Origin of the sequence: Lysinibacillus sp. 54212 (genome assembly GCF_036662795.1) — a bacterium.
In the GTDB taxonomy this organism is placed as follows: domain Bacteria; phylum Bacillota; class Bacilli; order Bacillales_A; family Planococcaceae; genus Lysinibacillus_B.
In genome coordinates this window covers 57,672-173,014 of the sequence record NZ_JBAFWZ010000003.1, presented here as the reverse complement: position 1 = coordinate 173,014, position 115,343 = coordinate 57,672, and the positions used below count along the sequence as shown (strand labels likewise).

The 115,343-nt window shown below is 37.7% G+C and carries 120 protein-coding genes, 1 pseudogene and 1 other annotated feature (2 of these 122 cut by a window edge); of the genes and pseudogenes, 91 read left to right on the top strand and 30 right to left on the bottom strand.

Annotated features, from left to right (window positions below; genetic code table 11):
• From V4T18_RS03635 to V4T18_RS03625, 3 genes are all read left to right on the top strand, one after another.
• Window positions 1-207, top strand: the end of a protein-coding gene (locus V4T18_RS03635; protein WP_332646670.1) for a helix-turn-helix domain-containing protein. 354 nt of this gene lie to the left of the window's left edge; 207 of the gene's 561 nt are visible here — the last part of the coding sequence; its start codon lies off the left edge, out of view; its stop codon occupies window positions 205-207.
• Window positions 208-723: 516 nt separating this feature from the next.
• Complete coding sequence (locus V4T18_RS03630; RefSeq protein ID WP_332646668.1) at window positions 724-1,122, top strand: RidA family protein; 399 nt, start codon at window positions 724-726, stop codon at window positions 1,120-1,122.
• Window positions 1,123-1,248: 126 nt separating this feature from the next.
• Window positions 1,249-1,695 (top strand): GNAT family N-acetyltransferase, encoded by a 447-nt coding sequence (locus tag V4T18_RS03625; RefSeq protein WP_332646666.1) that lies wholly within the window; start codon window positions 1,249-1,251, stop codon window positions 1,693-1,695.
• A 249-nt stretch (window positions 1,696-1,944) separates the two neighbouring features.
• On the opposite strand, the gene V4T18_RS03620 is transcribed toward V4T18_RS03625, so the two are convergent.
• Window positions 1,945-3,378, bottom strand: coding sequence for an aminotransferase-like domain-containing protein (locus V4T18_RS03620; RefSeq protein ID WP_332646664.1), 1,434 nt, complete (start codon window positions 3,376-3,378; stop codon window positions 1,945-1,947).
• A 113-nt stretch (window positions 3,379-3,491) separates the two neighbouring features.
• On the opposite strand from V4T18_RS03620, the gene V4T18_RS03615 reads away from it, so the two are divergent.
• A complete protein-coding gene (locus V4T18_RS03615; protein ID WP_332646662.1) occupies window positions 3,492-4,412 on the top strand; it encodes a DMT family transporter in 921 nt (306 codons plus the stop codon).
• 113 nt (window positions 4,413-4,525) lie between these two features.
• On the opposite strand, the gene V4T18_RS03610 is transcribed toward V4T18_RS03615, so the two are convergent.
• Window positions 4,526-4,726 carry a cold-shock protein gene (locus tag V4T18_RS03610; protein ID WP_332646661.1) on the bottom strand — a complete coding sequence of 67 codons (201 nt, stop codon included), beginning with the start codon at window positions 4,724-4,726 and terminating at the stop codon, window positions 4,526-4,528.
• A gap of 315 nt (window positions 4,727-5,041) precedes the next feature.
• Between V4T18_RS03610 and V4T18_RS03605 the strand changes: the two genes are divergently transcribed.
• The 10 genes from V4T18_RS03605 to catA all read left to right on the top strand — a co-directional run bounded on the left by V4T18_RS03605 (window position 5,042) and on the right by catA (window position 12,086).
• Window positions 5,042-6,091: a DUF4362 domain-containing protein gene (locus V4T18_RS03605; RefSeq protein WP_332646659.1), complete on the top strand. Its 1,050-nt coding sequence runs from the start codon at window positions 5,042-5,044 to the stop codon at window positions 6,089-6,091.
• A 284-nt stretch (window positions 6,092-6,375) separates the two neighbouring features.
• Window positions 6,376-6,939, top strand: coding sequence for a GNAT family N-acetyltransferase (locus tag V4T18_RS03600; protein WP_332646657.1), 564 nt, complete (start codon window positions 6,376-6,378; stop codon window positions 6,937-6,939).
• 149 nt (window positions 6,940-7,088) lie between these two features.
• Window positions 7,089-7,595, top strand: a complete 507-nt coding sequence (locus V4T18_RS03595) for a hypothetical protein (RefSeq protein ID WP_332646655.1) — start codon at window positions 7,089-7,091, stop codon at window positions 7,593-7,595.
• Between the two features lie 53 nt (window positions 7,596-7,648).
• A complete protein-coding gene (locus V4T18_RS03590; protein WP_332646653.1) occupies window positions 7,649-8,083 on the top strand; it encodes a cytidine deaminase in 435 nt (144 codons plus the stop codon).
• A gap of 58 nt (window positions 8,084-8,141) precedes the next feature.
• On the top strand, window positions 8,142-8,726 hold the full coding sequence (locus tag V4T18_RS03585) for an SMI1/KNR4 family protein (RefSeq protein ID WP_332646651.1): 585 nt from the start codon (window positions 8,142-8,144) through the stop codon (window positions 8,724-8,726).
• 256 nt (window positions 8,727-8,982) lie between these two features.
• Window positions 8,983-9,618, top strand: coding sequence for a pentapeptide repeat-containing protein (locus V4T18_RS03580; protein ID WP_332646649.1), 636 nt, complete (start codon window positions 8,983-8,985; stop codon window positions 9,616-9,618).
• A gap of 36 nt (window positions 9,619-9,654) precedes the next feature.
• Window positions 9,655-10,086: an ester cyclase gene (locus V4T18_RS03575; protein ID WP_332646648.1), complete on the top strand. Its 432-nt coding sequence runs from the start codon at window positions 9,655-9,657 to the stop codon at window positions 10,084-10,086.
• Window positions 10,087-10,172: 86 nt separating this feature from the next.
• A complete protein-coding gene (locus V4T18_RS03570) occupies window positions 10,173-10,697 on the top strand; it encodes a hypothetical protein (protein WP_332646646.1) in 525 nt (174 codons plus the stop codon).
• Between the two features lie 41 nt (window positions 10,698-10,738).
• Window positions 10,739-11,266, top strand: a complete 528-nt coding sequence (locus V4T18_RS03565) for a hypothetical protein (protein WP_332646645.1) — start codon at window positions 10,739-10,741, stop codon at window positions 11,264-11,266.
• 169 nt (window positions 11,267-11,435) lie between these two features.
• Window positions 11,436-12,086: a type A chloramphenicol O-acetyltransferase gene (gene catA, locus V4T18_RS03560; protein ID WP_332646644.1), complete on the top strand. Its 651-nt coding sequence runs from the start codon at window positions 11,436-11,438 to the stop codon at window positions 12,084-12,086.
• A gap of 160 nt (window positions 12,087-12,246) precedes the next feature.
• On the opposite strand, the gene V4T18_RS03555 is transcribed toward catA, so the two are convergent.
• A complete protein-coding gene (locus V4T18_RS03555) occupies window positions 12,247-12,765 on the bottom strand; it encodes an NUDIX hydrolase (protein WP_332646642.1) in 519 nt (172 codons plus the stop codon).
• 263 nt (window positions 12,766-13,028) lie between these two features.
• On the opposite strand from V4T18_RS03555, the gene V4T18_RS03550 reads away from it, so the two are divergent.
• On the top strand, window positions 13,029-13,919 hold the full coding sequence (locus tag V4T18_RS03550) for a PhzF family phenazine biosynthesis protein (protein WP_332646640.1): 891 nt from the start codon (window positions 13,029-13,031) through the stop codon (window positions 13,917-13,919).
• A 108-nt stretch (window positions 13,920-14,027) separates the two neighbouring features.
• On the opposite strand, the gene V4T18_RS03545 is transcribed toward V4T18_RS03550, so the two are convergent.
• Entirely contained in the window at window positions 14,028-14,252 is a 225-nt protein-coding gene (locus tag V4T18_RS03545) for a DUF3923 family protein (protein ID WP_332646638.1), read from the bottom strand.
• A 563-nt stretch (window positions 14,253-14,815) separates the two neighbouring features.
• Between V4T18_RS03545 and V4T18_RS03540 the strand changes: the two genes are divergently transcribed.
• The 9 genes and pseudogenes from V4T18_RS03540 to V4T18_RS03500 all read left to right on the top strand — a co-directional run bounded on the left by V4T18_RS03540 (window position 14,816) and on the right by V4T18_RS03500 (window position 23,037).
• Window positions 14,816-15,067, top strand: coding sequence for a hypothetical protein (locus V4T18_RS03540; RefSeq protein WP_332646636.1), 252 nt, complete (start codon window positions 14,816-14,818; stop codon window positions 15,065-15,067).
• 286 nt (window positions 15,068-15,353) lie between these two features.
• A complete protein-coding gene (locus tag V4T18_RS03535; RefSeq protein WP_332646635.1) occupies window positions 15,354-16,520 on the top strand; it encodes a YhgE/Pip domain-containing protein in 1,167 nt (388 codons plus the stop codon).
• Window positions 16,521-16,585: 65 nt separating this feature from the next.
• Complete coding sequence (locus V4T18_RS03530) at window positions 16,586-17,125, top strand: PadR family transcriptional regulator (RefSeq protein ID WP_332646633.1); 540 nt, start codon at window positions 16,586-16,588, stop codon at window positions 17,123-17,125.
• A 374-nt stretch (window positions 17,126-17,499) separates the two neighbouring features.
• Window positions 17,500-19,068: an NlpC/P60 family protein gene (locus tag V4T18_RS03525; RefSeq protein ID WP_332646631.1), complete on the top strand. Its 1,569-nt coding sequence runs from the start codon at window positions 17,500-17,502 to the stop codon at window positions 19,066-19,068.
• Between the two features lie 626 nt (window positions 19,069-19,694).
• Window positions 19,695-19,859, top strand: a pseudogene (locus V4T18_RS03520) (sigma-70 family RNA polymerase sigma factor); the annotation flags it as partial.
• A 122-nt stretch (window positions 19,860-19,981) separates the two neighbouring features.
• Complete coding sequence (locus tag V4T18_RS03515) at window positions 19,982-20,464, top strand: ASCH domain-containing protein (RefSeq protein ID WP_332646630.1); 483 nt, start codon at window positions 19,982-19,984, stop codon at window positions 20,462-20,464.
• Between the two features lie 324 nt (window positions 20,465-20,788).
• A complete protein-coding gene (locus V4T18_RS03510) occupies window positions 20,789-21,571 on the top strand; it encodes a TSUP family transporter (protein ID WP_332646629.1) in 783 nt (260 codons plus the stop codon).
• 138 nt (window positions 21,572-21,709) lie between these two features.
• Window positions 21,710-22,498 (top strand): hypothetical protein, encoded by a 789-nt coding sequence (locus tag V4T18_RS03505; protein WP_332646627.1) that lies wholly within the window; start codon window positions 21,710-21,712, stop codon window positions 22,496-22,498.
• Window positions 22,495-23,037, top strand: coding sequence for a hypothetical protein (locus V4T18_RS03500; protein ID WP_332646625.1), 543 nt, complete (start codon window positions 22,495-22,497; stop codon window positions 23,035-23,037). The genes V4T18_RS03505 and V4T18_RS03500 overlap by 4 nt, the downstream gene beginning before the upstream one ends.
• A 53-nt stretch (window positions 23,038-23,090) precedes the next feature.
• Here V4T18_RS03500 and V4T18_RS03495 read toward each other — a convergent pair whose 3' ends face one another.
• On the bottom strand, window positions 23,091-23,849 hold the full coding sequence (locus tag V4T18_RS03495; protein WP_332646623.1) for a DeoR/GlpR family DNA-binding transcription regulator: 759 nt from the start codon (window positions 23,847-23,849) through the stop codon (window positions 23,091-23,093).
• A gap of 155 nt (window positions 23,850-24,004) precedes the next feature.
• On the opposite strand from V4T18_RS03495, the gene V4T18_RS03490 reads away from it, so the two are divergent.
• From V4T18_RS03490 to V4T18_RS03460, 7 genes are all read left to right on the top strand, one after another.
• The gene (locus V4T18_RS03490) at window positions 24,005-24,757 is read left to right on the top strand and encodes an ABC transporter ATP-binding protein (protein ID WP_332646621.1); all 753 of its coding nucleotides are present in this window, start codon (window positions 24,005-24,007) and stop codon (window positions 24,755-24,757) included.
• Window positions 24,750-26,444: an ABC transporter permease subunit gene (locus V4T18_RS03485; RefSeq protein WP_332646619.1), complete on the top strand. Its 1,695-nt coding sequence runs from the start codon at window positions 24,750-24,752 to the stop codon at window positions 26,442-26,444. Before V4T18_RS03490 ends, V4T18_RS03485 begins: the two co-directional genes overlap by 8 nt.
• On the top strand, window positions 26,374-27,372 hold the full coding sequence (locus V4T18_RS03480; RefSeq protein ID WP_332646616.1) for an extracellular solute-binding protein: 999 nt from the start codon (window positions 26,374-26,376) through the stop codon (window positions 27,370-27,372). The genes V4T18_RS03485 and V4T18_RS03480 overlap by 71 nt, the downstream gene beginning before the upstream one ends.
• 1 nt (window position 27,373) lies before the next feature.
• Complete coding sequence (locus tag V4T18_RS03475) at window positions 27,374-28,468, top strand: 2-aminoethylphosphonate--pyruvate transaminase (protein ID WP_332646614.1); 1,095 nt, start codon at window positions 27,374-27,376, stop codon at window positions 28,466-28,468.
• Window positions 28,465-29,262 (top strand): phosphonoacetaldehyde hydrolase, encoded by a 798-nt coding sequence (gene phnX / locus V4T18_RS03470; RefSeq protein WP_332646613.1) that lies wholly within the window; start codon window positions 28,465-28,467, stop codon window positions 29,260-29,262. The genes V4T18_RS03475 and phnX overlap by 4 nt, the downstream gene beginning before the upstream one ends.
• A 204-nt stretch (window positions 29,263-29,466) precedes the next feature.
• The gene (locus V4T18_RS03465) at window positions 29,467-30,171 is read left to right on the top strand and encodes a hypothetical protein (RefSeq protein WP_332646612.1); all 705 of its coding nucleotides are present in this window, start codon (window positions 29,467-29,469) and stop codon (window positions 30,169-30,171) included.
• Window positions 30,164-30,892 carry a hypothetical protein gene (locus V4T18_RS03460; protein ID WP_332646610.1) on the top strand — a complete coding sequence of 243 codons (729 nt, stop codon included), beginning with the start codon at window positions 30,164-30,166 and terminating at the stop codon, window positions 30,890-30,892. The genes V4T18_RS03465 and V4T18_RS03460 overlap by 8 nt, the downstream gene beginning before the upstream one ends.
• 118 nt (window positions 30,893-31,010) lie before the next feature.
• On the opposite strand, the gene V4T18_RS03455 is transcribed toward V4T18_RS03460, so the two are convergent.
• From V4T18_RS03455 to V4T18_RS03440, 4 genes are all read right to left on the bottom strand, one after another.
• Complete coding sequence (locus tag V4T18_RS03455; RefSeq protein ID WP_332646609.1) at window positions 31,011-31,967, bottom strand: hypothetical protein; 957 nt, start codon at window positions 31,965-31,967, stop codon at window positions 31,011-31,013.
• Complete coding sequence (locus V4T18_RS03450; protein WP_332646607.1) at window positions 31,960-32,466, bottom strand: RNA polymerase sigma factor; 507 nt, start codon at window positions 32,464-32,466, stop codon at window positions 31,960-31,962. The genes V4T18_RS03455 and V4T18_RS03450 overlap by 8 nt, the downstream gene beginning before the upstream one ends.
• A 94-nt stretch (window positions 32,467-32,560) precedes the next feature.
• Window positions 32,561-33,523 carry a DUF4179 domain-containing protein gene (locus V4T18_RS03445; protein ID WP_332646606.1) on the bottom strand — a complete coding sequence of 321 codons (963 nt, stop codon included), beginning with the start codon at window positions 33,521-33,523 and terminating at the stop codon, window positions 32,561-32,563.
• Complete coding sequence (locus V4T18_RS03440; protein WP_332646604.1) at window positions 33,504-34,040, bottom strand: sigma-70 family RNA polymerase sigma factor; 537 nt, start codon at window positions 34,038-34,040, stop codon at window positions 33,504-33,506. Before V4T18_RS03440 ends, V4T18_RS03445 begins: the two co-directional genes overlap by 20 nt.
• A 362-nt stretch (window positions 34,041-34,402) precedes the next feature.
• On the opposite strand from V4T18_RS03440, the gene V4T18_RS03435 reads away from it, so the two are divergent.
• From V4T18_RS03435 to V4T18_RS03425, 3 genes are read left to right on the top strand one after another with little or no spacing between them, the layout of a single operon-like run.
• Complete coding sequence (locus V4T18_RS03435; protein WP_332646602.1) at window positions 34,403-35,188, top strand: ABC transporter ATP-binding protein; 786 nt, start codon at window positions 34,403-34,405, stop codon at window positions 35,186-35,188.
• A complete protein-coding gene (locus V4T18_RS03430) occupies window positions 35,188-36,834 on the top strand; it encodes a hypothetical protein (protein WP_332646600.1) in 1,647 nt (548 codons plus the stop codon). The genes V4T18_RS03435 and V4T18_RS03430 overlap by 1 nt, the downstream gene beginning before the upstream one ends.
• Window positions 36,831-37,979 carry a DUF418 domain-containing protein gene (locus tag V4T18_RS03425; RefSeq protein WP_332646598.1) on the top strand — a complete coding sequence of 383 codons (1,149 nt, stop codon included), beginning with the start codon at window positions 36,831-36,833 and terminating at the stop codon, window positions 37,977-37,979. Before V4T18_RS03430 ends, V4T18_RS03425 begins: the two co-directional genes overlap by 4 nt.
• Before the next feature lie 238 nt (window positions 37,980-38,217).
• Here V4T18_RS03425 and pdxR read toward each other — a convergent pair whose 3' ends face one another.
• Window positions 38,218-39,576, bottom strand: coding sequence for a MocR-like pyridoxine biosynthesis transcription factor PdxR (gene pdxR / locus V4T18_RS03420; protein WP_332646596.1), 1,359 nt, complete (start codon window positions 39,574-39,576; stop codon window positions 38,218-38,220).
• 90 nt (window positions 39,577-39,666) lie between these two features.
• Between pdxR and V4T18_RS03415 the strand changes: the two genes are divergently transcribed.
• Window positions 39,667-40,239, top strand: a complete 573-nt coding sequence (locus V4T18_RS03415) for a GNAT family N-acetyltransferase (protein WP_332646594.1) — start codon at window positions 39,667-39,669, stop codon at window positions 40,237-40,239.
• Between the two features lie 116 nt (window positions 40,240-40,355).
• On the opposite strand, the gene V4T18_RS03410 is transcribed toward V4T18_RS03415, so the two are convergent.
• Window positions 40,356-40,610, bottom strand: coding sequence for a hypothetical protein (locus V4T18_RS03410; protein WP_332646592.1), 255 nt, complete (start codon window positions 40,608-40,610; stop codon window positions 40,356-40,358).
• Between the two features lie 335 nt (window positions 40,611-40,945).
• Between V4T18_RS03410 and V4T18_RS03405 the strand changes: the two genes are divergently transcribed.
• Entirely contained in the window at window positions 40,946-41,077 is a 132-nt protein-coding gene (locus tag V4T18_RS03405; protein ID WP_332646591.1) for an RAxF-45 family protein, read from the top strand.
• Window positions 41,078-41,175: 98 nt separating this feature from the next.
• The gene (gene abc-f / locus V4T18_RS03400; RefSeq protein WP_332646589.1) at window positions 41,176-42,894 is read left to right on the top strand and encodes a ribosomal protection-like ABC-F family protein; all 1,719 of its coding nucleotides are present in this window, start codon (window positions 41,176-41,178) and stop codon (window positions 42,892-42,894) included.
• A 101-nt stretch (window positions 42,895-42,995) separates the two neighbouring features.
• Here abc-f and V4T18_RS03395 read toward each other — a convergent pair whose 3' ends face one another.
• On the bottom strand, window positions 42,996-43,538 hold the full coding sequence (locus V4T18_RS03395) for a YdhK family protein (RefSeq protein WP_332646588.1): 543 nt from the start codon (window positions 43,536-43,538) through the stop codon (window positions 42,996-42,998).
• A gap of 161 nt (window positions 43,539-43,699) precedes the next feature.
• A complete protein-coding gene (locus tag V4T18_RS03390; protein ID WP_332646587.1) occupies window positions 43,700-44,434 on the bottom strand; it encodes a glucose 1-dehydrogenase in 735 nt (244 codons plus the stop codon).
• Between the two features lie 251 nt (window positions 44,435-44,685).
• Between V4T18_RS03390 and V4T18_RS03385 the strand changes: the two genes are divergently transcribed.
• On the top strand, window positions 44,686-45,225 hold the full coding sequence (locus V4T18_RS03385) for a GrpB family protein (RefSeq protein ID WP_332646585.1): 540 nt from the start codon (window positions 44,686-44,688) through the stop codon (window positions 45,223-45,225).
• Window positions 45,226-45,263: 38 nt separating this feature from the next.
• Complete coding sequence (locus tag V4T18_RS03380; RefSeq protein WP_332646584.1) at window positions 45,264-45,479, top strand: hypothetical protein; 216 nt, start codon at window positions 45,264-45,266, stop codon at window positions 45,477-45,479.
• 171 nt (window positions 45,480-45,650) lie between these two features.
• Here V4T18_RS03380 and hpaB read toward each other — a convergent pair whose 3' ends face one another.
• On the bottom strand, window positions 45,651-47,087 hold the full coding sequence (gene hpaB, locus V4T18_RS03375) for a 4-hydroxyphenylacetate 3-monooxygenase, oxygenase component (RefSeq protein WP_332646583.1): 1,437 nt from the start codon (window positions 47,085-47,087) through the stop codon (window positions 45,651-45,653).
• Between the two features lie 93 nt (window positions 47,088-47,180).
• Window positions 47,181-48,620 carry an aminotransferase-like domain-containing protein gene (locus V4T18_RS03370; protein WP_332646582.1) on the bottom strand — a complete coding sequence of 480 codons (1,440 nt, stop codon included), beginning with the start codon at window positions 48,618-48,620 and terminating at the stop codon, window positions 47,181-47,183.
• A gap of 103 nt (window positions 48,621-48,723) precedes the next feature.
• On the opposite strand from V4T18_RS03370, the gene V4T18_RS03365 reads away from it, so the two are divergent.
• Genes V4T18_RS03365 through V4T18_RS03355 form a run of 3 tightly spaced genes read left to right on the top strand, consistent with a single transcriptional unit; the run spans window position 48,724 to window position 50,487 of the window.
• Entirely contained in the window at window positions 48,724-49,326 is a 603-nt protein-coding gene (locus V4T18_RS03365) for a LysE/ArgO family amino acid transporter (RefSeq protein WP_332646581.1), read from the top strand.
• 13 nt (window positions 49,327-49,339) lie between these two features.
• Entirely contained in the window at window positions 49,340-50,011 is a 672-nt protein-coding gene (locus tag V4T18_RS03360; RefSeq protein ID WP_332646580.1) for an HAD family hydrolase, read from the top strand.
• The gene (locus V4T18_RS03355) at window positions 50,008-50,487 is read left to right on the top strand and encodes a GNAT family N-acetyltransferase (RefSeq protein ID WP_332646579.1); all 480 of its coding nucleotides are present in this window, start codon (window positions 50,008-50,010) and stop codon (window positions 50,485-50,487) included. The genes V4T18_RS03360 and V4T18_RS03355 overlap by 4 nt, the downstream gene beginning before the upstream one ends.
• A 602-nt stretch (window positions 50,488-51,089) precedes the next feature.
• Here V4T18_RS03355 and V4T18_RS03350 read toward each other — a convergent pair.
• Together V4T18_RS03350 and V4T18_RS03345 are read right to left on the bottom strand one after the other, a co-directional pair.
• Complete coding sequence (locus V4T18_RS03350; protein ID WP_332646578.1) at window positions 51,090-51,626, bottom strand: isoprenylcysteine carboxyl methyltransferase family protein; 537 nt, start codon at window positions 51,624-51,626, stop codon at window positions 51,090-51,092.
• 1 nt (window position 51,627) lies between these two features.
• Window positions 51,628-52,710 (bottom strand): type III polyketide synthase, encoded by a 1,083-nt coding sequence (locus tag V4T18_RS03345; RefSeq protein ID WP_332646577.1) that lies wholly within the window; start codon window positions 52,708-52,710, stop codon window positions 51,628-51,630.
• 186 nt (window positions 52,711-52,896) lie between these two features.
• Between V4T18_RS03345 and V4T18_RS03340 the strand changes: the two genes are divergently transcribed.
• Both V4T18_RS03340 and V4T18_RS03335 read left to right on the top strand, forming a co-directional pair.
• On the top strand, window positions 52,897-53,556 hold the full coding sequence (locus V4T18_RS03340; protein WP_332646576.1) for an HAD family hydrolase: 660 nt from the start codon (window positions 52,897-52,899) through the stop codon (window positions 53,554-53,556).
• A 58-nt stretch (window positions 53,557-53,614) separates the two neighbouring features.
• Window positions 53,615-54,106 carry a PCYCGC motif-containing (lipo)protein gene (locus tag V4T18_RS03335; RefSeq protein ID WP_332646575.1) on the top strand — a complete coding sequence of 164 codons (492 nt, stop codon included), beginning with the start codon at window positions 53,615-53,617 and terminating at the stop codon, window positions 54,104-54,106.
• Between the two features lie 49 nt (window positions 54,107-54,155).
• On the opposite strand, the gene V4T18_RS03330 is transcribed toward V4T18_RS03335, so the two are convergent.
• Together V4T18_RS03330 and V4T18_RS03325 are read right to left on the bottom strand one after the other, a co-directional pair.
• Complete coding sequence (locus tag V4T18_RS03330; protein WP_332646573.1) at window positions 54,156-54,857, bottom strand: hypothetical protein; 702 nt, start codon at window positions 54,855-54,857, stop codon at window positions 54,156-54,158.
• Window positions 54,858-55,079: 222 nt separating this feature from the next.
• The gene (locus V4T18_RS03325; RefSeq protein ID WP_332646572.1) at window positions 55,080-55,382 is read right to left on the bottom strand and encodes a YunC family protein; all 303 of its coding nucleotides are present in this window, start codon (window positions 55,380-55,382) and stop codon (window positions 55,080-55,082) included.
• Between the two features lie 139 nt (window positions 55,383-55,521).
• On the opposite strand from V4T18_RS03325, the gene V4T18_RS03320 reads away from it, so the two are divergent.
• The 17 genes from V4T18_RS03320 (at window position 55,522) to V4T18_RS03240 (ending at window position 71,094) form a co-directional block, all read left to right on the top strand.
• Entirely contained in the window at window positions 55,522-56,769 is a 1,248-nt protein-coding gene (locus V4T18_RS03320; RefSeq protein WP_332646570.1) for a serpin family protein, read from the top strand.
• 26 nt (window positions 56,770-56,795) lie between these two features.
• Entirely contained in the window at window positions 56,796-56,933 is a 138-nt protein-coding gene (locus tag V4T18_RS03315) for a hypothetical protein (protein WP_332646694.1), read from the top strand.
• A complete protein-coding gene (locus V4T18_RS03310; RefSeq protein WP_332646569.1) occupies window positions 56,869-57,021 on the top strand; it encodes a YpzG family protein in 153 nt (50 codons plus the stop codon). Before V4T18_RS03315 ends, V4T18_RS03310 begins: the two co-directional genes overlap by 65 nt.
• Before the next feature lie 449 nt (window positions 57,022-57,470).
• Window positions 57,471-58,325 carry an alpha/beta hydrolase gene (locus tag V4T18_RS03305; protein ID WP_332646568.1) on the top strand — a complete coding sequence of 285 codons (855 nt, stop codon included), beginning with the start codon at window positions 57,471-57,473 and terminating at the stop codon, window positions 58,323-58,325.
• Between the two features lie 308 nt (window positions 58,326-58,633).
• A complete protein-coding gene (locus tag V4T18_RS03300; protein ID WP_332646566.1) occupies window positions 58,634-60,148 on the top strand; it encodes a DUF6583 family protein in 1,515 nt (504 codons plus the stop codon).
• Window positions 60,149-60,173: 25 nt separating this feature from the next.
• Entirely contained in the window at window positions 60,174-61,394 is a 1,221-nt protein-coding gene (locus V4T18_RS03295) for an ABC transporter permease (protein WP_332646564.1), read from the top strand.
• Window positions 61,391-62,521: an ABC transporter permease gene (locus tag V4T18_RS03290; protein ID WP_332646563.1), complete on the top strand. Its 1,131-nt coding sequence runs from the start codon at window positions 61,391-61,393 to the stop codon at window positions 62,519-62,521. Before V4T18_RS03295 ends, V4T18_RS03290 begins: the two co-directional genes overlap by 4 nt.
• Window positions 62,514-63,194 carry an ABC transporter ATP-binding protein gene (locus tag V4T18_RS03285; RefSeq protein ID WP_332646560.1) on the top strand — a complete coding sequence of 227 codons (681 nt, stop codon included), beginning with the start codon at window positions 62,514-62,516 and terminating at the stop codon, window positions 63,192-63,194. The genes V4T18_RS03290 and V4T18_RS03285 overlap by 8 nt, the downstream gene beginning before the upstream one ends.
• Before the next feature lie 109 nt (window positions 63,195-63,303).
• Window positions 63,304-63,804 carry a sigma-70 family RNA polymerase sigma factor gene (locus V4T18_RS03280; protein WP_332646557.1) on the top strand — a complete coding sequence of 167 codons (501 nt, stop codon included), beginning with the start codon at window positions 63,304-63,306 and terminating at the stop codon, window positions 63,802-63,804.
• Window positions 63,805-65,121 carry a DUF4179 domain-containing protein gene (locus tag V4T18_RS03275; RefSeq protein WP_332646555.1) on the top strand — a complete coding sequence of 439 codons (1,317 nt, stop codon included), beginning with the start codon at window positions 63,805-63,807 and terminating at the stop codon, window positions 65,119-65,121. It abuts the gene before it with no gap.
• A gap of 55 nt (window positions 65,122-65,176) precedes the next feature.
• Window positions 65,177-65,397: a binding site (T-box leader), on the top strand.
• Window positions 65,398-65,438: 41 nt separating this feature from the next.
• Complete coding sequence (locus V4T18_RS03270; RefSeq protein ID WP_332646552.1) at window positions 65,439-66,137, top strand: class I SAM-dependent methyltransferase; 699 nt, start codon at window positions 65,439-65,441, stop codon at window positions 66,135-66,137.
• A gap of 99 nt (window positions 66,138-66,236) precedes the next feature.
• Entirely contained in the window at window positions 66,237-66,695 is a 459-nt protein-coding gene (locus V4T18_RS03265; protein ID WP_332646550.1) for a hypothetical protein, read from the top strand.
• A gap of 311 nt (window positions 66,696-67,006) precedes the next feature.
• On the top strand, window positions 67,007-67,363 hold the full coding sequence (locus V4T18_RS03260) for a DoxX family protein (RefSeq protein WP_332646547.1): 357 nt from the start codon (window positions 67,007-67,009) through the stop codon (window positions 67,361-67,363).
• A 149-nt stretch (window positions 67,364-67,512) separates the two neighbouring features.
• Window positions 67,513-68,547: a nicotinate-nucleotide--dimethylbenzimidazole phosphoribosyltransferase gene (gene cobT, locus V4T18_RS03255; RefSeq protein ID WP_332646544.1), complete on the top strand. Its 1,035-nt coding sequence runs from the start codon at window positions 67,513-67,515 to the stop codon at window positions 68,545-68,547.
• 11 nt (window positions 68,548-68,558) lie between these two features.
• The gene (locus V4T18_RS03250) at window positions 68,559-69,737 is read left to right on the top strand and encodes a DUF4085 family protein (RefSeq protein WP_332646541.1); all 1,179 of its coding nucleotides are present in this window, start codon (window positions 68,559-68,561) and stop codon (window positions 69,735-69,737) included.
• 314 nt (window positions 69,738-70,051) lie between these two features.
• Window positions 70,052-70,552: a DNA-deoxyinosine glycosylase gene (locus V4T18_RS03245; protein ID WP_332646539.1), complete on the top strand. Its 501-nt coding sequence runs from the start codon at window positions 70,052-70,054 to the stop codon at window positions 70,550-70,552.
• 71 nt (window positions 70,553-70,623) lie between these two features.
• Window positions 70,624-71,094 carry a DinB family protein gene (locus tag V4T18_RS03240; RefSeq protein WP_332646537.1) on the top strand — a complete coding sequence of 157 codons (471 nt, stop codon included), beginning with the start codon at window positions 70,624-70,626 and terminating at the stop codon, window positions 71,092-71,094.
• A gap of 142 nt (window positions 71,095-71,236) precedes the next feature.
• Here V4T18_RS03240 and V4T18_RS03235 read toward each other — a convergent pair whose 3' ends face one another.
• A complete protein-coding gene (locus V4T18_RS03235) occupies window positions 71,237-72,028 on the bottom strand; it encodes a serine/threonine protein kinase (RefSeq protein WP_332646534.1) in 792 nt (263 codons plus the stop codon).
• Window positions 72,025-72,216 (bottom strand): hypothetical protein, encoded by a 192-nt coding sequence (locus V4T18_RS03230; RefSeq protein ID WP_332646532.1) that lies wholly within the window; start codon window positions 72,214-72,216, stop codon window positions 72,025-72,027. Before V4T18_RS03230 ends, V4T18_RS03235 begins: the two co-directional genes overlap by 4 nt.
• Window positions 72,217-72,329: 113 nt before the next feature.
• Here V4T18_RS03230 and V4T18_RS03225 point away from each other — a divergent pair, with 113 nt between their 5' ends.
• The 13 genes from V4T18_RS03225 to V4T18_RS03165 all read left to right on the top strand — a co-directional run bounded on the left by V4T18_RS03225 (window position 72,330) and on the right by V4T18_RS03165 (window position 83,505).
• Window positions 72,330-72,836 carry a methylated-DNA--[protein]-cysteine S-methyltransferase gene (locus V4T18_RS03225; protein WP_332646530.1) on the top strand — a complete coding sequence of 169 codons (507 nt, stop codon included), beginning with the start codon at window positions 72,330-72,332 and terminating at the stop codon, window positions 72,834-72,836.
• Between the two features lie 283 nt (window positions 72,837-73,119).
• Entirely contained in the window at window positions 73,120-74,496 is a 1,377-nt protein-coding gene (gene nhaC, locus V4T18_RS03220; protein WP_332646528.1) for a Na+/H+ antiporter NhaC, read from the top strand.
• 674 nt (window positions 74,497-75,170) lie between these two features.
• On the top strand, window positions 75,171-75,650 hold the full coding sequence (locus V4T18_RS03215; RefSeq protein WP_332646526.1) for a hypothetical protein: 480 nt from the start codon (window positions 75,171-75,173) through the stop codon (window positions 75,648-75,650).
• Window positions 75,651-75,663: 13 nt separating this feature from the next.
• Window positions 75,664-76,347, top strand: coding sequence for a YjjG family noncanonical pyrimidine nucleotidase (locus tag V4T18_RS03210; RefSeq protein ID WP_332646525.1), 684 nt, complete (start codon window positions 75,664-75,666; stop codon window positions 76,345-76,347).
• Between the two features lie 73 nt (window positions 76,348-76,420).
• Window positions 76,421-76,867 (top strand): GNAT family N-acetyltransferase, encoded by a 447-nt coding sequence (locus V4T18_RS03205; RefSeq protein ID WP_332646520.1) that lies wholly within the window; start codon window positions 76,421-76,423, stop codon window positions 76,865-76,867.
• A 199-nt stretch (window positions 76,868-77,066) separates the two neighbouring features.
• Window positions 77,067-77,384 (top strand): PadR family transcriptional regulator, encoded by a 318-nt coding sequence (locus tag V4T18_RS03200; protein ID WP_332646518.1) that lies wholly within the window; start codon window positions 77,067-77,069, stop codon window positions 77,382-77,384.
• Window positions 77,384-78,433, top strand: a complete 1,050-nt coding sequence (locus V4T18_RS03195) for a DUF4097 family beta strand repeat-containing protein (RefSeq protein ID WP_332646515.1) — start codon at window positions 77,384-77,386, stop codon at window positions 78,431-78,433. Before V4T18_RS03200 ends, V4T18_RS03195 begins: the two co-directional genes overlap by 1 nt.
• Before the next feature lie 195 nt (window positions 78,434-78,628).
• Entirely contained in the window at window positions 78,629-79,300 is a 672-nt protein-coding gene (locus tag V4T18_RS03190; RefSeq protein ID WP_332646512.1) for a nuclease-related domain-containing protein, read from the top strand.
• 244 nt (window positions 79,301-79,544) lie between these two features.
• The gene (locus V4T18_RS03185; protein WP_332646510.1) at window positions 79,545-80,303 is read left to right on the top strand and encodes an SDR family oxidoreductase; all 759 of its coding nucleotides are present in this window, start codon (window positions 79,545-79,547) and stop codon (window positions 80,301-80,303) included.
• 159 nt (window positions 80,304-80,462) lie between these two features.
• Entirely contained in the window at window positions 80,463-81,296 is an 834-nt protein-coding gene (locus V4T18_RS03180) for a putative RNA methyltransferase (protein WP_332646507.1), read from the top strand.
• A gap of 151 nt (window positions 81,297-81,447) precedes the next feature.
• Window positions 81,448-82,329 (top strand): NAD-dependent epimerase/dehydratase family protein, encoded by an 882-nt coding sequence (locus V4T18_RS03175; protein WP_332646505.1) that lies wholly within the window; start codon window positions 81,448-81,450, stop codon window positions 82,327-82,329.
• A gap of 75 nt (window positions 82,330-82,404) precedes the next feature.
• Complete coding sequence (locus tag V4T18_RS03170) at window positions 82,405-82,995, top strand: lysophospholipid acyltransferase family protein (RefSeq protein WP_332646503.1); 591 nt, start codon at window positions 82,405-82,407, stop codon at window positions 82,993-82,995.
• A gap of 51 nt (window positions 82,996-83,046) precedes the next feature.
• Complete coding sequence (locus V4T18_RS03165; RefSeq protein WP_332646500.1) at window positions 83,047-83,505, top strand: low molecular weight protein-tyrosine-phosphatase; 459 nt, start codon at window positions 83,047-83,049, stop codon at window positions 83,503-83,505.
• A gap of 21 nt (window positions 83,506-83,526) precedes the next feature.
• Here the strand turns inward: V4T18_RS03165 and V4T18_RS03160 are convergent, their stop codons facing one another.
• Genes V4T18_RS03160 through V4T18_RS03140 form a run of 5 tightly spaced genes read right to left on the bottom strand, consistent with a single transcriptional unit; the run spans window position 83,527 to window position 89,744 of the window.
• Window positions 83,527-84,969: a glycosyltransferase family 2 protein gene (locus V4T18_RS03160; RefSeq protein WP_332646498.1), complete on the bottom strand. Its 1,443-nt coding sequence runs from the start codon at window positions 84,967-84,969 to the stop codon at window positions 83,527-83,529.
• 6 nt (window positions 84,970-84,975) lie between these two features.
• Window positions 84,976-86,031, bottom strand: coding sequence for a HEAT repeat domain-containing protein (locus V4T18_RS03155; RefSeq protein WP_332646496.1), 1,056 nt, complete (start codon window positions 86,029-86,031; stop codon window positions 84,976-84,978).
• Window positions 86,028-86,939: a response regulator transcription factor gene (locus V4T18_RS03150; RefSeq protein ID WP_332646494.1), complete on the bottom strand. Its 912-nt coding sequence runs from the start codon at window positions 86,937-86,939 to the stop codon at window positions 86,028-86,030. Before V4T18_RS03150 ends, V4T18_RS03155 begins: the two co-directional genes overlap by 4 nt.
• A 14-nt stretch (window positions 86,940-86,953) precedes the next feature.
• Window positions 86,954-88,669, bottom strand: a complete 1,716-nt coding sequence (locus tag V4T18_RS03145; RefSeq protein ID WP_332646491.1) for a hypothetical protein — start codon at window positions 88,667-88,669, stop codon at window positions 86,954-86,956.
• Complete coding sequence (locus tag V4T18_RS03140; protein WP_332646489.1) at window positions 88,650-89,744, bottom strand: hypothetical protein; 1,095 nt, start codon at window positions 89,742-89,744, stop codon at window positions 88,650-88,652. Before V4T18_RS03140 ends, V4T18_RS03145 begins: the two co-directional genes overlap by 20 nt.
• A 469-nt stretch (window positions 89,745-90,213) precedes the next feature.
• Between V4T18_RS03140 and V4T18_RS03135 the strand changes: the two genes are divergently transcribed.
• The 8 genes from V4T18_RS03135 to V4T18_RS03100 all read left to right on the top strand — a co-directional run bounded on the left by V4T18_RS03135 (window position 90,214) and on the right by V4T18_RS03100 (window position 99,377).
• The gene (locus tag V4T18_RS03135) at window positions 90,214-90,933 is read left to right on the top strand and encodes a YebC/PmpR family DNA-binding transcriptional regulator (RefSeq protein ID WP_332646488.1); all 720 of its coding nucleotides are present in this window, start codon (window positions 90,214-90,216) and stop codon (window positions 90,931-90,933) included.
• Between the two features lie 151 nt (window positions 90,934-91,084).
• Window positions 91,085-92,833, top strand: a complete 1,749-nt coding sequence (locus tag V4T18_RS03130; RefSeq protein ID WP_332646485.1) for a methyl-accepting chemotaxis protein — start codon at window positions 91,085-91,087, stop codon at window positions 92,831-92,833.
• 193 nt (window positions 92,834-93,026) lie between these two features.
• Window positions 93,027-94,769 (top strand): methyl-accepting chemotaxis protein, encoded by a 1,743-nt coding sequence (locus V4T18_RS03125; protein ID WP_332646482.1) that lies wholly within the window; start codon window positions 93,027-93,029, stop codon window positions 94,767-94,769.
• Window positions 94,770-95,007: 238 nt separating this feature from the next.
• Window positions 95,008-96,705, top strand: a complete 1,698-nt coding sequence (locus tag V4T18_RS03120) for a M3 family oligoendopeptidase (protein ID WP_332646479.1) — start codon at window positions 95,008-95,010, stop codon at window positions 96,703-96,705.
• A 185-nt stretch (window positions 96,706-96,890) separates the two neighbouring features.
• The gene (locus V4T18_RS03115) at window positions 96,891-97,970 is read left to right on the top strand and encodes an AI-2E family transporter (RefSeq protein ID WP_332646476.1); all 1,080 of its coding nucleotides are present in this window, start codon (window positions 96,891-96,893) and stop codon (window positions 97,968-97,970) included.
• A 103-nt stretch (window positions 97,971-98,073) separates the two neighbouring features.
• Window positions 98,074-98,535 (top strand): hypothetical protein, encoded by a 462-nt coding sequence (locus tag V4T18_RS03110; protein WP_332646474.1) that lies wholly within the window; start codon window positions 98,074-98,076, stop codon window positions 98,533-98,535.
• 14 nt (window positions 98,536-98,549) lie between these two features.
• Entirely contained in the window at window positions 98,550-98,756 is a 207-nt protein-coding gene (locus V4T18_RS03105; protein ID WP_332646471.1) for a hypothetical protein, read from the top strand.
• Window positions 98,757-98,774: 18 nt separating this feature from the next.
• Window positions 98,775-99,377, top strand: a complete 603-nt coding sequence (locus V4T18_RS03100) for an alpha/beta hydrolase (protein WP_332646468.1) — start codon at window positions 98,775-98,777, stop codon at window positions 99,375-99,377.
• 240 nt (window positions 99,378-99,617) lie between these two features.
• Here the strand turns inward: V4T18_RS03100 and V4T18_RS03095 are convergent, their stop codons facing one another.
• The 4 genes from V4T18_RS03095 to V4T18_RS03080 all read right to left on the bottom strand — a co-directional run bounded on the left by V4T18_RS03095 (window position 99,618) and on the right by V4T18_RS03080 (window position 104,914).
• Window positions 99,618-101,732 (bottom strand): MMPL family transporter, encoded by a 2,115-nt coding sequence (locus V4T18_RS03095; protein WP_332646467.1) that lies wholly within the window; start codon window positions 101,730-101,732, stop codon window positions 99,618-99,620.
• A gap of 105 nt (window positions 101,733-101,837) precedes the next feature.
• Complete coding sequence (locus V4T18_RS03090; protein WP_332646464.1) at window positions 101,838-102,854, bottom strand: inorganic phosphate transporter; 1,017 nt, start codon at window positions 102,852-102,854, stop codon at window positions 101,838-101,840.
• 17 nt (window positions 102,855-102,871) lie between these two features.
• Entirely contained in the window at window positions 102,872-103,492 is a 621-nt protein-coding gene (locus V4T18_RS03085; RefSeq protein WP_332646463.1) for a DUF47 domain-containing protein, read from the bottom strand.
• Between the two features lie 255 nt (window positions 103,493-103,747).
• On the bottom strand, window positions 103,748-104,914 hold the full coding sequence (locus V4T18_RS03080; RefSeq protein ID WP_332646460.1) for a class I SAM-dependent methyltransferase: 1,167 nt from the start codon (window positions 104,912-104,914) through the stop codon (window positions 103,748-103,750).
• Window positions 104,915-105,096: 182 nt separating this feature from the next.
• Here V4T18_RS03080 and putP point away from each other — a divergent pair, with 182 nt between their 5' ends.
• The 9 genes from putP to V4T18_RS03035 form a co-directional block, all read left to right on the top strand.
• A complete protein-coding gene (putP, locus tag V4T18_RS03075) occupies window positions 105,097-106,590 on the top strand; it encodes a sodium/proline symporter PutP (RefSeq protein WP_332646457.1) in 1,494 nt (497 codons plus the stop codon).
• Between the two features lie 85 nt (window positions 106,591-106,675).
• The gene (gene hflX, locus V4T18_RS03070; RefSeq protein ID WP_332646455.1) at window positions 106,676-107,962 is read left to right on the top strand and encodes a GTPase HflX; all 1,287 of its coding nucleotides are present in this window, start codon (window positions 106,676-106,678) and stop codon (window positions 107,960-107,962) included.
• Between the two features lie 332 nt (window positions 107,963-108,294).
• Window positions 108,295-109,782 carry a peptide MFS transporter gene (locus V4T18_RS03065; protein ID WP_332646452.1) on the top strand — a complete coding sequence of 496 codons (1,488 nt, stop codon included), beginning with the start codon at window positions 108,295-108,297 and terminating at the stop codon, window positions 109,780-109,782.
• A gap of 141 nt (window positions 109,783-109,923) precedes the next feature.
• The gene (locus V4T18_RS03060; RefSeq protein WP_332646449.1) at window positions 109,924-111,105 is read left to right on the top strand and encodes a M20 peptidase aminoacylase family protein; all 1,182 of its coding nucleotides are present in this window, start codon (window positions 109,924-109,926) and stop codon (window positions 111,103-111,105) included.
• Window positions 111,065-111,898 carry a GNAT family N-acetyltransferase gene (locus V4T18_RS03055; RefSeq protein WP_332646447.1) on the top strand — a complete coding sequence of 278 codons (834 nt, stop codon included), beginning with the start codon at window positions 111,065-111,067 and terminating at the stop codon, window positions 111,896-111,898. Before V4T18_RS03060 ends, V4T18_RS03055 begins: the two co-directional genes overlap by 41 nt.
• Window positions 111,899-111,910: 12 nt before the next feature.
• A complete protein-coding gene (gene menC, locus V4T18_RS03050; protein ID WP_332646445.1) occupies window positions 111,911-113,017 on the top strand; it encodes an o-succinylbenzoate synthase in 1,107 nt (368 codons plus the stop codon).
• A gap of 332 nt (window positions 113,018-113,349) precedes the next feature.
• On the top strand, window positions 113,350-114,300 hold the full coding sequence (locus V4T18_RS03045; RefSeq protein ID WP_332646443.1) for an ABC transporter permease: 951 nt from the start codon (window positions 113,350-113,352) through the stop codon (window positions 114,298-114,300).
• On the top strand, window positions 114,290-115,246 hold the full coding sequence (locus V4T18_RS03040; protein ID WP_332646440.1) for an iron chelate uptake ABC transporter family permease subunit: 957 nt from the start codon (window positions 114,290-114,292) through the stop codon (window positions 115,244-115,246). Before V4T18_RS03045 ends, V4T18_RS03040 begins: the two co-directional genes overlap by 11 nt.
• Window positions 115,243-115,343 carry the beginning of an iron ABC transporter ATP-binding protein gene (locus V4T18_RS03035; protein WP_332646437.1) on the top strand. Its footprint extends 664 nt past the window's final position, so the window shows 101 of its 765 coding nt (coding positions 1-101); the start codon lies at window positions 115,243-115,245; its stop codon lies beyond the right edge, outside the window. Before V4T18_RS03040 ends, V4T18_RS03035 begins: the two co-directional genes overlap by 4 nt.

The window sequence follows — 115,343 nt, the reverse complement described above, 5'->3', positions numbered from 1 at the left end:
ACCACGGAAAGTCACTATTCACACAATGATAAAGAAGAAATTGCTGTCGTCATGAAAGGACAAGCGTATGTCGAACTGGAAGGCACCGAATATTTTTTAAATGAAGGAGATGTTGTACGCATTCCACCAAATGTTAAACACCGATTTTTGAACAAGAGTGGTGAACCGAATCATATTTTATTCGTACTAACTCCATCATTAGTTTAAATCTTCCTGTGAAAGTATTAAAAGTATGAGTGACTTCAACCACTTAAGGGAGCTGTCCAAAAATCAGTTAAATATCGACTGTTACAACAGCCCCGTAAAAATACTAGCCGAAATTTCGAAAATACTAGCCACTTTTTTCAAAATACTAGCCGGAATTTCAAATTTACTAGCCAATGTGAAACGGAGCAAAAATATTACTAGCCTTTCAGGGTGAATACTCGCCAATTTTCCGATTCTATTAGCTAATTACAAACACATTATGCGGAGTAACTATTCGATTATTTAAATTGCATAAAGAAACTATTTCCTATAAAATGATAATTATAAAAAATCTTGTCATTTTAAGAGAGAGGAGTGTTCACCTATGAAGAAAAAATCACTTAAGCTTTTATCTTTCGGATATGGATACTCCACTGCTGTTTTTTTCTAGAAAACTTTCCAAGGGTGGAGTGTGTCTAAATTTGACTTTCTAGGTTAAAAAAGAGCAGAAAAATCTTTTAAGTAGCGAGGTAATAAATGAATAGCGAAAAAATCACAAGAAAAAATCCAACAAGTATGCCTGCACCAGTGGGCAATTACACACATATTACAAAAATTCCAAGGAATGCAGAGTTATATGTGACATCAGGCCAAGTCGGTGTGGATCGAAATGGACAATTTTCACAAACTATGAATGAACAAGTAAGGAATACGTTTAACAATATCAAAACCGTACTGGAATCTGAGGGGTTAAGTGCTGAAAATATTATAAAAGTGAACATATGGGCTACTGAGAACATTGATTGGGAGTTCTTATATTCAGAGTGGGAACAACTATTCAGCAACGAATATCCGGCAATGACGATAGGATATATTACTGAATTAGGTTTACCTGAGATAAAAATTGAAATAGAAATTTGGGCAGCTAAAGTATAAAGTTCAAACACACTTCATCAAAACCATGGAGCATCTAAGACCAGATGATTCCATGGTTTTTAATATGAGCATATTTAAGCAATTAAGCTCGATTGTATGTATAAAAGAGTTTGTCAGGAGGTATATATGGTTCAAATAAATCAAATTCTGGATAACAAAAAACAGTTTCTAAAATTGTTGTTACTGGCTGATGAACAAGAAAATATGATTGATAAATATTTACTTAGAGGGGATATGTATGTTTTAGATGATGCTGGTGTTAAAGTGGTCTGTGTCGTAACCGATGAAGGTGGTGGCAACTTTGAAATCAAAAACATTGCTACTGACCCTTTATATCAAGGTAAAGGCTATGGCAAAAAGATGATCCAATATATATTGCAGCATTATCAGCATAAGGGACATACTATGTATGTAGGTACTGGTGATAGTCCATTGACAATTCCTTTCTATGAATCTTGTGGTTTTGTTATCTCTCACCAAATTGATAACTTTTTCATTGATCATTATGACCATCCTATTATTGAAAATGGAAAACAACTAAAACATATGGTTATTCTCAAGAAAAGCTTGTAATGGTTTGATTTCTGAAGATGGAGGAGACTGTATATTTAAGAATGATAAAAGGAAGTATCATGTATTTTTTAGGCTATGTATTCTTTGTGAGGTAAGCCATTTGAAAAATGCGCTGTTAGGTCTCTCTATGAACATCTTATTATTCGGGTGTAGATGCTACTACTTCAGATGAAGAGTTATTTAAAGGGAAATGCTCAACTTTCGCAGAGTGATACGGGAAGGAAGGCCCGGATGTAGCTTTGCAAACATTTAATCCAAGCCCCTCCCCTCAATTAGAGATTGTGCTACTGCAACAAACCTTTTTAACCCATCACTTATTTGTTTTTCATTTACATAGGAATAACTTAAACGTATCCAAGAGGATGACTTTTTTAATGGATCACAAACTTGACCTGGCACAAAGGATATAGATTGCTCGATGCATTTGGCTAATAATAATTCAGGTCGAATTTCATCAGGAAGCTGTACCCATAAATTAAGACCACCATTTGGACTGGTCCATTGCCAACCTGTTACTGCTAGCTCTTCCTCCATGATTTCCTTTCGAATCTGTAGGGCGATCCGGATTTTCTCCAAGTGCTGCTGCAATCGTAGTGATGAAAAGTAATGGAGAAAGATTTTTTGGTTGAGAAGAGGTGAGCCATTATCAGCTAATGATTTTACAGTTAGTAGTGAATTCATTAAGGATGATTGACAAATAACAGCCGCAATTCTCAAACCAGGTGAGATATATTTGCAAAAGCTTCGGATATAAATGACCGTCCCAGCAGTATCGAATGTGTAAATGGGTGGTGGCGGGGCATGATCAAAATATATATCGTGATAGGCATCGTCCTCAATTAATAGACATCGATATTGTTCAGCTAATTCTACTAATTTTTTGCGCTGCTCGACTGGAATAGTATAACCAGTCGGGTTATGGAATGTTGGGTTGAGATAAAATAGGCGTGGTTTATATTGTTTAAAATATAATTCAACCTGCTCTAAATCATACCCGTCTGGATGGATATCAACCGTTACAATCTGTGCTCCTTGGGCTCTAAAAATATCAATCGCAGCACTATAGCTTGGACGTTCAAATAAAACGACGTCTCTGGGCTTAATAAAAGTTTGAGCGATTAAGTGAATCGCTTGCTGTGAGCCAGAAGTGATTAACAGATCATCTGCATTTAGATGCGTTTTATACTCGTTTATAAAAAACTTGGTGAGGCTTTCACGTAGCTCTAAATCACCTTGCACAGTAGAGTAAGTTGCAAGTACTTTTGGATAAAGGTCAAACACGTTCTTCACGTAATCTGAAAAATAATGATTAGGCAAAAGATTAGGATCAATTAACGCCTGAGAAAACTGATAGGAAACAGGTGATTGATAGATTTCAGATAAATGATTTTTTTGTACGTATGAAGAAACAATTGGATTATCCAAATCTAGATATTCAAGATTATTTATCACATTTGATTGGACAAAATAGCCTGCTTTATCTTTTACATAAACTTTGTCATGCTGTTTCAGTAATTTATAAGCCTTTAATACAGTTAATCGATGAACATTCATTTCAGCTGCTAATTGTCGGATGGAGGGAATCTTTTCGTGTTCTTTCCATTCTTTACGTTCTATTCTGTGCAGTACATAATCATATACTTTCTTAAAAAGATAATCTCCCTTTTGAATCGCTTTGCTCACATCGATTCCTCCTATTCAAAACGATTGTACCACGCCCAAATCTAATCTGTTCTATCTTTTTCAATCTGTTCTACCACCTCTCTTTTAAGATAGAAAAAGAGGAGGAGTTTTATATGATTATTATTAATTATTTCTTTATGTGTTTGATTTTTGGAACGACATTTTTAGCGATTAAAATTGGTGTTGATGCAGGAGTGCCTCCATTTTTATCAGCTGGTCTTCGTTTTTTCATTGCTGGTTTGCTGCTATTTAGCTTTATGGTTTGGAGAGAAAAAACGACAATACGGTTATTGTTTCGGAAAGAAATGTTTTTTACAGGGGTAGGTTTAACCTTTGGGACGTTTGCTGCATTATATTGGGCAGAACAGTATGTGGCATCAGGGATTGCAGCTGTCTTATCTGCTACAGGCCCAATGATGATTATCGTTATTCAGACACTATTATTAAAGCAAAAAGGAAATTGGTTATCATTCATTGGTTGTATCGTTGGAGTCATTGGCGTCACGTTCTTGATCTTACCTAGTTTTTCAATTGAGATTAGTCCCTTCTGGATAATCGGTTGTTTCGCCATTATAGTTGGTGAATTTTTTTACGCATGTGGAACGATTTATACGAAGCATGTTATCCAAAAATTTGAAACGACATCACCAATTGCTTTAAATGCAGCGCAACTGATGCATGGTGGGATTTTATTAATCATTTTATCATTTTTTACCGAGAGCATTCAGCTTGATTATCTTTTAAGCCCAGCTTCCATTGGCTCTCTTCTTTATTTAACTATTTTTGGTTCAATGATCGGCCAGAGCATTTATTATTGGCTTGTCTCACGGACAAATCCTATTTTCCCTTCTACATGGCTGTATATATCACCAATAATTGCCGTTGTACTAGGTGTTATCTTCTATCATGAATATATTTCTTGGCTAACAGGCATAGGTACTTTGACAATTATTATAGGAACGATTTTAGTCAATTTCGAAACATTACGGAAGCTGCTTAGGGGGCAGGGGGCTGTCCTTCAGGATGTTAAATAAAAGAGATGGGCTTGGGTAATTCATAACGAGTTTTTTTGAAATTTTTTCGAGAAAGAGAAAAGGATGCAACTCTGTAAATTACAGAATTACATCCTCTTTCCAGGAAAAGTTACTTATCCTTTTTGAACGTTAGTTGCTTGAGGACCGCGTTGTCCTGCTTCAACGTCAAACGTTACTGGTTGACCCTCTTCTAAAGATTTGAATCCTTCGCCTTGGATCGCTGAGAAATGTACGAATACATCTTCGCCATCTTCACGTTCGATAAATCCAAAACCTTTATCTGAGTTAAACCATTTTACTGTACCTTTTTCCATGAGAAAAAACCTCCGTTGCGTAATCCGCTTTTTATTACTATTCTTGTTCAATTACATAAGAAGAAAATCACAGATACAGATTTGCAACTTAGTAAAAGTCAAAAATAACTTTTCTTTAATATAGCATTACCCAAAAAACTTTTTCAATAAGATAAAGTAAGAAGAAAGATTAAAAAAATGTGACAAAATCTCGTAAGGTTTCTATTGTAAATGTTACATATTCCTATTTGGTACGTCTATTTAATAAAGGGTATTTATTCGTAGGGAAACACTTGCTTTCTCTATGTAAGGTATCAGAATGGAGGTACAAATCCCATGAAAAGAATGTCACACCTTATTTTCCTTTCACTCCTTATTGTCGTTCTTTCTGCATGTGAAAAGGGAGTGGGAGACGTCGATGTTCTAAATAGTCACGGAAGTATTGAAGGTTTGGAAAAAATGGTTCATTTTTATGATAACGTCCAAAACGGGGTTCCTTCTGATTTGCGCATTGTGCACTATACAATTGAAGGAGATCCAATCATAACAGATTTAAGTTATGACGGAAAATCTTTTGAAGTGACATATGACACCACTCGCGACAAGTTTGGGAGTGGAGAAATTACAATAATTAAATGTGGCAATCTGATCCAGGAAGTGAACCCTACCAATACGGCATATATAGCGGTTGATTGTGAGGATGATTACTACGGAATGCAAGAAATTTTGAGCATTGATTACAACGTGAGCCAGCAAGATCTTTTTGAGTTCGAATTGAAATATGGATCAAATCAGGAGAACGAAATTGATACCCTAACAAACACAGTGAAAAATGACAATGGAACACAAACAGTAGGTGACTTGAAAATAACACCGGAAGTCAAGCAAGAGGTGTATAAAAGACTAGTGTTTGCAAATTACCTAGCCCCAAAAGATTTATCTACGAAGTGTGATGGAGAAGATGCTACGAATTATTATCTAAAAGTACACATTAATGGTGGTCAGCGTGAATTTAAATGGAATGCTTGTGATCAAAGTTCGGATGGCGTGAAATTTACTAATATTGCAAACTACATCATCGAACAATCTGCTAAGAAACAAAAGGTACAACGAGAAATCACCGTTCAAGGCTATGTGTTAGAAATTAAGAACAACGAAATGCTGATCGGAGAAGACCTGACGATGTTAGATTACGAATGGATGAAAGATGAATTACAGAGTATGAATTTTGAGGACAATTATTATCACTTTACTCTTTTAGAGGGTGTTGATACAAAAGTATTCAAGCCAGGTGATAAAATTCTAGCCACTATAGATGGAAGCATAGTTGGTTCCAAACCAGGTAGAGCAAAAGTGAAGGGAATTAAGAAAATAGAAGTACACTAAAAAATAGTATATTTTGGTATTTTACATCCGTTTGCTTATAATAAAAATAAGTGAACGGATGTATTTTTGAGGATATATATTCTTTATTATTCTGTAATACAGAAACATAGAAATACTGATGTGAGCCATTTGAAACATGTGCTATTGTTTCGCTTTATCATCGCACTATTATTCGGGTGTTATGTAGAAAAAGGTGGAGATTCTACTATTGACGAAATAGGTTAGTTGAAGAACTTTTGGTAGATTAAAGATGAATTAAGCTTTTTATTCAAGGGGGAATAAAATTGGATTTCACAAAAATATTAAAAGAATTCCCAGTACTAGAGACTGAAAAAATACGATTAAGAAGATTAAGATTAGAAGATGCACCAGCTTTAGAGAAATATTATTCAAATGAAAATGTATACCGTGATCTTGATTGGAATGGACCAGAAACGCTTGAACGAAGTTATGAAATAATCAACTTATGGAACAAAGGCTATGATGATGGGTGGATTATTCGTTTTGCAATAGCTGATAAAGTAACAGATGAAGTTATTGGTACGATCTTTTTAAGTGAATTTGAAGGTAAACGGGCCGAAGTTGGCTATGAGTTATCAGAAAACTACTGGCGTCGTGGAATCATGTCTGAAGCAATACGTGAAATTTTGCTATTAGGATTTAATCAGTTAGGTTTAGTAAGAATCCAAGCCTTTGTAAGTGATGAAAATGTTGCTTCAAAGGAGATATTAAAAAAATTCAACTTCAAAGAAGAAGGTTATTTAAGACAGTTTGAATGCCACAGTGTTACTGGAAAATGTAAAGATATGTGGGTATATGGTTTATTAAATACAGAGTTTCAGAAATAACAATTCTTAAACTAATGATAAATAATTACACTAATATAGGTTTTAGTTGAATAAGGATCATTTAATTAATCAAACTTTATGGGCTTTTATTGTTTATAGTATTTTTTTTATTTACTTTTATAAAAAGCTATTTGAAAGGGGATAGGAATTTGAAAGTTGCAAAGCTAACACTCTTTATCACAAGTTTAGTCGTACTGTTATTGTTCTATGGCATTAACGGAATGACCGTGAGCCCAGGCACTACTTCAGGTAACGGGAATCCAGCATTGCTATTAGTTGCCCCATTACTCCCACTATTTATTCTAATGGTTTTATTATGGGGAAGAATTTTCCGAGTGCATTCAATAGGTCAACGCTTTTCAATCGCTGGGATAATTTTGACTCTCGTTCATCTGGCTATTGCTTTTATTTATCAGAGAATCTCCCTGGCAAAATATCGGGATATTATTAAAGATGCATTAATTGAAAAGAATGGACAAGTAAGTAATCAATATTTACAAGACATTACAACAGGACTGACTATTCATGTGAACAACCAATATTTTAATTTCAATACATTCCTCATGTTTATTAGCTTTTCAATATTGTTCGCCTTGGCCTTTTATTTGTGGGATATTCTTGATAATAAGAAACGAAATGAAAATGTAGAAGGGTAAAGGTGCTTGTAAGTGAATTCTAACCGGTAGAACTCAATAAGGGGAGAGAAAATATGGAGCAAGAAACAATGATAGAACAGGAAATGTATCGCAGAGCCATTGAATTTATTCCTAAAAGGTATCCAAAGGGCTGGGGTGGCGTGGCAATAATCCGTTCAGAAGATGATCAATATTTTACTAGTGTTTCTATAGAAACAGCCAATTCGAGTGTAGATTTATGTATTGAGGTAGGGGCAGTGTGTGAGGCACATAAATTCAATGTGCGCGTCACTCACTGTTTATGTGTTGTCAGAGATGATGAAAATAGTCCATTTAAGGTGCTTTCTCCTTGCGGTGTATGTCAAGAAAGATTGCGTTTTTGGGGTGTAGATGTAAAAGTTGGTGTCACTACTCCAGATAAATCGTTAAAGTTTGTAACCTTAAATGAAATGCAGCCATACCATTGGACAAATGCATATCCAGCAGAAGAATTAGAGCATTATAAATAATTGTATTTTGCTCGTTATTACAAAGATATTGCTAAATTAATAATTGGAGGACGAATTAATGGATGTAGTAAATAGATTTTTAAATGGCTTGAGAGCAGCGTTATCCTCAGAGGAGCTCGAGGAACTAAATACAGCGTGCGGTGCTACAAAGGAAGATATTGATGCACTAAGGGCGAAGTATCCAAACTGTCCAGAATCACTAATCTCTCTTCTTGAAAATATTGATGGTACATATTGGCGGAAATATGGAGAAAACAGAATTGCGGTTTGTATTTTAGGCTCAGATGTTGATGAGTATCCATATTATTTATTGTCTATAGGGCAGATGCTCGAAAGTTCTAAAGAAGAGGAAGACGTCTCCTATCTTTTAGAGTACGAAGAGGAAGAGGAGGCTGTTGACCCTAAGATAAATCGAGAGGGACTTCTCCCAGGGAAGTATCTTCATTTTTCTGACTGTATGAACAATGGTGGGACATCAAGACTCTATATTGATTTTAACCCGTCTGATGAAGGTGTATGTGGTCAAATCATTCGCTATTTACATGACCCTGATGAATATGCAGTGATTGCAAACAGCTTTGATGAATATTTACAGGATCTTATCGACGGCGGTTTTATTTATTTGGAAAATGAAGAAGAATAACTAAGCTAGATAAAGAAAATCTAGTATTCTACCGAATTCAATGGGACTTTTCACTGCCCTTATAACAAATGGAGAAGTTGCCGAGTAAACCTACTGTAGCTTTTAAGGAAAGTCGATCTGTTTCACCCCTTTGGATTGGTTATCAAAAGGGGTTTTATTTTTCTTGTAAATTTTCCACATCTTAGATCTAAGAAATGGGAAACACATTACAATGTTATATAATGAATATACCGTAACAATTGAAAGAAGGTATGCTATGAAAATTGATATTCCAAAAATTCCATTAGAGTTAACAGAAAGAAATTTTAATGATATTTTTTATGAAGAGGATCCTATACATGAAATGTGTATAATTACTGGCTCAGATTTTTCAAATGAAGCTGTAGGTAGAGTACAGTTATATAGTTCAGTGATAAAAAATTGCACGTTCACTAATACGGATTTTAGCAATATTGATATTTTAGATGTTCGATTTGAAAATTGCGATTTATCTAATGTGAACCTGAGTAAATCTTCAATTCATAGAGTTGAATTTATTAACAGTAAATTGCTTGGAAGTAATTTTTCCGAATCATCATTAGGAAATGTTAAATTCGAGCACTCGATTTTAAACATGTCCTCTTTCGGAAGTTCAAAGCTTGAAAAAGTTGTGTTTCAAGATGCTTCATTACAAAATGCTGATTTTTTTGATTGTAAACTGAAAAAAGTTGAATTTAAAGAATGTAATATAAATGAAGTGAACTTCGATGATACATCTCTTAAAGGAATAGATATTAGCTCATCTAATTTTGATGCACTTACGATATCCGTAGAAGATTTAAAAGGATGTATAGTATCAACAAATCAAGCTATACAGCTTTCATCCTTAATGGGGTTAATTATTAAAGATTAGCATTTCTCATAGATATATAAATAGGGGAGGATTTTCATGCTATCAGAACAAATAGTTAGAGAATTTTTTGAAGAAGTACGATCAGGGATAAATCCTGATTATGCACATCGATATATGGGGGAGCAAGTATTAGCCCATCAAACTGTATCTGAAGAAGAGCAAACAGTGTTGAGAACACCTGAGGATTATGCTGAACATGTAAGAGAAATGCAAGAAGCTTATGGTGATTTTTCTATAGAAATTGGGGAGTTATTAGCAGCTGAAAATAAAGTATATGTACGCTGGAAGCAAATCGGTACACATGTAGGCGAAATCGATGGATACCAACCAACTGGGCTCCCAGTCATACAAATAGCAAGCGCGGTATATAGAATAGAAAACGAAAAAATTGCAGAGTATTGGATTCAAATCGATCGGTTAGGAATCCAAAAGCAATTAGAGCACAACCAGAATAGTAGAAGTGTTTAAATTATAAGCCCGTACTTAGTTATAAAAGAAACTCCATTTCAAATTCAAAATGGAGTTTTTAATTTATGCAATGAGGGGTGTAGCTTATGCTTACTATCACCACATACATTGAAAAGAAAACTATTGATACGTTTGGAAATATGCAAGACTCTTTTATCGCCTTAAATGACAGTCTATCAACTCAGGTGGCTAACAGACAATTAAAGAGGCATAAAGGGCATAAGTTAGATGGTGTAGTAGTTATTACAACAACAGATACTATGATGACTAACTTTATCGATTGGGATGATATTGACTTCATGTGGATGGGCATTTTAGAAATGACCTTGCAATATAAAAAAATAGGTTTTGGAGTACATGCTATGGCCATGAATAACCATGAACGGAGCATCAAAAGAATTATTACAAAACCAGCGAACCTGATTTTATTTACAGTAAAAAGAAATCCAGGTACATTCCTTTGTAATGAGACGAACAACATTGTACTTGAAGAAGAATTTTTATCTGAGATTCTTAACGCAGCTAATGAGTTTATTTCTTTTAGGCAAAAACTGCTTAATGTTGGTAATGTAGAGGGGTTAAAGAAGTTAATGTCTGAAATACAATTATAGTAAGGAAGGGAGTTTTCTATTTGTTCAATGTACAAACATGGGTGAGTTATGATACATGGCTTAGTGACCCGACACCGATGGAGGAAATTGAGAAGAATTTTTATGTATTGGAAGAACTGAAAAACGAAGAGATTCTTCGAAAGCTTATGAATTCAAGCATTGAAGACTCACCACATCTATTTATGGGTTTCATTCAAGTAACCTATAATGGACAAGAAATTTTTGGTCAAGATATTTTCTCGTTAATCAATCATGTTTGGGCTACTTACGAAAACCTTTTGATAGAAACACACGAAAAAGGATATGCAAACCTATCACATCCAGAGGGTGATATAACAGCAATATCTGTACAAACTAATAAAAAGGATCCCACCTTACTTGAAATATCAGTTTTACCAGACGACTTAGAGTCTCGTAAAGATTTTTCTCTGCCAAAGCACCCATTTTTGCAAGCAATGTATGACGGGTTCGTAGCTTATTATAAAGCCTATGCTTCTTACTGTGAAAATGAAGAGATAAAACAAAATTTAATAGATCACTTAGAAATTATTCAAAAAAGATTATTGTGATTGTGAAGGGGCAAAAGATATAACCAATCATATTTCAGTAGCGGAGTATCATTGTATAGATAACGCTGGACATGAAGTAAATAGAGAATCTCCTAAAGAGTTAGCGGCAATTCTTAATGCTTCCTATAGTTGGGTGAATTACAATTGATTTAAGCGTGAGGAGGAAAAAATGAAACATCATTTAATAGACATAAATAATTGGGATAGAAAACCTTACTTTGAGCATTTTTTAAATGATACTAGATGCACATTTAGTATTACTGCAAATATAGATATTACAAAGGTGTTAGAGCGAATTCGTGCTGAGGATATTAAATTCTACCCTACCTTTATTTATATGGTTATGAGGGTTATTAATGCTCGCGTTGAATTTAGAACTTGTTTTGATGAAGATGGAAAGCTTGGGTATTGGGATCAAATGAATCCTAGCTATACTATATTTCATAATGATGATAAAACGTTTTCTGATTTATGGACAGATTATAATGCGGATTTTAAATCCTTTTATAAAAATTTTCAAGAAGACATGAACCAATATGGTGATGTGAAAGAGTTGAGTCCGAAAAAACAGGCACCCCAAAATTTAATTCCTATTTCTTGTATTCCGTGGACTAGTTTCACAGGGTTTAACTTAAATATTTTTAATGATGGTACATACTTGTTACCAATCATTACAGGTGGCAAATATTTTAATCAAGAAGATAAAGTATTGTTACCTATTTCAATACAAGTCCATCACGCTGTATGTGACGGATACCACGCTAGTCAATTCTTTAACGAGTTACAACAGCTAGCTTATAGCTGTGATGAATGGCTATAACTGCAAGTTAAATAGAATTATAATGTTATTAGAAGGCTTGTATCGTTTTACCGTTTAGCTATTGCAGTTCATATGGATTTTTGTTCAAAAAAAATTAAAACCCACTCTACTTTAATAATTGAGTGGGTTATTTCTCTCATCTCAAACTTGTAGTGTACACTCATAGACGAATAGAGCCATAATGATGCCGCCCCTCAAATAGAAAGGCAATCATACTTTCATAATAAGGAATAAACATCTTTTGCTCCATTAGCATAAAGATTTCCTCCTTAGAAGCCCATTTGGCTGCCTGCACCTCTTCTGCCTGTAACGTCAGTTCATTGAGGTCAACGTTATGCTCGATTAAATAATAATCATCAAATCCACGTTCAAAGTTAATCGTCAATTGTGGCCGCATGTTATCAAAATTATAATGAATGCCAAGCTCCTCAAATAATTCTCTCGAAGCGGCCTGTTGACTAGTATCTCCAGCAATTGCACTCCCGCCACAAGTGATATCCCAAAGGTTCGACCAGCCATGCTTAAAGGGCTGTCGCTGCTGAATGAGCATTTCTCCTTTAGAATTAAATATACAAACATGAACGACTACATGAAACTCGTTCGGAAGCATTGCATCTCCACGAGTAATCTGTTTCTCAATTTTATTGCGATGCTTATCGTATAAATCCCATGTTTCCATTATGAAGCTCCTTGTGTATGTATTGGTATTATGAAGAAATTTTCTATTTATATCTTAATTTAATTATGAACCTTTCTCAAAGTCGTATTAACAAGATGAATGTCAGTTGAACGAATTGAAATCAAATTTTAAACTAGGGGACTGTGTCGGTTCCTTTTATTTACGATACAATAAAAGTAGGAATTTTCATACCAGTAAGAGAATTTCGCTTATCGAGTAATCAAAGTATAGTTTGATTACGACGATGGAAGGGGATACATATTATGGTGAAGGTAAGTGTAAAACATATCGATGCGTTTAGTTCAATTCCAGAGAAAGGGAATCCGGCTGGAGTCGTATTGAATGGGGAGGATTATACAGAAGAACAAATGCTTGCTATTGCAGCTGCAGTTGGATTTAATGAGACAGCCTTTGTTATTCCCTCGCAGGTTGCTGATTTTCGTATTCGTTACTTTACACCTGGGCATGAAGTGAATTTATGTGGCCATGCAACAATGGGAACGATATATGCCCTACGAATGAAAGGGTTAGTAACTAAATCAGTTTTAACAATTGAAACCCTTGCTGGTGTATTGCCGATACAGGTTCGTGAAGAAAATAATGAAGTACTGATTACCATGCAACAGGCAACACCACAATTTCAATCATTCAGTGGTTCAAAGTCCGATTTAGCAGCTTCCATTGGGTTACGAGAAGAAGATTTACATTCAGAATATCCAATAGTTTATGGAAGTACAGGTCTTTGGACGTTAATTATCCCAGTTAAAGAGTTAGCAAGCTTTTCAAAAATGACACCACACACCGAAGAATTTCCGAATATTTTATTAGAGATGCCAAAAGCTTCACTACATCCAATTTGTTTTGAAGTGCGCGATCCTGGAAACGATATGCATGCTCGTCATTTTTCAGCTCCTCATTCGGGGACTATTGAAGATGCAATTACAGGAACGGCTTCAGGCGTAATGGGCGCGTATTATAAAACGTTTGTAGATAAAGATATTAGTTTGCCTGCAACACTAAGAGTGGAGCAAGGACATGAAATTAATAAAGATGGACGTGTATATGTACATGTAAAAGAGGTAGAAGAACAATTAGAAATCTCTATTTCAGGTAAGGCTGTATTTGTGAAGGATATTGAGATAGAAATAGTATAATATTACTTTAAAGAGCGTTGCCTAAATTCGTATTAGACATAAAAAAAACTCCATTTTAGTTAACATGGAGTTTTTGCTTTGTATTAAATGGGGATTGACTAACCATTTTCAATAAGTTGAAGCTGATTTTCTTTTTCTTGCAAAAAAGAGAAATACAGATTGACATAATACAATAAAAGCAAAAGCCACGCCTAACACAATCCATGCAACTAATCTTAACTCAGGAGTTTGCTCTACCCCGGCGCTATCTACTTCTCGAGCACCGATAAATATTGCGATAGCACCAAATAATATGACCCATAGCAAACTTGTTGCCCACCATAATTTCATCATAATGTCACCTCCGCAAAGTTATATAAATATACATACGATAAAATATCCCGTTAGTTTCAATATATTGTAAATTTTATCCGAGAGGCTAATCATACCTGGTCGGTTGAAGTGATGTTATTAATCGATACAGTTTATATAAAGCTTAATTATTTTTTGGATTGCTTAACTCTCCAAGCGAATGAAATGAAAAAGGCAGTTATTCCAAATATAGCGATAAAGTAATAGGAAAGAAAGAAAATAAATGATCCATAATCTTCGAGCTCTCTAAATTGATTTCTCCATATATTAGAATCAGAAAGAATACCTATAAGGAAAATAGGGGGAAATACAATAAAAAGCCATTTCCAAAAGAATGACCTATAAGCATTATCATGGTTCATATCAGTCAGCCCCTTTGTAGAATATTCCATTTCTATTCATTTTAACTTATTTGTGCTTAGTAAAAAAGAGCAGTAATATTAGCCTGCTCATGATACATCCTTGTATAAAGTTAGTAAACGTAGTCTAACTAATGTGGGTAGATATACACTTCATGAATTAACATTGATCAACAACTACACCTAATGAAGAGAATAGGTGAAGTATGTACGTTCCCTACGATGAATGTATTGATTGAAAATATCGCACCAGAAGGGCAAAAGGGATCGTATCTGGGCGCATCACAATTAAAAAATATTGGCTCCTTTATATGGCCCATTTTCGGCGGCTGGGTTCTAGTCCAGTATGAAGCGGGCTTGTATTTTATTATTGCAGCACTAGTTGCTGTTAGCATTCTTTTCTATAAACGTGCATTTCGATACAAGGAAAATACCTAACAAGCGTAGCCTATGAACCAATTTGATATGGCCCAATTTTAAGAAAACGTCGTATCTTTTCATAGGAGGTATGGCGTTTATTTTTTTTGAAATACTAAAGGGGTAATAAATTTCTGTTATTTACCACCTTTTCCTTCATATTTTCGACAAAAAATAGTTAGCGATCTATATCTTTGGTTTGCAAATGAAAAGCTAATAGAATAGAATATGTTACATAGTTAAATTAGAGTACTTTAATTTAACTGATAAAATTAAAATAGAATATTACTTAGGAAGGGTTTAATAGATGAAATTTAAAGAGTTTTTGAAAAGTAAAGGTGCAACAGCTTCTTTATTTATGGGTGTTTTTTATGCAGTCTGTATGCTAGGAATCTTTTTGCCAGGGTACACAGCGATACCTGGGAATATTGATCGTCTATCGGTTGCCATAGTGAATGATGATGAGGGAGAAGCTGGAGCTCAAATTGCAGAAAGCCTAGAAGAACAGCTTCCATTTAAAAATATAAAAACAGAGATTTCAAATAAGGCTGCTTTACAAGAGCTAGAGGATAACAAACTAGCCTTAGTGGTTCATATTCCAGAAACGTTTTCTGCCGATTTACAAAATGGTGATGTATCATCAAGTATTGATTTCACGTTGAACGAAGCAGGTGCAACAGTTGTATCCTCGTCTATGACACAAGTTGTTGCACAAATTAATGAGCAATTAAGTACACAATTTTCAAGGCAAACAGCTCAGGGCATTCTAATGAATTTGAATGTACCTGAAGAGCAGGCAAAGGAAATGACAGCGCTTATTGAAAATAGCTATGTAGGCAATGTTGTGACAATTAATGATATGCCAGATGGTATGCATAACAATATGCTACCGATGTTCCTAACGATGTCTCTATATGTTGGCGCCATGATTTCAGCGATGCAATTAGTCGGTGCCTTTAAAGCCAATCGTGGGAAAGCTTCCAGAACACGCTTGTTCATTTATGTACAATTAACTTCCATCCTAGTCGGTGTTATTGCTGGTTTAGCTTCAACAGGAATTGCTTTTGGGATTAATGATTTAAGCAGCGATGCATTCCTTCTAATATGGGGACAGCAGATTTTAAATTATTGGGTATTCTTTAACTTCACCGCTATTGTCGTATTCCTTTTCGGAGAAGCGGGTATGCTTTTAAATATTCCAATTCTATTAGTGCAAACACTTGCGAACGGTGCAACAATTACACGTGAGATGATGTATGCACCATATGAGTTGGCAAGCTATGTGACACCGATGTATTATTCGGTGCAAGCTTACTATGCTAATATTTTTGGTAGCACAAGTGCTAGTCCGTATTTATTAGGCTTAATTGCAGTTGGGATCGGAGCGATGCTTATTAATAGTGTCATTGTTTCGGTTTTCCATAAGCAGTTGCCAGTCGATGAAAAAGAGACAAAAGAGTTAGCAAAAGTTTAAATCGGCTGAAGTAAATGATTAGTTTTGATACAATAGAACTAATATTTGCCTAAGGAGCTGAAACAATGGCAATTCAAATTTTCATTTTGACTAAGCTAATGAAAGAGGATAATTATCCTTATAAATTAAAAAAGCAAATCTCAGAATTACAGCCTCTCGATACGATCAACGGTCTTACCGAGAGTAAGCTATACTATCATTTCGAATCATTAGCAAAGCAAGGCTTAATTGAGGTAAAAGAGGTCATCAAAGAAGAGCATCGACCAGACAAGCAAGTATTTGCTATTACTGATAAGGGTCGAGAAGCCCTACCGAAAAAGATTTATAAACTGTTTGAAAATGCAAATTCAATTGGTGATATGATTATCGGTTTAGCCAATATGAAATATGTGGATCGAAATAAAGTGGTTCGTATATTAGAGAAAAAAGTAGATGAAATTAAAGAGACGTGGGATAGGATGTCTCAATATGAGGGCAAACATTTTGTGGAATCTGGGCAAGAAGTATTGGGAGAATTTGTGAGCGATTATGCACATTTTCGAATCAATACTTCAATCCAGTATTTCGAAAAGTTAATTGATCTTATTCAAAAAGAGGAAATTTAGAGGAGAGGGGCTGTCCCAAAAATATTTTGAGACGGTCCCCCTTGAGACTAAGATGGTGGCATTTTGATGCGACCACCGTAGGGGCAATATTTCTTCATGGATAATTATGAAGGATTGTGGGGGTGTTGGGAAAGTTTTTACTTTCTGGACACCCCCTTGTTTTTTAAGATTGCTTTTCTGCCAAAAAGCTTTCTTTTTCATCGTAAATGGATTGGTATGTTTTAGATGAAAGAGCCGCTTAAAAGCCAAGCTAGTAATATAAAATTGAATGAATATGGTTAATATTCCTTAATAATCATGATTTCGAATGCTATTCGAATGTTAAATACTGTATAGTTATGGGGTAATCAAAACTATATAGGGGGATTATTGGGATGAAGAGAATTGTGAAACTTAGTCTGTTGGCACTACTTATAACCTTATTTACACTAGCACCACATCAAAAAGCTTTTGCAGAAAGCTACTATAAGGATGTTACAACAGAAACGCCTGGTGTTGCAGCGTTTAAATATTTAATTGATAAGGGGATTTTAATACCAGACCCGGACGCTACGTTTGGCATTAAAGATACCGCTACACGGTTTGAAGCGATACATATGCTAGTTCAGGCTTTAGAGCTTGATACAGAAAATATAACTGAATTCCCAGCATTTAAGGATGTAGCGGCAGACGATCCAAACATGCCGATTATTGCTGCAGCGTATTATGCCAATATTATAAAAGGCAATGAAAAGGGCGAGCTACAGCCAAATGCCCCTGTCACTCGTGCAGAGATGGCAAAAATGCTCGTAACTGCCTTTGAGTTAAGTGGTAAGTCAAACGGTGTATTTTTTGATGTAAATTCGAAGCATTGGGCGAAATCATATATTGATATTTTAGTAGCAAATGGGATTACTACTGGTGGGAGTGATTTTACATTTTTACCAAGCAATAATCTAACGAAATCACATTTAGTAACGTTCATTGCACGAAGCCTAAATCCTGATATGCGTGTAAGCTATGAGGGATTAAATAATATTTGTGCGAAAGAAACATCTAAAAAGAAATATCGTGTTAATGTGTCGGTGACGAATCTTTGGAACAAGTATAATCAAGCGAGACCAACAGTGGATGGTCCTTCTTTAACGAACCCAGTTAATAATGCAAAATGGATCAATGGTATGTCCCTTACGCAAAAGAAATGGTTAGTTGGAAAAACAGATACGCAAAGCTTCTATAATGACGAGGTATCTATTATGGAAACACGGGGTAGTATGTATCGTGTTGCTGCTCGTGATCAATATGTACCGTATAATGCAGCTGGCTATCCAGGCTGGGTGCCGAAAAGTCATATTGTTAGCTCAAATATCGATACTTCAAACTGTGAAATTGCCATTGTAACGTCGAAAAGAGCGACAATGTTTAATATTATCGACCGTAAACCATATTTAGAAATCAGCTATTCAACAATTTTACCGGTGCTGCATAAAGCAAACGGCTGGTTATATGTCCAGGCGGCAAATAATGAGGTAAAAATGCTAAAGGCATCAGATGTAAAATCGTATAAATCTTACAAAGACATCCCGAAGCCAACAGCAAATGATATTATTAGCGAAGCAAAACGTTATGTAGGTTTACCGTATTTATGGGCAGGTGTATCCTCGTGGGGCTATGATTGCTCAGGTATTTTATATGCTGTATTCCGTGAGCATGGTATTATGATTCCTCGTGATTCGTTCTATCAAGCAACGAAAGGAACGAAAGTGGCGAAAAAGAATTTGAAGCCAGGGGATTTAGTGTTCTTTGCATATAACGGTGGAACGGGCAAGGTGTACCATGTAGGCTTATATATCGGAGATGGACAAATGCTTCATGCACCGCACTATGCTGCGAAGGTTCGAATTGAAAAGCTAGATCAAGGTGTATATAAGAAAAATTACGCTGGTGCTAGACGCTACTTGTAGTAAAAAATATTAGAGCATTTTTGCTGAGTTAGCAAATCATCCCTGCATTGAATTGGAACACGTGTATTTGGCTAACATAGTTTTACAAATGCTATTTGTTCGATTTGGCAGGATTGATATACGACTTAAATATAAATAAGTGCCAATTTGGGAGTAAAGACCTAGTTTGGCACTTATTTTATAATATGTTGTATATGGATTTCGCCAATTTTGTAAAATGCAGTTTTTTAGAGCGGGCTTTAAAAATAATCTTGAGATTTTTTTGTGTGAGGGCTTGAATATACGGCCTTTTTTAAAAAACAGCAATAAAAATGATCCTGGTGCGGGAGAAATATGGCTCCTGAATAACATGTATATTGTGGGAAAACGGTCTTTTTATGTGTGCTTTTTTCGTGTTATCCTCTTTTTTGTTCCTGATAATTATAAGTCTATTGTCCTGCTTGTACTTAGAATAGACAGAATGAAACGACGAAAAAGAGGTGAATTCAGGCGGTTTTTTCGCAGTTTTTTGTTCATTTTCATCGAAAATTCAGCTTTTTGTATTGGTGAAAGATACAGTGAAACTATTCTAATAGCTTAATAAAACTGCCTGAAATGTGATTAATACAACGGTCTATCTTGTTTGGATGGACATAGCGAAATTAGTCCACGGAGCAAAGAAAGGGAATGGCGAAGCGTTTGAGCTCTTAATCGAATCTGTTAGGGAAAAGTTATATCGAACTGCTTATGCCTATGTTAGAAATGAACAGGATGCCTTGGATATCTATCAGGAAACGATCAGGAAACGGTACCAGTTAAATAGTGAAGGGTTTGAAGAGGAAATAAAGGAGCTGGAATTAGTCGTGCTCCTAAACGAATAAAGCCCAACCTAAAAGATGGTGTGAACTTCCAATTCAAACCATCTTTTATTATAATGCTGCTAACAGTTATTTCGATTGAGGTGAAACGGATGAACGAAGCAGCATTGGAATTTTGGAATACATATTGGGGCAAGGCAGAGAAGCCTACGAATGTAGAAGCTTTTTGCTTTGGAGATACGCCCGATGAATTAGCAGCTATGGTCGTTAATGGAGTAAAAACAGCAACCTGTAATGCATTACGACTGTATGAGCTTAAAAACCACCCGATTCCGAGGGTTGGCGAATATAACATTATATTAAACAAAGCCCTTGAACCAGTAGCACTCATTCAACTGGAGAAGGTGGAATTCATACCTTATGATGAAATCGATGAGCGCTTTGCCATTGCAGAGGGAGATGGTTCTTATGAAAACTGGGATAGCATACATACACGTTTCTTTACGGATGCACTTTCCCAATTTAATGAAACCTTCAACAGAAAAATACTATTAGTTTGTCAGCATTTTAAAGTCCTTTCAGTAAGAGATAACCTTTAAGGGGGATACTGAGCCCCCCTTAGTTATCAAAGCCATGTCTCGCTACAGGACATCTTCCACCGTCATTTTCCCATCGGTCAATGTCCAGGTGCTCATCATACCAGCCGTCCCGTATGCCTCTACTCAACATCCTCATTAGAGTAACAATGACACATCATCCTTTTTATTAAATTTCGTATCCTATCATATGAAATAATGAAGTTTCCGTTCATTCCTTTATAGCGATAGTTCCTAGAATGAAACATTGATTAGAATAAAACTGTTTACAAGCACAGGCTTCTTTCGTTACTGTTTTAGTAGTACCTAAAGAGAGAAGGGCTAAAAATGTTTTTTGATTTAGATCCAACGATACTAATTGTGTTAATAGTATTCGGGTTTTTAGCAGCATTTATTGATTCTGTTGTTGGTGGTGGCGGCTTAATTTCTTTACCTGCCCTCATGTTTACAGGACTACCTCCAGCAACAGCAGTAGCGACAAATAAACTAGCGGGCACTATAGGCTCATTAACAAGTACGGTTATGTTTTATCGCTCAGGGCAGCTAGATATAAAATCAGTTGCGAAATTTTTCCCGTTCGTGTTTATCGGGTCAATGATCGGGGCATGGATTGTCCATCTTCTCAATCCGGATTTATTAAAACCGTTAATGCTCGTCATGCTAGCAGGGGTTGCCGTTTATACGATTTTTAAAAAAGATTGGACACAAACGAACACGGATGTGAAGCTATCACGCACGAAATGGATTCTCTTTATCGCTGTTATTTTTCTGATTGGCTTTTGGGATGGCTTTATGGGTCCCGGTACAGGCTCCTTTTTAATTTTCGCCTTTTTAATGATGGGCTTCGATTTTTTAAAGGCAGCAGGGAATGCAAAATTTTTAAATTTCGGGAGTAATATTGCGGCGCTTATTATGTTTATTATTTTAGGTCAAGTTAACTTTGCATACGGTATTCCAATGGGGATTGCTCAATTAGTCGGCTCCATTTACGGCTCGCAGTTTGCTATTAAAAAAGGTAGTAATTATGTTCGAATATTATTTATTACGGTGACCGTAGTAATGCTAATCAAAAACGGCTATGACTATGTTCAGGAATATATGTCGAGGTAATACATAATGGCTCAACCAACATCTCACCTGTTTCTCTAAATGGGTGGGTTTTTTGTTTGTTCAGAAATGTATTTTTATACCATATATTAATGTATAATGAAAAAATATTTAGTAATATATGTAACTAGGAGGGAGTCCATGAAAAAGTTATTCGTCATTTTGGCGGTAGTGGGCCTAATTATTATCGGGAGTATGCTTTACTATGAATCTAAGCTACTTGAAGAGCCAATTATCATTGCCAATGAAGTTGATTTGGGGATGAACACAATCCATATCTCTTATATCACGAATGGATTACAACCACATGAATTACAATCAGTTGAAATAGATGGTATGCATTATTATCCTCAAAATGATTTTGATGTTGAGTCTGATTCACAACAATCAGTTCAATGGGCAAGCTATGTGAACTATACATACTACTCGATTTTTGCACCATCCATCCCAATTCAAATAGATGATGGCCAATCCTTAACAGCTGCAACAGAGGGGACTGTTCATTTTACAGATGGACATACCGAAAAGATCCTCCTGAATGTTCGCCAGCCGGATGAATTAACACAGCTTTATCAAACAATGAGCTTTGGCGGTACAGACGGTTCGGAGGCGCATTATGAAGTGGTCGAACCATTCACGTTGCATGGATTAGCTGTCGAAGGGGAAAGTGTGGAACTAACTAGCTTTAAAATAAATAATGAGGAAGTGCCACTCCCTATTAAGCAGCCGATTCAACTAAACATAGACGACACAATCTATTATCACTCAACGAATGGTATTGCATTATTTCTAGGTGAACCGTTTACTATTGAATTAAGCGGAGTAGATCAAATGAATAATGGGATAATTATCCCCCTCTATAACAGTTTGAATGAGATCCCGAGTAAAGAGTGGGTGGATGAAAAGGTAAAGGAGCGTGAGAATAAATGAATTTTCATAAGCTCGTCCTAATTGGAGTAGTATGTATCGGTATTGCTTTAATTCCGGATTTTATTGGGTTACTTATTTTTGCACGTGCATTTTCAAAGGTAGATGTCCCGTATGCCAAACTAGGGATGTATTGTTCAATCTTATTATCGATTTACGTTTTTATTGAAATGTTTCAAGTCAAGAATGAAGGTGTATTTTTTTATGAAACAGGAAATATTTGGGAACAAATAATCTATGTAGCTATTAGCCTGATTTATATATTAAACTATGCGTGTATCTTTTACGTGTCAAATGAAATAGTAAAAATCGAGAAGAGTATTTTCCCTAAAATATTTATCGGTGCCCAAATATTGTTTCTGCTCGTTACTGAATTATGGATGCATTTACCTATCGATATTGTCGCAGAATATTATTTTATTACGATAATTCCTATAATTGTGTTTTATATTGCGCTTATCGTCTTCCTATGGAAACGAAAAAATATGGAGAGGGCGCTTTATACGGAAATGCCATCGTCCTATGGAGATGCTACTAGCTAGACAACCAGTCCCCACAGCCACCTATACTAAAAGCGTGGTTGTGGGATTTATTATTAGGCTGTCACAATACGTACCCCTTGCTTTTCAAATTTTTTAAGGTAAGACGTATCAAGTATAATGTCAGTCACAATATAATCGACTTCCTTTAGATCACAGATTTTCACTGCCACATCTCTGTTAAATTTAGAGTGATCGGCCGCTATATAAACGGTATTAGCTAGCTTGATAATCTGCCTTCTTGTTTGTACCTCCTCTACATTGTAATCTGACAGTCCTTTTTCTAATGAGATGCCACTTGTGCATATGAATGCTTTGGAGATATTTAGTCGTTCAAAGTTAAACAAGAAATCATACGCCGTAATCGAATTTTCTGACTGTCGTAGCTTCCCACCGATAATAATGACGTTGATGTCACTATTCATTAGTTCCAGAATGATCGGCAGCGAGTTTGTAATAACCGTTAGCCTCTTATAATGCTTAATATATTTTGCAATTTGAAAGGTAGTCGTTCCGCTATCTAAATAGATTGAGTCGCCTTCCTCGATGAAGCTTGCACACCGTTGCGCAATGTTCTCCTTTTGGGATAGATTCTCGTTCAGCCTTGTTGTTAAAAGAGACTCGGCTTTTTCTTTTTCCACTAATTTTACGCCACCATAAAATTTTTCCACTTCGCCTTGCTCTACTAATAGTTGAATATCTCTTCGAATGGTCTCCATTGATACATCCAATCTTTCACACAAGGAGGAAAGCTTTATCACTTCCTTCTCCTCAAGTATTTCTTTAATTCTTCTTTGTCTTTCAATAGGATACATAGTCAACATCCTTTCCATAAAGATGACCATATCATAGCAGAGTTCCACAATACTTTGTCATCAATTAACCAACAATTAATAATGATTTACAAAGAACGCATAGAGGATTTACAAAACTTTTCTATACTAGCAATAACAAATGAGAGGTGAAGAGATTGCTGCAGTTAAAGAATATTAGTAAATGTTACGGGGAAAAAACGGTATTAGGAAATATAAATTTAGAGATTGCCAACGGGGAAATTTTATCCTTACTAGGACCGAGTGGCTGTGGAAAAACGACCTTATTAAATATCATTCTTGGATTAACGGAGCAAACAGGCGGACAACTTTTTTATAACAATGAAGATATTAGCAGTATGCCAATGAAAAGTCGTGGATTTAATATTGTCTTCCAGGATTTTGCCTTGTTTCCGCATTTAACTGCCTATGAAAACATCATCTATGGACTTAAAAATCAGCATAAGAAAGTATCAAAGGAAGATATTCAGGAATATATCGATTTTTTAGAGTTGGAGCCACATTTAAATAAACGTATCGATCAGCTATCTGGTGGGCAAAAGCAGCGTGTTTCTATTGCGCGGACACTTGTCATGAAGCCGAAAATTTTATTACTGGATGAGCCTTTAAGTGCGTTAGATGGCGTTATCAAGGAATCCATTAAAGAGCGCATTAGATCGATTGCACGTGAATTTGGCTTAACGACAATTATCGTTACACATGATCCAGAGGAGGCACTTACGTTATCAGATAAGGTGCTCATCATTAACGAAGGTCATGTAGCACAATTTGGGAAGCCTAGCGAAATTGTCAATCAGCCTGCTAATGCTTTTGTGGAAAATTTTATATTAAAGCAGCTACACATAAAGCGTCAAAATATCTATCGATTATTTGGTGAGCAATATGCTTAAAACAACAAAAACAATGCGAATCGTATATATTCCGTTACTTGTTATTTTTAGTGTGTTTCTAGTCGTGCCGCTCGTATATATGCTGTGGCTTTCACTAAGTGAAAATGGCTCATTCACCTTGCAGCATTTTAAAGAGGTGCTTAGCTCCTCCTCGATTGCTACGGCGATAGGTAACAGTATAAAGGTCTCGCTCGTAAGTGCCGTTATTACAACAACGCTCGCCTTTATTGTGGCGTACACGTTGTATTTTACAACCCTTCATGCAACGTTTAAAAAAGGTGTTCGCTTTATTATTACGCTACCTATGCTTCTGCCGACCATTACGTATGGCTTTGTGCTGATCTACGTATTTGGTAATCAAGGCTTGATCACAAAGCTACTAGGCGAGCCTATGTTTTCTGTTTACGGCTTTAATGGCTTAGTCATTGGATATGTGTTATACACACTGCCAGCCGCCTTTTTGTTAATTGCGAATGGCATGGAATATATCGACCAACGATTTGCACTAGTGTCCATTTTAATGAATGATCATCCACTTCGCCGATTTTATCATACGGTGCTAAGACCATTGGTTGGTACGCTTGCTGGTGCTTTTATTTTAACCTTTATTTTAAGCTTTACGGATTACGGGATTCCTGCTTCGGTAGGGGGGACCTATGAGGTCATTGCAACGACGCTATATCAAACAATGCTCGGCTCTATCCCTGATTTTTCACAGGGAGCTGTCATTGCCATGCTCATGTTATTCCCAGCAGTGATTGGAGGTATTTTGCTGACAAGGTTTGATAAATACAATGTGTCGTATCGATCGTTATCCAACCAAGCGCCGATTTCGAATAAAGTGAAAGATCTAGTTTTTGGTGCTAGCTCATCCGTCATAGCGATTGCGATTATCATTATTTTTTCTACCCTGTTCATCGTGCCGTTTGTGTCTGTTTATCCGTATAATATGAGCTTTACTTTAGAGCATTTAGAGAAGGCGCTATCGATGAAGGATGTAACGACTGTATATAAGAACTCGATCCTCGTGGCAATAGGGAGTGCAGCTATAGGTGTACTCATCGCGTTTATAGCAGGGGTCATTAGTGTACGAACAAACATCAAAAGTAGGCGCTCACTTAACTGGATTTCAATTATTACGAATACAGTTCCAGGAATGGTGCTGGGTCTAGCCTATTTACTTTTCTTCAACGGGATTTCATTGAAGGGGACATTTCTCATACTGATCCTATGTAACATCATTCATTTCTTTACAACACCGTATTTAATGATGAAAAATGCGCTAGAGAAAATGGACCCTACATGGGAAGTAACGGGTGCCTTATTAAAGGACTCTTGGTTTAAAACAGTTGTCCGTGTAATCGTACCGAACATTCGAAAGACGATTATTAGCGTATTTTCGTACTATTTTATCAACGCCATGGTCACGGTAAGTGGGGTTATATTCCTTGTTAGTACAAATACGATTTTAATGTCTACTAAAATAAAAGAACTGCAGCATTTTGCCAAGTTTAATGAGATTTTTATTCTGTCCTTACTAATTTTAATGACCAATATTGTCGTTATGACATTTTGTAATATTTTAAATTCTATTGAGAAAAGGGGATTCATCACCAATGAAAAGCAAAGTATTAGGCCTGTTCGCATCTGGAAGTTTAGCTCTCTTATTAGCCGCGTGTGGAGATAAACAAGGGGCAGAGGATCAAGTTATCATCTATTCAAATGGAGATGATGAAGCAATTGAAATTATGGAAACGGTATTAGATAGCAATGGCTATAAAGATCAATATGTCATTCAATCATTTGGCACGTCGGAGTTAGGCGGAAAAATGCTAGCCGAGGGGACAAGCATTGAAGCAGATATTGTAACAATGGCTTCCTATTATATTGACAGTGCACAAGAGGAGCAAAGCATGTTTATTGATTTATCCTCAGAAGCAAGCACGCTTGAAACCTTTTCAAGCTATCAGCTACCTATCCTAGGGAATGTTGGGTCTATCTTTGTGAATACAGGGGTGATTAAGGATAAGGGACTAAAGCTACCAGAGTCGATAAAAGATTTAACTGACCCACAATATAAAAATCTGATTTCCATTCCGAATATGCTAGATTCATCGACTGGCTGGTTATTAGCTCAAGCAATTATCGGCGAGTATGGCGAAGAGGAAGGAAAGAAAGTATTTGCCGATCTAATAAAAAATGTTGGTCCACATCTAGAAAGCTCAGGCTCTGGTCCAATTAAAAAAGTACAAACTGGTGAAGTAGCAGTTGGTTTCGGTCTACGAGCTCAAGCAGTCGATGCAAACGAAGAGGGACTACCTATCGAGTATATCGATCCGACAGAGGGGAATTATTCGCTAGTTGAATCGATTGCCGTAGTCGACAAAGAATCAGAGAAAGAAGAAATGAAAGCAAAGGAAATGGCAGAGCTGATTGCGAAGGAAGCCCGTGCAGAGCTAATCAAGCAATATCCAGTTACCCTTTATGAAGGGGAATCCCTAAGTGCACAGCATACACCAGCTTATTTAAAGCAATGGGAATCTACTCTAACTGTCGATTTATTAAAAAAACATGAAGCATTATTCAAAGAAGCACAAGCACTAGGAGGCAACTAACATGAACCGCTATCTATTATTGACACCAGGACCGTTAACAACTTCAGAAAAGGTACGCCAGCAAATGCTAGAGGATCGTTGTACATGGGATGATGAATATAAGCAATTAACACAAGCAATCCGCCGAGAATTATTAGCTATTGCGGAAGTGGATGAAGAGGACTACACAACCGTTTTAATGCAGGGAAGTGGTAGCTTTGTAGTCGAATCGGTACTAACGTCTACTATTCGTCCGACAGATAAAGTGTTAATTATCACAAACGGAGCATACGGGGAACGGCTTGCGCAAATGGCACAAAGAATCGGATTGTCTTATGTGCAGTATGCAACACCGTATGATGAATATCCAGAGATGCAAAAAGTAGAAGACTATTTAATAAAGGATGCATCGATTACCCATATTGCCATTGTCCATTGTGAGACGACGACAGGCATCCTCAATCCAATTGATAAAGTAAGCGCCTTAGCGACACGTTACGGGAAGACATTCATTGTCGATGCAATGAGCAGCTTCGGCGGTGTACCGATTGCTGTAGGTGAGCTCGGTATCGATTTCTTAATTAGCTCTGCGAATAAATGTATTCAAGGTGTGCCTGGATTTGGATTTGTACTTGCGAAGAAAACGGCACTTCAAAAATGTGAAGGTGTAGCTCGTAGTCTATCGTTAGATTTATACGATCAATGGAAGGTTATGGACGTAGACGGGAAGTGGCGTTATACATCACCTACACATGTAGTAGCAGCTTTCCTTCAAGCGATTGAGGAACTGAAAGAAGAAGGTGGCGTGCAGGCACGATTCCAGCGCTATACAGAAAACAATCAAATTCTGCGTGACCGATTAGCGAAGGTAGGGTTTAAAGGCTATATCGATGGCGATAAACAATCACCAATTATTACAGCCTTCTTATATCCGAATGAGCAATTTCAGTTTAATCACTTTTATGAAGAGATGAAGGCACAGGGATTTGTACTTTATCCAGGAAAGCTGACGGAGGTTAACACATTCCGTATCGGAAATATCGGTGAAATTTATAAGGAAGATATCGAAAAGCTTTGCACATTAATCGAAAACTATATGGCGGTGACGGTAAAATGACAAAAATTGAAGGCGTTATTTTAGATTGGGCAGGTACAGCAGTAGATTTTGGATGTTTTGCTCCGGTAAATGTATTCCTAGACATTTTCAAAAATGCAGGTGTTGAGGTGACACTAGGGGAAGCACGCGAACCGATGGGCATGCTAAAAATCGACCATATCCGTACAATGCTGGCGATGCCACGTATTCAGGATGCTTGGCAGAATCTATATGGACGCCCATCGAATGAAGAGGACGTAGCAGCATTGTATGAGAGATTTGAAAAGCAATTAATGGTGTCGTTAGCTACTTATACAGATCCAATTCCGACAGTTTTAAATACAGTCAATGATTTAAAGGCGGCTGGTTTAAAAATCGGCTCAACAACAGGCTATACGCGTGGCATGATGGATGTTGTTGTACCAAATGCAAAAGAGAAAGGCTATGAGCCACAGTCACTTGTAACGCCAGACGATGTAGATGGCTTCGGCCGTCCTTACCCGTATATGATTTTTGAAAATATGAAAAGATTAGGCTTACAGGACGTACGAAAAATCGTCAAGGTTGGAGACACAGCTTCTGATATTCGAGAAGCATTACAGGCCGGGGTTTGGGCTGTTGGTGTCATTATTGGCAGCTCAGAAATGGGCCTTTCACAGCAAGAGTTCGGGGCGTTGGATGAGGAGCAAAAGGGGCAGGCTATTGATTCTACCCGCCAAAGATTTGAAGCGGTCGGCGCTCAATTTACAATTGAAACGATGGCAGAGCTACCGCAACTAATTGAAAAGCTAGAGCAAGAATTAAGCATCGACTAGGGGAAACTAGCTTTAGAAGAAAAGTATAGAGCACAAGGATAATTCGGATGAGCTCACCGATTATCCTCGTGCTTATTTGATATAAGAACAAGAAACAAAGACGTTACTTTCTATATTTTAGCAGCCGATGTCTATCCTATCGCTTCTTAGTTCTGTATAATTTACATATATAGCCATATGAAATACAGTCTAGGTAGGTGGTTTATGAATATTATAGCGTTAGTAAGTACCGTTTTATGCTGGGGCATTATCCTATTCTTTGCTCTGAAAATAGCGAAAAAAGAGCAAGAATCCTATAAAATCTGGAAAGTGATTTTAGTTATCCTAGTAGGTTTATTTTCATTTAGCTTAACATTCCAGATTCAAGATATGTCTGTAAAAATCGCTATTTTGCCTTTAGGGGTATGGATTTTATTTGCCATCCTACGTAAACGTGAAGGAGCATGGGAGAAATATCGAAAGTTTGCTTGGTTAGGTTTTTTTAGTAATTATTTATTTTTAGTCATCTCGGTTGTGGAAACACCTATTCACCAATGGATATATCCGCCAGAGCAGTTATCAACGTATATTGGTGCAAATAGTGATCTCGAAATAGAAAGTCTTCATCCATCTGGAAAACAAGAGCGACATGTAATCAATCAGCTTCAGCAAGCGCTAACAGATATTGAATTAACGCCATTTTTTGTTGATGAGTGGTACAATGAGACGCATTTTAATTATGAACCACCAAAAGTTGAAGAGCGATTCCCGTATTTGGTTGTCGGTCATGAACCGGAATGGGGAAGTGGTATCGCAGCAAGTATTTACATTGAACGAGACGGGAAGGGGATACTTGTGTCGACAACAAAAACACAATATTATTTCCGCTCTCAGCACTCCATTTTAAAGGAGGGCGTTGAGGATGAGTAAGAAATGGGTAGTTACGTTAGCTATAATCTTCATAATTGTTTTAGGAGCTGTAGCACTAAATTATCGTACACCAACACCTTTTCTAACGGTTGAAGAGATTACCGAGGTGCTAAATAAGCAAAATATTGCTCATACAGTTACGGTATTAGATGTTTTAGAAGCTGAACCGTCATATCGCCTTGTCCCGTTTACAACAGAGGATGGTCGAGCTGGAATGAGTTACTGGTCTTTTAAGCTGTCGGGATGGAAGTTAGTAGGTTATGAATGGAATGGCTCATTAAAAATATGGAAGCTACGTCCGGATGATCCAACGAGCTATTATTTTGTCTGGAATTTCTCTTCACAACAAGAGGTAGCACAAATGAATGTTTTCCTTTTGCAGGATCGCTACTATTCTATATCTGGAGACAATAATCAATTTTACACACCACGTGTACAGCTTAGAATGGATATCGACTTTAATGAACGGCTATATGGTCTGCAGCCTATTCCTCAAGAATGGTTAACTATTATTGAAGGAATGACTCCGATCCAACATGATTCTTTATTTTCATCAATACTAGGAACTCCGCCTTCCTATTATTTTGGCATACAAACAGTAGATAAGCAGGGACAGGATGTATATGTAGAAACGGGGGGTCAAACCCATTGGTTGGAACGTCAAGATTTTCAAGTCGATTATGTAATGGACATCACGGAAGATCAGTTAGAAAAACCTTGATGCTTTTATGAAAACGGCAATAATTTTAAAGGAACTAGCTAAACATCTAGTTCTATTAGAGAATCAAAAAAATCACCCCTGTATGATAGAATACAGGGATGATTTTTTAACCTTTATCCTACTGTATTGGGAGAAGATTAACTAACCAAATCCCATTAGAGTTTTTAGACATCCCAAAAAAATGTTCCTTATACTTTGTTATGATATAGGCCTCATTAGATCCCTCATCCATCACATAAAGCTCTTTATTTTTAAAAGGGTTATCTATTATTTTATTCCTATTTACATCTATTTCACTTTCCTTCATATACTCTTCCAACGTCGGTTTAAAGTAATCCTCATCGTCGTTAATTAATTCATAAAGAGCGCGATCATTCTTTTGTTCTTCTGCAAATAGATAGAGTTGAAAAACCTCATGAGGTTGAAGACCCTCTAGTAAATCTTGATTGTATGCAATCGAAAATTCATTGAATATGTCTTCAAGTTGTGAATCTAATACGATGTTTCCCTCAGGATCTAGGGAAAGGTTAAAAGAAAACAGTTCATCATAGTGTTCGGAGGGCAGTTCAAGTACTTCAACATTTTTAGCTAAATAGGTGTCTTTCAACTCATCGACTGCTTGTAAGCCTCTAACGTTTAATGTGGCAGCTTGAGAGACATCCTGTGAATCGAAGCTGATATATTTGTGAAGTAGCCTCTCTGTTTCTGCGTTAAAAACAATTTTACTTGAGGAAGTAATGAATCCCTTTAATTCCGGAAATGCACGAATGGAAGTTTCATCTGGTTGAAAGTAAAATTCATCCTTCGAATAATGTAATCTCCCAAATAAATCGCCTGAAAAATTTAATGTCTCAATATTTGAAGCATTCTCGTTGACCCCGTAAATTGTTACCATCTCTTTTAACCCCCATAAAAATATGCAACTTAAGATAACAACGGCGGAAATGAAAAATCCATTGCTTTTTCGTTTTTCTTTTTTTATTGAATTGCTTTGAATCTGTTTTTTAGTACGATTCATAATTTTTTCTTTACTCCCCTGCATTGAGTCGAATCGTTTGAATCGTAATTTATTCATATAACATCATCTCCATTTCTGATGTAGTTAATCTCTCCTTTAATAACTCTTTACCGCGCCTAAGTCTCGATTTCACCGTGCCTTCTGGAATTGTTAAAATACGCGAGATTTCCTTTATTGAAAAGTCCTCAAAATAAAAATAAACGATTGCTTCTTTTATTTTTAATGGTAATAAGAGTACTTCCTCTTCTAGTGGAGATGATTCGTATAGTTCGTCATACGATTTTATGCTGTTAAAGAAGGACAATTTTTTATGTAAAACGATTTTGCGGTATGCCCAGCTTTTTAAGTAATCTTTACATTTATTCGTTACAATCGTAGCTAAATAGGCTTTTAGTTCATTCCGTTCTTGATAATTGCGATCCCAATAAAATTTAATCCATGTTTCTTGAATGATATCCTCAGATATTTGAACATCCTGCGTATAGTAATAGGCGATACGAAATAAAAGGTCAGTGTAGTTATCCATTATCTTTTCAAATTGATCAGCTTGATACATATTCATTCCCCCTTTCAATAGCCTAAACGATTCCCAACACAAAAAAGTTTATTTCCTCAATAAATAGTTGAGAAAAATAAACTTTTTTGTATTATTATTTCACTTGAAACTCAATCGGTGTTAAGTCAATTTCCTTCTTCCCGATTTTAAAGTAAGGCTCAAGGATAATCGTTTCGGTATCGATGCCTTTTTCTAGAATGATTGAATTATCACTTTGACTTTTTAGATAGGCATAGCCATTCTTTGTTTTTACCTTTGTTCTAAATAGGAGATGCTCACCTTCAATCCCCGCTTGCTTGTCAATTTCAAAATTGACAATAATACTTGCTTTATTAATAACGGCGTCTGTTAATCTAACAGCATAAGCCTGGTCTTTTGATGTGGACGTTTGCTGTAAGGATAGTGTTTTAGAAGGCAATGCTTCAACCGGAACATTAAACTGCCATTCTCCAAACACCCCTGTTATATAGGTAAATGTTATAGGTAAAGTAGTGAGATCTTTCACTCGGTCGTTATCGAAAATTATTGCCCCGATGTAAGCATCCCCCTCTTTGACTAATGGTGCCATTGATCCTCCAAATCCATCCGTATCATCGCCTTGTGTAAATAAGTCGAAGGTATATCCAGACTCAGGTGCATTGTCACCGCCAATTTGCCCAGTTAAATTTTCACCTGTCGCTTTAAATGTAATTCCTAAAAAATGGCCGTCATAAAAGGCGGAGGTAATCGTCATCGTTACGCCGTTGTTTGTAACAGATTCGTTAATCTCAGTTATTAATTGCTCCGAAGCCATTTCTTCGCCGATGGGCATCTGAAGTTTTTGATAGTAATCTCCGATAAAGGGTACCTGAGCTAATGCATTGCCGATGGGTGCAATAATTAAGCCAGATGCTAAAACGGCAGCAGCAGCTACAGAACCGAAAATAGAAATACGTTTGCCCATCGTTTTTTTCCTATGAAGCTGTTGTACTTTTTTACCCTTCGCAATTCCTTGTTTAATGGCATGCTGTACATCCGCCTTTGGTACTTCAATCTCATCAAATAAATCGTTTCGCATAATGGTCCCCCTCTAATAAATTTTTTAATTCTAATTTCGCTCGTCGTAAGTGGGTTTTAATTGTAGACGGTGGTTTCCCCAAAACGTGCGAAATAGTTTTAATCGGTAAATCATAAAAATAATACAGAGTAATACAATTTTGATAATCGGCACTTAAATGACTTAATGCATGAGACAAATCAATCGAAGCTTCCTCCCCCTGATTGGATTCTAAAATGAACTGAATCGTTTCATGTGGCAACTGGACAGTTCGCTTTTGCTTTTCTAGCATTTTGTAGGCAGTGTGAATCAATATTTTCACAAGCCAAGTACTAAAGTAAGCGGGCTCCTTTAATTGTTTGATAGATAAAAAAGCTTTGAACGTTGCTTCCTGCACTACGTCTAATGCATCTTCCTTGTTTTGCATATGTAGGTAGGCAATCTTATAGAGCTTGTCGCTTTCATGAATGATCAACTGCTCGAATGCTTGTTCATCGCCAGCTGCTGCTGCATAAACAAGTTGAACTGAATAGGTCATATTGCAACCTCCTTTCACCTATTAGAGGCAATAAGATTCTTAAAAAGTTTCAAGATCAAACAATTTTCCAAAATAATACACAGAAGCATCGAATATTATTCTAGCAATCGTTATAATGAAAGTATAAATGTAAAAGTTAATAAATATTTCAATAAAAAGGAACTTTCACCGTAATCGAGCTACGTTTGTTGATTGGAGTGGAGCCATCGTGACTCCTTGGGGATTAGCGTCACAGATAAGACCTGGAGCGAGCGTAGCGAGTGAAGCGGCTTATCGGACGCCCCCAGGAAAGCACACTGGCTAGAGCGGAAATCAACGCCACGTCCAAATACTAACAATGTAACACAGAAAGGAGTTTCACTATGAACCGACAAGAAATCCTGACAATAAAAAATTTAACAAAGAGCTATGGCAGCAAGGAAATCCTAAAGGGCATTGATTTGCATGTATCCAGTGGAGAAATCATTGGCTATATTGGTCCGAACGGTGCTGGAAAAAGTACAACAATCAAGATTATTTTAGGCATGGAAGGTGACTATGGCGGAGAAATCAAACTGTTCGGAGAGGATATCGGGCAAGATCACATTGAATATAAACGAAGAATCGGCTACGTACCCGAAATAGCCGATGTGTATGATAATTTAACAGGCTATGAATATTTAACCTTTATCGGTCAGCTCTATGGGCTCGATATGGAGGCGGCTACTCATAAATCTCAAACGTTAATGGAGTTATTCGGTGTAGGGGAAGCCTACCATTCACGGATTTCTTCTTATTCGAAAGGCATGCGTCAAAAGCTATTAATTATTTCTAGTCTACTACATAACCCAGATATTTTATTTTTAGATGAACCGATTAACGGATTGGATGCGAATAGTGTCATGATTTTTAAAGAAATTCTTTCGCAGCTGGCTGCACAAGGGAAGACGATCTTTTATTCCTCTCACCTGATGGATGTTGTTGAAAAAATCAGTAGCCGAATAATCCTATTAAACGATGGGAAAATTGCGGCTGATGGTACATTTGAGGAGCTACAGGAGAGCAATACTGCAGGTACACTAGAGGGGATTTTCAACCAATTGACTGGCTTCGATAACTACAAGGAAATTGGTGAAAAATTTGTATCTGTCATTCAAGAGGTGCAATAATGGAGGATTTCAAAACATTACTGTTGCTTGATCGGGTTCGTTTTCTCTTTACTAAATTAGGCATTGATTATGAGACCATGCGAAAAATCCTCCATATTAAGCTGACGATGGATGAGCGGAGGATACCGACGCTTTTTAGCCAATCAGCTACTAAAAAGAGCGAGGATAAAAAGTATGGTTATATTAAATCTTTATGGATTTACGTTTTAATTAGCCTTGTGTTAATACCATTTATTATCTTAGGCGAGAACTTCCTTTTTCAGATGAGTATGTCGTATGCAATGATTATTTTTATGATTATGACATCGATGATTTCTGATTTCTCTACTGTACTATTGGATGTTCGTGATAGAACGATTCTCTCAACAAAGCCTATTACTGCTAAAACAATAAATGCAGCTAAATTTATGCATATCCTGATTTATTTAACGTATTTAACGATAGCTTTAACGGCGATTCCGGTCATAGTTGGGTTATTCACACATGGTATCGTGTTCTTTGTCATCACTGTGTTTGAACTCGTTTTAATTAATGTTTTTGTCGTTGTCCTGACGGCGATATTATATATGCTGATCTTGCGGTTTTTCGATGGGGAAAAGCTGAAGGATATGATTAATTACGTGCAGATTGGGCTGTCATTGGTACTGATGATTGGCTATCAATTTCTTGCCAGGTCCTTTGAGCTTGTTAATTTAAATATTGTTATAGAGTTTCATTGGTGGAGCATTTTTCTTATCCCGATGTGGTTTGCTGCACCATATGAGCTACTGCTAAATGGGGATCGGTCGGTACTTACAATTGCCTTTAGCGTTTTAACTATTATTATGCCAATCCTTTCGCTATGGATATATATAAGGCTAATCCCAACCTTTGAACGGAGCCTACAAAAACTGTTGAGTACGAGTAAGTCGAAAAAGGAAAAGCGCAACCGACTAAGAGAGGCATTGTTGAAAATAGCCTGCCGTACGAATGAGGAAAGAGCCTTTTACCGATTCGCCTCACTGATGATGAAGCAGGAGCGAGAGTTCAAGCTAAAGGTGTATCCATCTCTAGGATTTGCCTTTGTTATCCCGTTTATATTTATCTTTAATTTCAGTAGAGGAGAAAGTGTAGATTATTCTGCCAGTATCAGCTATTTAACGATTTATTTCAGCATGCTGATTATTCCGACTGCTGTGTTTATGCTAGGCCACTCAGGAAAGTATAAGGCAGCTTGGATTTATAAAATCTTTCCTCTGAAGGACTATACAGATTTAAAAAAGGGAAGCTTAAAGGCGTTCCTGATAAAGTTATACCTTCCGCTATTTGTTGTTCAAAGTATTGTCTCGTGCTACCTGTATGGAATTCGAATCCTTCCAGACTTAATCGCCATTTTAGTAGTGGGCTGCATGTATACCGTCATTTGCTATATCGGCTTCGGCAGCAGCATCCCTTTCACAAAACCGTATGATGAAATAGGTAATGGGCAGGGATGGATAACGTTAGTGTTACTTATTCCTTTAGTAATATTTGCGGGAATCCATTATTTCTTTGTAACGAAGGTGGACTACGGGGTGTTCATTTATTTAGCCTCACTTCTCATCATTAATTTCGGTGTGTGGAAATTCGTATTTCGACGTGCGAGTGACAATGGGGGAGTTTTATGAAAGCAGAAAGAATAAATTTTATTGATAGTTTAAGAGGCTTTGCATTATTTGGTGTTATTATTATTAATTTTGCTATTTTTCAATATGGAGAGCTGGCCGATGAGTTATTCTCGGCAGGCTCGTATGTTGATCAAGCAACATACGTCATCATTACGTTATTTTTCCGTGATTCCTTTTACGCAATCTTTATTTTTTTACTAGGCTATTCATTTATTAAAATGACTGAATCGATGCAGAGTGGGTTTATCCCTTTCAGAATGGCTATCATTCGACGTGCACTAGCATTCATAGTAGTAGGCTGTATCCATGGAATGTTCATTTTTGGGAATGATGTTTTACTATTGTATGGATTGGCACTGTTTATATATTTAGCATTTGCCAAGAGTGATGTGGATACATTTTTTAATTGGGCTACGGTCATAGCAATAATTACAGGCATTATCTTTTTAATAAGCAATTTTATGGGGGATGATATTACACCATCGCCATCTGAAAAAGAGGCGGCTATTTATGCAAATGGTTCGTATGCAGAAATTTTTGAGCTTCGACTGACCATAGTCGACGAGTTTCAAAGAATTGAATTTGCCTCTCTTTTTGCAATTATAATAGTTGCAGTGATTTTATTCTTTGTTCTGTCGCCACTAACTCTAGGTCCCTTAGCCTTTCTTGGGATGGGGTATGCTCGGAAGAGGATTTTTACTGATCCTCAAAATGACAAAGCGCTTTATAAAAAGCTTGCCTTAATGCTACCAGTCGGAATCGTATTTAAAGCATTTCTTATTCTCCATCTACCATTTCAATATTTTTTCTTTAGTGTAGGTGCCTGGCTTGTTGCTGGGGGGTATATCGGAATATTTGCACTCTTATATACAAAGTATAGTGAGATTAGGTTATTTGCTTGGCTTGCCAATATTGGTCGACTTTCTCTTTCCATGTATATTATGCAGTCCATCATCGGGGTCCTGATTTTCTACGGCTTCGGATTAGGCTTGTTCGGCAAGCTTGGACCATTTGCGGGTTGCCTTATTTCAATAGCTGTTTTCTTATTACAAGTATGGATAAGCCAAATCTATTTGAAAAAGTTCCAACGGGGTCCGCTCGAATGGCTGCTTCGTAAATGGACTTATTTAACATTGGAAAAGTAGAATTCAATAGATTAAAGAGGGGCAATTTTCTTACTGATATGGTGGTACTAATCCTGCAGTGGAGTAGAACGAAAGCTGTGCTACCTAAAGAAAGCATAAAAAAGAGCACACCGGTCAAATGGTGTGCGCTTCATCTATGTTTTATACTGAAGAAACGATAAGCTATATTATTATTTCAAATAATTAGAGACGCCAATGAAAATAAAAAAGGGTTGTCATCCCATTTATCAAATGATTACTAATCGCAATATACACTCGCTAATAACTGCACTCCTTTTTGTATTTCCTCAATGGTAGGGGTTCCATAGCCTATGAGAATTTGATTCTTTGGTTTTTCGAGCTGAAAGCATTGAGATATGGCATCCACCGCCACACCCACTGATGCCGCCTTTCTAATGGCAATTTCCTCTGTTAAATGAGGTGGTAAGGATAATACGACATGCAGTCCAGCATCATCACCGAGTACTGAAAATGATGGACCAAAATGTTGAGTGATAGCATCGATTAAACATTTCCTTTTTGCACGATAAAGTGTTCGCATCTTGGCGATATGTTTAGCATACTCACCTGATTTCATAAAATCTGCGATGACTAATTGATCAATTCGAGAAACAGTGGATTTTGTAAGCTGATTGAATGCTTCAAAATCTGATAGTAAATGTGTCGGTAGAACCATATAGCTGACTCGTATAGAGGGCAATAGAGTCTTTGAAAAAGTACCGAAATATATGACCCTATCTAATCCATCTAAATGGGCTAACGGTGGAATAGGGGCCCCCTTATAGCGGAATTCTGAATCATAATCATCTTCAATAATGTAGCTGTTTGTTGATTTTGCCCATTGTAATAATTGGAGCCGTCTGTTTATCGACATGATTTGTCCTAAAGGGTATTGATGGGCAGGGGTTGCATACAGTAAATTTATTGGTTCTGTAGGTACTGTACAACCTTCACTATCTAATGGGACTAATGCCGTCGGTAATTTAAGCTGTTGGAAAAGCGTATATGCTCTACTAAAGCCAGGATGCTCAATACCAACACGTACCCCATGAAGAAAAGTACATAGTGACTGTAACTGCTGCTGCGTTCCACTGAAGATAAAAATTTGATTTGCTTTACAATTAATTGCTCTGGCTTGTTGTAGGTAATAAGCAATTTCTTGTCTGAGTTCTACCTCCCCTTGCCAATTTGCATTAGGGACAGATGTTGCAACTAAATGATTTTTATATAATCGTTGCCAAATCCTAAAGGGGAATTGTATAGCATCTACTTGACCGTTATGAAAATTAATAAGGGGAGGTTTTTCTGTCTTTTTTGGGGTTTCTACTTCATGAACCTCATTACCATGCCAGTCGAAATCGATCTTTGATACAAAATACCCCTTACGCTCTATTGCATAGATGTATCCTTCACTAAGGAGTTGTTCATAAGCAGTTTGGACAGTATGAATACTTATATTTAGTTGTTGAGCAAGCTGACGTTTTGTCGGTATTTTCGTATGAGTTTTCAAATGTTGTTTTAAAATAAGTTGCTTCATTTGCTTATAGATCTCTATATATTTCGGTACGTTGCTAGTAAATACTATTTGGATTTCCATAATAAACTCCTTGGTATGGTGAAATTTATTTGTTTTGGTTATGTAAATAATACCAAATAAATTTTTAAATATATATGAGGAGTGATAAAAATGAAACCACTACAAAATGAAGTTGTGAAATTACTACCGATGGAAAGCGCGCATGTGGCAGGGATTTTACAGGCAGCCCAGGATGAGCGAATCTGGACACATATGCCTGTCGAGCTGCGAACACAGGAGAGTGTGGAGCGCTATGTGGAGGATGCAGTGAAAAAAAGAGAGGCGGGAACGGATTTTGCTTTTACGATTGTCGATGCAGTGACGGATAGAATCATAGGAGCTACGTGGTATTTGGATATTTCGCTGCCTCATAAACGTCTGGAAATCGGGTCAACCTGGCTCAACCCTAGCTATTGGCGAACAAATGTGAATACGAATTGTAAGCTTCTCCTGCTTCAATATGGCTTTGAGGAGCTAGGCCTGCAGCGTATTCAAATAAAAACGGGGCATGAAAATATCCGTTCTCAGCAAGCGATTGAGCGACTGGGTGCTGTAAAAGAAGGGGTCCTTCGAAATCATATGATTCGTAAGGAAGGAACAATCCGACATACAGTGATGTATAGTATAACGAATGAAGAATGGCCAGAGATTAAGCAGCGGTTTGAGACAATTTTGATGAAATAATAGGCATTAAGAATTAAAGCGATTTGTCTGACAAAAATAAATCAGTTAGGGGAGAGAATGATGAAAAGAAAATTGGGCGTACTTTCGACTATGTTGTTTGTTTTAGGGTCCGTATGTTATGTCTGATTCATTTTCTTTATAGATGAAAATGCTTTTCTAGCCCTCTCAATTGGATCTGCTTTTGTCGGTTTTGCCTTAGCATTATTTGCGGAGAAGGATTTATTTAAAAGAGTGGGCTTGATTGGGAACGGGCTCGTGATCTTTATTGCTATTGTCATCCCTTTTATCGAAACAACCTTTATTTGGAATACGCCGTAATGTAGATTCAAAAAAGACAAAGCCATATGTGACTTTGTCTTTTGTTCTAGCATTTACTAGCCACTTTTTTTGAAATACTAGCCGGATTTTTTAGAATACTAGCCAAAATTTCAAAAATACTAGCCGTTTTTTTCAAAATACTAGCCACATTTTTAAATTTACTCGCCAACGTGAAAATTCAACGATTTGTGAAAGGATGTTTTCGATATGGAAACGATAATTTATATGATTAGACATGCCGAATCACCATTTGTATTTGGACAAGAGTGAGATGGTTGATGTTGAGAGGCTATGGAACTGAATTTATCAAAAAATTCATATCATTCCTTGTTAATTATTTGAAAAATCGATATAATTAACTTAATTATTTAGAACGGAGGTGAAAAGGATGAATAAAGTAGCTATGCAGACATGTGTAAAAGTGGATACAGCTATGTATTTTGCACGTGTCATTACTTTTGATTTTGACGCTAACGGGATTCGTATGCCCTTTTTTAGAAGAATTCAAAAAAATGCGTAGCTGATTAACATCATTCTTTTCACAACGAAAAGGCTGCTCGTTAATGGGTGGTCTTTTTTGTTTTGCCTTTAATCAGCTCGCTCTTGGAGGCAGAAACAATGAGAATAAAAGCGGAAAATATATCAAAAACGCTTGGTGGCAATACTATTTTTAAAAATTTAACGGTAGAGGTGCAAGCTGGTGAGCACGTAGCCCTTGTTGGACAAAATGGCTGTGGGAAAACTACACTTCTGAATTTATTAGCGGGTATTGAGACACAGGATGAAGGCCGAATTATAAAACAGAAGGGGAGTAAAGTTGGTTTTCTACATCAAATCCATAATTACCCGGAGTTAAAAGTAAAAGAAGTATGTATAAAAGCATTTGACGAGCTACTTGTCATGGAACGAAAGATGAAAGAGCTTGAGCAACAAATGCAATCAGAAGTAACACAGAAAATCCTCTCCAAATATGGTGAGCTACAAGAATCTTTTATGCAGCTTGGTGGCTATGAAATGGAGTCAAAGATGCAATGGGTTGCAAATGGTCTAGGATTCTCGCCACTGCTCGACCAATCATTCGATCAATTAAGTGGTGGCGAAAAGACGAAGGTGCTGCTAGGGCAAATTCTATTAAGCCATCCGACCATTTTACTTCTCGATGAGCCAACCAATCATTTAGACCTTGGGGCAATTGAGTGGCTCGAGCAATATATTAAACAGTTTCAAGGAACGGTAATAATCGTTTCTCATGACCGACAATTTATGAATAATGTTGTGCAAAAAGTAATTGAGCTCCAAGATGGGGAAGTTTGGGTTAGCCTAGGTAACTATGATCAATATATCTCTAATAAAGAAGCTAAGCTCGAGCAGCAATTTGCAGAGTACAATGAGCAGCAAAAGAAAATCAAAAAGGTTAAAGAAGCGATTCGTCGTCTACGTCAGTGGGCGAATGAGGCATCTCCACCGAATCCCGATTTATTTAGAAAAGCGAAGGCGATGGAAAAGATGCTCTCTCGAATAGAGCTTGTTAAAAAGCCTAAAAAAATTAATGCAATGGGGCTGCAACTAGAGGCAAAGGAGCGAAGCGGTAAAGAGGTCGTTACGTTACAACAGGTTTCGCAGCAATTTAACAATGAGCTATTATTTAATGATGTAAGCTTTTCTGTACAGTGGCAGGACCGAATAGCCATTGTTGGGAATAACGGTACGGGGAAATCGACACTCTTAAAAATGATTCTCGGTCAGCTTCAGCCAACAGAGGGGAGTGTAATCGTTGGTAGCAACGTACAAATCGGCTATTTAGCGCAGCAATTTGATCTAGCACGAAATGATCTTCGTCTAATCGATGCCTTTCGAGAAGAAATATATATGACTGAATCGGAAGCGCGCCATGTTCTAGCCAAATTTTTATTTTACGGGTACGACGTATTTAAAAAGGTGCGTGATTTAAGTGGTGGGGAAAAAATGCGCTTACGCCTTGCCCAATTAATGCAGCAAAATATCAATTTACTCGTATTAGATGAACCAACAAATCACTTAGATATTGAATCACGTGAGGTATTGGAAGAAACACTAGAAGTATTTAAGGGGACCATTATTGCGGTCAGTCACGATCGTTATTTCTTATGTAAGTTATTTACGAAAATTGCTTGGATTGAGTATCAAACGGTAACAGTCCATCGAGGTGATTTTGATTGGGCAAAAGAGAAGCAACAAGTGAAATCCATCGAGTTAAATATAAATGCGCTAGAACAGCAGTTGAAAAATAAGGCATTGTCTTCAAAGTGTATGGAAGAAATAGAAGGGCAACTGTTAGCTTTATACGACTTACTGTAACCACTTTAATTAGTTTTAAGTGCTGTAATCTAAAGAATGCTAGAGGACCCCCTTCACGGTTCTCTAGCATTCATTGTTTAATGATCGGTTGTGATTATAAGCTATTCCTTAGAAAGCTCACTCTCAGTTACCCACTTATGCTTCGTTACTTTTTCGCCTGTTGATGAAGTATAGTCCACCATATACACAGTTGTTTGTTCTGCAGAATCTATAACAGCTTTGGCACCTTGCATCCCTTCCATATGCTCCGCGTTCAATGTTACTTCAATTCCGGGTTGAATGGGGGCAGGCTGCGGATTACGCAACTCTTCGTGAATGATCCACTTATGATTTTTTACAACCTCGCCAGTAGAAGAAGTATACGAAACCTCATAGGCAGTTGTATCATAGGCGGCTACAATCGTTGCTTTTTCTCCATTCATGCCGGGCATATGATCTGCCTGAATAATCGCTGTACTGCCTACTGGAAAGGCTGGGTTCGCCGCAGCCTGTATATTTTCAGGTGCTTCATTGGGACCTGTATGATTCATATTTTCGTGTTCACTTGGTTTGTTTTCTTGTGCTGGTTCGGTTTTTTCCTTGTTACATGCAGAGAGTGTTAAGATTAAGGCAAATAATAAGAAAATGTATTTTCCCTTCTTCATATGTTTCCTCCTACTTCTGGGTGATTACTACCGGGTTCTTGATGTAGCAACGGTAGTAAAAGTTAGTTTATCCCTTTTTTATAAAGGCTAACCCACCCTTTTTAGGAAACAAAAAACCGTAAGAGCATTGATCGAAATCAACTTTCTTACGGTTGGATGAATTACATTGCTGTAATACCGCCGTCAACGATGAACTCTGAACCTGTAGAGTAGCTAGATTCATCAGAAGCTAAGAATAATACTAAGTTTGATACTTCTTCTGGTTTTGCAACACGTTTTAAAGGAATGTGTTTTGCAAACTCTTTAATTTGATCAGCTACATCACCTTGTGTAACCATTGGTGTTTCGATTACACCTGGGTGAACTGAGTTAACACGGATGCCGTAGTGTGAGCATTCCATAGCCGCAGCTTTTGTCATACCGCGTACAGCGAATTTAGTATCTGTATAACCAACAGCACCACCAACGATACCGTTAATTGAAGAAATGTTTACGATTGAGCCACCACCAGCTTTTTGCATAGATGGAATAACTGATTTTAAGCCTAAGAATACAGAAATTTGGTTAATGTCTACAATACGACGGTATTCTTCCTCTGTCGTTTGTAAAATTGATTTAGCCATTGTGATCCCTGCGTTGTTAACAAGAACATTTACTGGACCGAAAGCTTTTTCTGCTTCTGCCACTACATTTGCCCAATCTTCAGCATTTGTAACATTTTGCTTTACGAATAGTGCGTTTTCACCTAATTCATTTGCTAAAGCTGTACCCTCTTCAGCATTTAAATCTGTTAAAACAACTTTTGCGCCTTCTGCTATAAAGCGACGAGCGTGAGATGCACCCATACCGCGAGCAGCACCTGTAATAATTGCAACTTTTCCTTCTAAACGAGCCATATAAAAAGCCTCCTAAAAATTATTATGAAAACGAAAATATTATTGTAAATATTGAGAATTTTCGCTCCATTACAAGAAAATTTTCTCTCTTACGATGGTAATTTACTTGATTAATTATACTTTATCATAAAAAATTTTAGGGTAAAAATATTACGTTTTGCTGATTTAATTATAGCGTAAAAAATAGGAAATTATAATACTGTTATTTGTTTTTAATCCAAATTATTCTATTTATTAAGGGGGAGAGGTATATGAAGCTAGGTTTAAACAAGGACGAAGTGAAAATTGTACAGTATGATCCGGAGTGGCCAAGTGAGTTTGAACGAGTGAAAAAATCAATTTTGGGTGTTTTAAATGTTTGTGAGGATAGGATTGAGCATATTGGGAGTACAGCAATTGAAGGAATAAAGGCCAAACCAATTATCGATATCTTATTGGGTGTAGAAGTTTTAGAAAAGATTGATCGCGATTTTGAAAGGGCTCTGCGCTCTATTGGATTTTACCGATTACAGGTTGAGAGACAGGCTGAGGTTGTGTTTGCAAAATTTGCAGATGAAGGATTTGAAATCAAAACGCATTTTATTCATGCTGTTGCTTTGAACGGGAAGCTGTGGAAAAATCTCATTTTCTTTAGAGATTATTTGAACGAAAATGAAGCAGAAAAGAAAGCATATGAAAATGTGAAAATGGCATATCTCCAGAAATCGGCTACGGGCATCAATGATTATACGAGATGGAAAGAGGATTTTGTCCAGCGTGTGTTTTTGAAGAGGGATGAAGTAGGCTATTAATATTGCAGGGTTTGGATGAAATTGTATCCGTATGAAAGATGAGCGTGTTTGAACGAAAGGGAGCTTCATCTGCAAGGAAGAGGAGCGTAACCGAATCTAAAGGAGTCATTCGCACAAGGAGCGGTTATCCGAACAAAAGAGTGGCGTATCCGCACCAAAGCAGGAGCTATCCGAACAAAAGCAGCGGTTATCCGCACCAAAGCAGGAGCTATCCGAACAAAAGCGATGCCTATCCGCACGAAAGCGAGGCGTAACCGAACCAAAGGGAGCTATCCGCACAAAAGCAGCGGCTATCCGCACCAAAGAAGGGCCTATCCGAACAAAAGGCCCCCCATCCGCACAAAACCAGCCCCCATCCACCCCAGCACCACTCAACCAACCAAAATACTACTCCCAACACATTCAATGAGAGTAGTATCTTCCCTTTACAAATCCAAGAAATCATTCACTCGCTGTACGTACTCCTGTTTCGGATAGGTTTTATATAAATCACATGAAAGTCGGTTTGGGTCGCCGAAGAAGAATCGCTCGTATTGGGTTTGGCGTGTTCCGAATGCACTCATTGTTAGATCCCAGGCTAAGCGAAAAATTTTCACGCGGTCCTCAGCGGGCTTGCTTGCCGCTTGGAGGTATTGCTCTAAATCAGGGCGAACTTCTGATTGAAATGCATTTTCTGTTGGGATGGAAATGATTCCACTAGCGCTTATTAGCTGGATAATTTCGCTGAAACGAGGAAAAATTTTGGGGGAAATATTGCTAGCTACTCTAAGTGGAACAATGTCAGGACACAAAGTTCCCCATTTATCGACCGATGCATTATTCTCTGATTTTTCTAGTAAAGCCTTCATTGTTTCTAAACCAATAATGATTTCTGCCATTTTATCTTGTATATGGGGGTATTCTCGGACATTAATGGTTCCAATGAGCAGCTCCGTAAGGCCTAGTATAAATTCTGTTTTGACGATTTGCCTTGTAATGACTTGATGAGTGGCAAAGTGATGAAAGGAGCTTTGAGCTAACAAGTTTTCGGCGACTTCGACATTTTTGTAATATAATACTCGCTCCCATGGCACTAAGACACGATCGAAGACAACAATGGAATCCATCTCCTCATACCGTGAGCTTAATGGATGATTAAAAGTAGATTCTCCACCAACAAATGACTCCCGACATATAAACCTTAGCCCCTTAGTATTGGAGGGGATGGAAAATGCAAAGGCCTCATCCTCAAAATGAAATCGGGAGCCACTTGAAACAAATACTTCGTCCGTACAGCCACCTTGAGTAGCTAAAAGGCGAGCACCTTTAATAATCAGTCCCTCTTCATTTTCTTCGACAATCTTTGCTGCAATAGGTTCCTCGGAATTTTCGATATATAGTTGTGAACGATTTACTTGTGGTGGTATGAATGTGTGAGTAAACGATAAATCTTGCTCTCTGGCACGTTCATAAAGCGCCTGAAGATGATCTGGAAAACAATTTTTCTTTCCTGCTAAAAATGCTTTCGAAGAAAACAGGCTCATAATGACGCTATTCAAATAATCTGGGCTTCTTCCCATAACACCATTCGTATGCTGAGCCCATTTTCTCATCATCCCTCTTCTTTTTTGTAAATCTCCAATTGTCTTTGGCTGCATATATGAAAGTCCAATTCGTTCTCCTGAAGTAGGCGATATATAGGTCATGTCATCCTTTAAATTAGGCTCGAGCTGTAAATTATAAAGAGATGCTTTTGAAGAAATAAGTCCCTTGAAGGCGTGGTGCTCGGAAAGCAAGCCGTCAATTTTTTCACCATCCAACCATATTTCTGATTTTAAACTGTTAATTCGATTTATAAACTCCTGTCCATTGATAGCCCCCATATTTTTACACTCCCTAAACAAGCATTTATTTGTATAGTATTTAAAAGCTCCATTATATGTCCGTGGCGAGATGATTTTTTAAATCCAAGGAATCTAAAAGTTCTTCTGTATTTCTTGTATTGCCTCCTGGTATAGGATATGAAGTCCCTTCAGCATTTCAGAATCTGTAGCGTAAGCATAGGAAAGTCGAATGTGAGTAGCATCCTTACCTTGGTAAATATACCCAGGATTAATCAGCACCTTTTGCTTCAGAAGTTTTAAAAAGAAGTCCGTTGTGACAATTGGATGGGTGAACGCAAGCCAAATGTAGAATCCGCCTTTAGATGATGACCAAGTGGCGATATTCGAGAATTGTTTATCTAATTGTCGATTCATTAGCTCGGCTCGCCTTTGTAACTCTCTTTTCAGCTGTGTTACGTGCTCCTCATATAAACCTGTGGATAGCCAATAACTCACAATTTCCTGTGAAAAGGCACTAGAGCCATAATCCATTTGCATCTTTATATCAGCTAGGCGCTTTATGACTGGTGTTGGTGCAACAATCCAACCAATTCGTAATCCTGGACTTAAAGTTTTTGAAACACTACCTATGTAGAGTACTTGTCCGTCCGTATCAATCGATTTTAATGAAGGGGGTGGTGGATGGAATGATAAATCGGCATATACATCATCCTCGATAATCGGCATGTTCATGGAAGTGCAAGTGTCGTAAAAGGATTGGCGTTCCTCTAAAGACCAAATAGCGCCAGTTGGATTATGCAATGTCGGAATCGAATAAAAAATATTTTGGCGTTTTCCCCGTCGTTTTGTCATGATTGACTCGTTGCTATTTATTGAGTTAACTCCTTGTAATTGTATTCCGAATGACTGGAATGGATGTACGGAATTTAAATATGAAAATTCATCCTGAAACACAACAGCCCCAGTCTCCAATAATCCAAGCGCAATCAATTGCAAAGCCTGAAGACCGCCAGAAACAATACATATATTATCGGGTGTCGTTGAAATCCCTTTATTCTCCAAATATTGAACAAGCACTTTACGTAGCTTTAAGCTGCCCTGTGGTGAAGAATAGCCAATCTCTTTTCCATCCAATGGTAGCTGCTGGAGTGATGCTTGTATCTCCTCTGCTGGTAATAAACTAGGCGATAGCTCTCCTGTACTGAGGCGGATAATCGACTCATCCTGCTCCATGTGATTAATGAGCTGAATCGTTTGGTAATTTGGTTTATGAATACTCGCATCTATGTAATGCTGCCAATTTGGCTGTTTCTGCTTCGTAAGCATATTCCAAGAGTCATTCGAAACATACGTACTTGAACCCACTTTAGAGGATAGGATTCCAGCGGCCTTTAATTCGTCAATTGCCTCCTGAACCGTACTTCGATTCACGCCGAGAGTAATGGCGAGCTGACGCTGTGGGGGAAGCTTTGTACCGACAGGCCATTGTCGGGTTAGTATTTGCTGAGATATCCAGTCTGCAATTTGCTTTGATAAACTAATAGAAAGTGAACGATTCGGTTTCCAACTCATATTATTAGCCTCCTTGAAAATTGGGTGGATAAAAAACCAACCAATTGGACCTTTTAATGTAGTTATAGCATATGTACGATTAGAAGGAAAAGGAGTTGGTAATATGGAACCAATAGTACATGGCATTATATTAGCATTTGGACTGATTTTACCTTTAGGGGTTCAAAATATATTCGTCTTTACACAAGGAGTGACACAGCCGAATTTGGTAAGAGCACTTCCAGCCGCCATTACTGCTGCTATATGTGACACGATCTTAATTGCACTGGCGATTTTAGGCTTATCGATGATTGTATTGCAATATGAATGGATTCGCCTCGTACTACTCGTAGGTGGCATTGTCTTTTTGATTTATATGGGTGGCGTTATTTGGCGAGCAGGTGCCGCCAATCTGGAGGGCAAGGAAGCACTGCCGATCAAACGGCAAATTCTTTTTGCATTATCTGTCTCGCTGCTAAATCCACATGCACTGCTCGATACGATCGGAGTTATTGGAACGAATGCGGTAAAATACAGTGGGCAACAGCTATGGCTCTTCATGTTCGCCTGCATCATAGTGTCCTGGCTTTGGTTTATCGGCTTAATGATTACGGGGGCATCCCTGAAAAAAATGCAAATATCAGACAAAGTATTTTTAGCCTTTAACAAGCTATCGGCCCTATTTATATGGGGCACGGCCTTGTATTTGCTAATGGGGTTATTCTAGTAAGTGGAAAGGGATGATAAAAATGAAAGCAATCTTGTTTGATTTAGATGGAACCTTACTGGATCGGGATGCTTCAGTTCGGGCCTTTATCGCGTCTCAATACCAACGACTTCAAGAGCATTTTGAACATATACCAAAGGAAAAGTATATGAAAAGATTTATTGAGCTGGATAACCGGGGATATGTTTGGAAGGATAAAGTGTATGCGGATTTAGTGAAGGAGTTTGGAATTACTACGGTTACGCCAGAAGCATTATTAGAAGATTATAAGACAGAATTCAGGAACCATTGTGTTGCATTTGAAGGACTATATAGAACCCTAGAGGATTTAAAGAGCTGTAATCTAAAGCTCGGGATGATTACAAATGGGTACGGAGAGTTTCAATTAAATAATATTAAAGCTTTAGGCATTGAGAAATTTTTTGATGCGATTCTTATTTCAGAATGGGAAGGTATAAAAAAGCCCGATCCTAATATTTTCCTGCGAGCACTGCAAAAGCTTCAAGTTGCACCAATCGAAAGTGTATTTGTAGGTGACCATCCTCTAAATGATGTGGAGGCAGCAAAAAGCTTAGGGATGATAGGCGTTTGGAAAAAGGATGGGGCATGGGGTGAAGCAAAAGCAGATTACACAATCGAGCAATTATCCGAAATACCTCTTATTGTGAAAGGAGAATCACAATGAGCATTCGCGAGATTTCAAAGCATAACAAGAGTGCTGTGACCGCCTTTTTTAAAAGGCACTGGGGCAGCACGGAAATGGTCATCTCAAGTGGGGTATTTAATTGTAGTAGATTAGATGGATTTATTTATCTCGACAGTGAGGGCGAAATTATCGGTCTCGTTACCTTTGTGTTTCGCGAGGAGGAATGTGAAATCATTTCCCTGGACAGTATCGTTGAGGGACAGGGGGTAGGCTCTCAGCTCCTAACAAGGGTAGAGCAAGAGGCTATAGTAACAGGATGCAGGAAGCTGACTCTTATTACTACAAATGATAATGTGCATGCACTGAAATTTTATCAAAAAAGAGGGTATCGAATAGTTCAGATTTTGCCGGATGCTGTTGACGAAGCAAGAAAGGTGAAGCCAACCATTCCGCTTATAGGAAATGACGGGATCCCGTTAAAAGATGAGCTGAGATTAGAAAAAGTCTTAAAATAAACAGGCAGGCCTCGTACTGCTTTTTAATATAATCAGCAAGAAACCGTTGATTTTCAGCTCGTGCTTTTCCAGCAAGGAGTGTCGCACCTTTCACTACAATTAACTTCTAATGCATAATGATAAGATATGTCGCTCTCTACTTGTTGTGAAAAATGTTCCAGGTAATAATGGAAAATGGAATCCATGACGTGAACAACTTGAAATACTGACTTTCTAATAGCTTTACCTAGGAGAATCTTCTTTGTAAAGTAAATGCAAAGATCTTTTTCTATTTTACTTCTCCATTCGTTGGAAAAACGGTTTGTGTATGTTGTCTTTTGAAAATTTATTAAAATATATTGGAATACAAGGCAAGCCCCGCCACGTACTTCTGTAGGAAAGCGATAAAGGAACGAAGGCTAAAATCGTCACGTCCTGTGACAACGCCTTCGTGAGCAACATCGTGTTGCCCCGAGACCCCGCAGAATTTGCACTCGGGCAAATTCGAGGAGGCTCGGCGCTCGCCCACGAAAAGCGGAGTGGCGGGGCTTGACTAATTCTAAGGGCATACTTTGTCTAAAGTCTGAAGCTCCGTACGACCAACGGGGCTTGCCTCATTTCTACTACCCTTTTCTCCGCAAGGCATAGTCCTTATAATTTGTTGCCTCTCGTAAAGCCTTTTCCTCCAGCGGAATGCGTACAGATAGCATGATGAAGTTTAACACTGTAAAGGTGATAGCAGTGAAGTATGCGCCGAACATGAGCGGTAATAGGGCAATTTCTATGCAAACGACTAAGTAATTAGGATGCCGAATGAATGAATACGGTCCCTTTGCCACGACGTTAGCTCCCGGTAGAATAATGATCTTCGTATTCCAATGCTCCCCCAACGAAGCTAAACACCAAATTCGTAATCCTTGTACAAGTAAAAATAACGCGAGCATATACGAGAATAATGAGGAAGGTGCTAAATCAAAATAAAGTACCTCTGCAATGAGGCAAATAAAGAAGGAGCTATGCAGAGCAATCATATACGGATAATGAGAAGCCCCGACCTCATAAGCCCCCTTCGCCTTCATCGCCATTTCATTGCGCCTTGCAACAGCGAGTTCAACTAATCGTTGTGCAATGACGAATAGCAGCAGGATCATAAAGATCATACTAGTTCCTCCATTCTAGCAGTAGGGCTTCACCACTAAAGCCAGGGCCAAGCGCTACGAGCAATCCGAGCGTATTTGAGTCATGGGGCTGAAGCATAAACTGCTCTAATACATAGAGCACGGTTGGTGAAGACATATTGCCATGCTGCTTTAAAACATTTCGGGATATAGCCGTATGCTGTTCTGTTAACTGCAAGGCATCCTCATAAGCTTTTAACACTTTCTTTCCACCAGGGTGAGCAACTAAATTTGAAATTTGATGTGGTTCTACCCCGTACTCATGTAAAAATTCGTGAATAAATGGACCGAGCCATTTTGAAATAATTGTCGGGATATTTTTCGAAAACACGACATGGAGCCCACTATTTTTTACATTCCAGCCCATGACATCCTCTGAGTTTGGCATCCACTTTGATGCAGTGCCGAGAATTGTTGGAATAGGCTTATCGGTATGCAACTCCACCTCATCACCACAAATAAGCGTACAGGCTACACCATCTGCAAAAAGGGATGTCCCGACTAAATTGCTTTTGGAATAGTCGTTTTTTTGAAATGTTAAGCTACAAAGCTCGAGACATACAACAAGTACTTTCGCCTTTGGATATGCCTTGCAATAATCGAATGCCCGACTAACTCCAGCTGCCCCACCAGCACAGCCTAGCCCCCAGATAGGGATTCGCTTCGTCCGATGGGAAAACGGAAGAACGTTCATTACTCGAGCATCAATACTTGGCGTAGAAATGCCGGAGCTGCTGACATAAATAAAGGCATCAATTTCATCTAGTGCGATTTCGGATTGTAGGTGAGCAGGGTTTGTGAGGCATTTTATAATAGCCTCGGCACTATATTGGACAGCAAGATCAATATAAAGCTCATTTCGATCCTCGAATGTATGAGGCTCTCTATACCATTCAGAGGGGACACAAAAATTGCGCGTCTCAATTTCTCCATTTTCAAAAACCTTCAATAGCCGATTCAGCTGAGGAATCTTATCCTGAAACAGCTCCTTTGTTAATCGTTCAATATTCGATTGCGCTAAAGTATAGGGGGGCGTATATGTACTAACAGATGCGATTTTCGGCAATTTCTCCACTCCTTATGAAAAGTTACTTTCTTTCAATGTATTGAAGGAGGCGCGGAAATATACGGAAAGAACGAGCCTCGCCATTGTAAAAAGGAATGGAGTCAATAAAGGAATTTGAAGGCGTTTAGCGAATACAGGATAGATGCCGTTTTTTATAGGGCAAAAGGATAAAGAGAGGTTGTTTTTATGGAGCAATATAAGGTAATTTTATTTGATTTAGACGGGACACTTTCGGATCCGAAGATAGGGATTACAAAATCTGTTCAATATGCATTAGGGAAGCTTGGTATTAATGAGCCCGATTTAGATAAGCTAGAGCCATTTATTGGCCCGCCACTGCAAGTATCGTTTCGAGAGTTTTATCAATTTGACGAGACATTAACGAACGAGGCAATTATGTACTACCGTGAGCGTTTTAAAGTTAAAGGTATGTTTGAAAATAAAATATATGAGGGAATTCCGCAGTTACTAGCCTCGTTAAAGGCAAGAGGCTATCGATTAGGCGTTGCTACGTCTAAAGCTACTGTATTTGCCGACGAGATTGTCAAATACTTTGATATTGAAGGATATTTTGATATTGTGGCAGGCAGTTTTTTAGACGGAACACGCACAGCAAAGGGTGAGGTTATTGCGTATGCTACGGAGCATTTTCCACAAGTGAGTCCGCAGCAATTTATTATGATAGGTGATCGTAAGTATGATATGATCGGTGCTCACGAAAATGGAATAGCTTGTATTGGTGTTACGTTTGGGTATGGCTCCTACGAAGAGCTGCAGGAAGCGAAAGCAACGAAGATTGTGAACAGTGTTAGCGAACTAGAACAGCTCTTCATCCGTGAACTATAGTCGATTGTGCTCGTATATGATACGATGCTAATAACGTTTAATATTCAGGAGGATTTCTATGAAGAAGTTGTCTTTTTTACTTGCATCGGTTCTATTTCTGTCTGCTTGTACGAGTGAGGAGCCTAGTAAGAGCAGTAATGATGAAAACCATAAGCACGAGGAGCAGTATGTAACAGGCGATATTCAGGAAGAGACTGCGAGTGCTGAAGTACTTCCATCATTTTTAGATAATCATAATGAAACAATGCGCTTAGCCTATCAAGTTGCGGGACAAGCACCTGATGTTTTAAAGTGGATGCCATGCTACTGTGGCTGTGGGGAATCAGCTGGACACGGAAGTAATCTAAATTGCTTCATTCAAGAAGTGAGGGAAGATGGGTCCATCGTTTGGGACGATCACGGTACACGTTGTATCGTATGTGTGGAAATTGCCTTAAACTCTGTGAAGATGCATAAGGATGGAAAATCATTAAAAGAAATCCGTAATAGCATTGATGAGACATATAAAGAAGGCTATGCAAAGCCAACACAGACAGAAATGCCAGCATAAAAAGTGAACCATATAAAACGGTCTACTCGTTTTATATGGTTCTTTCACGTTAAATCACATATTTCATAAAATAACTGCCCATTTCATTATAGGAAAGCTGAAGCTTCTCCATTACAGCCTCACATTTTGAAAGAACCACATCTGTTCCCTCAGAAGTTTCAAATCCAATGTTATACTCCTCTAATAAATAATCCGCAAATTGAGGGATATCTTCTTCGTTATGTAGGCCATTACGAAGCCTTTCGTTCGCGTCTTTAAATAAGTCAGTGAAAAATCGTTCAAATAGGCTGCTTTTTTTTAGAAGAGCTAGATAGGATTTATGTTTCACAGGCACATCCATTACGTATAAATCATCAAACAATATGGGCATAATTTTAGTAACTGAAAATTGCTCATGAGAGACCTCTTCAATTTGCCAAACATCCTCTCGAAAACGTTTTGGAAGATGTATAGAAATAACATTATTTAAATAATTACGGTAATATCTTTGAAGATTCATACGAGATTCTTTCACGTAAAGCACCTCGTAATAATATTTACTATCTAAATCCCAGGCATCGTATTCTTCTAAAATAATGGGCTGAGTTTGTAGAAGGCGATTCTCGATAAAATACTTTGGCTGGAATTCATAATAAACGCCATCTTCAATTGCATTTCCTGAAAATGCTATATAAACATCGTGTGCATCGCTGCTAGTCATATTAACAATACAAAGCCTGTAAGGGTACTCCGTTATAATAAAACTTAGCATGGCAAACAGCTCCTTAGTTGTTGTTAGAACAAATTTTGATTGAAGCTTTAACATGATACGGGACTATTATAGGTTTTAGTGTAAGGAATTTTGGAAGAATTCAAATAGCCTTTACACACTATATTATGATGTTTTCTAATTTAACACCCTTTTAGCAGGGATTTGAAGATACTACTCCGGGTAGTATCTCCACTTTCCTGAGGCTTATATGCCGTGCAGAGTTTAAAGCATTTTTAATAATGCCTCTACACCAACCATACCTTTGCTAATCCCAAGTTTTTCTGCTTCGACTGTCACAGATTCTAGTGGGGCATTTAACAAATCGTCAATCGTTTTGACGCCAACTGCTCGACCGGCAATGATTTTGCGGTCGGCTAGACGACTGTTTAACAATCCGACATCTAGAGCCCCACACATGATATAACCTATATCATTTGAAATTGTTAACAGTGTTGTTTTCGGTAAACGAACAGTCACTGCTGTAAATGAATGACCGTCAATTTCTATTGGCTCAATCGCCACCATCCAATCGCCCCTTTCCTTTATATAAATATGGTGACGGTCAATAAGGTGTCACAATATTTTGAGGATAAATGGAATGAAATTGGAATCCTAGGTACTTTCCGTAATTTTGTAACAGTCTTATACAACGAGGAGGGTGATTATGTTGAAAAAGCTTGTGGCTGTAATGTCGATGGCATCACTTATGTTAATTGCGGCAGGGTGCGGACAACAATCAAAAGGATTAGAAGTGTCCAGCAATGCTGTTTATGACAAGGATGATTATAAAAAAATAGTATCTGCAAATAATGGATTAGGCTTTCGTCTATTACCAGAAGTAAATGAGGATGAGCATGGAAATAGGATAATTTCACCAATGAGTTTATACATGGCCCTGTCTATGGTCTATAACGGAGCAGATGGTAGAACTCAGGAGGAAATCGCCAAGGCTTTGCAGGTAAAAGGGATAGCAGCCGATGATCTCAACGAAGCCAATGCATCGTTACTGTCTATGCTTCACCGAAACTCAGAGCAGGTGCAGCTTTATGTAGCGAATTCAGTTTGGTTAAATACTAAGTACAGGTTCCAGAAGGACTTTTCCAAGAAGGTAAGCGATTATTTTAATGCAGCGTTACATGAAATTGATATTAAGGACAGTCAATCGGCAAATAAGATTAACGATTGGGTAAAGGAATCTACGAATAGCAAAATAGAGCACATTGTGAATGAACCATTAAGTGCTGATTTAGCGGCTATTTTAATTAATACGATGTATTTTAAAGGGCAATGGACAAATGAATTTGAAAAGAAGAATACAACGAACCGCCCTTTCTATTTAGCAGACGGTACAAAAAAAGAAGTTCCGCTAATGAAGCTTGAGAAAAAAATAGCGTATTTAGAAAATGATCATTTCCAGGCAGTATCGCTTCCATACGGAGAAGACGAAAAAATGAGCATGAAAATATTTCTACCAAGGGAAGGTTTAAATTTAGAGGACTTTCAAAAACTGTTAACAAATAAGCATTGGCAGCAGTGGAGCTCGGGCTTTATAAAAAAACAAGGAACCGTTCTTTTACCAAAATTTAAACTGGAGTATGAGGTAGCGTTTAAAGAGCCATTACAGGAGCTTGGTATTCATGAGGCGTTTGGAGCTAAAGCGAATTTTTCAAAAATGATTGAAGAAAAAGAGCCGTTTTTTATTAGTGAAGTGAAGCAGAAGACCTTTATCGATGTGAATGAAAAAGGGACAGAGGCTGCAGCTGCAACATCCGTAACAGTGAAAACAGGTGGAGAACCAGCCACTCCGTTCCAGATGGAAGTTAATCGCCCGTTTTTTGTGGCCATTACAGACGATACTACGGATATAATTCTTTTTATGGGGACGATTGCCAACCCACAGCAGGGCGAGTAGCTCGGTAAAAAGTTGGAAGTATATATATGAATGAGCGAGCAATACTAATGGAGATTTCACTAATTAAAGTCCGCATGATTATTAAGGAGGAGATATCGCTTGAGCAAAAAGGACAATTTAGATCCAAAATCTCAAAAGATCCACCAGAACTGGACAAGGATTAAGCATTCTAAATCTCAAGTAAATGGTCAAACGGAGATAACCCTTCATAACCGATTATTGAGATCTGAGGCGAAAGCCAGACAGTTTTAAAATAGCATGAAGGACTAAGTGAAATCGAACCCGGAATTTTTTCCGGGTTTTAGACTGTAAATAAATTTAGTTGCATAGAAATAGGCAAGCCCCACCACTACGCTTTTCGTGGGCGAGCGCCGAGCCTCCTCAAATTTGCAAGAGTGCAAATTCTGCGGGGTCTCGGGGCAACACGATGTTGGTCACGAAGGCATTGTGACTGCCGCTTCGCTTTCGTCACAGATAAATTGTCACACGACGTGACGATTTTAGCCTTCGTTCCATTATCGCTTTCCCACAGAAGTCTACGTGACGGGGCTTGCGTTGTTTAGTGGAAAGCATCCCTTTAGAATGCAATCAAATAGTATGATATGCCCCAATACTAAAAAAACCTCACTCATAATAAAGTATATAAAACAAACGAAAGGAATTTGGGCTTGGAAAGTATTCAAAGTAAATTCTTTAAGCTTTTGTTACTCATAGTAGGTCGTAAGCGATTTTGGTATAAAACGGGGGATGAATTAAAGAAGGGAATTGCAGAACGTCGCATACTTTCTACAGAACCACCTAAGAAAATGTATGATAAATTTCATGTTGAACAAAAAGAAATACAAGGTCACCACTACTATGAAATCTCTCAGAAAAACGGTCGGAATCAGCCTCATATTCTTTATCTACATGGCGGTGCGTATGTACATCGAATCACAAAATATCATTGGGACTTTTTATATCGTTTAGCCCAAACGCTCTCCTGCAGCTTGACTGTGCCACTTTATCCTTTAGCACCGGAGCATACGTATAAGGAAACCGTTGATATGGTGACACAGCTTTATCGTGAGCAGCTAGGGCAAAAGGACAGCATCATTTTCATGGGTGACTCGGCTGGTGGAGGGTTAGCGCTTGCTTTAGCGCAACGACTTAAAATCAATGGGGAGGCACTCCCAAGTCAGCTTATATTAATTGCTCCTTGGCTTGATATGACGTTATCAAACCCGGAAATCGATATTTTACAAAAGGGCGATTATTTTGTTGCAAAGCCAGGTTTGATGGAGGTTGCGAAATGGTATAGCGGAGGTGAGGATTTACGCTGCTATTTATTAAGTCCAATGTATGGTGAACTAAAAGGGTTGCCACAAATAACTCTTTTTGTGGGAACGAAGGATAGCTTGGTAGCAGACTCAAGAAAGTTTGTTGCGATGGCAGCAGAGCAAGGAATAGAGATAGATTATATTGAACAACAGAATATGGTGCACGTGTATCCTATTTTCACGTTCCCAGAGGCACAAGTTGCCTTTCACCAAATCATTGAACGGATTCAACGATAATGGATAAAGTCCTTTGTAGCGCTTCAAGGCGATTTACTGAGGACTTTTTTATTTTTTATGATGAAAGAGTTATAAAGGTTGATTTAACCTATTCAGAACTGGGAAATACAAGTAAATTTTTGTGTTAATAATAAATTTTTAAGGTAGATGAACGACAATGTACAAATTCAGAAATAGTATAGTAGTAAAAAATATTTAGAAATGTTTAAAGGTGAACTTGACTACTAATTGTTAATAATTGAAAATAAGGGATGTGTGTTCTTGAGAGTTTATTTAAAGAAACTCAGAAAACGATAAGGAGGAAAATAATGAATAACCCTAAAGCAAAAAAAGGCATTATTGCTGTGGTATTTGCTTGTATGCTATTAATTGGTGGTAGTGTAACGGCATTTTTCATTTTTAACAAAAATCCGAAAGAGCAATATTTCTATGCGGAATACAAAACGATGGAGCAAAGCTGGAACTCGTTTAAGGAAAGATATGAAAATGAGTTTGCATGGAGTGAGAAATCAAAGACAACGCCAACCGAGCATGAATTTGAGGTATCTTTATCCGCTTCGGACGCTTTTTTAGATGTGGATCCGATGGTTACGGACTTAGTGGAAAGTTCATCAGCTACTATTGTTGCTGCAACTGACCCAAAAAAGGGCGAGGCAAAGATTGATTTAAGTGTAAAAGTAATGGATGTTACAATTGATGATATTGTTGCGTATATGACAACTGAAAAATTGTTGCTATCTCTACCATTCCAGGACGAATTGCTACAATTAAATGATAAGGATTATGGCAATTTAATGCGTACTTTTGATCCGTCATACATAGGAGCTGAAAACCTAGGCCTAGATAGTTTAAAACTAGAAAACACTTTTTTATCAGATGAAGAAATGGAATACCTTCAAGATGAATATGTAATGGGCTTTGTCAAGGCACTTCCGGACGAGGCATTTAAAGCGGACGGCGAAGAACAGGTTAGTGTCGAAGGTGAAAAGATAAAAGCTAAAAAAATTACAATGACATTAACTGAGAAGCAAGTTAAAGAAGTGTTAACAACAATGCTTGAAAAAGCAAAGGATGATAAAAAGCTTAAAGAAATCATCTTAGACATCGTTGAACAAGCTGGTGGAGAAGCTCTAGCGACATTAGATATTGACATTAGTGAAGAAATCGATGTTGTATTTGAAGATATGATTGATGCTGTGAAAAAAGAGCTATCAATGCCAAAGGGATTGAAATCTACAATTTGGGTAGATGGCGATATCATCGTGAAACGTGATTTCAAAACAACAATTGAAGAAGATGAGCTAAAAATCGAAGGTACTCAATTATTCAAAAAGGATAAACAAGTTTGGAATTATAAATTAGGCGATGAGTATAATTCAGTTGTTATTAAAGGTGAATTAGCTTCAAAGGACAACAAAATTAAGGATAAGATTTCTCTGATGGCTGATGATGAAATTGGCTTTATTTATGAAGGAAAAGAAGAATTAGATAAAAACACACGTACATTCTCGCGCGTATTCTCTATTGAAGATGGATATGAGACAGTTGGACTAAATTGGGAAGGCACGGCAACACATGAAAAAGATAAAATGTCTGCCGAGCATACGATTGGTATTTCGGTTGAAGGTGACGAGATTGGTATTAATCTATATCAAAAAGGAAAAGTCATTAAATCTGTAGACATTGATGAAGACAGTAAAGCAGTGAATATTGGTGAGATGGATCAAGCAGAATTAGAGGAATACCTATATACAGAGCTAATGCCTAATGCAGAGCAATGGGGTATGGGTATTTTCTACGAGCTAGGGTCAGCCTTCTATTAATGCATTATGTTAGGTGATTAATATGATGATCATAAAAAGAATACTATTTTTCATGACTCAATATTTACAACAGTTAAAGAAGAAGTGGATTTCACTTCTTCTTCTTTTTGTTTTTCCAATCATGATATTGACCTTGTTTATTATAACGGCTATATCATTTATAGCACCGACAGCCAATGATAAAATTTCGATTGGTCTTGTTGATAGAGATGGGTCGAACGAAAGTCAGATGATTACACAGTTTATTACATTATTAATGGAAGAAAATGAACATGTTTCACTCGAGGCAATGTCAATTACTGATGCTGAAAAAGGGATTACGGGTGATGTTTTAAGTGCGTATATTGTCTTTCCAGAAAATTTTACTGCTGACTTATTTGACGGGAGCTCTGTAGAGGTTGGTGTCGTCGGAAATCCAAATCGAAAAGCGGATAGCTTTATTATTCGAGAGCTAGTCGATACACTTTCCCGATATATTGAATCTGCACAAGCCAATATTTTAACAGTGTATCACTATGCTAAAAAAGTGGGAATCGAAGAGGAAGAGATGGAAGAGTTGAAGCTGGAGCAATTTATGGGCTTTACTCTTTATACGCTTGGTAAGAGCAATATGCTGAGAGAGGAGCAAATTGCCCATATCGCTACCTCAACACCAAAAAACTATTTTACACTAGCAGCATGGTTTATTGTGACCACGATTTGGTCCGTCGGTGTGTATTTGTTGCTAGCGCAGCAAGTTTCACCTTCGATGGCAATCCGCCTAAAATTACTCGGTGTAACATTATGGCATAGAATGATAGCGCGGATTTTAACGTCATTTTTATTAGGGAGTGTACTGTCAACCTTAGCATGCATAGGCGTCATAAAAATACTGGAGCTTCCATTACTGTTGAAGGATTATACTCGAATAATGGGAGTTATTATTATTTATACATTTATCGTCTTAACGGTGACAGCGGTTATGGATGTACTAATTCAGTCCAAGAAGGTATCGCTCCTAGTACAAGCTGTAGTACTCGGGGCAGGGATTGTGCTAAGTGGTGCAATCATTCCATCAATGTATTTGCCATTATTTATGCAGGAGTGGCTGCCATATGTGTATTTTTATGAGGCATGGGAGTGGCTTGTGGATCTTACACTGGAGGAGCGAAATTATATCTCCTATAGCAAATTATTAACGCAGCTCGGTACGGCCGTCATTGTTCTATTAGGCTGCTTAAGCTTGAAGGAGAGGTGGTCACGTTGAATACTGTTCTATTTACGCGTTGGCTGCATGTGAAAAAACATCTTTTTAGTACATTGCTATGGATATTCTCACCTATCTTTTTAACGCTGCTCATCTACCAGCTCGTTATGCATACTGCGGGTGAATCAAAAATTCCGATTGCAGTAGTGGATGAGGATAAATCGCAGCTGAGTGAGGCACTAATCGAGCAAATACAGGCAATACCTTATTTACATGTTTCGGTTGTATCGAAGCGAGAGGCACTTTACCAGCTGGAGAAATATGAGCTTGATAGTGTTTTTGTAATCAAACGGAGATACGAGGAGCAGTTGGACAAGAACAAGCGAAATCGGTTAATTGAAGCGTATTCAACAAATCGCTCTTATGCTTATTTTGCTGTTGTGGAAAGCATTAGCTCCTTAGCTCAGGAAGATGCTTCAAGGGCAAAGGCTGCCTACGAGGTAAGAGATTTGATTGCAGAAAATGAAGCGGATCTGAAGTGGTCATTTGATGAAATTGTGCTAGAAAGTAAGGAAAGGCAAGAGCGGACAGATTTACTCCAAACATCCTTCCAATATAGCCAAGCACAATTGAACAATTTGGGAGAGAGTAATAATAAAGGAATTTGGGGGTTATGGGCATTTTTGTCCTTATTAACGACATTTTATTTATTTGATTGGCTAGTAAAGGAAAAGGGTCAAGGGATTAAGCTGCGGTGGACCTTTGCGAAGATTTCCTTTTGGCACTATGCTGTAACAAATTTAATCCTGTATACACTTGTGCTATTACTTATTGATGGCACTATGGTCGTCGTCACGATGTTATTGGGCTATGGCAAGGTCTCTGTATCTTTTCTGCTATCGCTTATTTTATATCGCTTAATAATTAACCTATTCTCGTTTTGTGTAGCGTTCTTATTTAACAACACTGTTTTTTATTATTTATCTGCGCTTGTAATGAGCTTGCTATTAGCGATTTTAGGTGGTGCCTTTATGCCGATGGATTCACTCGTTCGTCGTTTCCCGCTAGTAGAGCAGGCTAGTCCGATTTATGGATTATTAAATCAAAATATTCCGTACGTGTGGTGCCTGTTATTATTATTTATAGGGAGTATTTTGTATATACGTGAGGTGAGGAGCAATGCTTGAAGGTAAAAACATATATAAAGGCTACGGAAAAAAGAAGGTCGTGCAGGACATTTCATTGAACGTACAGCCAGGTGAGGTTGTCGGATTAGTGGGTGAAAACGGGGCCGGAAAATCCACGCTTCTCAATACTCTTGCTACCATCACGAAACCAGCAAGTGGCTCTATTCTTTTGAACGGTCTCTCGTATGAGAAGGATGTATCCGATTGTCGCCGTATGATTGGCTATGTACCACAGGAATTATCGGTTTGGGACCATCTTTCTGTGAAGGATAATATGCGCTTTTTCGAAAAGCTTAGCTGGAAATCTCGTGGAATAGAGGAATGTCGCCAGCTATGCCTAGACATGAGCTTAGAACAGTGGGAGGAACCGGCAGCATCGTTATCCGGTGGAATGAAACGGAAGCTAAATCTTGCTATTAGTTTAATCCACGATCCACAGCTAATTTTGTTAGATGAGCCAACAGTCGGTATTGATTTAAAATCCAAAACGGAAATTGGTCAGTATTTAGTGCAGCTTGCGAAAAAGGAAAATAAAATGATAGTATACACCTCACATGATATGGATGAAATTATAAGCTGCTGTGATCGTGTCTACATCATCGGCAGCGATCCATTTTATTATGAACTACTCTCGAGAAAAAATGTTCCGCTAGAGTGGCTTGGGGAAAAATAATAAGAGGTGGGCTCGATTCCTATAAAAAGGGAATCGGGCTTTTTTGTGTAATAAAATAAATGAACGATTTTGGATGCTCGGTTGTCTAATAAGTGAGGGGGTGGGGAGCATGGATAAACAGAGTTTAGTGATGCGCGCGATCAATGGAGAAGAGCAGGCCATCATCGGGCTATTGAAGGCCAATGAGGCTTTATTATATCGAACAGCGTATGCATATTTACGAAATGAGCATGATGCTGTCGATGCAATACAGGAGCTTAATTTACGGGCACTAAAAAAGCTGCATACAGTAAAGGAGCCACAGTATATTGATAGCTGGCTTGTTCGCATCCTTATTAATATTTGCTTAAACATGAAGAAGAAACAACAAAGAATAGTATTAACGGAAATGCCGGATTTACCTAGTTTAGATGAGTATTCATTTGAGATGGCAGACGTAATTGAAAAGCTCCCAAAGCACCAACAGGAACTAATTTACTTAAAGTATTTCCAAAGGCTAAAAAATGATGAAATTGCTCATATTCAGCAAATTCCTGAGGGTACGGTAAAGTCACGGCTTCATACGACGTTAAAAAAATTACGCGTGCTAATGGGAAAGGGGGAGCTATAGATGAAATCATTTGACGATAATCAATTCCAACAGTTAGTTGAAGAGCTAGAGCAAATTGATGTGCCATCCGCTGCCCTACAGCAGGCACAAAGAAATGCCGCTTTAGAAGTACAAAATCAAAAAAGACTTCGTCGTCGGTGGATTCGAGTAGCAGGTGTTGCAGCACTGCTTGCCCTTTGCTTCATTACATCTATCCGTATTTCGCCCGCGTTTGCCCAAGCAGTTGCGAAAATCCCAGGGCTCTCCGTATTTGTTGAAATGATTGCCGAGGATAAAGGCATTGAAGATATTATTAAAAATGATTATGCAACCATCGTTGGGGCGAGTGAGGAAAAGGATGGCATTACTTTTTCGGTTGAAAGTGTGATTGCTGATGAAACAGGCATGATGATTGCCTACAAGCTTACCTCGAAGCACAATCTAGAAAATATTTTTCTAAGGGAGCCCAAACTTTTTCAAAATGGTAAGGATTTAAAACCTTTAATTTCACATAGTCGTTCTGGTAGTGATGAGGTTTTCGAGGTGGAGGAAAGGTTGGAGATTATATTCACTGAAGAAACAAAATTAAATGGCTTAGATTTCACGCTTAATGTGACACTCGAAAATAATAATGAAACGACATTTTCTATACCATTTACTCTTACTAAGCCTATAGCGCCGAGTAAAGTATACTCGATTAACAAAGAAACAGAAGTAGACGGGCAAAAAATTAGTGTAAAAGAGCTCGTTATTTCACCACTACGTGCGGAAATAAAGTTAGCGATAGCAGAAGGGAACACGAAGCGAATATTACAAATTGGTACAATGAAGGTCATAGATGAAAAAGGGGAAGAATGGAGAAATATAAATGAAGGTATAACAAATATGGGTAGTATCGAAAGTGGTGAGTTTAGTGTGTTTGTACAAAGTAATTATTTTAGAAAGCCGGAGCAATTGACCCTTGTATTAGAGAAAATCGAGGCGCTTCCAAAAGGTGAAGATGTGATAGTGATAGATTTTGATAAAGGAGAAATAGTACAACAACCTAAAGATGTCGTATTAAATGTGACTTCAAGTAGTTTGACTGCACAATATCCTCTTAGTAAGTTAAATCATTCACAATCATTGATAGGCTGGGAATTAACCGACCAAAATGGAAATGTGATTGCCCCTTATCAATCGAGCTTTGTAAGTGGAGATAATGACTTGCTTGAAGATGCTACTTATTATTTTGATCCAACAGAAATGAGCACGATGTCACAGCCAATGATTGCTAAAATAAATAGCTACCCAAGCTTTTTACAGGGGGAAGGTAAAGTTGTGATTGATTTAGAGTGATAACTAGAATTGACAATAAATGTTTATTGTTATAACATATTGAAAATTCTAATAATATAACACGTTGATTGGAAGTATTAAGGATAGGCTATTGTATAGAGAGCTGCTGGATGGTGAAAAGCAGTCAGTAGGATCCCCAACTCGTCCATGAGTATTTGTGCTGAAAGGTTAGTAAGTGCAAACGGTAGCAATCGTTAACAGCTTGGATAAATATCCTAATGAGTGAGCTTTAAAAGCTAATTAGAGTGGTACCGCGAAATCATCTTCGTCTCTTAATAGAGGCGGAGTTTTTTTATTTTATTAAGGGAGGAAAAGAGATGGAAACAACTTGGCAAAGGGAAGATGTAACAACACATTATTTAAAGCAAGTACGAGGAGGCATTCCTTATGGAGCAGAGCAAGCACAAATAATGCTACAAGTCGTAAATCATTTTGTAAGTGAGCCACAGATTGTGATGGATTTAGGCTGTGGAAACGGCTTCCTGGCTGAGATTTTACTTCGTTCTTATCCACAGGCAAAGGCAATTTGCATCGACCACTCAGCACCAATGATTGAGCAGGCAAAAATTAATATGGAGCCGTATAAGAATCGATGTGAGCTTTATGTAGGAGATTTTAGTCAGAGCATCGACAGCTTTGCTAGGCCAAACAGTGTAGATTGCATCGTATCGGGCTATGCCATTCATCATTTGCCACATAGCATGAAGAAAGCATTGTATAAGGATATTTATCAGTTACTAAAGCCAGGCGGTATATTTATTAATATTGAGCATACAGCTTCAGCCACAGAGGAAATCGAAAGGCTACATGACGAATTGTTTATTGATCATTTAACCGCCTATAACAAAGGTGACCGACAACAAATCGCTAAAGAATACTACAACCGACCGGATAAGGCGGATAATATTTTAGCACGAGTAGATGTGCAAGTGAACTGGCTTAGAGAGATCGGCTTTAACCATGCTGATTGCTATTTCAAATGGATGGAGCTTGCAGTGTTTGGTGGGGGGAAATAGCTGAAAAGCATTGCAGAGCATTATTAAAAGCAGTGATTTGTTGTGAAAAAAATGTTTCAGATAATAATATGAATAATTTGTAAGTAGGAGTGTGATGTCATGAAAAAGCTATATATAGCGGGACTATTGCTAATCGTATTGGTGGCAGGTACAGCTTTTTATCAACAGCATCAATTAATTAAAAGTTATCGAGGATTACTTTACGGTCAACTATTCATTATACAAAAACCGATAGAACGTATATTAATATTTCAAGAAACTGCAGAACAATATACACAGGAGCAAAGAGAACAATTAATTGAGCCTTTATATGATGCGTTTGCTGATGTATCTAACCATACTGGTGGAGGACTTCAGATGGAGCAACATATTAGGGATCGATATTTCATGGATTATTTAGATACAAAAACTAAATATGCTCAAAGCGTGAATTCTTATATAAATGCAGTAACGGAAGAAGAACGTGAAGAAGCACATTCTCGTCTGAAAGAGGCATATGAAGCTTATGAGAATTTTTTAAAGAAGGCCGAAAAGGAGCTAGTTGAACCATTTGAGTAGCATTAAAAGTTTGCCTTTCGATAAAAATCTAAGGCTACTAAAAGACTCTCATTTTGATTTATGTTAATACAAAATGAGCTTTTCGGTTGTCATTTAGTCAAGCTAACAAAAGCTGTATCAGTTTAGGAGGATATGTTTTTCTACCGTATTTAATCATTAACTGCGGCTTTCGTTACATATGATGTATAAATGTATCGGAGGTCAACATAGCAAAAGCCTGAAATGGTAATCCGATTCGCTATACAAGCTATTATGGAGATGTCTGGATTAGGAAAAAGCCGATTGTATTGAATCAATAAGGAGGATTCTTATTGGAGGTTGTAACGTGGGTGATTCAAGGGCTATTAAGCGCTGTTTTTGCTATGGCTGGGTTTGGAAAAGTAACCGGTTCTAGAATGCATATTGATTCATTTAGAAGATGGCGGTATCCACAATGGTTCCGTATAGTTACGGGAGTTGTGGAGCTTTTGGCAGCAACCCTATTAATCATTGGTATATGGGCAACAACACTAGCATTTTATGGTGTATTACTACTCGTTGCTATAAGTATTGGTGGCATATTAACACATATGCGTATAAAGGATACGATCAAAGATACGATACCAATCGCCTCGTTGGGAGTACTCGGTCTCATTTTAGCCTTTCTTCTTTTATCTATTAATAACTAGGAGCAGGAATTTTCCTGCTTTTTTTGAGCCATGTACTACATATCATTTCTTTGGCGGATTATTTAGTGAATTTTACCAAATGGGATAAGTTAGCATGTGTAGTATGTTATATTAATCGAAAATTCTGTTTTCAAAGGAGTTCCAAGACTATGTTAACTTTTTCAATTCCGCCACTAAACAATAGAGTAATAGAGGATGCACGTTCTTACATTGATTCTTTAACTAAACCACCTGGAAGCTTAGGGCGTCTAGAGGAGATTGCAATAGAGCTAGCAGGAATGACAGGGCAGGTAAAGCCAGATATTCAACCAGGTATTTTAGTATTTGCAGCAGACCATGGCATCGTAGCGGAAAACGTATCTGCCTCTCCGCAAGAAGTAACGTATGAAATGGCTATGAATATGGTTGAGGGAGGCGCTGGTATTAGTATATTTGGGCGCATGATTGGCGCACCGGTAAAAGTGTACGATGTCGGGATTTTACGACCTGTACCCACTTCAAAAGTAATTAACAAAAAGGTGCGAGTACAAGGAACAGCTAACTTTTTGAAGGAACGAGCGATGACTGAGGAAGAAGCCTGGCAAGCAATAAAAGTTGGCTACGATGCAGCAAAGCAAATGATTAGTGATGGTGTAGGCTGTTTAATTACGGGTGAGCTAGGGATTGGAAATACGACACCAAGTAGTGCCCTTTTAGCAGCGATGCTTGAAATTGACCCAGAGGCAGTTGTTGGTCACGGCTCTGGTATAAATCTTGTGCAGCTTCAGCAGAAGATAGCAGTTTGTCGGGAAGCCATTGCGTTACATAAGCCGAATAAGGAAGATGCTATTGACCTTCTTTCAAAAATCGGTGGTCTGGATATTGCTGCGATGACAGGCGCTATGCTTGGAGCTGCAGAAACGCGTACACCGATTTTATTAGATGGCTTTATTTGTACAGTGTCCGCATGCTTAGCGAGACTTTTAGCGCCAGGCGTTGAAAATTATATGCTCGTCTCACATCAATCGGTTGAGCCAGGGCATATTATTGCAACCGAGTTTTTAGGGAAGAAATCGATTGTCCAGTTAGATTTACGTCTTGGTGAGGGGACAGGTGCAGCAGTAGCTTACCCAATAGTCCAAGCAGCGAATGTAATGGTTAAGGAAATGGCGACATTCCAAAGTGCTAGTGTATCACAAAATTAAGGAGTGATCTTGTGTGGCATTTAACCCTACAGGAGAAGAGGGCATTTGAACAAGCTCATGTTCTATCCATTCCTGAAACGGATCAAGAATGGGAAAGCGACTTGGCTAACGCTATGGAAGAGGGAATTGATTTACTTGCGGAGAGGAAAGAAGACTTGGACGATGTGCGCGGCCGATTATTAGCGAGCATACCAGAGCGCTTTTATCCATATGTGCTTGATGGTACATTCAATACACCTCAATTACCTCAAACGGTACGGGAAGATTATATAAACTGGGTGAATGAGCAGACGTCAGTATTTGAAGCTGTACTGGATGCTGCCCATGAAAGCAAACAGGGCGCACTTCCCTATTTATCCCATGGAGCTCGTGAAGTGTATGAGCAAAGCTTACATGATGCTCAAATTGTAGGGATAAAGCGTTTGAATAATCAGCTTACCTTACATTTGGACACAAAAGGTGGCTTTAGTACAAAGTCTGTCGTCATTCTTAGCTTTACAGGGATTATTAGTGAAATAGGTAGCATAGAGGTAGGTCAATATTATATTTACGATGAAATCATCAAAACGGATGCTGGAATAGCGTTACGAGTTATTTTTGATTGTCCTGAAGTAGAATGGACAATTGAAGCAAAGGATTTAGACGCTATGTTTTACTATCCACCGAAAACGTACTATGATTTTTCAGGAACAGAGGATTTTGCTGGGTATGCCGCTTCATTGAATATAGAGCATCCTCATTTTTTAATTACACCGAATATCCAATCTCGAATTGTCGATATTAGAGAGGATGCACCGTACCTAGTGTTAGAATCGGGGACGTTAGAGCAACGAGTGGACGGCATTTATATTGGAGAAGAGCTTATTGCAGAATCATTTGACCGATGCATATCGTTCGTTCATACAAGTATTTATGAGGATCCTTACGCTTATTTTAGTGAGCCTGTTCCGATGGACGAGCTGGAGGCTGCTGCACTAAGTGAGATTTTAGAATTGCAGGTCCGTGCGTGGAATACAATGTATGCGAATCCTCAGGGATGTAAAACTATCATCAATCGTGTACTTATGAGGTTACGGCCAACAGAAGATAATGAAATGATGTTATATGTGTATGTCCGTCATTTCGAAAAAGAGGGCGTACTAAAAGAGGAAACAAGAACGAAATACTGGGATATTATTAATGAATCCTAACTAGCTTTTCGACGAGTAAACGAATAAATGGACTGGTAGTAGGCTATATTAACGAGTTGGATATTATCAGAATATTCTCGTTGGCGAGTAAATTTTAAAAAGTGGCTAGTATTTTGAAAAAAACGGCTAGTATTTTTGATTTTTCGGCTAGTATTTCGGAAAAAGTGGCTAGTAAACAAGAGCTGTGTAGCGCAAGGATGTGGCATCATACATTCTTGCGTTTTTTATTGATTCATATATAGCATCAGAGACCTTTGCTTCCCTTAATCTAACAATGATATAATCATTCCTAATTTACGAAAAGAGGCGAAAGAATGGTTGAAAATATTTTACCGCCAGTGGTAGATGAACATACACGTGTCCTAATTGTCGGCTCCATGCCAGGAGTGCAGTCACTCGAAAAACAGCAATATTACGGAAATCCCCGTAATCATTTTTGGGGAATAATAGCGGAGCTCTTACAAAAAGAAATCCCCACTAATTATAGTGCGCGACTGAGACTCCTAAGGGACCATGGCATCGGCTTATGGGACGTGATTAGAGAGTGTGAACGTGAGGGAAGCTTAGATAGCAATATTCGAAATGAAATCCCGAATGACTTCCAGGCGTTATTCAACCGTTATCCACAAATTGGAGCGGTTCTATTTAATGGCACAAAAGCACACGACGTATTTAAGAAGAAGCTAGGGTTTGAGATATTAGGCGCCAGAGCTTATTTTAAAATGCCATCTACTAGTCCTGTACCAGGCAAAAATATTAAAACATTTGAGCAAAAGGTTGAGGCATGGAATATACTTCGAATGTATCTTGAATAAAAACCCTTTAATTGCTACGACTAGAACTTTTTACTATGATAAAAAGGAATACTAATAAGGGGGTTTGTAAAATGTATCGTACTGTTGAAGACTTTTCAAAGGAATGGCATGTGTCATCAAAAGGAACGTTAAATGTATTAAAGGCTATTACAGATGAAAAAATGGATGTAGCAATTGTAGAGGGGCACAATTCATTAGGGTGGTTATCTTGGCATTTAGTACAAGTAGCTGGTGCATTCGGCCAATTTGCAGGCTTACAAATACCAGCGCCAGGACCAGATATGGACAGACCCGAAACAATGCAAGAAATAGTTGAAGCGTATGAAATGGTCATTGATGCGTATAAAAAAGAAGCAGCATCGTTAACGAATGAGGAATTACTAAAAATGGTGCCGGCATTTGGTGGGGAAATGCCATTAGGTCAACTACTACGGATACTCATTGATCATCAAACACATCATCGTGGTCAAATGACGGTTTTACTTCGTCAAGCAGGTTTACCTGTACCACCTGTTATGGGACCAACAAAAGAGATGCTATAAATAAAAGAGTGCCGTAAGTAAACTTATGGCACTTTTTTTAGATAGAGTTTGAGCGTATTCTAGCTCCAGCGCCCCAGCGCCTCGAAGGCTAAACGGGACGCTTGCGCTTTTCTTAGACCATAAGAAAATACATTACCTTGCTCTATTTTAGAGTGAGATGTGATTTTCTAAATGGTAGTTCGAGTAAAGCTTCTTCAGCACTAGCAAAAGGGGTTTTAAGCATTAATAGTTTTTCGATATAATTTTGTACTTCGGCTGGAAGCTGTAATTCCTGCTGCCAGCTTCTTTCTTTTTTATCCCCAGGTGTGTAATTAGAATAGAGTAAATAAAGCAGAAAATGTCCCACAGCATATAAATCACTAATATGATTTTCCGCTTTTTTAGGATTATCAATGCCTTCAATTGTTAAAGTAGGATCAATATAGGTTGCTAAGCCAAAATCAATTACAGTCAATTCATTGTTTTTTAAAAGGATATTCGGAATTCGTAAGTCACGATGCACGATTCCGTGTGCATGAAATGTAATTACAATAGTAAGTAATTCGCGGGTTTTTTCCAGCGCTTCGTCTATTGAAAATGTTTGCCCATGTAGGAAAATGGCTCTCTCAAACGTTTCCCCGTCAATGTAATCCATAATATAGATAGGAACATCCTTCAAAAAGCCCTCCACTAAAACATTAGGTACCCTCGTATAGCGAAGCCCCTTTAGCATTTGGATTTCCTGTAGAAACTTACGCTTCGTTTTTTCTTTTTTTCGATGCTTTGCCTTTAACCGTTTTAGTACAACTTTCTGACCTGTCTTTTTGTGTGCTAGTAAATAGGCAACACCATATGAGCCAACACCAAGCTGTTCAATAAAATGGAATTCGGTTTGTTGCTCTGTATACTCCTTTACGAGCTTACTGTACTTGTATTCTGTATAGGCCGAAATCATGACCAGCTACTAAAGAAACTTTTCGAGCTAAAGAAGCTTCGTGAGCTACGACGATGGCTTCGTTTATAATGCTTATGACCATAGTAGTTATGACGATTTGAATATTTCCGTCGGCTGCTAGATGAATAGCGACGGTAGCCAGAACCACCTGAGCCGCCTAGTAAAGATTTAATTATTTTTTTAAACAATGAAATCAATCCTTTCGAAAGATAAATGATATTAATTATACGTTTTGAGGATGATTAGGTTTCATTTTTTGTATGATGTATAATATGGAAAAAACTAAAATTAGAATGGGAGAATGCTAGTGATCTATTGGACAGTATTTCGTTATAGTAATTGGGAATTTATTATTGCAGCTACGGAAAAAGGACTGTGCTTTACCGGTTCGGAAAATCAAGGGGTAGATGAATTACGGGCCTGGGTAAATAAAGCCTTTAAAGGAATGGAATTAATAGAGGATAAGGAAAAGCTTGCGCCGTACGCCAAACAATTTCAGCAGTATTTTGACTGTCAACGTGGAGAGATAGATTTCCCTCTAGATTTTAAGGGCACAGATTTTCAAATGTCCGTCTGGGCTGCCTTGCGTGCTATTCCATATGGCACAACATACTCTTACTCAGATATTGCCGAACGGTTAAATAATCCAAAGTCTGTACGCGCTGTAGGGACAGCGATAGGGTCTAATCCGGTGATGATTGTGATACCATGTCACCGTGTAATCGGAAAAAATGGAACGCTCACTGGCTTTCGTGCCGGCTTAGATATGAAAAAAAGATTGTTAGAGCTTGAAGGTATCAAATTATAGATTAGACTCTTAGATTTAATAATTTTGAATTGGTGGCATAGAATCAACGAAAATAGGCGTTTGGATGATATCAACGAAATCGGTATAACAATCAACAGTATCAACAAAATGCTAGCCATACTGGAAGCACTCATTTTTTAATCTAAGTAAGTGAAGAATGCCACTTCATTTTTCGCACTATTGACTTCTTAATTAACTATGTTAGAATATTTTTATACTTTCTCGAGTTGAAGCGTTGAACTTTAACGTGTTGAATTATAACTTTACATCTAGGAGCAGGCATATGTTTTTTATTGAAGCAAAAATAAAGCCTTCTGTTTTAGAGGCAGCTTTTATTGTGGTAATGATTATAGCAATGATTTCTATAGGGATTGGGAGACTAGGGGCAACCCCTCACATTCCTATATTATTTGCTATTATTTTTTTGATTTTTTATGGGCTAATAAAGGGGATACGGTTTAAAACGTTAGAAGAAAGTTTGCTTTCAGGCGCTAAGGCTAGTCTGGGCGCGGTGTATATTTTCCTTTTAATCGGTATTTTAATTAGTAGCTGGATTGTAAGTGGTACGATTCCAACTCTTCTTTATCTAGGTTTATCTATCATTACTGCCAGCTTTTATTATACGATTGTCTTTATGATTACAGCTATTATTGGTACAGCCGTTGGTAGCTCGCTTACTACGGTAGCAACAATCGGAGTTGCTTTTATGAGTATTGCCGGAGCCATCGATGCATCTATCGCTTTGACAGCTGGGGCTATTGTATCGGGTGCCTTTTTTGGTGATAAAATGTCGCCATTATCAGATACGACTAACCTTGCTGCGAGCATCGTTGGTGTCGATTTATTCGAGCATATTAAAAATATGAGCCTGACAACCGTTCCTGCGTTTGTCATTAGTGCGATCTTATATTCTGTGCTATCCCCTTCTGTAGAGACATTTGATGCTAGTACTATAGCGTCCTATAAAGCAAGTTTATTACAAACTAATTTCATTCATTGGTATGCGATTGTACCCCTTCTTATACTAATTGCTTGCACATTGCTGAAGATGCCGGCCTTTTTAACGCTGATTGTCAGCTCGCTAGTAGCCCTTGTCTTATCGACGTTTCATATGTCTTTAACATTCGCAGACTATAGCGCCATTTTATATAATGGATTTGTTTCGGAAACAGGGGTAGAGGTGATTGATTCACTGTTAACACGTGGTGGCATTAGTAGCATGTACTTTACGATTATGCTGGTGATTCTTAGTCTAAGTATGGGCGGTTTATTATTCGCCCTCGGGGTCATTCAAACACTTCTCAGCAAAATTGAAAAGGGATTAAGGTCAGTCGGTTCATTAATTACAGGAACAGCCATCACGGCAATTGGTATTAATACGCTTGTTGGCGAGCAATATTTGTCTATCCTCCTAACGGGTGAAGCATATAAGCAAAAATATGATGAGCAAGGCTTACATCCGAAAAATTTAAGTCGTGTGATGGAGGATGCAGGGACAGTCATTAACCCGTTAGTTCCTTGGAGTGTATGTGGTTTGTTTATTGCCGAGATGCTAGATGTTCCAGTAATGAGCTATTTGCCATTTGCCTTCTTTTGCTTGTTAAGTCCTCTACTAACTATTTTATTTGGTTGGCTGAATGTGACGATAACGAAAAAATAATTATTGCTATAGAGTTAAAGAGGCTGTCCCATTTTTAGGGTAGCCTCTTATCTTTTTACCCCTTGAACAAGCTCTTGTGATTTGTAGTCAAATTAGTTTTTCATCTACTTATAAACAAACCTTACTTTAAAACGTTTGCTGAAATATAAAACACAATAAACGGATAGTCAATGAATACGGAGCCGATTTGCTGTCTTATATCGTATGGAATGGATTATGAATCTTTTGGATTAATGAAAATAATTTTATTTGGGTATTTTATAGTGTTTTATAATCAATTTGAATTATTGTGTTTATAAGTCTATTATCTTAGGTTACATTTGAATATGTAGGTCTAAAAACTATATTTAAATTAGTTGATTTCGTAAGTAGTTTTTCTAAGGTGATTCACCAACAATTAGGTGGAGCGAAAGACAGCGAGTGTGGCTGACGGCATGCGCCTTTCGCTACAGAGTAAAGCTTCCGGCGGGAAAAGAGTGAAACCAGACCCTGGACTAAGCGTAGTGAAACTGTGTTTGGTTGCTAGAAATATGAATTATGAAATCGACGCAAATGAATGTTATAGAAAGGGATTTTGTCGTTGTATGCTGGAAAAATATAACCACGAGCTTTGTGTGCTTAAGGCATCGTATTATATTGATGAAAATGAGTTTTTACGCGAAAAGTGCAGGGATATGGATAAGCTACAATCTCTATTAGACTATGGTGAGCAATTAATTTGTGGAGTACAAGATGAAGATAGTAAATACAAATTAATGGGGAGTATGGCTAATTTATATCGAATGAATAGGGAGCTAGATCGATCATTAGATTATTTAAAGGTATGCTTACAATATAGCGAGCGAACTGAGGATTACGATTTTTACATTAAGACGTTGATACGGTATGCCAAATCATTAAAATATGTCCGGAAATATGAAAGTGCAATCTCATTACTGGAACTAGCATTAGAAAAGTGCTATAAGTATAATTTAGAGAAATACGAGCATTATGCTTGGCAGCACCTAGGTAAGTGTTACTTAGAATTAGGAGATATTTATGAGGCAGAAAAGTGTTTTTTTAAAGCGTATAAGCTGAGAGTAATACAGGGTGCTAAGCATTTTTTTCACGCCTCACAAAAGGCGCTTGAATTTGTTAGTAAAATAAAACGCTAGGTAGATAATAACAATGAAAAAATATCGTAACCTTTTATTTGATTTAGATGATACACTACTAGATTTTCAAGCAGCGGAAAAGCAGGCGCTTGTAAAATTATTTGAAAGTGAAAATATCCCCTTTTCGCCAACAATCAAAAATTTGTATAAAGAAATTAATGAGAAGCTGTGGCACAAGTTTGAAAGGGAAGAAATCTCTCGAGAGCAAGTAATCGAAACACGTTTTACCAAGTTATTTGAAGTGTTAGGGAAGAAAGCAGACGGGGCTTTACTTGATAAAAAATACCGAGAATATATAGCTGAAAGTACCGTGTTTATAGAGGGTGCAGCGGAGTTGATTTCAACATTAAAAGATCAGTACGCCCTATATATCGTGACAAATGGAATTTCCGAAACACAATACAAAAGATTACAGAGGACAGGCTTGGGCAATCAATTTCAAAATGTTTTTGTGTCAGAGGATACCGGATATCAAAAGCCTATGATTCAATATTTTGAATATGTATTTCAACGTATTCCCGATTTCAAAAAAGAACAGACGCTTATTATCGGAGATTCATTTAGTGCAGATATTGTGGGCGGGTATGGGGCAGGTATTGATACATGCTGGCTAAATTCAAATAATAAAACTAATTCGACTTCTATTCAACCGACATATGAAATTCGCTCATTATCACAATTATATTCGATTCTATAAAAAGCTATCCAATTGGTTTAGCTTTTTTTCTATGTTAAAATAACTGAAAATTCATACTAAGGGGTGTGTTTCAATGAAAATACGAAAAGCAGTTTTAGAGGATGCATCGGGAATAGCAAAAGTACATGTGGATAGTTGGAGAACTACCTATAAGGAAATTCTTCCTGCAGACTTTTTAGAAAAGCTTACATATTCATCTCGTGAAGAATTATGGCAAAATGCGATTCCTGTAAGTGATGTTTTTGTTGCAGAAGATTCGTCTGGACAAATTGTAGGCTTTGCTACTGCAGGGGAGGAGCGAAGTGATGATTATCCACCGTATGATGGAGAGCTATATGCTATCTATATTTTGGCGGAGCAGCAAAACCAGGGGATAGGAAAAAAGTTAGTACAGCAAGCAGTTGAAAGTTTAAAAAAGGCAGGTAAACAGTCTATGCTCGTGCTTGTTTTAAAGGATAACCCAGCAATCCATTTTTATAAGGCACTAGGTGCTAAAGAAATTGATGCGATTGATATTTAAATAGGTGGCACGAAGTTACAGGAACTTGTGCTTGTTTGGGAAAATATTGAAGAAATTGTTTTTTAATAAATAGTTCGACTACATCCATCAATGCTATGAGGTGGATGTAATATTTTTGAAAAATCGATATAACTACCTTGCATTGAATAATAGTGGGTGTTACACTACTAATTAATAAACAGTAGTGAGGGTGACTTGAATGAATCCGCAGTTTAAAAAGGGTGTGTTAAATCTTTGTGTATTAGCACTACTTCAAAAGCGGGATATGTACGGGTATGAGCTTGTGCAGTCGATCTCACAAAAAATTGATATTTCAGAGGGCGCAGTTTATCCATTGCTCCGTAGATTAACGGCAGAAGAATATTTTACGACATATATGGTGGAATCCTCGGAAGGACCAGCGCGTAAATATTATAAACTGACGGATTTAGGTGAGCAGCAATTGCATCAGTTAAGAAACGATTGGGCTCAATTTCATCACGCAGTAAATGAATTAATCGAAGAGGAGCACGTATAATGACAGAACAGGGATTTTTACAGCAACTTGAACGAGCATTACTGAAGTTAAATGAGACTGAAAAAAAGGATATAATTCGTGACTTTACAGAGTATTTTGCAAGTGGTAGAGCTGAGGGGAAACAAACAAGTGAAATGATTGCAGCGCTTGGCTCGCCAGAAGAACTAGCAGTAGAACTGCTTAAAGTGTACTCAGAGGATGAATTTGTACAGGTGACACATTTAGAGCAGGAAGATGATGTAAAGCATGTGGTCATAAAATCGGATCAAGCAGACATTCGTATTTTACCATCACCTACTGGAAAGGTATACACAGAGCTTTCAGAAAAAGCTGATCAGACAAGAGTTGATATCGAACGAGAACAGGACACTTTAAAAATCACTATTCGTGCTAAGGAATCGAAATTCAAAATTCTAGGTATTAGCTTTATCTTTTCTAAGGATAGTCATTCAGTTGTGACGATTTATTTACCTGAAAAGTTATATGAAACAATGAATGTAAAATCAGATCAAGGGGAGATTTCAATCGAACATCTCCAAATGAAACAGCTCTCCGTTCGTTCGGATCAAGGGAGAACAGAGCTTCGTCATATTCTAGCTCGAGAAACGGATCTTTTAGTCGACACAGGTCGTATTGTCACGAAGGATTGTAATTTCACAGCGGCAAAGCTCAAAACAGACACGGGTCGAATAGTGGTAAAGCGTTCGAAGGCTGAGCGCTGGAATCTAGAGACCGATACAGGTCGTATTGTGCTAAAGCATGCCGGTGGTGAAATATCTGCTAGAACAGATACTGGCCGAATAATTTACGAGTCCCAAGCTGTTACTTCGCCAATACATTTAAAAACGGACACAGGCAATATTGAATTGCTCACAACTGAGCCACTACAAAATGCTACAGTGAAGGCGAAAACAGATATGGGGAAAATAATGATTTACGGAGATAAAAAACGTACTGCTGTTTTTGGTGATGGCGCGCTACCAATCTCATTAAAAACAGATATGGGCAATATTTCTATTAAGATGATTAAAGAAGAGATTTTAATGTAACGTAAAGGCTGCTCCTAATAGAGGGCGGCTTTTTTACAGACGTTTGATATACATACTTATAATTTTTTTCTGCTTGTATATTCTGGTTTATGTAAAAAGTAATAGCGATGGAAGTCTTATGTTGCATAGTCAACTATTACTAAATTTGATAAAATAGGAAAAGAGTTTATAGACGCTTTAGAGGGAGTGAGCGATATGGCATTGTGGATCGTTTCTATTGTTTCAGTTATTGTGATAGTGCTAGCAGTTCTTATTTATTTACATGACGGAACCGAATTTAGCCAGTTAACAGGCTATTCATTTTTTGATATTTTAACGAAGGAAAAGGCGAATCGATTGAATAAATTAATGTCTCGATTGAAAAAAGTCGATGGCGAACACAAATTATTGGTCGATTTGCAGGTGCCCATTGGGAATTCTACTTATTCCGTTGATGCGGTGCTAATACATGAATCAGGTATTTATGTAATCGATGGTGTACACATAAATGGTTGGATTTCAGGTAGAGAGAACGATATTGAATGGGTACAGGCATTACATAATAATAAGTATGAAAAATTTACAAATCCTATTATGGTGAATAAACGTATTATTGCGGTATTACATGAGCTATTACCAGAGGTGAGTAAAGATGTATTCACGTCAGTTGCATTATTTAATGATGGGTGTTCATTCCAAAAAATAGAAATAGAATCAACGAATATAGAGGTCATGAAAATGCAAGAGTTAAAGAAGTGGACGACTGAAATAGGCGGAGAAGTGCTTTCGAAAGAGGAAATAGAAAACGTCCACCATGCATTAGAAGGGAATATGAGCTTTAAGCAGCTACCAAAAGCTCAGCCATCGAATAATACAGTAACTAATTAAGAGCGAGATATTCTTGCTCTTTTTTATATACAGAAACAATAGCTTATTAGTCTAATTTTGCAGGTAGTCCATTGTGCAGTCTGTTTGGAATACGAATGCTACTTGGCTCACTGGCATGCTTATATGTCAATAAGAGCTATTAATTAAAACAGCCATAATATTTTTTCTAATAAGGAAGGAAAATGCATGTCTATCAAGAATATTACATACTGTAACAAGAATACACTTAGGGAGGAATCAGGATATGAGACTTCAAGACAAAGTGGCAGTAGTTACAGGAGCTGCTTCAGGTATGGGGAAAGCAATTGCTATCCTTTATGCAAAGGAAGGCGCTAAAGTAGTAGTGTCTGATTTGACTTTAGAGGGGGCAGGTGCAACCGTTGCAGAAATAACAGAATTCGGGGGAATTGCAACTGCGGTCGCAGCAGATGTTTCAAATGAAGCAGATGTACACAGACTAATTAAGGCAGCACTTAATAGCTATGGTACACTAGATATTTTAGTAAATAACGCTGGTATTATGGATAACTTTGCACCGGTTGGCGATGTAAAGGATGAGCTTTGGGAAAAAGTTTTTGCAGTAAATGTGACAGGAATTATGCGCACTACAAGACAAGCAATGCCGATTTTCTTAGAAAAAAATTCCGGAATCATCGTTAATATTGCTTCTGTGGGTGGCTTGTATGGTTCACGTGCAGGTGCAGCTTATACAGCTGCAAAGCATGCAGTTGTTGGATTAACGAAAAATACGGGATTCCAATACGCAGATCGAGGTATCCGCTGTAATGCAATTGCTCCAGGTGGGGTTAATACAAATATCGGTGCTTCATTTAGAGATCCTAATATGGCTGGAATGGAAAAGGCTATGGCAGGTGCAAGCTTTAACCCGAGAAACGGAGAACCTGAGGATATTGCAAGGATTGCACTATTTTTAGCTTCAGAGGATGCGGCCTTCGTCAACGGTATCGTTGTAACAGCCGATGCGGGATGGACCGCTTACTAAGCAAAACATTATATAAATATAGCTCGGCACAAATCGTGTCGAGTCTTTTTATTTCCTAGGAAATATTTCGAGCTAGAATGTCATAATAGAACAAATTTTGAAATGCAGGCTGTTTCGTTAGTATGTTACGATACAAGTGGATAACTTGGAGGAATAAAGATGGGACTATTATCAAAACGAGCAGTAAGTATTTTAAACATGAAAGAACATAAACAGCTTTTTGCATGCCCAGTTTGCAAGGAGGGAATGTCAGTTAGTGACACAGGTAAGGTGACCTGTATTAATAATCACTCCTTTGATATTGCGAAACAAGGTTATATTAATTTCATGACCAAGCCTGTCAATTCGATGTATAGTAAGGAACTGTTCGAGGCACGACAGCGAGTGATTGCTAGTGGTCTTTATGATGATCTACAAAGAAAAATTGCTGCACATATATCCGGCACATATATTTTAGATACAGGCTGCGGCGAGGGCTCTCACTTAGCGCGCATTTGTGAAAAAGTAGAAGGTTCTGTAGGTGTTGGCATTGATATTGCTAAGGAAGGAATTTTGTCGGCAGCTAAATTTTACGATGGGCATATTTGGTGTGTGGGTGATTTAGCAAGCAGTCCGTATAGTGCCGATACGTTTGATGTAATATTAAATATTTTATCACCAGCAAACTACGATGAATTCAAGCGCCTTTTAAAGCCAGATGGTAAAGTAATTAAGGTTGTTCCACAGGAGGGGTATTTAAAGGAGCTTCGACAGCAGGCCTTTGCTCATTCTGAAAAGGAAAGCTATACGAATGCTCTAACTTTACAGAGATTCAAGGAAAGCTTTGAACGCGTAGAGGTTGAGCGAATTCACTATACGGTTCCACTCTCAGGAGATCTTGTGCCAAAGCTATTAGAGATGACACCTATGGGCTGGCATATCGAAAATAAAGAGGCTATTAGGTTATCAGAAATTACAGTAGATGTGAATATACTGATTGGCACACTAAAATAGTTGTTTGTATAGAAGCAGGGAATTTGTGCCTTTCGAAGAATTGGGTCGTAATGGTTAATAGTCGAATTATCGGAATACACCGCATATTTTGAGGGGTTAAAGCTAAAGGAGCAGCAAGTCACTTTAAAAAAGTAAAGCAGGGGGGACAATGATGAAAAAGGTATTAGTACTAGGTGGTACACGGTTTTTTGGGCGTAAATTAGTAGAGCTGCTAGTAGCAGAAGGGCATGCTGTTACAATTGTCACACGAGGGAAGCTAGAAAACCCGTTCAAAGGTAAAGTGAAGCATATTATAGTGGATCGTCGTGATGAGCTTGCTTTCCGTCAAGCAGTGGGAAGCTTAGATTTTGATCTTGTCTACGATAATATTTGCTATTCTCCAAATGAAGCGAAAGTATTATGTGATATTTTTAACGGGAAAATCAATAAGCTAGTCTTTACCTCTACACTTTCAACCTATGAGGCAGATGGTGTATCGAAATCAGAAGGTGATTTTGATCCGTATAGCCACGAAATTAGGATTGGGAATACAGAGGACTTCACTTATGGGGAGGGTAAAAGACAAGCCGAAGCAGTGTTCTTTAAATACGCAAAATTTCCGGTTGTAGCAGTACGTTTCCCTATTGTTATGGGCTTAGATGATTACACAAAACGATTACATTTCCATGTTGAACGTATTGTAAAAGGAGAGCCGATAGGGTTTGTTAATCTTGATGCTAGAATGTCCTTTATTTTAGCGGAGGAGGCAGCGGATTTTTTACTATGGGCGGGAGCGAACGATATAGAAGGACCGTTTAATGCAACAGCTAATGGAACAATTTCAATAAAGGAATTAATCACAATGATAGAAGCTACAGCAGAGCAACAAGCAAAAATTGCAGTTGTCGGTAATGATGAAATCCGCTCACCATACGCTGTGCCAGCTTCATGGTTTATGACAACGGAAAAGGCACAAAAGGCAGGTTTCCAATTTAGTAACCTAGACGATTGGCTTCCAGGGCTAGTGAAGGATATAGTAGCCCAATATCACTAAAGTATAAGTAATTGAAACGTTACGTTATTTTCGAGTAAAATATAAGTAATTAATAGATAAGGTAGGAATAGAGCATTGTATAAATTTGCGGCAAATATTGTGAAAATATTTTTGGGGATTAATGGTTCAAGAGCGAAAGTATATGGACTTGAAAATGTACCAAAAGACGGTGGCTATGTAATTGCATGCACGCATAACGGCTATGTAGATATTTTAAATTTAGGTTTATCAATTTATCCTCGTGAGATTCATTTCATGGCTAAAAAGCAATTGTTTGATGTTAAAGGTTTAGGCTGGTTAATAGAGAAGTTAAATGCTTTCCCAGTAGATCGCGATAATCCGGGCCCAAGTGTTATTAAAATCCCTCGTCAACTACTAAAGGAGGGGAAGATTGTCGGCGTTTTCCCAAGTGGTACGCGAAGTGCGGAAAGTACGGATTTAAAGCAAGGGGCGATTACAATTGCACAGCTGTCGAAGGCTCAAATTGTCCCAGCAGCTTATGTCGGTCCGAGAAATATCGGAGAAGTGTTAAAGCGTCAAAAGGGATACTTAATTTATGGTAAGCCCTTTGCTGTTGAAGGCGGTAAAGAAGGCCGTGAAGAGGCAACACATGTTTTAGAGACGGAGCTCCAACGCTTAATTCAGGAATTAGAAAGTAAAAAATAATGTTAGGGCACCCTTCGAAACGGGGGGTGCCTTTCTAATGGAGGAGTTATGATGATTCGAGTGTTATTTGTATGCTTAGGCAATATTTGTCGTTCGCCTATGGCAGAGGCAGTCATGCGGGATTTAGTCGAAAAACGAGGTTTAAGCGCTGAAATAAAAATTGATTCTGCAGGAACAAGCTCCTGGCATATTGATGAGCCACCGCATAAAGGGACAAGGGCAAAGCTTGAGGAATACAAAATTTCTACGAGTGGCATGAAGGCGCGTCAGTTACGTACGTCTGATGTAGATTTTGATTATATCGTTTGCATGGATGCAAGCAATGTGGAAAATACACGCAATATGCTACGTGAGGATGATAATACAAAGATTATACGCTTCTTAGATTTAACCTTTCATAAAAAAGACGTTCCAGATCCATGGTATACAGGTGATTTCCAGGAAACATATGAGCTTTGCTTAGATGGTTGTAATGCATTATTAGAGAGAATTATGGAGGCGCGAAAATAGAATTAGAAAGAGGCAAAGTCGTTAAGACAATGCCTCTTTTTCAGTTGACTCTGATGAAAGTCCTTTTCTCTTTAATTGGCCCCAATCATTTTTCTTCCGCAGGTAATACCATATCCCCTCAAGACGAAAGATAATAGTTAATGGACGGAACCAAAACACCTCCGTAAGTGAAAATACCATAAGCTTTACGATATCCCGAATACGAGGATAAGAGTTCAAGCTCCATGCTTCAAGGAGGATTGCAAACATTGATAAGAATGAGCTATAAACTAAAAATAGAGCAGTCATAATGAGCGCAGATTCCCAATATAAATTTCCTACCATAAATGAAATTAAAATATAGATGTAACCTGATAATTCGATAACTGGTCCTAAAAATTCAATAATCCAAAAGTATGGGACTGAAATTAAGCCAATCCGTTTATATTTCGGATTAAATGTCATCCTTTTATGCATCGCTAAACTACCAAGTAATCCTTGATGCCAACGTCGACGCTGAGTTCGTAAGCCTTTTATAGTATCTGGTGCCTCTGTCCAGCACACAGGATCAGGAACAAATTCAATTCGCTTCTTTAAATCATGCTCTAAAATATAGCGATGAAGCTTTACGACAAGCTCCATATCCTCACCAATTGTATTTACTGAATATCCACCCGCTTTTACCACCCATTTTTTCGAGAAAACACTAAATGCACCAGAAATAATGAGCAATAAATTGAATTTACTTAAGGCAATCCGACCCATATAGAACGCGCGGAAATACTCAATGATTTGCATAATAACAAAGGGGTTATTTGGTATGATCGAATTCACGACCGTACCAAGCTGAACGTCTGAGCCGTTTGCAATTCGCACACTCCCCCCTGCAGCAATCACATCATCATTAGAAGCAATGATTGGCTTCATAACACGAAGTAGGGATGTGTGGTCTAAAATCGAATCCCCGTCAATTGAGCAGAAGTAAGGATATTTAGAAGCATTGATTCCTGCATTTAAAGCGTCCGCCTTTCCGCCATTCTCTTTGTCAATCAATACAATATTTGGATGTAATGTAGATTCATAAATGCCGTGAATTTCTTTTGAATCTAACTCTTTTTTTATTGTACGCTGAATAGGTTCCATCTTAAATTGTTGAATAATGACACCGAGCGTATCGTCAACGGAACCATCATTTACAATAACAATCTCAAATTGAGGGTATTGTAGGGTTAATAAAGAGTGTACTGTACCGACAATACCTCGTTCCTCATTGTAGGCAGGAACAATAATTGATACGGGCTTAGAGTAAATTGCGTCTAAGCTTTCTTCGTTAGAAGTGTATTTATCGAGTCGTAGCCCTTTTCGCATGTGAAAATAGGCGAAAATTAACATGGATGTGTATACAATGATAATTAAAATCATGTAAAACATAATAAGGCGACCGAAAAACGCATGTAACCATAATAAAATTGTTGATATGTCCATTTCGTTTTATCCCACCTTTAATATTTCCTTCGCCATTTCAGCGGCATATTCATCATGGCCTGCTGTAATTGTTTCCTGTAAAATTTGTATTCCATTTTTAAGTTTGGAAAGTGTTAGGGCAGCCTGTTTTCGAACCCACCAGGATGAATCACAGAGTAAAAGTTGAAGTACAGGGAGTGCCTGATCCTCGTCCGCATGAAGCAATAGTTTAGCAAGCATCATTCGTTCCTCCCAGTTTTGGGACGTTGCAAACGGGAGATAGGCATCTAATCTTGAAATCGTACCAAAATTACTAATTGCCTTTAATGTACGAATTCGAATCTCTTCATCATCATGCTGTAGTAAGCTTTCATAGAACTGCAAATAGTTATGATCCATATTCGTCCCGAAGCTTAAATAATCCAGAAGTGCAATTTGTAAATTATATGGAAGACTGTCGAACGTATCTATAAATTCCTCGATATACGATTCCTCTAAATACGACAAGATTGTTTTATATTCAAACTCTCTAAATAAATATTCTGGATGATAAAAGTGTTTTAAAAATAAGTTTGGGTTATATAAAGAGATTGCATGGAGCATTAATAAATACTCCTCCTCTGATTGACACTTATTATTTCGTAATGTTTTTTCAAGGTCTGGAATCAAAAATGCTAATTTGAAATCGATCACACGATATAAGATGTTCATTCGTACTCCCCAATTTTTACTTTTAAGCATTTTTCGATAATATTCTTGAAAATTAAGCTCAGCAAAATGGCTCATTCGGTTAATAACATCTTCATTATTTATTGTTTTTGTGTAATTAGTGAAAATGCGATCAATTGCTATTGCTAAATAGGTTTTATTAGCACGAGTCGGAATAAGTCTCTCTTTTGCAGTGCCGTAAATTAAATATTTATACCAAATATCACTATACTCAGAGATGTATCGCTGAATTTTTTCCTCGCGTCTTGTTTCAAAATAACGTTTAAAGATTAAATAAAAGAAAATAATAAATATAAATAAAATAAGGAAGCCCATTGTTACGAGTGCATATAGTAACGATTTTGAAATAATCATTGTCGAAGCCTTCTTAAAATATTTTTTATTTGAGTTTCTACTAATCTTAAATTAAATGGGCGTGTAAAAAAGGCATCAGCACCATTGTCAAAGGCGTACATAACAGCTTCCTCAGTGCTTCGCTTGGATATAAGCATAATAATGTATTTTTCATCATTTGGCAGTGAACGTAAGTAGTTCATCACTTCTATGCCATTTTTTCTTGGCAAGATGTCATTTAACAAAACAATATGTGTATGTCCAGACTTGTACCAATTCGATTCTAAAAATTCAAAGCCATCTTCAAAAGTTTTAATATCTAGGCTATAGTTCGGAATATCTGTATGAGATAGTAAGTTTTTTAAGATTGATGTAGTGATTTCGTTGTTTTCAACAATACTTACTTTAATTTCCTCTACTTCTGGTGTAGCAAAATTATCAATTGTAAGCACTGTATTTTTGTCTTGAGCTAAAGTTTGGCTCAATAGCTCTGTATTCATTTCTAACACTTCTTCTAATGTCCATGTACTGTTAGCAATCTCACTAACTGTTGCTAGAAAGGCTTGCTCTGTATTTGGAATTTTCCCCTGTAAATAGGAAGGAGCTTGGGAAATTATCCGATTTAAAAAATGCATTGCTTCATCTTGTCCGCTAAAAGCAAGTAGAATAATGACATTTTCATTATTCTCATGTTTAAATACGCTATCTGAATTACGTACCTGTCCAGCGATATAGTCATAGAGGAGATTATATTCCTCCTCCTTTGTATAGCTAGGAAATTCACTGGAAGGATGCCAACGTAGTAAAACGATTGAAAATGTCCGTTTTGCCCTTTTTACATAAGCTTGCTGTAATGTGAAAAGCATTTGAAGCTTTTCATTTTCAACGGAAAGATGCTTCTGACGTGTCTCTGTCTCAATATAGGACATCATAAACATCTCCTTTAAAATTGTTTAATATAGTCTCGTACAACCTGCATCAGCTGCGGGTCAATCATGACGTAATTTAATCCGCTTTCTGCATTTAGCAGAGGCACTAGCTCTTGCTCGTAATTTGCAGCTAGATTAATGGTTTTCATCGTCACATTATATTTTTTAGCTAGAGCTACTAGCCTTTTAAGCTCTTTTTCTGATGTAGTACTTGGTGAATTTAAGAAAATAATTTGCTTAACTCCTTGAGGTAGAACAAATGAAGTAAAATCCTCCTCTGTTAAAATAGGGCCAAGCGTTAAATTTCGTTCATGAACATCAAGTACCCCATTTGTTAGCTGTAAACCGTTATATTGCTTTTTCGGTAATTCAAAACCATACATTACTCCGAACAGCATAGTAGTCATTGTTTTCATCGTAGCTGCATCTTTAGTGATGATATAAGTAACCTTTTCTTCTTTAGCGATCAGTAATGCTTCCTTATAAAGGGTCGTTATATCTGTAGCCTGTAGTTCTACAAAACGTTCAATTCCTAAGGCAGAGAGTTGCGCCTGTTGTTCATTTGTAGGCTGTAGACCGACCATTAACCTTGCCCCAACTAGATTAGCTGTCACTCCAACGTTTGCTGCATCCTTTAGTGGGAAAATAGCATTTCCCCAGCTATACAGCGCTTCAAACTCTTTGATTTTATTGTCGTGTAGGAGTGAATGAACAAATGCTTTATGATCCAGCGATTTGACGTAATCAACTGCTTCCTGTAATTGGGCTCGTGTATAAGTTTCTCCTATAGGAAAATGACGAAAAGCCATATCCATTTCTGAAGCAGTTTGCTGTTCTTTTTGAAGCCAATCACTCTGTTCACTTTTTAATAGGGAAACAACTTCTTTTACTTCACCTCGTCGAATACGAGTGAACCATTCTTCATCTGTAGGGTAAGGACCAATTAGTACTTCATTTTCTTCATCGTAAACTAAGTCCCCACGCTCAAAGCTAGTTGGCTGTAATACGAGCAGATCATATTCTCCACCACTTTCTTCATTAACTAGCTGCTTTACGACATCCACCCGATGGCGCCCTAAATAGCAATGAACATAATAACGTTTATCATCTTGAGAAATAAGCTCTTTAATTTGATTCAGTGTTTCGGTATTATCTCCAACCCATGGCAACATAGGCATAGATATTATCTCTATGTCAGCTTCTTCTCCAGCCTTAATCTCTTTATCGAGTAATGGTTTTTCTATAGGTAGTGTCGGACTTAATAAAGTGATTACTCCGTCATAGCCCTGTTCTTTTAAAAGCTCTAAGTTCTCCTTCTCAGGGTAAGGTCCGAATGTAAATCGTTCTCCAACCTCGATTTCTCCTTGAGAGGCTTGTACAACTGAAGAACCAGTATTTAAAAAATAGGCAAGACCAGAAATACAAAGCGCGATAGAAGAAAGCATTAGTAGTGTGCTAGTAATCCATCTATCCTTCTTCAAAATAAAGTAGTAATACAAAAAGGACATTATAAAGCCGAAAATAACCCATCCAAATACATAGTATTTCATAATCCCGTCAATTCGATATTGTGACCAACCTCGTTGCACATACGTTTCTTCAATTGGTACAACGGCGAAGAGTAAGAAGAAAATACCGCCACCAACGCCTAATGTACTTAGTAGGATAAACCACATGACGAATTTTAAATAACTTTTCCAGTTGCGCCCTTTATCTTTCGTTTTTGTCATTGCTTTGCACCTTTTCTTGTTTTATATCTTCTAAAATGACACGCATGATTGGGATATAAGATACCCAAAAGAAATTCGTTGCATCGTTTGAAAAAATATTCATAAAAGCATCAGACCGTTGCCATTTTTTTAAATTGTCCTTCGAGTAATCAGCATAATCGCCAGCGAAATAGTAAGTATTGTTCATCTCATGTCGAACGATAGCTGGGAAAGAAGTTGGGATGTTTGCATCTCTTAATTCCTTTAACGCATCTTCTGTTAAATCTAAATCATATTTTGCATAGACTGTTGTGCCAGATAATGGCGTTATAATATCAAACCAATAGGCATAATCTGATGGTTTTGCCTTTTGGAATTTTTCTTTCCCTTCCTCCGTTAAGCTAAACATTACGTTTTTGTTCATAGATTTCTCATCAAAAACAACAACTTTATCATTTAGATGGACGAATGCTAGACCAGCGCCTTCAAATGCCCATTCTTTATTATATTGGGTCTCGTAATTGTCAATTAACCAAGAGGGAATTTCCTCACTATTTAAATCTTCAAAATACCGACCCGACCAGCCACTCCAATCAACACCTAAATTTTGCTCCATAATTTCTCTCGTTGTACCATCTGTTGGTGTGGCAAATGAATTATATTCAGCAATTAACATCGTATCGGGTCCTTTGCTTGCCATAACTGCATTCCATTCTAATAAGTCCATTCCACCATAAATCTTTTTGGACCGATCACCTTCTACAACTTCCTCTAAATCATCAGCATATACACCATATGTGTCTGCAATATAGATTAAGTCAACAAAGCGATCAATATTGTATGGCTCCATCGCTTTGTTATCGTATGGATCATAGCCCACATAATCTCGGCCTATATCATACAACTCACCATCTAAACGTGTGATCTTTTCATTTGTTAATAGCCAAAACAGTCCGTTATGCTCTCGGTAATCATCAAGAGGCACCGTTTTATCTACTACTGAAATATCTAATGTTGTAGCAGGCTTTAGCTGCCAATAAATTCTTGGTGAAAATACAACAATTAATAAGATTAATAAAAATAGAATTTTTTTCATACATTCTCATCCTGTGTATTAGTATAGTTTTAAAAGCTATTATTAAAATTAAAAAAGAGATGACTGAAAGATTGCTTTAAGAGTTTATAGAGTATAGAGGAAGGGAATTATATTAATGAATAATAGTTTAACACTATTATTATATGAAAAATATTAATATGTATTCCGGTTTGATAGATTACTCTACATACTATTAACTCTACCAATTTTATTTTTATCGGTTACATATCTAGAAATATTAAATGATAAAGGTTAAATTTAGGTTAAAAATTTAAAATAATTTCAGGGACTTTTTACTTATTTTGGTCAATTTCAAAGGGAAAATTATTGAAGATAGATAAGCTCTCAGTTGCTCTTTCTCCTTTTTTTTTATAGAGAGGTTAGTGTATAATCGTATAAGATTGGATGAATTATTAAGACTTAAGTAAGTGCTTTATGAGAATAAATAGTGTTGAAAGAGAGTGGAATTATGGGTCGTAAATGGAACAATATTAAGGATAAAAAAGCTGGTAAAGATGCTGCTAACAGCCGAATTTATGCAAAATTCGGTCGTGAAATTTATGTAGCTGCAAAATCGGGTGAACCAAATCCAGAATCAAATCGTGCCCTTAAAACAGTGTTAGAGCGTGCGAAAACATATTCAGTACCAAAACATATTATTGAAAAGGCAATTGAAAAGGCCAAAGGCGGCGGTGAAGAAAGCTTCGATGAGCTACGCTACGAAGGTTTCGGTGTTGGCGGCACAATGGTAATCGTAGATGCATTAACAAACAACGTTAATCGTACAGCTTCAGAAGTACGAGCTGCATTTGGGAAAAATGGTGGTAACATGGGTGTAAGCGGTTCTGCTGCTCATATGTTCCAAGCTACTGCAGTATTTGGTGTTGAGGGTAAAACTGAGGATGAAGTACTAGAGATTTTAATGGAAGCAGATGTCGATGCACGCGACATTATGGATGAAGAAGGCACAATTATCGTGTATGCTGAGCCAGATCAATTCCATGCAACTCAAGAGGCGTTTAAAGCAGCTGGTATTGAAGAATTTACAGTGGCGGAGTTAACAATGCTTCCGTTGACTGAAGTAGCATTAGAAGGCGCCGATTTAGAAAAGTTCGAAAAAATGGTTGATGCCTTAGAAGATTTAGAAGACGTGCAACGTGTATATCACAATGCCGATTTAGGTGAATAAATATATTGAAAAATCCGAAGCTCATGTAGCTTTGGATTTTTTTATTTAATTAAATTTGAAAAAGTTAAAATTTTCAAGCATAAAGATTGATATATATAAAACGATATAGCAGAATAATAGGTAGAAAGTATTTTAAAAAGGGGATTTTAAAATGAGGAAAATGGACCGTCTTTCGAGTCGGATAATTTTAATTTCTAGTATTATTTTTCTGCTACTATTAGGGTTAAATACCTTGATGATGTTTTATAATTCGAAGCAATCTGTTCAAGCAACAATGGGAGAGCGAACAGTGTCTATTGCCAAAAATATGGCGTCTTATATTGATGCAGACAAATTTAAAGAGCTTGCAAATAATCCTGAGGAAAACGATTTATACTGGGAGCTTCGTGAGCAATTAAACGAATTGCGTGAAATGAACGGTGTTCTCTATGCCTACACGTACGCTATTCCAAAAGAAGGGGAAGCTGTCAGGTTTTTAGTCGACGGGATGCCTGTAGATGATACGGAAAATGCAGCTACCTTAGGGGAAGAATCAAGTTCAACTACTTATGAGCATATTGCTTTGGTATTAGAAAAAGGAGAATACTATTCTGAATTACTAAGCGGTACGTATGGGGAATATATATCAGGTACAATTCCGCTGCAAACAGAATCAGGAGAAGTCGTGGCTTTATTAGGGGTAGACATAGATGCATCCTATGTTGGGCAAATTAGCGGTACAATTGCGAAAGAGGTTCTCCCTAGTATAATCGCAATTTTCGTGCTCATAACGTTTGCTTCTCTCTTCGCATTATATTACTATGTGAATCGTTCTTTAAGGCCGTTAAAGAGTTTAGAAGAAGCATCGGATTTATTAGCTCAAGGGGATATTCGTGGGGCAAGTGAGACAGTTTCAAGCATTAATAAGAATGCGAAAAATGAAATTACTGTTTTTACAAAGGCATTTTCCACAACCTTAAGTCAGTTAACAGAAACATTTACTTCGATTCATAACAAAACAGCTAGCCTAGAGAGTGCTGTAGATGATATTAATGAATCTACTGAAAAAGTTGGGAAATCGAGTAGCATGATTGCGACAAATATTATGGAAATTGCGACGAGTAGCGATTATCAAAAAACAAGTAATGATGAAGTAATGCTAGCTATGAATGAAATGGCTGTAGGCATCAGTCGCCTAGCAGATACGACGAATACTATTGCATCTTCCTCAAGTGAAATGACACAACTTGTAGATGCAAGTGTAAAAGATTCATATGAAGTAATAAATCAAATTCAAAATGTTGAGGCATCTGTAGTACGTACGTCAGAGCATGTACGAGAAATGGGGAATAAATTTAACACGATAGAAGAGATGATTAGTGTTATTACGAATATTGCAGATCAAACCAATCTATTAGCTTTAAATGCTGCAATCGAAGCTGCCCGTGCTGGAGAGGCAGGAAAAGGATTTGCTGTTGTTGCAGATGAAGTGAGGAAGCTTGCAGAAATGTCGAGAAGCTCAGCGAACGATATTCATGATCATTTACAAAGTTTCTTAGGAATTACGGGTCGTGCGCTACAGGAAATGGAATCTAGTACAGAGGATGTAAAGGCTGGAAATGCTGCAGTTGCATCAATAGGTGAAAAACTAGAGCGGATTTTAGTTTCTGTCGAAAGAGTCAATAATCAAATTCAAGAGGACTCAGCGGTTATTGAGCAGATGTCTGCTGGTTCACAACAAATTCTTGCTACAGCAGAAGAGATGCATCGCTATGTAACGAATAATACTGTTCAAACTCGAGAAGTAGCAAGTTCTACTGATATACAAGTTGAGATGGTCGAAAAATTAAATGGCGTCGTGAAGCGATTAGATGAAACGTCTAGCGATGTTGTAAAAGAAATCGAGAAATTTAAATTATAAAATAAGAGGAGTGTAGTGCTATTCATGGCGCTACACTTTTTTGTGAAGTGAAATGTATTAACGGAAAATGTGATTTTTGTAGAAGAATACTTTATATTGTAGAATAATTGTCGAAATCTCATTGTTAAATTTTTAGTTTATGTAATAATAGTATTATGGTAAAAATATTCAAATTTTGAAAAGTGGTGATTAAATGAAGGTTTTACGTACGATACGTGGGAAATTATTAATTTTTTCATTTCTATTATTTTTACTCCCTAGCTTAGTCATTGGCTTTATTAGTTATTACAAGGCACAGCAAGGGTTGGACGAGCTTGGAGAAACAGTTATTAAAAATAGTGTAGAAACCGCACTTCAGTTAATAGATCAAGCGAATTTAGAGGTTGAAAGCGGAGCGATTACATTACAAGAAGCGCAGGAGCGTGTTAAATCGACATTAATTGGAGAAATGAATGATGAAGGGAAGCGTCCCTTAACGTATCCAGCTAGTTTAGGTGAAAACGGCTATATTTATATTATGAATGATGAAGGAACCCTCATTGGACATCCAACGCGTGAAGGCGATAACTTGTGGGAAGACCAAGATAGCTCTGGGTTATATTTTATTCGGGAAGTAAAGAAGCAAGCGTTAGATGGGGGCGGCTTTACATATTATGAGTTTGAGCTACCGGGACAAACCGAGGTTGCACCTAAGCTAATTTACTCGAAAGTAGATGAAAATTGGAACTGGATTATTGCATCAGGTACATACTTACAAGATTTTAATGCTCCTGCAATGGATTTATTACAGGTCATTTTGATTTCATTACTAATAGCATCTATTCTATGTGGGCTATCGGCTATTCTTTTCTCACGTCATTTAGCCGTACCGCTTATGAAGCTATCGAAGCGTGTAAAAAAGGTAGCTCATGGGGATTTAACAATTGAATTGGATACAGAAGATCGACAAGATGAAATAGGTGTATTAAATACCGGCTTTAATGATATGGTAGGACAGCTTAAAGTGTTAATTGCGGATGTTGAAAGTACAATTTCAGAAATTCAAAATACATCAACGAACTTGACTGCTGTAGCAGAGGAAACAACGGCATTCGGTGACGATATTGTGAAAGCTGTAACAGAAGTAGCAAATGGTGCTTCCCAGCAAGCGATTGATGCAGATGAAACGAGTCGTACAACGCATCATTTCGCAAGGGAAATTGAGCAGTTACATGAGAAAAATAACTCAATGTTACATTCAGCTAAGAAAATGCGTTCGTCAAATGAGGACGGATTACGGAATTTAATTACGCTAAAAGATCGATCCAGTGAGTCGTATGAGTTAATTACAACGATGCAAACCGTCTTAAATAGTCTGATTGCAAAGGTGAAAGAAATCGAAAGTATCGTTGGTTCTATTAATGAAATATCTGATCAAACCAATTTATTAGCGCTTAATGCTTCGATTGAGGCAGCTCGTGCTGGTGAGCATGGAAAAGGCTTTGCAGTTGTAGCGGAAGAAGTAAGAAAACTAGCGGATCAAACGAATCAGGCAACAGAATTAGTCCGTAATACGCTACGTGGTATTGAAACGGAAACAACTTTAGTGACAAATGAAATGTCTAAATCATATGCAATTGTTAAAGGGCAGCATGAATCCGTTGCACAAACGGAGAACACGTTTAAAGAGATTGAAAATGCGGTTGAAAATATTAGCGGTTCGATTGAAGAAGTAGCTGATAGTGTAAATCAATTAAACCAATCGAAGAATCTTATACTTGATTCAATTGAACGTATTGCCTCAATTAGTGAAAAAACTGCTGCAATGGCAGAGGAGGTTACAGCATCTACGGACGAACAGCAAAAGGCCGTTCAACTTGTTACAAACTCCTCAAACGAACTAACGAATGAAATTGTTGGCTTACAAGAATCTATAAAAAAATTTACTATACGATAATAATGAGAGGGGGCGAAATTGCCTCCTTTTTTTAAGCTCCAGCGCCCAGCCCCTCCGAGGTCGCCCAGCCCCTCGGTCGAAAGCAGAAAAGGTGCTTTCGATTCAGGTCTTCCAGCGCTTATCGGGGCTAATCAGGGTGCTACCCCTTTTCTTCTTTTTGAATAGTTGCAAAATGATAGAATATAGTGAATAATGGAAGTGTAAATTTCGGATTTCGAATTAAAGTGGAGGGATTCACATGTTAACCTTTAAAGATTATGAATATAAGCGTCCTAATGTTGAAGAAATGAAACAGAAAGTAAGAGAGCTTATTGCACTGTTTAAGGGAGCTACATCTGTAGGAGTGCAAAGTGAAATCATCGAGAAAATTAATACGTTTCGTAATGACTTTTCAACACAGGCAAACCTAGTATATATTCGTGCTTCAATCGATACAAATGATTCTTTTTATCAAGCTGAGCGTGACTATTTAGATGATGCTTCTCCCGAAGTAGAAGAAATCGTTACAGAATATTATCAAGCTCTAATCTCTTCTCCATTCCGTGAACAGCTAGAGGGAAAATGGGGTACCCAGCTTTTTGCATTAGCGGAAAATCAAATTAAAGGGTTCTCTCCAGAAGTCATTGGGCTTATGCAGCAGGAAAATAAGCTTGTTTCGGAGTATACAAAACTAGTTGCCTCTGCACAAATCGAGTTTGATGGTAAAACATTAACGCTAGCACAGCTTGGACCATACGGGGAGTCGACGGACCGTTCTGTACGTAAAGCTGCACGTGAAACCTCTGCCAACTTTTATAGAGAAAATATCGAAAAATTCGACTCTATTTTCGATGAGTTGGTAAAAATTCGTCATCAAATTGCGACGACACTTGGCTATAAAAATTATGCAGAGCTAGGGTATGTTCATATGGACCGCATTGACTATAATGCAGAAATGGTTGCAAATTTCCGAGAGCAAGTGCGTACCTTTATCGTACCGCTAGTATCCAAATTGTATGAACGCCAAGCAAAGCGAATCGGTGTAGATGACTTTAAATTTTGTGATGAAGGTTTGAGCTTTTTAACGGGGAATGCGAAACCTCAAGGCGATGCTGACTGGATTGTAGCAAACGGTAAAAAGATGTATGAGGAATTATCACCAGAAACGGGCGAATTCTTTAACTATATGCTAGACCATGATTTAATGGATTTAGTAGCGAAAAAAGGAAAGGAAGCAGGCGGTTATTGTACGTTTATTGAAAACTATGATTCGCCGTATATTTTCTCAAACTTTAACGGAACATCGGGCGATATTGATGTTTTAACGCATGAGGCAGGTCATGCCTATCAAGTGTATGCAAGTCGAAATATCGGTATCCCAGAATATTTATGGCCAACATATGAATCGTGTGAAATTCATTCGATGAGTATGGAGTTTTTCACATGGCCATGGATGGAGCTATTCTTTAAAGATCAAACAGAAAAATATAAATTCGATCATTTAAGTGGTGGGCTAATTTTCTTGCCATATGGTGTAGCCGTTGATGAATTCCAGCATGTTGTTTATGAAAATCCGGAAATGACACCTGCAGAGCGTCGTCAAGCATGGAAAGAGATCGAGGCAAAATATCTTCCTCACCGAGATTATGATGGTCACGCCTACTTAGAATCAGGTGGCTTCTGGCAACGTCAAACACATATTTATGCGAGCCCATTCTATTATATTGACTACACTTTAGCGCAAATTTGTGCATTCCAATTTTGGAAACGCTCACGCGAAGACTTCGAAGGGGCATGGAAGGATTATGTACATTTATGTAGCTTAGGCGGTTCACAAGCATTTACAGGTCTTGTACGGGAAGCGGGTCTAATTTCGCCATTCGAGGAAGGCTGCGTTGAATCGGTAATTGGTACTATTGAAAGCTATTTAAATTCAATTGACGATACAAAACTTTAAATGATAGTTCTTGTTCTAGTCTAGCAAATGTATAACTTATAAAAATAAGACACATCTCGCCCTTAAATATAGGTGCCAGATGTGTTTTTCTAATTTTTATTAGCACCTTTTGCTATATAATTTTGTAAATAGACTTATAATAATAAAATATAGGGAAATATAGTATAGGGAAAGGATGTGAAGTGATGACGAAAAAATTATGGTTTCAAACAGGAGTCGGTATTTTAATCGCGCTGTTAATTATAAAATATTTTATTGAAATTAAATTTATTTTCAGTCCGCTTATTATTTTAATAAAAACGATATTTGTTCCGTTATTACTTGGGGGCGTACTTTATTATGTAGCTGAGCCTATTCAACGATTTTTAGAAAAAAGAGGCTTACCTAGATGGGCAAGTATATCGTCAATTCTTGTATTGCTAGCAGGACTTATAACAGGAATGTTACTAATGATAGGTAATCCAATTGCTACACAAGTAAATAATTTAGTGAAGAATGCGCCGTCTATCGCGGAAAATATTCAGGAATTAGGTGACTTTGTTTTTGATAATAGTGAGAATCTTCCGCCGCAAGTAGAGAAGTTTGTCGATTCTATTTCCAATTCTATTCAAGATATTGCTATAACAAGTAGTAAACGGATCGTCAGTGTAGTAAGTGGGGCTGTATCGGCAACATTTATCCTCATTTTAGTTCCATTTTTCTTTATTTTTATGTTAAAGGATCACGAGAAGTTTGCACCGAATGTCTATCGAATCTTTACTGGTGAGCGCCGATCCTGGGTGAAAAATACATTGGAAGAAATTGATACTGTGTTACGTAGTTATGTGCAAGGACAAGTATTAATTAGTTTTATTTTAGCTGTGATGATGTTAATCGGATATTTATTTATTGGCTTGGAATATTCATTGCTGCTTGCTCTGTTCGCATTTTTTATGAATATGATACCATTTATTGGTCCTTGGCTATCTCTCCTACCAGCAGTTTTAGTAGCTCTTATACAGGATCCAGTATTAGTGATATGGGTACTTGCCATTACATTAGTTGCTCAACAGGTGGAAAGTAATTTAATTACACCAAACATTATGGGCAAATCTTTAGATATTCACCCATTAACGGTTATCACAATTGTGCTAGCTGCAGGAAATATAGCTGGTTTTATTGGCATACTAATTGCAATCCCTACATATGCAGTAGTAAAAGTTATTGTTGTCAATGTATATGAGGAACGAAAAAAAATAAAAGAAACAGCAACAAAAAATGTGTAAGGAAAAGAGGAGCATGGTATAGCATGCTTCTTTTTGCATAAAAGCAAAGCGGTTTTTAAATATGCTATACTACCTTAGTACAAGTAATTTTAAGGAGCGAACTATGCTAACATTTGAACAAAAGCAGGCAATTATTGAAGGGTTTACGGAGCTAACAAAAAAGGAAATTTCGTTAAAGCGCGTGAATTATCATTTTGAGGGAAGTCTTTACGAGAAAACAGTTGTTGTGGAAAAGCTACATCCGAATGGAAACGGCTTTGTTTTCGTCGGAGATTTATTATCATATGAAAAAGAAGCTAATGACAAAGGGCTCGTAAATATTCGTGACTATAGTGAGGAAGCATTACGCGCAATAATTACAGCATCTATTGCTTATTTATCTGAGGATTTTAATGATGAGCCAATCATTGAGGCTTGGGTCAATAAAATGGGGACAGAGCTAGAATTAGTGTATGAAAATCGTAGCTGGAACGTATATCACAATGATAATTTAGAGGAAGCATTTGGTACACGAGACGCAGCTGCAGAGTACTTATTAGAGGAAGGTTTTAAATTGGCAAAGTAAAGGCAGGGGTAGGGATGGAAAGAGACAAAGCGAATGGTAAGAAGGTAGCGATGATCGTAATTGGTTCAATAATTGTAGCGGCTATTTTTGTTGTAGTTGTAATTCAAATTTTTTATGCAACATATGATCCCAAAAAATATAACCGGAATATGGACGAATCAAGTGCACTTTCGTTGACGGAAGGGGCTAGCCCGAATATAATTATCTCGAATTCAAGATAATTTGAGAGGCGTGATTTCATGCAACATATTTATCAACAAGGACGTAATGGATATACATTATTACTTCTTCATGGAACAGGTGGTACAGAACAAGATTTAATAGGTTTGGCAAAGGAAATCGATGCTGGTGCCAATATATTGAGTGTGCGTGGGCAAGTACTAGAAAATGGGATGCCTCGCTTTTTCCGCCGTGTTGCAGAAGGGGTATTTGATATGGAAGATTTACGCTTCCGGACGGATGAACTTTATCAATTTGTACAAGAGGCTGCATGGCAGTATGACTTCAATCCTTCAAAGGTTATTGCCATTGGATATTCTAATGGCGCGAACATCGCCGGGAATTTATTGTTCCGTCACAAAAATGCATTGCTTGGAGCAATCCTACATCACCCAATGGTTCCGGACCGTGACGTAACACTGCCTTCTCTTGCCAATGTTCATGTTTGGATCGGTGCGGGTACAAATGACTTTATGTGTTCACCACAAGAGTCGGAGGAGCTAGAAAAACTTTTACAAGAGGCTGGAGCAACAGTGGAGACGGCTTGGTTTAATAATGGACATCAACTAACGATGTCAGAAGTCCAAGCTGCAAAAGCATGGTATAAAGCCAATATTAAATAAGAAAATTTCATTCATAAAAATGCGAGCGCCGTATATAAAGGCGCTCGTTTTTTTTTTTTTTTTTTGTTCGAAGCTTTCGATTCGGGGCTAACCGGGCGCTTCCGCTTTTCTAATGTGTCTAGCTCCAGCGCCCAGCCCCTCGATGTCGCTTCACCCCCTCGGTCGAAAGCGGAAAGATGCTTTCGATTCGGGAATTCCAGCGCTTGTCGGGGCTAACCGGGCGCTTCCGCTTTTCTTATATTATTGTGTTTTTCGTTTAATGAATGGTAGCCACCAGTTCCAGTCGCCAAATAATTTCATCAAGCTAGGTACGAGCATTAAGCGAATTATAGTTGCATCAATTGCTACGGCAATAGCAATGCCGACACCAATCTGCTTAACAGGCATTACATCTGTAAATGCAAAGGCGCCAGTAATCACAATCATAATGAGAGCAGCTGATGTAATAATCTTACTTGTTGAAACGAGACCGTCTATTGTTGCCTTCGTATTAGTTGATCCTTTATCATACTCTTCTTGAATACGAGAAATTAAAAATACCTCATAATCCATACTTAATCCGAATACAAGACAAAATACAATAACCGGAATAATTAATGCAATTGATCCCGCCTCCATTCCTAAATGACCGTATTGGAATATATAGACGAGAATGCCGAACGTCGAGCCAAGTCCGATGATATTCATAATAATGGCCTTTAACGGAATTAAGATCGAGCGGAATGCAATCATTAAAATAATAAAGGTTGTAGTGATTATAATGATTAGCGCTAAGGCGATTTTATCCGCGATTTCGTCGAATATTTCCTGATTAAATTTCGGCTGCCCCGCTAAAGCAAAGGAAACACCTAACTCCTTATCTTTCCATTCTCGAACGAAATCTTGAGCTTTTGTAGAGGACCCTTTAGCATCAATCGAAATAGCCATATACATTTGCTCCTCCTGCACGAAAGTGTTCATCACTTCATCGAGCATACCAGGGGCCTGTGGATTCGCATTCGCCATTTCCCATGTTTCAACGGAATCGATATCAGCCGCTGTGAACATAGAGGTAACGTTTGTAACTCTCTTATCTGCTAGAAGCTCTTCCTGTATAGAAAGTATATCGGTTAATCCCTCAGTATCATTCCACCCGCCTTCTCGTTGGGCAAGTAAAAACACAGTCGCCTCTTTTCCTAAATCAAATTCATCAGATAATGTTTCGTATGCTTGACGTGCTTCGTAAGAGGTTGGTAATGAATCCACAGTAGGGATTGTTAGTTTAATATCCTTAATGGGAATCATTGCTATGCCTAATAAAATACATGCTGATAGGATAATAAGCATCGGACGGCGCATAACGAATGCAGCAAACTTCTGCCAGCGCCCCGCAGTAGGCTTTACGCGAAGGATTCGCCATTTATTTAATCGATCCCCTAGAAGCAATATCGATGCCGGGAGTAGTGTTAAGCCAGAAATAATCGCTAAGAATACAACGATTGCGCCACCTAATGCAATGTTTTGGAAAATTTCTACTTTAATAACGACCATTGCGCCTAGTCCAATCATGACACAAAGCGCGGAGAAAATTATGGAACGTCCAGCTGTTCGGATTGCTATTTGAACAGCCTCTTCAACAGTTGTATGTCCTCGTTCTTCTCGATAACGATTAATGAATAAGAGTGCAAAGTCAATACTAAGCGCTAAGCCGAGCATCGGAACGATATTTAATACAAATATAGACAAATTGAACGTGTCGCTTAGTAATGTTAAAAAACCAAATGCAGCAACAACTGTTATTCCACCTATCAATACGGGTAACAATGCAGACACAATCGTACCGAATGCTAGTAATAGTACAATGATTGCAATCGGTACGCCAATTGCTTCCGCTTTCATTAAGTCCTTTTGACTTGCTACATTAATATCCTTTGATATTACAGGTTCGCCAGTAAGTGCGATTCCGTTCTTTTCCCCAATAATTTCACGGAGCTCATCGATTATTGGAAAATAGTCCTCGATTGTATTATCAAAGTTCAGTGTTGCATAGGAAATCCCGTCCTTGTTTAATGCTTCGACACCAATAGGAGATGTGATAGAAGCAATCTCCTCAACCTGTTGAAAATCTTGTAAAAGTGTATCGATCTCTTCATCAGTTTTATTTTCAAAGAGGACAAAAATTGTTTTTGCTGGCAAACCGAATGTTTCAGATAGCTCCTCTGTCACTCGTATATGATCGTCCTCTACAAAAAAACCGTCGCCCTGCAATTTTGAAGGAAGCTCAAAAGCGAAATAGGCCATGATTAAGAAAAATATTAGCCAAATTGCTATTATCGGTTTTGCAAATTTAGTAACAAGCTTTGCAAAAGTATGCATGTTATGTACCGCCTTTCTCAGTCTCTCGTTTTAGTATAAAACAAATTGATAATTTTACCCATTTAAAAATCCGGATTACATGATGTAATCCGGATTCGCTATCGATTAAAAGAATAAACTATAAAGGAAGTAGAAACACCCAGCCATTACAGCTGAAATAGGAATGGTAATAATCCATGTTAAGACCATTTTGCGTGCTACGCCCCAACGTACACCTTTAACACGTTGTGCAGCACCGACACCCATAATTGCAGAAGAAATGACATGTGTTGTTGATACAGGTAAATGTATCATTGTGGCACCGAAAATGACTGTAGCAGAAGAAAGGTCGGCTGCAGCACCGTTAACAGGACGAATTTTCATAATTTTCCCGCCGACTGTTTTAATGATTTTATAGCCACCAACAGAAGTTCCTAGACCCATTGCAAGTGCACAAGCTACACGAACCCAGTCCTGTACATCGTCGCCAGTTTGCCATCCAGCGGCAATTAGAGCCATCGTAATAATCCCCATTGCTTTTTGTGCATCATTCGTACCGTGTGTGAATGCTTGTAGAGCTGCTGTTCCGATTTGCATTGTACGGAACCCTTTATTTGTTTTATAAAGGTTTGTATTTTTAAACAATACTTTAAATAATGACATCATGCAGAACCCGACAAATAGGGCGATGAATGGTGAAAAAAGTAATGCCTGTAAGATTTTTAAGAAGCCAGTATAGTTTAAAATGCCAAAACCAGCAGCTGCAATAGCAGCACCAGCGATAGAGCCGATTAACGTATGTGATGAACTTGAAGGAATACCATAGTACCAAGTTAGTAAGTTCCAAGTAATCGCAGAGGAAAGTGCGGCTAAAATAACGACTGATCCTGTTACATCTCCAGCAAATGTATTTAAGGAGAAGGGGTCTACAATATCACTAGCGATTGCTTTAGCTACCCCTACGAAAGTTAATGCACCGATAAAGTTCATAATGGCAGCCATTATAACTGCAACACGTGGTGGTAATGCACGCGTGGATACGGAAGTGGCAATCGCATTTGCCGTATCATGGAAGCCGTTAATAAAGTCAAATGCTAAAGCAAAAATAACGACTAAGATTGTAATAATTAATATAGTATCCATTATAAAATCTCCCGCTATTACGCGTTACGCATAATGATAGTTTCGATTGTGTTTGCTACATTTTGACAATGGTCAGCAATTTCTTCTAGTTGCTCGTAAATATCTTTGAACTTAATTAAACGAATTGGATCCTTTTCGTTTAAGAATAGTTGTTTAATGGACGAACGTAATACTTCATCACACTCGCGCTCGTAATCTTTAATAAGGATAGCGTGCTGACGCATACCAACTAAATCCTTTTTATTTAAAAGATCCATCGCTTTTACAATTTCATCTGCTGATTTTGTAATATACCCTAGGAAATCACGCATAGACTGATCAATCTCTATTAATGAGAACATTTCAAAGTGGGCAATACAGCCTTCAGTTCCATCTAAAATGTCATCCATACGAATCGCTAAAGATAAAATATCTTCACGCTCGATTGGTGTCATGAAAGATTTATTTAACATGACAATTAGCTCGTGGATTAATTTATCACCAGACGTTTCGTATTCTTTCATACGAATACTGATTTTTTTTAAGTCAGCAACGGTTTCAATACGATAGTCATTTGTGTAATGAACGGCCTCTTGCATATTAACAGCGATTTTATGCAGCGCTGAAAAGAATGGATCTTGTTTTCTTGAACTGAACATGGAATGCCTCCTACATGTATATAAAAGATTGTTTTTAAAATTTAACCTAAATCATCATAACAAAATCTTTAAAAAATCAATATAGTTTTAACTTTCGTTTAGAAAACTTTACAATTCTGTAACATTGATTATATTTAGGGTTCGACAATAAATTTTGATGGATTAGATAAAAGTGTATAGGATTTTTTTAAGCAGGTACATACCCGATAAAAAAGCTATTTCAAACAATGGTAGATCGTTTGAAATAGCTATAACTTAATCTGCTAATAAGGTGCTTAATTCTTTTTGTAAAAATGGAGTAGCGTGTAAAAATGAAACGAAATCATCGTAGTTTGTACGCTGCTCTTTTGTCGCCTTTTTTCCTGTGTAGTAGGCCCGTATTAAAATGTTTTTTGGTGTGTTTTCCATATCGATAAATTCCAATAGCTGGGTATCATACCCTACTAATGATAATAACTCTGCACGAATAGCATCCGTTGCAAGCGATGCAAATCGTTCCCGAATTAAGCCATGCTGAATCATAACATCGAGTGCAGGTGAGTTTAACTGACGATTAAGCTCATGCTGGCAGCAAGGAACGCTAAGAATAACTTGTGCCCCCCATTTTACAGCACGTGCCAGAGCCATATCTGTTGCCACATCGCAGGCATGAAGAGTAACGACCATATCAACATGCGATTCTTCATTGTAATCGTTAATATCACCAACTAAAAACTCTAAGTCGTCATAGGACAAATCCTTAGCAATACGATTACAATCCTCGATGACTTCCTTCTTTAAATCTAGTCCTGTCACACGGATGTTGTACCCTTTTTCAATCTTTAAATAATGATATAGAGCAAAGGTTAAATAGGATTTTCCAGAACCAAAATCTAGAATGCGAATTTGGCGGTCCTTTGGTAAGTATACTAATGAATCATCAATAAATTCCACGAAACGATTAATTTGTTTGAATTTATCATACTTTTGCTTTTTTACTTTTCCATCCTCGGTTTGGACTCCAAGGCGAATTAGAAATGGATACGGCGTGTCAGCATCTAGTAAATATTGCTTCTTACGGTTATGCGATAGGTTTATTTCCTTAGCAGTAGATTGTTGGTCTGACTTCCATAGTACTTTGTTTTTTTTCGATAATTGAATGTGTATCGTTTGATCTGCAAACGCAGCATGAATTTGTCGGAATTGCTCAAGCAGTTTATCCCAATGCTCGTTAAACGCATGTAATGGTATGTTTTCATGCTTTAAAATTCTTTCATATTGGTACTCGAGTTGAATCATATAAACGCCCTTTAATTCGATGGGCTTTAATTTTACTCGTTTTAATTCATTTGATTTTTGACGTGGCTGACTAATCGTTGCTAGCGCCAATGATTTATTAGAAAGCAGAGCTAAAAACTGCTCCTTCATTTGTTCAAAATCCATCTTCTCAACCTCTTTATTCTTAGTAAGAATAGTGTAACATAAGTAGTTTGTTCTGTGTGTTTCTCAAAGTTAGCGGGTATAAAATCATTTGATAATGAATATGAAGTAATAAGCGTAGAAATACGTGAAAGCTAGTGAATGTCTAGGGGAAATGGATAAATTCGTAAAGGGGGGTGATATTCATGTCAGATCATGCCTATCAGTTACTGGCCATTATTATTTATATGCTGGCAATGGCAGGTATCGGCTGGTACGCGTTTGTAAAAACTTCTAGTTTAAATGATTATATGTTAGGTGGTCGAGGGTTAGGTCCTGCTGTTACAGCCCTTAGTGCAGGGGCTGCTGATATGTCGGGATGGCTATTAATGGGCTTACCTGGCGCGATTTATCTTAATGGTTTAGTTAGTGCTTGGATTGCGATTGGTTTAACAATTGGAGCGTATTTAAACTGGTTATATGTTGCTCCACGTTTACGTGTATACACACAAGTAGCAAGTGATTCCATCACCATTCCGAGCTATTTGGATAACCGTTTACGTGATAAAACGAAGGCGATTCGAATTGCTTCTGGTATTATCATTTTATTATTCTTTACATTTTACGTATCGTCGGGAATGGTAGCTGGAGGAAAGTTTTTTGATAGTTCATTTGGTTATGATTATCATACAGGTTTACTAGTTGTATCAGGTGTTGTAGTTGCCTACACATTGTTTGGTGGATTTTTAGCGGTAAGCTATACGGATTTCTTACAAGGACTTATTATGTTTTTAGCGTTAATTATGGTGCCATTAGTCGGGATATTCTTTACAGGTGGTCTTGGAGAAACAATTGAATCGATTAAGGCTGTAAACCCTGAACATCTGTCATTATTTGCTTCAACTGCAACTGTAGCTGGTGTTATCTCATCCGTTGCCTGGGGGTTAGGTTATTTCGGTCAGCCTCATATTATTGTTCGTTTTATGGCGATTAAAACAGTAGCAGAAACAAAGCAGGCTCGTCGAATAGGCATTGGCTGGATGGCGCTTAGTTTATTAGGCGCTATTGCTACGGCATTAGTCGGAGTTGCATATTTCCAACAAAACGCTTCTACACTGGGAAATATATCGGATGCAGAAACGATTTTTATCGTGATGGGGCAAATATTATTCCATCCATTTGTAGCTGGAATTATGCTTGCAGCCATATTAGCGGCTATCATGAGTACGATTTCATCACAACTAATTGTGACATCGTCTGCATTAGTAGAGGACATTTATAAGGCCATCTTTAATAAGTCGGCTGATGATAAGCATTATGTGTTGATCGGCCGGATATCGGTTTTTGGAATTTCGATTGTAGCTGCAGCATTAGCGTGGAATCCAGATAGCAATATTTTAGATTTAGTTGGCTTTGCCTGGGCTGGCTTTGGTGCTGCGTTTGGTCCAATTATACTTTTATCTCTATATTGGCGTAAACTAACGAATATCGGTGCTCTTGCAGGGATGATATCAGGTGCTGCAGTGGCCTTTATTTGGGGCAAAATAGATGTATTAACAAAGACGCTCTATGAAATTGTACCTGGCTTTTTAGCGTGTTTAGTGGTGGCGATTGTTGTGAGTCTATTAACATATAAACGAAATACAGAAATTGAAGCAGAGTTTAACGAAACATTAAAGCTGTTAAATAAAGATTCGTAAACGAGAGCTCGTGGTGAAAGTTTGCCACGAGCTTAACTTATGGTACGATTGTGACACAAACCTCATAAACCTTAGGAGGAAATCAGTGAACACTTTAAAAGAGATTGAAACGTTAGTTGAAAAAGGAATATTAGTCGGTGTTAATTTACAAAATGATGATCATTTTGAGTATTCAATGGAGGAGCTGGCTAATTTAGCTCAAGCACTCGATGTAGAGGTTGTTGGTACTGTTACTCAAAAACTAGAGCGAGTTACACCTTCCCATTATATTGGCACAGGAAAAATAGAAGAAGTAAAGGCGTTTTTTGAAGAAACGGATGCAAACATCGTTATTTTCAATGACGAATTATCACCATCTCAAATACGAAATTTAGAGCGTGATCTAGAATGTAAAGTAATAGATCGGACAATGCTCATTTTAGATATCTTTAGTCGCCGGGCTAAAACGCGTGAAGCACAAATGCAGGTACAGCTTGCACAGCTACAATATATGCTTCCAAGACTTGTTGGATTGCATGCATCACTTTCTAGACAAGGTGGAGGCACAGGTGGCGGCTTTAAGAACCGTGGTGCTGGGGAAACGAAGCTAGAGCTAGACCGTCGTAAAATTGAAGACCAAATTGCTAAGCTTCGCCGTGATTTAGAGGGTGTAAAAGAGCAGCGAGAAACACAACGGAAGCAGCGTCGTAAAAATGCTGTGCCTGTTGTTTCGATTGTAGGCTATACGAATGCTGGTAAGTCTACAATTATGAATAGGCTGTTAGCAAAGATGGGGCAAGAGGATTCAAAGCAAGTGTTTGAGAAGGACATGTTATTTGCTACCCTTGAAACGTCTGTCCGGAATATCGAGCTACCAGACAATAAATCGTTTTTATTAACTGATACAGTAGGATTTGTAAGTAAGCTACCTCACCACTTAGTCAAAGCATTCCGTTCTACATTAGAAGAGGCTAGGGATGCAGATTTACTCCTTCATGTAGTGGACGTTTCCAATGAAGAATATAGCTTTATGATGAATGTAACGAACGACACGTTAAAGGCAGTAGGTGTAGAGGATATTCCTACGATTTATGTTTATAATAAATCGGATTTAGCCCAGGTGGCATACCCACTGATTAGCGGAGATAATGTGTGGATTTCAGCAAAACAGGATGTCGGTCTAGATGAATTGATGGGGATGATTCGTAAACAAATCTTTTCTAATTATGTACAGTGTGACATGCTTATCCCGTATAGTGATGGCGGTGCTGTATCGTATTTAAACGAACAAGCTACGATAAATTCTACAAGCTATGAAGAACATGGCACATTATTGTCACTAGAATTAAAAGAGGCAGATTTTAAAAAATTTGAACAATATGTTGTGAAATAAAAAGGTGTCCCGATGTTTAAAATCGGGACACCTTTTTAATTTATTGCTATGTAGTATTGACATCTTCCGTTCTGGGAATAGTAATTTTTGATTGCGCAGATTCTGATAAAAGTTATCTCTATATAATTATAGATGTCTAAAATAATTAAAATTCTATTCAGAAAATACCTAATATAGATAATAACCTTAAATTTCTAACATTTTCCTAAATGCTTGAAAAATATTTTTCTTTGCTTTAATGTAGTGAAGTAAAGTTATCTGACGATTGCAGGATTGTAATTTGAATTGTCGGAAATAATAAAAATTTCAACAGAAACGGAAGCGGGTATTTTATGTACAGTAAAGAGGAAATAGTTAAATCCGTGCCGCAAAAAGGTTTTTTTGGTCATCCTAAAGGATTGTTCACATTATTTTTCACGGAATTTTGGGAACGTTTCTCATATTACGGAATGCGTGCCATTCTTATCTTCTTCATGTATTACGAATTGCATGAAGGTGGGCTTGGATTAGATCGTGTAACAGCAAACTCGATTATGGCGATTTACGGATCGTTAGTGTATATGTCAGGAATTATTGGTGGTTGGCTTGCAGACCGCTTATGGGGGACACAGAAGGCCGTGTTTTACGGCGGTATTATGATAATGATTGGTCATATTGTCTTATCATTCCCTGGTGGCGTGACGATGCTGTTTGTATCGATGTTCTTTATTATCATCGGGACAGGATTATTAAAGCCGAACGTATCTGCCGTTGTTGGTGATATGTATGAGGCAAATGATACGCGTCGTGATGCAGGTTTCAGTATTTTTGTTATGGGTATTAATATGGGGGCATTCCTAGCGCCATTAATCGTAGGTGCCGTGTCAGATGCAACAAACTTCCATGTCGGTTTTGCTATCGCAGCGGTAGGGATGTTTATTGGTCTTGTTGTATTCTGGGTAACAGCGAAGAAAAATTTAGGCTTAGCAGGTGCTGCTCCAACAAATCCAATGAATGCTGAAGAAAAGAAAAAAGCTGTACGCAATTTTTCTGTTGGTGCAGTAGTCATTGCCGTTGTAGCAGGGATTGCTTACGCAACGGGTAACTTAACAGTTACGACGTTTAGTTTATTAATTACAGCACTAGGTATTTTACTACCGATAGCTTTCTTTATTTTTATGTACCGTAGTCCTAAAACGACTGTGGATGAAAAATCTCGCTTACTTGCATATGTGCCTCTATTTATAGCGGCAGTGATGTTTTGGGCAATCCAGGAGCAAGGAGCAACAATCTTAGCAACATATGCAGATACACGAACAGATTTATCGATAGGGAAATATGATATTTCTCCAGCATGGTTCCAATCATTAAACCCATTATTTATCATTATGTTAGCACCACTATTTGCGTGGCTTTGGGTAAGATGGGGAGATAAAGGACCTTCAACACCTAAGAAATTTGCCTACTCATTATTCTTTGCCGGGGCGTCATTCTTTGTTATGATCATCCCCGCAGTATTATCAGGAGGCAAAACATTAGTAAGTCCTTGGTGGTTAGTCCTATCCTTCCTACTTGTTGTAATTGGAGAGCTGTTAATTTCTCCGGTTGGTTTATCAGCGACAACAAAATTAGCTCCCGCAGCATTCGCAGCACAGACAATGTCTCTATGGTTCTTAACTAATGCAGCTGCACAAGCAATTAACGCGCAACTTGTACGTGTATATGCTGTAGTAAGCGAAACAACTTACTTCGGTGTATTAGGTGGTTTGGCGGTCGCAATCGGGATCATTTTATTATTAGGTACGCCAATCATTTCGAAAGCAATGCGCGGTGTAAAATAATTTAAAGCCAGAGTAAATGAAACGAATTTCATTTCTCTGGTTTTTTGTATATAGAAATGGATATATCGGGGTTTTTAAAAAACTAATTTTTATAACGCTTGCAGATGTTATATAATGGAATTAAAAAGTGGGGGATAAGCGATGAAGCAGGCATTGCAGGGGTTAGAACTACAAATTCAATCTATTTTTCACTATTTACATAACCATCCAGAAATAAGCTGGCATGAATATGAAACAACAAAGTACATATATAAACTATTACAACTAGAAGGATTTAAACCAATCCTATTCAAGGATTGCACAGGGCTTTATGTAGATGTAGGAGAAGGGACACCAGTAGTGGGGCTCCGTGCTGATATGGATGCACTATGGCAGGAAGTGGACGGTCAAATGAAGGCGAATCATTCATGTGGTCATGATGGCCATATGACGATGGCGATTGGAGTGCTACTGCTACTCAAACATATACCCGCGTTTGAGGGGACAATCCGTGTGATTTTTCAGCCAGCGGAAGAAAAGGGCGCGGGAGCATTAAAGGTGCTCGAGCAAGGAGTTATTGATCCACTCACTTATTTATTCGGTGTCCATGTGCGGCCTATTCAGGAAATTGCAGACGGGAATTATAGCCCTGCAATTTTTCATGGTGCAGCAATGGCATTTGAAGGAGAGATTATAGGGGAGGATGCTCATGCGGCAAGACCTCACTTAGGTCAAAATGCAATCGAGGTTGGTTGGGCTATCGTGCAAATGCTAGCATCTATTCACCACGACCCTTTAATCCCTGCCTCATACAAGTTAACGAAATTTCAAGCAGGCGGTGATGCATCAAATATTATTCCTGGAAAAGCGCTATTTTCTATTGATATTCGAGCCCAACGAAATGATGTGATGTATAAACTATGCGAGCAAATTAAGGAACGAATCGGACAAATTGCCTCTTTATATAAAGTGCATATTGAATTAAAAGAAAGTGTCAATATCGTAGGGGCTGAAGTGGATAATGAGGCTATGTGTATTATGAAGGATGCAATTGTCGATTCTGTAGGAGAAGCTTGTTTAGCCCAGGCTATTCATACACCGGGTGGAGAGGATTTTCATTATTATGCTGTTAAGCGTCCAAGTGTTAAAACGGCAATGCTGGGACTTGGTTGTGGGGTAACACCCGGACTACATCATCCCCATATGACATTTAATGAGGAGAGGCTCTTAACAGGGATTGAAATACTCACAAGAGCTGTACTCAGTGGTTTACAAAACGCGAAAACAAAGGAGGTAAATGAATATGCTAGAATCAATAGTGGTGAAAAGATTAGAAACAATTGAGGAAATAGAAGAGGCGCGTCAGCTTGAACGGGAAATTTGGGCGTCCGAAAGTGTACCCCCTCATCAAATCATTTCGTTCATTAATCATGGCGGGCTTATTATGGGTGCTTATTTAGAAAAAGAGTTAATCGGTTTTAATTATAGTCATCCTGCATTTGTTGAAGGTGAAGTTTATTTATACTCACATATGCTAGGCATAAAGAGAGAATTCCGAGAGCTTGGGGTAGGGGAGCTGTTAAAGCTTCGACAAAAGGAGCTAGCTTCTGATTTGGGTTATGAAAAATGCAAATGGACGTTTGATCCATTAGAAGCACGAAATGGTTATTTAAACTTCTCTAAGCTTCGTGTTTACTCACAAAAGTATATCCCTAATTGCTATGGCAATTTAGCGGATCCATTTAATTGTCTATTACCGTCAGACAGATTATTGGTGGAATGGAATTTGAATGATGAGGATTTTTTAAGATGGGATATTAAAATCAATGAATTACTAGAAGGTGCTGGACCACTTGTACCATGGAATTTAAGTATTGTAGGATTGCCAATCTTGGATAAGGATAATAATTTTAATGGGAAAATAACTTATTTAAATGATGCGTATATGCTACCAATTCCGTCTAACTTTCAAAAAATAAAAATCGAAAGTCCATCATTAGCTGAAGATTGGCGATACAAAACGAGAGCTATTTTTCAAGCAATGTTTGAACAGGGCTTTATCGTTGTTTATTTAAAGCAAGAGAATGAGCATATAAGTCAATACTTATTCGTTAAGCGCTCTTTATTTGCTCTATAAAGAGGAGAAAAAATGAAAATTACTGAAGTTTCACTTTATACGTTGGAAATGCGCATGAAGCAGCCGTTTGAAACGAGCTTTGGCACGTTACAGGACAAAACAATAATTGTTGTTAGAGCAAAGGATGAATCTGGGCTCGTTGGCTGGGGTGAAGGGGTTGCCTTTGATGCTCCCTGGTATACAGAGGAGACAGTAAAAACTACGATGCATATGTTAAAGGATTTTTTAATCCCGATAATTTTGCATAAGGAGTTGCAGCATCCGGATGAGGTAAGCAAGCTTTTCTCAGCCATTCGTCGAAATAACATGGCAAAGTCAGCGATTGAGGGTGCTGTTTGGGATATATATGCAAGGCACACACACCAATCTTTAGCGCAAGCAATAGGTGGAACACAACAAAGAATCGATGTGGGAATTAGCATCGGGATTCAGCCATCAATCGAGAAGTTACTTCATGTGATAGCAGGCTATTTAGAAGAGGGCTATAAGCGTATTAAAGTAAAAATAAAGCCTGGATGGGATGTTGAGGTCATTAGCGCGATACGGGATCGTTTTGGAGACATCCCACTGATGGCAGATGCTAATTCAGCCTATACTTTAGATGATGTAGAGCTATTAAAACAATTAGATGCATTTCATTTAATGATGATTGAGCAGCCACTAGCACATGATGATATTGTTGACCATGCAATCTTACAAAAGCAATTGAGGACACCTATCTGTTTAGATGAGAGTATTACTTCATTAGAAGATGCAAGAAGGGCGATTGAACTCGGGAGCTGCAGTGTTATTAACATTAAGATTGGTCGAGTTGGTGGCATAACAGAAGCGAAAAAAATCCATGATTATTGTGCTGAAAAAAATATCCCTGTGTGGTGTGGTGGGATGCTAGAGGCAGGTATAGGTCGAGCGCATAATATTGCACTTACAAGCTTATCTAATTTTGTTATGCCGGGTGATACAGCAGCTTCTAGTCGCTATTGGCATGAAGACATTATTACACCAGAAGTGATGGTGGATACGGGTACTATTACCGTCCCGACAATTGCTGGCATAGGCTACAAGGTAAATCGCGAATTAATAGAGAGTATGGCGAAGCATATCAATATAATAAAATAAAGAAATCATCACGGGGCAATGCTCGTGGTGATTTTTTTTGCTTAAAAGTAACAGTGGTGTTAGTTGAAAATGTACAACATATTTATAATAAACAATCTAATCTATTCTAAGCTGTGTCAAAAAAAATCCTAAATTCAAAGCGTTTTCCTTGTACATTATATACTTTATTTTCTCGAAAATGTGAACAAGCAACAACAATAATCCTTTTAATTGATTATCAATATCAATTACGAGTTGTTTTCAATTTCGGCATGATTTATAATGAGAAGCGTAATCAATGATAATCATTTTCATTTTAAATACGTTAAATCTAACAAAACATGGAGAATAGCATGAGACTTTGGTATTTAATCGTTGCCACTGTAATTTTATCGGGTATTTCGTTGTTCCTTGGTGCGAAAGATATCACGCCACTAGATCTACTTGATTTTAATTCAGAGGAAACAGAAGTTTTTTTAATTAGTCGTTTGCCACGATTGGTTGCAATCATCTTGGCAGGAGTTGGTATGAGTATTGCTGGATTAATTATGCAATCGCTCAGCCGAAATAAATTCGTGTCACCAACAACAGCAGGTACATTAGATGCTGCGAAATTTGGTGTACTCATTGCAATGATTTTTACAGCAGGCACATACACACATAAGCTTATTTTTAGTTTTACCTTTGCTTTGCTAGGTACATTGCTGTTTATGTATCTATTAAGCAAGATTAAGTTTAAAGATGCAATATTTATCCCCCTTGTTGGCATTATGTTCGGGAATATTATTTCCTCGATGACGACATTCTTTGCCTATAAAGCGGATATTTTACAAAATGTATCGGCCTTTATGATGGGGAGCTTTACACTTATTTTAAAAGGCAATTATGAATTACTCTATGCAAGCATTCCAGTGTTGATTGTGACATATATTTATGCGAATCGCTTTACAGTAGCTGGTATGGGCGAAGACTTTGCCAAAAACTTAGGGGTAAAATACAAGTATGTTATGAACTTAGGGTTAATTCTTGTCGCATTGATTTCGACAATCGTTATTTTAACAGTCGGCGTTATTCCATTTTTAGGGTTAATCGTACCGAACCTTGTATCGATTTATAAAGGAGACAATTTAGCTAAGACACTACCACATACAGCAGTATTAGGTGCACTATTCCTTTTAGCGTGTGATATTGTCGGGCGTCTTATTATTTATCCATATGAGATTCCAATTAATTTAACAGTTGGCGTAATCGGTGGCGTGCTCTTCTTAATTATGTTATTTAGGGGGAGAGCATATGCGAAATAATGGAATTAAATTTACTATATTAATAATTTTAAGTATTGTATGTATTGCGCTCTATGCATTGTATGACATTAAAGGAAGCTTTGATTATGCCTTCCCACGCCGTATGATTCGTGTGTTAGCAATGATAGTGACAGGGGTAGCAATTGCTTACTCTACAGTTGTATTCCAAACAATCACCCATAACCGAATTTTAACACCTTCCGTTATGGGACTAGACTCGATGTATATGGTTATGCAAACAGTTATTTATTTCTTCCTAGGATCAAGCTCGATTCTTGTAATTAATAAATATTTTAACTTTACTATTTCAATTATAGTGATGGTTATTTTTGCACTTTTATTATATCGCTTCTTATTTAGAGCTGATAAGCACCCGATTTATTTCTTACTTCTAGTAGGGATGATTTTAGGGACATTGCTCGGAAGTGTTACGACATTTATGCAAGTTGTTATTGATCCAAATGAATATTTAAGTTTACAAAATAAAATGTTTGCTAGTTTTAACAACGTAAATGGAGATCTAGTTTGGGTTGCAGCAGCAATTTTAATCTTAGCCTTTATTTATGGTTATTCAATTATGAATAAGTTAGATGTCATGTCTCTAGGTCGTGATAATGCGATAAACTTAGGTGTTAATTACGACCGAATAGTGATGAATGTACTTATTTTATCAGCGGTATTAATTGCAACATCAACAGCGTTAGTCGGTCCAATTTTATTCTTTGGACTAATCGTAGCGAATCTTTCGTATCAGTTCTTTGCAACGTATAAGCATTCCACGTTGATTGCCGGTGCGAGTCTAATCAGTATTGTCGCATTAGTCGGTGGTCAATGGGTTGTAGAACACCTATTTGAATTTAGTACAACATTAAGTGTAATTATTAATTTCATCGGTGGGGTGTACTTTATTTACTTATTACTGAAAGAGAGTAGGGCGACAGGATGATTCAAGTAAAAAGCTTAAGTAAATATTTTGGAAAAAAAGCAGTTGTCGAAGATGTCAATGTAACGATTGAACCTGGAAAAATTACATCCTTTATTGG

Excerpts from the sequence above, each read along its gene's own strand:
- V4T18_RS03315 (WP_332646694.1), top strand. The coding sequence starts at position 56,796 with ATGAATGAGCGAGCAATACTAATGGAGATTTCACTAATTAAAGTCCGC.
- V4T18_RS03140 (WP_332646489.1), bottom strand. The coding sequence starts at position 89,744 with ATGAAAAAAATTCTATTTTTATTAATCTTATTAATTGTTGTATTTTCA.
- V4T18_RS03610 (WP_332646661.1), bottom strand. The coding sequence starts at position 4,726 with ATGGAAAAAGGTACAGTAAAATGGTTTAACTCAGATAAAGGTTTTGGA.
- V4T18_RS03525 (WP_332646631.1), top strand. The coding sequence starts at position 17,500 with ATGAAGAGAATTGTGAAACTTAGTCTGTTGGCACTACTTATAACCTTA.
- V4T18_RS03235 (WP_332646534.1), bottom strand. The coding sequence starts at position 72,028 with ATGATTTCGGCCTATACAGAATACAAGTACAGTAAGCTCGTAAAGGAG.
- V4T18_RS03060 (WP_332646449.1), top strand. The coding sequence starts at position 109,924 with ATGAAGCAGGCATTGCAGGGGTTAGAACTACAAATTCAATCTATTTTT.
- V4T18_RS03545 (WP_332646638.1), bottom strand. The coding sequence starts at position 14,252 with ATGATGAAATTATGGTGGGCAACAAGTTTGCTATGGGTCATATTATTT.
- catA (WP_332646644.1), top strand. The coding sequence starts at position 11,436 with ATGAAACATCATTTAATAGACATAAATAATTGGGATAGAAAACCTTAC.
- V4T18_RS03160 (WP_332646498.1), bottom strand. The coding sequence starts at position 84,969 with ATGGACATATCAACAATTTTATTATGGTTACATGCGTTTTTCGGTCGC.
- V4T18_RS03465 (WP_332646612.1), top strand. The coding sequence starts at position 29,467 with ATGAATATTATAGCGTTAGTAAGTACCGTTTTATGCTGGGGCATTATC.
- V4T18_RS03390 (WP_332646587.1), bottom strand. The coding sequence starts at position 44,434 with ATGGCTCGTTTAGAAGGAAAAGTTGCAATTATTACAGGTGCTGCTCGC.
- V4T18_RS03215 (WP_332646526.1), top strand. The coding sequence starts at position 75,171 with ATGGATAAGCTACAATCTCTATTAGACTATGGTGAGCAATTAATTTGT.
- V4T18_RS03440 (WP_332646604.1), bottom strand. The coding sequence starts at position 34,040 with ATGACCTATTCAGTTCAACTTGTTTATGCAGCAGCAGCTGGCGATGAA.
- V4T18_RS03495 (WP_332646623.1), bottom strand. The coding sequence starts at position 23,849 with ATGTATCCTATTGAAAGACAAAGAAGAATTAAAGAAATACTTGAGGAG.
- V4T18_RS03100 (WP_332646468.1), top strand. The coding sequence starts at position 98,775 with ATGCAACATATTTATCAACAAGGACGTAATGGATATACATTATTACTT.
- V4T18_RS03330 (WP_332646573.1), bottom strand. The coding sequence starts at position 54,857 with ATGCTAAGTTTTATTATAACGGAGTACCCTTACAGGCTTTGTATTGTT.
- pdxR (WP_332646596.1), bottom strand. The coding sequence starts at position 39,576 with ATGGAAATCCAAATAGTATTTACTAGCAACGTACCGAAATATATAGAG.
- V4T18_RS03210 (WP_332646525.1), top strand. The coding sequence starts at position 75,664 with ATGAAAAAATATCGTAACCTTTTATTTGATTTAGATGATACACTACTA.
- V4T18_RS03580 (WP_332646649.1), top strand. The coding sequence starts at position 8,983 with ATGAAAATTGATATTCCAAAAATTCCATTAGAGTTAACAGAAAGAAAT.
- V4T18_RS03415 (WP_332646594.1), top strand. The coding sequence starts at position 39,667 with ATGAAACCACTACAAAATGAAGTTGTGAAATTACTACCGATGGAAAGC.
- V4T18_RS03530 (WP_332646633.1), top strand. The coding sequence starts at position 16,586 with ATGGCAATTCAAATTTTCATTTTGACTAAGCTAATGAAAGAGGATAAT.
- V4T18_RS03195 (WP_332646515.1), top strand. The coding sequence starts at position 77,384 with ATGACAGAACAGGGATTTTTACAGCAACTTGAACGAGCATTACTGAAG.
- V4T18_RS03045 (WP_332646443.1), top strand. The coding sequence starts at position 113,350 with ATGAGACTTTGGTATTTAATCGTTGCCACTGTAATTTTATCGGGTATT.
- V4T18_RS03325 (WP_332646572.1), bottom strand. The coding sequence starts at position 55,382 with ATGGTGGCGATTGAGCCAATAGAAATTGACGGTCATTCATTTACAGCA.
- V4T18_RS03505 (WP_332646627.1), top strand. The coding sequence starts at position 21,710 with ATGAAAAAGTTATTCGTCATTTTGGCGGTAGTGGGCCTAATTATTATC.
- V4T18_RS03120 (WP_332646479.1), top strand. The coding sequence starts at position 95,008 with ATGTTAACCTTTAAAGATTATGAATATAAGCGTCCTAATGTTGAAGAA.
- V4T18_RS03285 (WP_332646560.1), top strand. The coding sequence starts at position 62,514 with ATGCTTGAAGGTAAAAACATATATAAAGGCTACGGAAAAAAGAAGGTC.
- V4T18_RS03615 (WP_332646662.1), top strand. The coding sequence starts at position 3,492 with ATGATTATTATTAATTATTTCTTTATGTGTTTGATTTTTGGAACGACA.
- V4T18_RS03360 (WP_332646580.1), top strand. The coding sequence starts at position 49,340 with ATGATAAAAATGAAAGCAATCTTGTTTGATTTAGATGGAACCTTACTG.
- V4T18_RS03105 (WP_332646471.1), top strand. The coding sequence starts at position 98,550 with ATGGAAAGAGACAAAGCGAATGGTAAGAAGGTAGCGATGATCGTAATT.
- V4T18_RS03175 (WP_332646505.1), top strand. The coding sequence starts at position 81,448 with ATGAAAAAGGTATTAGTACTAGGTGGTACACGGTTTTTTGGGCGTAAA.
- V4T18_RS03205 (WP_332646520.1), top strand. The coding sequence starts at position 76,421 with ATGAAAATACGAAAAGCAGTTTTAGAGGATGCATCGGGAATAGCAAAA.
- phnX (WP_332646613.1), top strand. The coding sequence starts at position 28,465 with ATGACAAAAATTGAAGGCGTTATTTTAGATTGGGCAGGTACAGCAGTA.
- V4T18_RS03430 (WP_332646600.1), top strand. The coding sequence starts at position 35,188 with ATGGAGGATTTCAAAACATTACTGTTGCTTGATCGGGTTCGTTTTCTC.
- V4T18_RS03155 (WP_332646496.1), bottom strand. The coding sequence starts at position 86,031 with ATGATTATTTCAAAATCGTTACTATATGCACTCGTAACAATGGGCTTC.
- V4T18_RS03185 (WP_332646510.1), top strand. The coding sequence starts at position 79,545 with ATGAGACTTCAAGACAAAGTGGCAGTAGTTACAGGAGCTGCTTCAGGT.
- V4T18_RS03295 (WP_332646564.1), top strand. The coding sequence starts at position 60,174 with ATGATCATAAAAAGAATACTATTTTTCATGACTCAATATTTACAACAG.
- cobT (WP_332646544.1), top strand. The coding sequence starts at position 67,513 with ATGTTAACTTTTTCAATTCCGCCACTAAACAATAGAGTAATAGAGGAT.
- V4T18_RS03130 (WP_332646485.1), top strand. The coding sequence starts at position 91,085 with ATGAGGAAAATGGACCGTCTTTCGAGTCGGATAATTTTAATTTCTAGT.
- V4T18_RS03380 (WP_332646584.1), top strand. The coding sequence starts at position 45,264 with ATGAGCGTGTTTGAACGAAAGGGAGCTTCATCTGCAAGGAAGAGGAGC.
- V4T18_RS03190 (WP_332646512.1), top strand. The coding sequence starts at position 78,629 with ATGGCATTGTGGATCGTTTCTATTGTTTCAGTTATTGTGATAGTGCTA.
- V4T18_RS03085 (WP_332646463.1), bottom strand. The coding sequence starts at position 103,492 with ATGTTCAGTTCAAGAAAACAAGATCCATTCTTTTCAGCGCTGCATAAA.
- V4T18_RS03225 (WP_332646530.1), top strand. The coding sequence starts at position 72,330 with ATGCTAGTGATCTATTGGACAGTATTTCGTTATAGTAATTGGGAATTT.
- V4T18_RS03135 (WP_332646488.1), top strand. The coding sequence starts at position 90,214 with ATGGGTCGTAAATGGAACAATATTAAGGATAAAAAAGCTGGTAAAGAT.
- V4T18_RS03585 (WP_332646651.1), top strand. The coding sequence starts at position 8,142 with ATGGATGTAGTAAATAGATTTTTAAATGGCTTGAGAGCAGCGTTATCC.
- V4T18_RS03575 (WP_332646648.1), top strand. The coding sequence starts at position 9,655 with ATGCTATCAGAACAAATAGTTAGAGAATTTTTTGAAGAAGTACGATCA.
- V4T18_RS03485 (WP_332646619.1), top strand. The coding sequence starts at position 24,750 with ATGCTTAAAACAACAAAAACAATGCGAATCGTATATATTCCGTTACTT.
- V4T18_RS03385 (WP_332646585.1), top strand. The coding sequence starts at position 44,686 with ATGAAGCTAGGTTTAAACAAGGACGAAGTGAAAATTGTACAGTATGAT.
- V4T18_RS03445 (WP_332646606.1), bottom strand. The coding sequence starts at position 33,523 with ATGCGAAACGATTTATTTGATGAGATTGAAGTACCAAAGGCGGATGTA.
- V4T18_RS03365 (WP_332646581.1), top strand. The coding sequence starts at position 48,724 with ATGGAACCAATAGTACATGGCATTATATTAGCATTTGGACTGATTTTA.
- V4T18_RS03550 (WP_332646640.1), top strand. The coding sequence starts at position 13,029 with ATGGTGAAGGTAAGTGTAAAACATATCGATGCGTTTAGTTCAATTCCA.
- V4T18_RS03570 (WP_332646646.1), top strand. The coding sequence starts at position 10,173 with ATGCTTACTATCACCACATACATTGAAAAGAAAACTATTGATACGTTT.
- V4T18_RS03145 (WP_332646491.1), bottom strand. The coding sequence starts at position 88,669 with ATGACAAAAACGAAAGATAAAGGGCGCAACTGGAAAAGTTATTTAAAA.
- V4T18_RS03510 (WP_332646629.1), top strand. The coding sequence starts at position 20,789 with ATGTTTTTTGATTTAGATCCAACGATACTAATTGTGTTAATAGTATTC.
- V4T18_RS03540 (WP_332646636.1), top strand. The coding sequence starts at position 14,816 with ATGAAGAGAATAGGTGAAGTATGTACGTTCCCTACGATGAATGTATTG.
- nhaC (WP_332646528.1), top strand. The coding sequence starts at position 73,120 with ATGTTTTTTATTGAAGCAAAAATAAAGCCTTCTGTTTTAGAGGCAGCT.
- V4T18_RS03110 (WP_332646474.1), top strand. The coding sequence starts at position 98,074 with ATGCTAACATTTGAACAAAAGCAGGCAATTATTGAAGGGTTTACGGAG.
- V4T18_RS03605 (WP_332646659.1), top strand. The coding sequence starts at position 5,042 with ATGAAAAGAATGTCACACCTTATTTTCCTTTCACTCCTTATTGTCGTT.
- abc-f (WP_332646589.1), top strand. The coding sequence starts at position 41,176 with ATGAGAATAAAAGCGGAAAATATATCAAAAACGCTTGGTGGCAATACT.
- V4T18_RS03240 (WP_332646537.1), top strand. The coding sequence starts at position 70,624 with ATGTATCGTACTGTTGAAGACTTTTCAAAGGAATGGCATGTGTCATCA.
- V4T18_RS03280 (WP_332646557.1), top strand. The coding sequence starts at position 63,304 with ATGGATAAACAGAGTTTAGTGATGCGCGCGATCAATGGAGAAGAGCAG.
- V4T18_RS03410 (WP_332646592.1), bottom strand. The coding sequence starts at position 40,610 with ATGCTAGAACAAAAGACAAAGTCACATATGGCTTTGTCTTTTTTGAAT.
- V4T18_RS03395 (WP_332646588.1), bottom strand. The coding sequence starts at position 43,538 with ATGAAGAAGGGAAAATACATTTTCTTATTATTTGCCTTAATCTTAACA.
- V4T18_RS03450 (WP_332646607.1), bottom strand. The coding sequence starts at position 32,466 with ATGTATCAAGCTGATCAATTTGAAAAGATAATGGATAACTACACTGAC.
- V4T18_RS03300 (WP_332646566.1), top strand. The coding sequence starts at position 58,634 with ATGAATAACCCTAAAGCAAAAAAAGGCATTATTGCTGTGGTATTTGCT.
- V4T18_RS03320 (WP_332646570.1), top strand. The coding sequence starts at position 55,522 with ATGTTGAAAAAGCTTGTGGCTGTAATGTCGATGGCATCACTTATGTTA.
- V4T18_RS03270 (WP_332646552.1), top strand. The coding sequence starts at position 65,439 with ATGGAAACAACTTGGCAAAGGGAAGATGTAACAACACATTATTTAAAG.
- V4T18_RS03475 (WP_332646614.1), top strand. The coding sequence starts at position 27,374 with ATGAACCGCTATCTATTATTGACACCAGGACCGTTAACAACTTCAGAA.
- V4T18_RS03405 (WP_332646591.1), top strand. The coding sequence starts at position 40,946 with ATGAATAAAGTAGCTATGCAGACATGTGTAAAAGTGGATACAGCTATG.
- V4T18_RS03065 (WP_332646452.1), top strand. The coding sequence starts at position 108,295 with ATGTACAGTAAAGAGGAAATAGTTAAATCCGTGCCGCAAAAAGGTTTT.
- V4T18_RS03625 (WP_332646666.1), top strand. The coding sequence starts at position 1,249 with ATGGTTCAAATAAATCAAATTCTGGATAACAAAAAACAGTTTCTAAAA.
- V4T18_RS03590 (WP_332646653.1), top strand. The coding sequence starts at position 7,649 with ATGGAGCAAGAAACAATGATAGAACAGGAAATGTATCGCAGAGCCATT.
- V4T18_RS03335 (WP_332646575.1), top strand. The coding sequence starts at position 53,615 with ATGAAGAAGTTGTCTTTTTTACTTGCATCGGTTCTATTTCTGTCTGCT.
- V4T18_RS03350 (WP_332646578.1), bottom strand. The coding sequence starts at position 51,626 with ATGATCTTTATGATCCTGCTGCTATTCGTCATTGCACAACGATTAGTT.
- V4T18_RS03500 (WP_332646625.1), top strand. The coding sequence starts at position 22,495 with ATGAATTTTCATAAGCTCGTCCTAATTGGAGTAGTATGTATCGGTATT.
- V4T18_RS03630 (WP_332646668.1), top strand. The coding sequence starts at position 724 with ATGAATAGCGAAAAAATCACAAGAAAAAATCCAACAAGTATGCCTGCA.
- V4T18_RS03535 (WP_332646635.1), top strand. The coding sequence starts at position 15,354 with ATGAAATTTAAAGAGTTTTTGAAAAGTAAAGGTGCAACAGCTTCTTTA.
- V4T18_RS03515 (WP_332646630.1), top strand. The coding sequence starts at position 19,982 with ATGCTGCTAACAGTTATTTCGATTGAGGTGAAACGGATGAACGAAGCA.
- V4T18_RS03165 (WP_332646500.1), top strand. The coding sequence starts at position 83,047 with ATGATTCGAGTGTTATTTGTATGCTTAGGCAATATTTGTCGTTCGCCT.
- V4T18_RS03115 (WP_332646476.1), top strand. The coding sequence starts at position 96,891 with ATGACGAAAAAATTATGGTTTCAAACAGGAGTCGGTATTTTAATCGCG.
- V4T18_RS03040 (WP_332646440.1), top strand. The coding sequence starts at position 114,290 with ATGCGAAATAATGGAATTAAATTTACTATATTAATAATTTTAAGTATT.
- V4T18_RS03555 (WP_332646642.1), bottom strand. The coding sequence starts at position 12,765 with ATGGAAACATGGGATTTATACGATAAGCATCGCAATAAAATTGAGAAA.
- V4T18_RS03355 (WP_332646579.1), top strand. The coding sequence starts at position 50,008 with ATGAGCATTCGCGAGATTTCAAAGCATAACAAGAGTGCTGTGACCGCC.
- V4T18_RS03125 (WP_332646482.1), top strand. The coding sequence starts at position 93,027 with ATGAAGGTTTTACGTACGATACGTGGGAAATTATTAATTTTTTCATTT.
- V4T18_RS03265 (WP_332646550.1), top strand. The coding sequence starts at position 66,237 with ATGAAAAAGCTATATATAGCGGGACTATTGCTAATCGTATTGGTGGCA.
- V4T18_RS03275 (WP_332646555.1), top strand. The coding sequence starts at position 63,805 with ATGAAATCATTTGACGATAATCAATTCCAACAGTTAGTTGAAGAGCTA.
- V4T18_RS03435 (WP_332646602.1), top strand. The coding sequence starts at position 34,403 with ATGAACCGACAAGAAATCCTGACAATAAAAAATTTAACAAAGAGCTAT.
- V4T18_RS03460 (WP_332646610.1), top strand. The coding sequence starts at position 30,164 with ATGAGTAAGAAATGGGTAGTTACGTTAGCTATAATCTTCATAATTGTT.
- V4T18_RS03370 (WP_332646582.1), bottom strand. The coding sequence starts at position 48,620 with ATGAGTTGGAAACCGAATCGTTCACTTTCTATTAGTTTATCAAAGCAA.
- hpaB (WP_332646583.1), bottom strand. The coding sequence starts at position 47,087 with ATGGGGGCTATCAATGGACAGGAGTTTATAAATCGAATTAACAGTTTA.
- V4T18_RS03150 (WP_332646494.1), bottom strand. The coding sequence starts at position 86,939 with ATGTCCTATATTGAGACAGAGACACGTCAGAAGCATCTTTCCGTTGAA.
- V4T18_RS03090 (WP_332646464.1), bottom strand. The coding sequence starts at position 102,854 with ATGGATACTATATTAATTATTACAATCTTAGTCGTTATTTTTGCTTTA.
- V4T18_RS03080 (WP_332646460.1), bottom strand. The coding sequence starts at position 104,914 with ATGGATTTTGAACAAATGAAGGAGCAGTTTTTAGCTCTGCTTTCTAAT.
- V4T18_RS03055 (WP_332646447.1), top strand. The coding sequence starts at position 111,065 with ATGCTAGAATCAATAGTGGTGAAAAGATTAGAAACAATTGAGGAAATA.
- V4T18_RS03425 (WP_332646598.1), top strand. The coding sequence starts at position 36,831 with ATGAAAGCAGAAAGAATAAATTTTATTGATAGTTTAAGAGGCTTTGCA.
- V4T18_RS03095 (WP_332646467.1), bottom strand. The coding sequence starts at position 101,732 with ATGCATACTTTTGCAAAGCTTGTTACTAAATTTGCAAAACCGATAATA.
- V4T18_RS03180 (WP_332646507.1), top strand. The coding sequence starts at position 80,463 with ATGGGACTATTATCAAAACGAGCAGTAAGTATTTTAAACATGAAAGAA.
- V4T18_RS03245 (WP_332646539.1), top strand. The coding sequence starts at position 70,052 with ATGGTTGAAAATATTTTACCGCCAGTGGTAGATGAACATACACGTGTC.
- V4T18_RS03340 (WP_332646576.1), top strand. The coding sequence starts at position 52,897 with ATGGAGCAATATAAGGTAATTTTATTTGATTTAGACGGGACACTTTCG.
- V4T18_RS03455 (WP_332646609.1), bottom strand. The coding sequence starts at position 31,967 with ATGAATAAATTACGATTCAAACGATTCGACTCAATGCAGGGGAGTAAA.
- V4T18_RS03480 (WP_332646616.1), top strand. The coding sequence starts at position 26,374 with ATGAAAAGCAAAGTATTAGGCCTGTTCGCATCTGGAAGTTTAGCTCTC.
- menC (WP_332646445.1), top strand. The coding sequence starts at position 111,911 with ATGAAAATTACTGAAGTTTCACTTTATACGTTGGAAATGCGCATGAAG.
- putP (WP_332646457.1), top strand. The coding sequence starts at position 105,097 with ATGTCAGATCATGCCTATCAGTTACTGGCCATTATTATTTATATGCTG.
- V4T18_RS03200 (WP_332646518.1), top strand. The coding sequence starts at position 77,067 with ATGAATCCGCAGTTTAAAAAGGGTGTGTTAAATCTTTGTGTATTAGCA.